Source organism: Paraburkholderia sp. USG1 (genome assembly GCF_031570135.1).
Lineage (GTDB): Bacteria > Pseudomonadota > Gammaproteobacteria > Burkholderiales > Burkholderiaceae > Paraburkholderia > Paraburkholderia dioscoreae.
In genome coordinates, this window is sequence record NZ_JAMWXW010000024.1 from 1 (window position 1) to 112,953 (window position 112,953).

111 protein-coding genes, 1 tRNA gene and 1 pseudogene (1 of these 113 only partly in view) are annotated in these 112,953 nt (G+C 62.7%); 67 read left to right on the forward strand and 46 right to left on the reverse strand.

The window, feature by feature from the left end:
* From NE850_RS27210 to NE850_RS27220, 3 genes and pseudogenes are all read right to left on the reverse strand, one after another.
* Window positions 1-184, reverse strand: a pseudogene (locus NE850_RS27210) (2-methylcitrate synthase); the annotation flags it as partial.
* Window positions 185-344: 160 nt separating this feature from the next.
* Window positions 345-1,361, reverse strand: coding sequence for a CoA ester lyase (locus NE850_RS27215; RefSeq protein WP_007178771.1), 1,017 nt, complete (start codon window positions 1,359-1,361; stop codon window positions 345-347).
* Between the two features lie 253 nt (window positions 1,362-1,614).
* On the reverse strand, window positions 1,615-2,598 hold the full coding sequence (locus NE850_RS27220) for a malate dehydrogenase (protein WP_007178772.1): 984 nt from the start codon (window positions 2,596-2,598) through the stop codon (window positions 1,615-1,617).
* Window positions 2,599-3,109: 511 nt separating this feature from the next.
* Here NE850_RS27220 and NE850_RS27225 point away from each other — a divergent pair.
* From NE850_RS27225 to NE850_RS27340, 24 genes are all read left to right on the forward strand, one after another.
* Window positions 3,110-3,913: a GntR family transcriptional regulator gene (locus NE850_RS27225; protein WP_007178773.1), complete on the forward strand. Its 804-nt coding sequence runs from the start codon at window positions 3,110-3,112 to the stop codon at window positions 3,911-3,913.
* A gap of 157 nt (window positions 3,914-4,070) precedes the next feature.
* On the forward strand, window positions 4,071-4,487 hold the full coding sequence (sdhC, locus tag NE850_RS27230; protein WP_007178774.1) for a succinate dehydrogenase, cytochrome b556 subunit: 417 nt from the start codon (window positions 4,071-4,073) through the stop codon (window positions 4,485-4,487).
* Window positions 4,488-4,490: 3 nt separating this feature from the next.
* A complete protein-coding gene (gene sdhD / locus NE850_RS27235) occupies window positions 4,491-4,859 on the forward strand; it encodes a succinate dehydrogenase, hydrophobic membrane anchor protein (protein ID WP_007178775.1) in 369 nt (122 codons plus the stop codon).
* Window positions 4,860-4,863: 4 nt separating this feature from the next.
* Window positions 4,864-6,639: a succinate dehydrogenase flavoprotein subunit gene (gene sdhA / locus NE850_RS27240; protein ID WP_007178776.1), complete on the forward strand. Its 1,776-nt coding sequence runs from the start codon at window positions 4,864-4,866 to the stop codon at window positions 6,637-6,639.
* A 24-nt stretch (window positions 6,640-6,663) separates the two neighbouring features.
* Window positions 6,664-7,368, forward strand: coding sequence for a succinate dehydrogenase iron-sulfur subunit (locus NE850_RS27245; protein ID WP_007178777.1), 705 nt, complete (start codon window positions 6,664-6,666; stop codon window positions 7,366-7,368).
* A gap of 84 nt (window positions 7,369-7,452) precedes the next feature.
* Window positions 7,453-7,725: a succinate dehydrogenase assembly factor 2 gene (locus tag NE850_RS27250; RefSeq protein ID WP_035516897.1), complete on the forward strand. Its 273-nt coding sequence runs from the start codon at window positions 7,453-7,455 to the stop codon at window positions 7,723-7,725.
* Between the two features lie 82 nt (window positions 7,726-7,807).
* Window positions 7,808-9,109: a citrate synthase gene (gene gltA, locus NE850_RS27255; protein ID WP_310699629.1), complete on the forward strand. Its 1,302-nt coding sequence runs from the start codon at window positions 7,808-7,810 to the stop codon at window positions 9,107-9,109.
* A gap of 330 nt (window positions 9,110-9,439) precedes the next feature.
* Window positions 9,440-10,849: a 3-isopropylmalate dehydratase large subunit gene (leuC, locus tag NE850_RS27260; RefSeq protein ID WP_007178780.1), complete on the forward strand. Its 1,410-nt coding sequence runs from the start codon at window positions 9,440-9,442 to the stop codon at window positions 10,847-10,849.
* A 6-nt stretch (window positions 10,850-10,855) separates the two neighbouring features.
* Window positions 10,856-11,014, forward strand: a complete 159-nt coding sequence (locus NE850_RS27265; protein WP_007178781.1) for an entericidin A/B family lipoprotein — start codon at window positions 10,856-10,858, stop codon at window positions 11,012-11,014.
* 86 nt (window positions 11,015-11,100) lie between these two features.
* Window positions 11,101-11,754: a 3-isopropylmalate dehydratase small subunit gene (gene leuD, locus NE850_RS27270; protein ID WP_007178782.1), complete on the forward strand. Its 654-nt coding sequence runs from the start codon at window positions 11,101-11,103 to the stop codon at window positions 11,752-11,754.
* Window positions 11,755-11,903: 149 nt separating this feature from the next.
* On the forward strand, window positions 11,904-12,971 hold the full coding sequence (leuB, locus tag NE850_RS27275) for a 3-isopropylmalate dehydrogenase (protein ID WP_007178783.1): 1,068 nt from the start codon (window positions 11,904-11,906) through the stop codon (window positions 12,969-12,971).
* Window positions 12,972-13,330: 359 nt separating this feature from the next.
* Window positions 13,331-14,452 carry an aspartate-semialdehyde dehydrogenase gene (gene asd, locus NE850_RS27280; protein ID WP_007178784.1) on the forward strand — a complete coding sequence of 374 codons (1,122 nt, stop codon included), beginning with the start codon at window positions 13,331-13,333 and terminating at the stop codon, window positions 14,450-14,452.
* A 139-nt stretch (window positions 14,453-14,591) separates the two neighbouring features.
* Complete coding sequence (locus NE850_RS27285) at window positions 14,592-17,141, forward strand: FimV/HubP family polar landmark protein (RefSeq protein WP_310699630.1); 2,550 nt, start codon at window positions 14,592-14,594, stop codon at window positions 17,139-17,141.
* Window positions 17,138-17,950: a tRNA pseudouridine(38-40) synthase TruA gene (gene truA, locus NE850_RS27290; protein WP_007178786.1), complete on the forward strand. Its 813-nt coding sequence runs from the start codon at window positions 17,138-17,140 to the stop codon at window positions 17,948-17,950. The genes NE850_RS27285 and truA overlap by 4 nt, the downstream gene beginning before the upstream one ends.
* Window positions 17,947-18,660 carry a phosphoribosylanthranilate isomerase gene (locus NE850_RS27295; protein WP_007178787.1) on the forward strand — a complete coding sequence of 238 codons (714 nt, stop codon included), beginning with the start codon at window positions 17,947-17,949 and terminating at the stop codon, window positions 18,658-18,660. Before truA ends, NE850_RS27295 begins: the two co-directional genes overlap by 4 nt.
* Window positions 18,661-18,720: 60 nt before the next feature.
* Window positions 18,721-19,914, forward strand: a complete 1,194-nt coding sequence (gene trpB / locus NE850_RS27300; protein ID WP_165187596.1) for a tryptophan synthase subunit beta — start codon at window positions 18,721-18,723, stop codon at window positions 19,912-19,914.
* Between the two features lie 11 nt (window positions 19,915-19,925).
* Complete coding sequence (locus tag NE850_RS27305) at window positions 19,926-20,843, forward strand: site-specific DNA-methyltransferase (RefSeq protein ID WP_310699631.1); 918 nt, start codon at window positions 19,926-19,928, stop codon at window positions 20,841-20,843.
* A 19-nt stretch (window positions 20,844-20,862) separates the two neighbouring features.
* Window positions 20,863-21,675, forward strand: a complete 813-nt coding sequence (gene trpA, locus NE850_RS27310; RefSeq protein WP_007178790.1) for a tryptophan synthase subunit alpha — start codon at window positions 20,863-20,865, stop codon at window positions 21,673-21,675.
* Window positions 21,676-21,757: 82 nt separating this feature from the next.
* The gene (gene accD / locus NE850_RS27315; protein WP_007178791.1) at window positions 21,758-22,630 is read left to right on the forward strand and encodes an acetyl-CoA carboxylase, carboxyltransferase subunit beta; all 873 of its coding nucleotides are present in this window, start codon (window positions 21,758-21,760) and stop codon (window positions 22,628-22,630) included.
* 276 nt (window positions 22,631-22,906) lie between these two features.
* Window positions 22,907-24,217 carry a bifunctional tetrahydrofolate synthase/dihydrofolate synthase gene (gene folC / locus NE850_RS27320; protein WP_007178792.1) on the forward strand — a complete coding sequence of 437 codons (1,311 nt, stop codon included), beginning with the start codon at window positions 22,907-22,909 and terminating at the stop codon, window positions 24,215-24,217.
* A gap of 29 nt (window positions 24,218-24,246) precedes the next feature.
* Window positions 24,247-25,182: an SPOR domain-containing protein gene (locus NE850_RS27325; RefSeq protein ID WP_310699632.1), complete on the forward strand. Its 936-nt coding sequence runs from the start codon at window positions 24,247-24,249 to the stop codon at window positions 25,180-25,182.
* A gap of 7 nt (window positions 25,183-25,189) precedes the next feature.
* The gene (locus NE850_RS27330) at window positions 25,190-25,684 is read left to right on the forward strand and encodes a CvpA family protein (protein ID WP_007178794.1); all 495 of its coding nucleotides are present in this window, start codon (window positions 25,190-25,192) and stop codon (window positions 25,682-25,684) included.
* A gap of 162 nt (window positions 25,685-25,846) precedes the next feature.
* Entirely contained in the window at window positions 25,847-27,397 is a 1,551-nt protein-coding gene (gene purF, locus NE850_RS27335; protein ID WP_007178795.1) for an amidophosphoribosyltransferase, read from the forward strand.
* A gap of 310 nt (window positions 27,398-27,707) precedes the next feature.
* The gene (locus NE850_RS27340; RefSeq protein ID WP_007178796.1) at window positions 27,708-28,898 is read left to right on the forward strand and encodes an O-succinylhomoserine sulfhydrylase; all 1,191 of its coding nucleotides are present in this window, start codon (window positions 27,708-27,710) and stop codon (window positions 28,896-28,898) included.
* A 150-nt stretch (window positions 28,899-29,048) separates the two neighbouring features.
* Here NE850_RS27340 and NE850_RS27345 read toward each other — a convergent pair whose 3' ends face one another.
* Complete coding sequence (locus tag NE850_RS27345; RefSeq protein ID WP_007178797.1) at window positions 29,049-29,828, reverse strand: AraC family transcriptional regulator; 780 nt, start codon at window positions 29,826-29,828, stop codon at window positions 29,049-29,051.
* Window positions 29,829-29,861: 33 nt separating this feature from the next.
* Window positions 29,862-30,200, reverse strand: coding sequence for an FKBP-type peptidyl-prolyl cis-trans isomerase (locus NE850_RS27350; protein WP_007178798.1), 339 nt, complete (start codon window positions 30,198-30,200; stop codon window positions 29,862-29,864).
* Window positions 30,201-30,388: 188 nt separating this feature from the next.
* Here NE850_RS27350 and NE850_RS27355 point away from each other — a divergent pair, with 188 nt between their 5' ends.
* From NE850_RS27355 to NE850_RS27365, 3 genes are all read left to right on the forward strand, one after another.
* Window positions 30,389-31,195, forward strand: a complete 807-nt coding sequence (locus tag NE850_RS27355; protein ID WP_007178799.1) for a sensor histidine kinase KdpD — start codon at window positions 30,389-30,391, stop codon at window positions 31,193-31,195.
* Between the two features lie 92 nt (window positions 31,196-31,287).
* The gene (locus tag NE850_RS27360; RefSeq protein WP_007178800.1) at window positions 31,288-32,631 is read left to right on the forward strand and encodes a hemolysin family protein; all 1,344 of its coding nucleotides are present in this window, start codon (window positions 31,288-31,290) and stop codon (window positions 32,629-32,631) included.
* Between the two features lie 101 nt (window positions 32,632-32,732).
* A complete protein-coding gene (locus NE850_RS27365) occupies window positions 32,733-33,455 on the forward strand; it encodes a sulfite exporter TauE/SafE family protein (protein WP_007178801.1) in 723 nt (240 codons plus the stop codon).
* An 82-nt stretch (window positions 33,456-33,537) separates the two neighbouring features.
* On the opposite strand, the gene treY is transcribed toward NE850_RS27365, so the two are convergent.
* The 8 genes from treY to NE850_RS27405 form a co-directional block, all read right to left on the reverse strand.
* Window positions 33,538-36,396, reverse strand: a complete 2,859-nt coding sequence (gene treY, locus NE850_RS27370) for a malto-oligosyltrehalose synthase (protein ID WP_165187605.1) — start codon at window positions 36,394-36,396, stop codon at window positions 33,538-33,540.
* Entirely contained in the window at window positions 36,393-38,603 is a 2,211-nt protein-coding gene (gene malQ / locus NE850_RS27375; protein WP_007178803.1) for a 4-alpha-glucanotransferase, read from the reverse strand. The genes treY and malQ overlap by 4 nt, the downstream gene beginning before the upstream one ends.
* Window positions 38,600-40,522, reverse strand: a complete 1,923-nt coding sequence (gene treZ, locus NE850_RS27380; protein WP_007178804.1) for a malto-oligosyltrehalose trehalohydrolase — start codon at window positions 40,520-40,522, stop codon at window positions 38,600-38,602. The genes malQ and treZ overlap by 4 nt, the downstream gene beginning before the upstream one ends.
* Window positions 40,523-40,642: 120 nt before the next feature.
* On the reverse strand, window positions 40,643-42,862 hold the full coding sequence (glgX, locus tag NE850_RS27385) for a glycogen debranching protein GlgX (protein WP_310699633.1): 2,220 nt from the start codon (window positions 42,860-42,862) through the stop codon (window positions 40,643-40,645).
* Between the two features lie 106 nt (window positions 42,863-42,968).
* The gene (gene glgB, locus NE850_RS27390) at window positions 42,969-45,179 is read right to left on the reverse strand and encodes a 1,4-alpha-glucan branching protein GlgB (protein ID WP_007178806.1); all 2,211 of its coding nucleotides are present in this window, start codon (window positions 45,177-45,179) and stop codon (window positions 42,969-42,971) included.
* Window positions 45,172-48,636, reverse strand: a complete 3,465-nt coding sequence (gene treS, locus NE850_RS27395; RefSeq protein WP_007178807.1) for a maltose alpha-D-glucosyltransferase — start codon at window positions 48,634-48,636, stop codon at window positions 45,172-45,174. Before treS ends, glgB begins: the two co-directional genes overlap by 8 nt.
* Complete coding sequence (locus NE850_RS27400; protein WP_310699634.1) at window positions 48,633-52,073, reverse strand: maltotransferase domain-containing protein; 3,441 nt, start codon at window positions 52,071-52,073, stop codon at window positions 48,633-48,635. The genes treS and NE850_RS27400 overlap by 4 nt, the downstream gene beginning before the upstream one ends.
* A 467-nt stretch (window positions 52,074-52,540) precedes the next feature.
* Window positions 52,541-53,203: a DUF1345 domain-containing protein gene (locus tag NE850_RS27405; protein ID WP_007178809.1), complete on the reverse strand. Its 663-nt coding sequence runs from the start codon at window positions 53,201-53,203 to the stop codon at window positions 52,541-52,543.
* 238 nt (window positions 53,204-53,441) lie between these two features.
* Between NE850_RS27405 and NE850_RS27410 the strand changes: the two genes are divergently transcribed.
* Window positions 53,442-54,179, forward strand: coding sequence for a metallophosphoesterase (locus NE850_RS27410; protein WP_007178810.1), 738 nt, complete (start codon window positions 53,442-53,444; stop codon window positions 54,177-54,179).
* Window positions 54,180-54,229: 50 nt separating this feature from the next.
* Here the strand turns inward: NE850_RS27410 and NE850_RS27415 are convergent, their stop codons facing one another.
* On the reverse strand, window positions 54,230-54,931 hold the full coding sequence (locus NE850_RS27415) for an RES family NAD+ phosphorylase (RefSeq protein WP_007178811.1): 702 nt from the start codon (window positions 54,929-54,931) through the stop codon (window positions 54,230-54,232).
* Window positions 54,928-55,365 (reverse strand): MbcA/ParS/Xre antitoxin family protein, encoded by a 438-nt coding sequence (locus tag NE850_RS27420; protein WP_007178812.1) that lies wholly within the window; start codon window positions 55,363-55,365, stop codon window positions 54,928-54,930. The genes NE850_RS27415 and NE850_RS27420 overlap by 4 nt, the downstream gene beginning before the upstream one ends.
* Window positions 55,366-55,479: 114 nt before the next feature.
* On the opposite strand from NE850_RS27420, the gene NE850_RS27425 reads away from it, so the two are divergent.
* Entirely contained in the window at window positions 55,480-56,121 is a 642-nt protein-coding gene (locus NE850_RS27425) for a hypothetical protein (RefSeq protein ID WP_007178813.1), read from the forward strand.
* 123 nt (window positions 56,122-56,244) lie between these two features.
* Here NE850_RS27425 and NE850_RS27430 read toward each other — a convergent pair whose 3' ends face one another.
* Window positions 56,245-57,096: a LysR family transcriptional regulator gene (locus NE850_RS27430; RefSeq protein ID WP_007178814.1), complete on the reverse strand. Its 852-nt coding sequence runs from the start codon at window positions 57,094-57,096 to the stop codon at window positions 56,245-56,247.
* A 101-nt stretch (window positions 57,097-57,197) separates the two neighbouring features.
* On the opposite strand from NE850_RS27430, the gene NE850_RS27435 reads away from it, so the two are divergent.
* Window positions 57,198-57,581 carry a tautomerase family protein gene (locus tag NE850_RS27435; RefSeq protein WP_007178815.1) on the forward strand — a complete coding sequence of 128 codons (384 nt, stop codon included), beginning with the start codon at window positions 57,198-57,200 and terminating at the stop codon, window positions 57,579-57,581.
* Between the two features lie 93 nt (window positions 57,582-57,674).
* Here the strand turns inward: NE850_RS27435 and NE850_RS27440 are convergent, their stop codons facing one another.
* On the reverse strand, window positions 57,675-58,469 hold the full coding sequence (locus NE850_RS27440; RefSeq protein ID WP_007178816.1) for an SDR family NAD(P)-dependent oxidoreductase: 795 nt from the start codon (window positions 58,467-58,469) through the stop codon (window positions 57,675-57,677).
* Window positions 58,470-58,671: 202 nt separating this feature from the next.
* Between NE850_RS27440 and NE850_RS27445 the strand changes: the two genes are divergently transcribed.
* Entirely contained in the window at window positions 58,672-59,508 is an 837-nt protein-coding gene (locus NE850_RS27445) for a TOBE domain-containing protein (RefSeq protein WP_007178817.1), read from the forward strand.
* A gap of 101 nt (window positions 59,509-59,609) precedes the next feature.
* Here the strand turns inward: NE850_RS27445 and NE850_RS27450 are convergent, their stop codons facing one another.
* The 4 genes from NE850_RS27450 to NE850_RS27465 all read right to left on the reverse strand — a co-directional run bounded on the left by NE850_RS27450 (window position 59,610) and on the right by NE850_RS27465 (window position 62,619).
* Window positions 59,610-60,311 (reverse strand): sulfate/molybdate ABC transporter ATP-binding protein, encoded by a 702-nt coding sequence (locus NE850_RS27450; RefSeq protein WP_007178818.1) that lies wholly within the window; start codon window positions 60,309-60,311, stop codon window positions 59,610-59,612.
* Between the two features lies 1 nt (window position 60,312).
* Window positions 60,313-60,987 (reverse strand): molybdate ABC transporter permease subunit, encoded by a 675-nt coding sequence (modB, locus tag NE850_RS27455; RefSeq protein WP_007178819.1) that lies wholly within the window; start codon window positions 60,985-60,987, stop codon window positions 60,313-60,315.
* Window positions 60,988-61,009: 22 nt separating this feature from the next.
* Window positions 61,010-61,783, reverse strand: a complete 774-nt coding sequence (gene modA, locus NE850_RS27460) for a molybdate ABC transporter substrate-binding protein (protein WP_007178820.1) — start codon at window positions 61,781-61,783, stop codon at window positions 61,010-61,012.
* Window positions 61,784-61,917: 134 nt separating this feature from the next.
* The gene (locus tag NE850_RS27465) at window positions 61,918-62,619 is read right to left on the reverse strand and encodes a phosphatase PAP2 family protein (protein WP_007178821.1); all 702 of its coding nucleotides are present in this window, start codon (window positions 62,617-62,619) and stop codon (window positions 61,918-61,920) included.
* Between the two features lie 370 nt (window positions 62,620-62,989).
* Between NE850_RS27465 and NE850_RS27470 the strand changes: the two genes are divergently transcribed.
* Window positions 62,990-64,186 carry a PHB depolymerase family esterase gene (locus NE850_RS27470; protein WP_310699635.1) on the forward strand — a complete coding sequence of 399 codons (1,197 nt, stop codon included), beginning with the start codon at window positions 62,990-62,992 and terminating at the stop codon, window positions 64,184-64,186.
* Window positions 64,187-64,295: 109 nt separating this feature from the next.
* Window positions 64,296-64,475: a DUF3563 family protein gene (locus NE850_RS27475; RefSeq protein ID WP_007178823.1), complete on the forward strand. Its 180-nt coding sequence runs from the start codon at window positions 64,296-64,298 to the stop codon at window positions 64,473-64,475.
* Between the two features lie 292 nt (window positions 64,476-64,767).
* Here the strand turns inward: NE850_RS27475 and NE850_RS27480 are convergent, their stop codons facing one another.
* The 6 genes from NE850_RS27480 to NE850_RS27505 form a co-directional block, all read right to left on the reverse strand.
* The gene (locus NE850_RS27480; RefSeq protein WP_007178824.1) at window positions 64,768-66,267 is read right to left on the reverse strand and encodes a deoxyribodipyrimidine photo-lyase; all 1,500 of its coding nucleotides are present in this window, start codon (window positions 66,265-66,267) and stop codon (window positions 64,768-64,770) included.
* Window positions 66,268-66,485: 218 nt separating this feature from the next.
* Window positions 66,486-66,905, reverse strand: a complete 420-nt coding sequence (locus NE850_RS27485; protein WP_165187618.1) for an organic hydroperoxide resistance protein — start codon at window positions 66,903-66,905, stop codon at window positions 66,486-66,488.
* 174 nt (window positions 66,906-67,079) lie between these two features.
* Window positions 67,080-67,532, reverse strand: coding sequence for a MarR family winged helix-turn-helix transcriptional regulator (locus NE850_RS27490; RefSeq protein WP_007178826.1), 453 nt, complete (start codon window positions 67,530-67,532; stop codon window positions 67,080-67,082).
* Between the two features lie 172 nt (window positions 67,533-67,704).
* Entirely contained in the window at window positions 67,705-68,511 is an 807-nt protein-coding gene (locus NE850_RS27495) for a BPSS1780 family membrane protein (RefSeq protein ID WP_007178827.1), read from the reverse strand.
* Window positions 68,502-69,497 (reverse strand): homoserine kinase, encoded by a 996-nt coding sequence (locus tag NE850_RS27500; protein WP_007178828.1) that lies wholly within the window; start codon window positions 69,495-69,497, stop codon window positions 68,502-68,504. Before NE850_RS27500 ends, NE850_RS27495 begins: the two co-directional genes overlap by 10 nt.
* Before the next feature lie 225 nt (window positions 69,498-69,722).
* Window positions 69,723-70,118, reverse strand: a complete 396-nt coding sequence (locus NE850_RS27505; RefSeq protein ID WP_007178829.1) for a hypothetical protein — start codon at window positions 70,116-70,118, stop codon at window positions 69,723-69,725.
* A gap of 199 nt (window positions 70,119-70,317) precedes the next feature.
* Between NE850_RS27505 and NE850_RS27510 the strand changes: the two genes are divergently transcribed.
* Window positions 70,318-71,844: an AMP nucleosidase gene (locus NE850_RS27510; protein WP_007178830.1), complete on the forward strand. Its 1,527-nt coding sequence runs from the start codon at window positions 70,318-70,320 to the stop codon at window positions 71,842-71,844.
* A 61-nt stretch (window positions 71,845-71,905) separates the two neighbouring features.
* On the opposite strand, the gene NE850_RS27515 is transcribed toward NE850_RS27510, so the two are convergent.
* Together NE850_RS27515 and NE850_RS27520 are read right to left on the reverse strand one after the other, a co-directional pair.
* Window positions 71,906-72,436 carry a chromate transporter gene (locus NE850_RS27515; RefSeq protein WP_007178831.1) on the reverse strand — a complete coding sequence of 177 codons (531 nt, stop codon included), beginning with the start codon at window positions 72,434-72,436 and terminating at the stop codon, window positions 71,906-71,908.
* Window positions 72,433-73,002 (reverse strand): chromate transporter, encoded by a 570-nt coding sequence (locus NE850_RS27520; protein WP_035516902.1) that lies wholly within the window; start codon window positions 73,000-73,002, stop codon window positions 72,433-72,435. Before NE850_RS27520 ends, NE850_RS27515 begins: the two co-directional genes overlap by 4 nt.
* A 97-nt stretch (window positions 73,003-73,099) precedes the next feature.
* Here NE850_RS27520 and NE850_RS27525 point away from each other — a divergent pair, with 97 nt between their 5' ends.
* The gene (locus NE850_RS27525) at window positions 73,100-73,561 is read left to right on the forward strand and encodes a LysR family transcriptional regulator (protein WP_035516903.1); all 462 of its coding nucleotides are present in this window, start codon (window positions 73,100-73,102) and stop codon (window positions 73,559-73,561) included.
* A gap of 56 nt (window positions 73,562-73,617) precedes the next feature.
* Here NE850_RS27525 and NE850_RS27530 read toward each other — a convergent pair whose 3' ends face one another.
* Window positions 73,618-74,361: a TIGR00730 family Rossman fold protein gene (locus NE850_RS27530; RefSeq protein WP_011490537.1), complete on the reverse strand. Its 744-nt coding sequence runs from the start codon at window positions 74,359-74,361 to the stop codon at window positions 73,618-73,620.
* 1 nt (window position 74,362) lies between these two features.
* Here NE850_RS27530 and polA point away from each other — a divergent pair, with 1 nt between their 5' ends.
* The 3 genes from polA to NE850_RS27545 all read left to right on the forward strand — a co-directional run bounded on the left by polA (window position 74,363) and on the right by NE850_RS27545 (window position 79,598).
* Complete coding sequence (polA, locus tag NE850_RS27535; RefSeq protein ID WP_007178834.1) at window positions 74,363-77,104, forward strand: DNA polymerase I; 2,742 nt, start codon at window positions 74,363-74,365, stop codon at window positions 77,102-77,104.
* A 168-nt stretch (window positions 77,105-77,272) separates the two neighbouring features.
* Window positions 77,273-78,622 (forward strand): NAD(P)/FAD-dependent oxidoreductase, encoded by a 1,350-nt coding sequence (locus NE850_RS27540; protein ID WP_165187621.1) that lies wholly within the window; start codon window positions 77,273-77,275, stop codon window positions 78,620-78,622.
* A gap of 103 nt (window positions 78,623-78,725) precedes the next feature.
* Complete coding sequence (locus tag NE850_RS27545) at window positions 78,726-79,598, forward strand: dienelactone hydrolase family protein (RefSeq protein WP_007178836.1); 873 nt, start codon at window positions 78,726-78,728, stop codon at window positions 79,596-79,598.
* Between the two features lie 115 nt (window positions 79,599-79,713).
* On the opposite strand, the gene NE850_RS27550 is transcribed toward NE850_RS27545, so the two are convergent.
* Both NE850_RS27550 and NE850_RS27555 read right to left on the reverse strand, forming a co-directional pair.
* On the reverse strand, window positions 79,714-80,583 hold the full coding sequence (locus NE850_RS27550) for a sulfurtransferase (protein WP_007178837.1): 870 nt from the start codon (window positions 80,581-80,583) through the stop codon (window positions 79,714-79,716).
* Window positions 80,584-80,840: 257 nt separating this feature from the next.
* The gene (locus tag NE850_RS27555) at window positions 80,841-81,947 is read right to left on the reverse strand and encodes an aromatic ring-hydroxylating dioxygenase subunit alpha (protein ID WP_007178838.1); all 1,107 of its coding nucleotides are present in this window, start codon (window positions 81,945-81,947) and stop codon (window positions 80,841-80,843) included.
* A 285-nt stretch (window positions 81,948-82,232) separates the two neighbouring features.
* On the opposite strand from NE850_RS27555, the gene NE850_RS27560 reads away from it, so the two are divergent.
* From NE850_RS27560 to folE2, 4 genes are all read left to right on the forward strand, one after another.
* A complete protein-coding gene (locus tag NE850_RS27560; protein WP_007178839.1) occupies window positions 82,233-82,541 on the forward strand; it encodes an exodeoxyribonuclease VII small subunit in 309 nt (102 codons plus the stop codon).
* Complete coding sequence (locus tag NE850_RS27565; RefSeq protein WP_007178840.1) at window positions 82,538-83,419, forward strand: polyprenyl synthetase family protein; 882 nt, start codon at window positions 82,538-82,540, stop codon at window positions 83,417-83,419. Before NE850_RS27560 ends, NE850_RS27565 begins: the two co-directional genes overlap by 4 nt.
* 85 nt (window positions 83,420-83,504) lie before the next feature.
* Window positions 83,505-85,412, forward strand: coding sequence for a 1-deoxy-D-xylulose-5-phosphate synthase (gene dxs / locus NE850_RS27570; protein WP_035516905.1), 1,908 nt, complete (start codon window positions 83,505-83,507; stop codon window positions 85,410-85,412).
* 263 nt (window positions 85,413-85,675) lie between these two features.
* Window positions 85,676-86,482, forward strand: a complete 807-nt coding sequence (gene folE2 / locus NE850_RS27575) for a GTP cyclohydrolase FolE2 (RefSeq protein WP_007178842.1) — start codon at window positions 85,676-85,678, stop codon at window positions 86,480-86,482.
* Between the two features lie 82 nt (window positions 86,483-86,564).
* Here folE2 and tsaD read toward each other — a convergent pair whose 3' ends face one another.
* Window positions 86,565-87,593 carry a tRNA (adenosine(37)-N6)-threonylcarbamoyltransferase complex transferase subunit TsaD gene (gene tsaD, locus NE850_RS27580; protein ID WP_310699636.1) on the reverse strand — a complete coding sequence of 343 codons (1,029 nt, stop codon included), beginning with the start codon at window positions 87,591-87,593 and terminating at the stop codon, window positions 86,565-86,567.
* 123 nt (window positions 87,594-87,716) lie between these two features.
* Between tsaD and NE850_RS27585 the strand changes: the two genes are divergently transcribed.
* The 6 genes from NE850_RS27585 to NE850_RS27610 all read left to right on the forward strand — a co-directional run bounded on the left by NE850_RS27585 (window position 87,717) and on the right by NE850_RS27610 (window position 94,595).
* Window positions 87,717-88,934 (forward strand): NAD(P)/FAD-dependent oxidoreductase, encoded by a 1,218-nt coding sequence (locus NE850_RS27585; RefSeq protein ID WP_007178844.1) that lies wholly within the window; start codon window positions 87,717-87,719, stop codon window positions 88,932-88,934.
* Between the two features lie 68 nt (window positions 88,935-89,002).
* Window positions 89,003-89,215 (forward strand): 30S ribosomal protein S21, encoded by a 213-nt coding sequence (gene rpsU / locus NE850_RS27590; protein ID WP_007178845.1) that lies wholly within the window; start codon window positions 89,003-89,005, stop codon window positions 89,213-89,215.
* A 249-nt stretch (window positions 89,216-89,464) separates the two neighbouring features.
* A complete protein-coding gene (locus tag NE850_RS27595; RefSeq protein WP_007178846.1) occupies window positions 89,465-89,911 on the forward strand; it encodes a GatB/YqeY domain-containing protein in 447 nt (148 codons plus the stop codon).
* Between the two features lie 80 nt (window positions 89,912-89,991).
* Window positions 89,992-91,860, forward strand: a complete 1,869-nt coding sequence (gene dnaG / locus NE850_RS27600; protein WP_007178847.1) for a DNA primase — start codon at window positions 89,992-89,994, stop codon at window positions 91,858-91,860.
* 92 nt (window positions 91,861-91,952) lie between these two features.
* Window positions 91,953-94,355, forward strand: a complete 2,403-nt coding sequence (gene rpoD, locus NE850_RS27605; protein WP_165187623.1) for an RNA polymerase sigma factor RpoD — start codon at window positions 91,953-91,955, stop codon at window positions 94,353-94,355.
* A gap of 152 nt (window positions 94,356-94,507) precedes the next feature.
* Window positions 94,508-94,595: transfer RNA gene (locus NE850_RS27610), tRNA-Ile, on the forward strand.
* Between the two features lie 86 nt (window positions 94,596-94,681).
* Here the strand turns inward: NE850_RS27610 and NE850_RS27615 are convergent.
* The 12 genes from NE850_RS27615 to NE850_RS27670 form a co-directional block, all read right to left on the reverse strand.
* On the reverse strand, window positions 94,682-95,674 hold the full coding sequence (locus NE850_RS27615) for a site-specific integrase (RefSeq protein ID WP_310699637.1): 993 nt from the start codon (window positions 95,672-95,674) through the stop codon (window positions 94,682-94,684).
* 225 nt (window positions 95,675-95,899) lie between these two features.
* Window positions 95,900-96,157, reverse strand: coding sequence for a hypothetical protein (locus tag NE850_RS27620; RefSeq protein ID WP_310699638.1), 258 nt, complete (start codon window positions 96,155-96,157; stop codon window positions 95,900-95,902).
* Entirely contained in the window at window positions 96,151-96,948 is a 798-nt protein-coding gene (locus tag NE850_RS27625) for a hypothetical protein (protein ID WP_310699639.1), read from the reverse strand. The genes NE850_RS27620 and NE850_RS27625 overlap by 7 nt, the downstream gene beginning before the upstream one ends.
* Entirely contained in the window at window positions 96,945-97,514 is a 570-nt protein-coding gene (locus NE850_RS27630; RefSeq protein WP_310699640.1) for an AP2 domain-containing protein, read from the reverse strand. The genes NE850_RS27625 and NE850_RS27630 overlap by 4 nt, the downstream gene beginning before the upstream one ends.
* A complete protein-coding gene (locus tag NE850_RS27635; protein ID WP_310699641.1) occupies window positions 97,511-98,245 on the reverse strand; it encodes a hypothetical protein in 735 nt (244 codons plus the stop codon). Before NE850_RS27635 ends, NE850_RS27630 begins: the two co-directional genes overlap by 4 nt.
* A gap of 43 nt (window positions 98,246-98,288) precedes the next feature.
* Window positions 98,289-98,537, reverse strand: coding sequence for a hypothetical protein (locus NE850_RS27640; RefSeq protein WP_310699642.1), 249 nt, complete (start codon window positions 98,535-98,537; stop codon window positions 98,289-98,291).
* A 169-nt stretch (window positions 98,538-98,706) separates the two neighbouring features.
* A complete protein-coding gene (locus NE850_RS27645; protein WP_310699643.1) occupies window positions 98,707-99,384 on the reverse strand; it encodes a hypothetical protein in 678 nt (225 codons plus the stop codon).
* Window positions 99,381-100,124 carry a hypothetical protein gene (locus NE850_RS27650; protein ID WP_310699644.1) on the reverse strand — a complete coding sequence of 248 codons (744 nt, stop codon included), beginning with the start codon at window positions 100,122-100,124 and terminating at the stop codon, window positions 99,381-99,383. Before NE850_RS27650 ends, NE850_RS27645 begins: the two co-directional genes overlap by 4 nt.
* Window positions 100,125-100,341: 217 nt before the next feature.
* Window positions 100,342-100,467, reverse strand: a complete 126-nt coding sequence (locus NE850_RS27655) for a hypothetical protein (protein ID WP_310699645.1) — start codon at window positions 100,465-100,467, stop codon at window positions 100,342-100,344.
* Window positions 100,467-100,619, reverse strand: a complete 153-nt coding sequence (locus NE850_RS27660) for a hypothetical protein (RefSeq protein WP_310699646.1) — start codon at window positions 100,617-100,619, stop codon at window positions 100,467-100,469. Before NE850_RS27660 ends, NE850_RS27655 begins: the two co-directional genes overlap by 1 nt.
* 650 nt (window positions 100,620-101,269) lie before the next feature.
* The gene (locus tag NE850_RS27665; protein ID WP_310699647.1) at window positions 101,270-101,707 is read right to left on the reverse strand and encodes a DUF6232 family protein; all 438 of its coding nucleotides are present in this window, start codon (window positions 101,705-101,707) and stop codon (window positions 101,270-101,272) included.
* 16 nt (window positions 101,708-101,723) lie between these two features.
* A complete protein-coding gene (locus NE850_RS27670) occupies window positions 101,724-102,677 on the reverse strand; it encodes a helix-turn-helix domain-containing protein (protein ID WP_310699648.1) in 954 nt (317 codons plus the stop codon).
* Window positions 102,678-102,717: 40 nt separating this feature from the next.
* Between NE850_RS27670 and NE850_RS27675 the strand changes: the two genes are divergently transcribed.
* Window positions 102,718-102,921 carry a helix-turn-helix transcriptional regulator gene (locus NE850_RS27675; protein WP_310699649.1) on the forward strand — a complete coding sequence of 68 codons (204 nt, stop codon included), beginning with the start codon at window positions 102,718-102,720 and terminating at the stop codon, window positions 102,919-102,921.
* A gap of 191 nt (window positions 102,922-103,112) precedes the next feature.
* Here NE850_RS27675 and NE850_RS27680 read toward each other — a convergent pair whose 3' ends face one another.
* Window positions 103,113-103,346, reverse strand: coding sequence for a hypothetical protein (locus NE850_RS27680; protein ID WP_310699650.1), 234 nt, complete (start codon window positions 103,344-103,346; stop codon window positions 103,113-103,115).
* A 98-nt stretch (window positions 103,347-103,444) separates the two neighbouring features.
* Between NE850_RS27680 and NE850_RS27685 the strand changes: the two genes are divergently transcribed.
* From NE850_RS27685 to NE850_RS27770, 18 genes are all read left to right on the forward strand, one after another.
* Complete coding sequence (locus NE850_RS27685) at window positions 103,445-103,609, forward strand: hypothetical protein (RefSeq protein WP_310699651.1); 165 nt, start codon at window positions 103,445-103,447, stop codon at window positions 103,607-103,609.
* Window positions 103,610-103,745: 136 nt separating this feature from the next.
* Window positions 103,746-104,345, forward strand: a complete 600-nt coding sequence (locus NE850_RS27690) for a hypothetical protein (protein WP_310699652.1) — start codon at window positions 103,746-103,748, stop codon at window positions 104,343-104,345.
* Window positions 104,345-105,040, forward strand: a complete 696-nt coding sequence (locus tag NE850_RS27695) for a phage antirepressor KilAC domain-containing protein (RefSeq protein WP_310699653.1) — start codon at window positions 104,345-104,347, stop codon at window positions 105,038-105,040. Before NE850_RS27690 ends, NE850_RS27695 begins: the two co-directional genes overlap by 1 nt.
* The gene (locus tag NE850_RS27700) at window positions 105,037-105,219 is read left to right on the forward strand and encodes a hypothetical protein (RefSeq protein ID WP_310699654.1); all 183 of its coding nucleotides are present in this window, start codon (window positions 105,037-105,039) and stop codon (window positions 105,217-105,219) included. The genes NE850_RS27695 and NE850_RS27700 overlap by 4 nt, the downstream gene beginning before the upstream one ends.
* A 10-nt stretch (window positions 105,220-105,229) precedes the next feature.
* Window positions 105,230-106,237 carry a helix-turn-helix domain-containing protein gene (locus NE850_RS27705; protein WP_310699655.1) on the forward strand — a complete coding sequence of 336 codons (1,008 nt, stop codon included), beginning with the start codon at window positions 105,230-105,232 and terminating at the stop codon, window positions 106,235-106,237.
* On the forward strand, window positions 106,234-106,782 hold the full coding sequence (locus NE850_RS27710) for a DUF1064 domain-containing protein (protein ID WP_310699656.1): 549 nt from the start codon (window positions 106,234-106,236) through the stop codon (window positions 106,780-106,782). The genes NE850_RS27705 and NE850_RS27710 overlap by 4 nt, the downstream gene beginning before the upstream one ends.
* On the forward strand, window positions 106,783-107,127 hold the full coding sequence (locus tag NE850_RS27715) for a hypothetical protein (protein WP_310699657.1): 345 nt from the start codon (window positions 106,783-106,785) through the stop codon (window positions 107,125-107,127).
* Window positions 107,124-107,495: a DUF4406 domain-containing protein gene (locus NE850_RS27720; protein WP_310699658.1), complete on the forward strand. Its 372-nt coding sequence runs from the start codon at window positions 107,124-107,126 to the stop codon at window positions 107,493-107,495. Before NE850_RS27715 ends, NE850_RS27720 begins: the two co-directional genes overlap by 4 nt.
* A 14-nt stretch (window positions 107,496-107,509) precedes the next feature.
* Window positions 107,510-107,941, forward strand: coding sequence for a nuclease domain-containing protein (locus NE850_RS27725; protein ID WP_310699684.1), 432 nt, complete (start codon window positions 107,510-107,512; stop codon window positions 107,939-107,941).
* A complete protein-coding gene (locus tag NE850_RS27730) occupies window positions 107,938-108,273 on the forward strand; it encodes a hypothetical protein (RefSeq protein WP_310699659.1) in 336 nt (111 codons plus the stop codon). Before NE850_RS27725 ends, NE850_RS27730 begins: the two co-directional genes overlap by 4 nt.
* Window positions 108,270-108,539, forward strand: a complete 270-nt coding sequence (locus NE850_RS27735; RefSeq protein WP_310699660.1) for a phage portal protein — start codon at window positions 108,270-108,272, stop codon at window positions 108,537-108,539. The genes NE850_RS27730 and NE850_RS27735 overlap by 4 nt, the downstream gene beginning before the upstream one ends.
* A 134-nt stretch (window positions 108,540-108,673) precedes the next feature.
* Window positions 108,674-109,117, forward strand: a complete 444-nt coding sequence (locus tag NE850_RS27740) for a hypothetical protein (RefSeq protein WP_310699661.1) — start codon at window positions 108,674-108,676, stop codon at window positions 109,115-109,117.
* Window positions 109,118-109,298: 181 nt separating this feature from the next.
* Window positions 109,299-109,457 (forward strand): hypothetical protein, encoded by a 159-nt coding sequence (locus NE850_RS27745; RefSeq protein ID WP_310699662.1) that lies wholly within the window; start codon window positions 109,299-109,301, stop codon window positions 109,455-109,457.
* Window positions 109,454-109,774, forward strand: coding sequence for an HNH endonuclease signature motif containing protein (locus tag NE850_RS27750; protein WP_310699663.1), 321 nt, complete (start codon window positions 109,454-109,456; stop codon window positions 109,772-109,774). The genes NE850_RS27745 and NE850_RS27750 overlap by 4 nt, the downstream gene beginning before the upstream one ends.
* A gap of 138 nt (window positions 109,775-109,912) precedes the next feature.
* Window positions 109,913-110,398 (forward strand): terminase small subunit, encoded by a 486-nt coding sequence (locus NE850_RS27755; RefSeq protein WP_405044906.1) that lies wholly within the window; start codon window positions 109,913-109,915, stop codon window positions 110,396-110,398.
* A gap of 3 nt (window positions 110,399-110,401) precedes the next feature.
* Window positions 110,402-112,072, forward strand: a complete 1,671-nt coding sequence (locus NE850_RS27760; protein WP_310699664.1) for a terminase large subunit — start codon at window positions 110,402-110,404, stop codon at window positions 112,070-112,072.
* Window positions 112,069-112,254: a hypothetical protein gene (locus tag NE850_RS27765; RefSeq protein ID WP_310699665.1), complete on the forward strand. Its 186-nt coding sequence runs from the start codon at window positions 112,069-112,071 to the stop codon at window positions 112,252-112,254. The genes NE850_RS27760 and NE850_RS27765 overlap by 4 nt, the downstream gene beginning before the upstream one ends.
* Window positions 112,254-112,953 carry the 5' portion of a phage portal protein gene (locus NE850_RS27770; RefSeq protein WP_310699666.1) on the forward strand. 575 nt of this gene lie beyond the right edge of the window, so 700 of the gene's 1,275 nt are visible here — the first part of the coding sequence; its start codon is at window positions 112,254-112,256; its stop codon lies off the right edge, out of view. Before NE850_RS27765 ends, NE850_RS27770 begins: the two co-directional genes overlap by 1 nt.

Consider the following 112,953-nt stretch of genomic DNA (forward strand, 5'->3'; position numbering starts at 1 on the left):
AGGCGCTGGCGATATCGAGAATGTCGTAGCCGCGGTAGTGCAGGTCGTTGCCGGTCTTGCCGACCGTACAAAGGGCCGTGTTGCCCGCCGTCACGCCCGACAGGGCGACGGATTTTTTCGGTTTGAAGCCGCTTTTGGGTTCGTTGCCGCCGGCTGCACCGGCGGTCTGCGTTGTCTCGCTCATCTCCCGCAATCTCCTTTGTGCCTGTTCATTGCTTCTGGTTGACCTACACGTTCGATGTGGCTGGCCCGCAGCGTTAGATGATTCAGTGCTTCGATTGCAGGACGATGTACAGATCCGCCGTTCAGCGCCGCCGTGCCGATTGCCGGATGCACGCCCATGTTCATGATGCGGTTTGCACGTTAGTACCCACTTTCGTGAAGAGCGGCGCCGCGTCTTGCGGGACGGCGCGGCCAGTGGCTTGCGCGCGGCGCAGCACCGACCAGTAATAGCGATAGCTCGCGCGGTCATGCAGCGTGTCGTGATGGCGCGTCGGACCCCATTGGGCGGACTGCGCGGCCAGCAGGATTTCGGTGGCGGTGGCGATCTCTTCATCGCGCGGTGCGAACGCGGCCACGATCGCCTCGATTTGCGCCGGGTGGATGCTCCACATGCGCGTGTAGCCGAATTCGTTGCGGGCGCGCGCGGCGTCGTTCGCCACCACGCTCATGTCGCGCACTTCCGTGCTGACATTGTGCGACGGCACTTTGCCGTACGCATGGCAGGCGGCGGAAATTTCCAGCTTTGCACGCCGCACCAACGGATGATCGAACTGGCCGGGCGAGCGCATGGCCGTATCGGGAATCGCGCCGTCGTGCGCGGAGACGAAATCCATCAAGCCGAAGCTCAGCGCTTCCACACCGGGCAGCGCGGCCAGATCGAACACGCGCGTCAGCGCGCCGTGTGTTTCGACCAGCAATTGCACCGGCACCGGTTGCGCGATGCCGAGCTCGCGGCGCGTCGCCTCGATGAACGCGACCATTTCGGCGGCATCGTGCCCGTTCCGGATCTTCGGCAGAGTGATGTAAGCGGGCGCTCGCTTCGCGGCACGCAGAATGAGACGGACGTCATCGCGCCAGTGCGCGTGATCGAAGTCGTGAATCCGCACGCCGACGCGGCCAAAGCGGTCATGCTCGCTGCCCAGCAGCGAGGCGACCAACTCCGCGTGCTGCGCCTCGCGACCGACCTGCGCGCCGTCTTCGCAATCGAGCGTGATATCGAACACGGGGCCCAGTTGTTGCTGCAAAGCGAGCGATTTCAGCATCAGCTTTTCACTGCCGGCGTAGTGATCGCAGGCAGGCAGCACAGCGGGCGGCACTTCGCCGTCAAACAGCACTTCGGCGGGCGTGAGGGCGCGCATCTTCGGCGTCAGGGCGTGGGTAGTGTTTGGAGAAATCGGATTCGGGCGCGCTCTGCCGGACCGTCGCGGCAACCGCGCAAAAAGCGCTCGAATCAGATGCGAACAACTGCATTCGCACGAAAAAAACCGGAACTCGCTGTGCGGACGTTGGGGGCGCCCCCCAGATCTGCCGCTTCGCGCCAGACCGCCCGTGGGGGGAACCAGGGGTGGCCTGCCGCTTTCTCACGAGTTCCGGTTCGTCTTCATCAGGCGCTTAGCCGAGCAGGTGTTGAACGCCGTCGCGCTCTTCCAGCAGTTCCTGTAGCGTGCCGTCCATCTTTTCGCGCGAGAACGCGTCGATTTCCAGACCTTCGACGCGCTTGTACTCACCGTTTTCGCACGTGACCGGCACACCGTAGATGATGTCTTCCGGAATGCCGTACGAACCGTCCGACGGGATACCCATGGTGACCCACTTGCCGTTCGTGCCGAGCACCCAGTCGCGCACGTGGTCGATTGCAGCGTTAGCCGCCGACGCTGCCGACGACAGGCCGCGTGCTTCGATAATCGCTGCGCCGCGCTTGCCGACGGTCGGGATGAACGTGTTGCGGTTCCATTCTTCGTCGTTGATCAGCTTGGTCAGATCCTGACCTTCTGCCGTTGCAACGCGGAAGTCCGGGTACATGGTCGGCGAGTGGTTGCCCCACACAGCCAGCTTTTCGATCGATGCGACCGGCTTGCCCGACTTGGCCGCCAGTTGCGACAGCGCGCGGTTGTGGTCCAGCCGCAGCATGGCGGTGAAGTTCTTCTTCGGCAGATCCGGTGCCGACTTCATAGCGATGTACGCGTTCGTGTTGGCCGGGTTGCCGACCACCAGCACCTTCACGTCGCGGCTGGCGACTTCGTTCAGCGCCTTGCCCTGAACCGTGAAGATTTCGGCGTTGGCCGACAGCAGATCCTTACGCTCCATGCCTTTCGAACGCGGACGGGCGCCGACCAGCAGGGCGACGTCGGCGTCTTTGAATGCAACCTTGGGATCGTCGGTGATCACGACGCCCGACAGCAGCGGGAATGCGCAATCATCCAGTTCCATCACGACGCCTTTGACGGCGCCTTGCGCTTGCGGCAGGTCAAGCAGTTGCAGGATAACCGGCTGATCCTTGCCGAGCAGGTCGCCATTGGCGATGCGGAACAGCAGGGAGTAAGCAATTTGACCTGCGGCGCCGGTGACGGCAACGCGCTTTGCGGGCTTAGCCATTGAGAAATCTCCAGGACGATGCGTTAGACGCTAGGGAAAACGCCATTCTATATGCGCGTTCAGCGAAGCGTTATGAAACACGGCGGAAATCACTGTTCGCGGACTGCCTCGTAATCTGCCGAGGCCGAGCGGCGCGTCGCGGCAAGACCGCCATGCCGGAAGGAAACTTGTACAACTGTAGTATGGGAGCGGGAGGACGCATACGCGAGACGCCGGGTAGCCGCTGCACGGTGCGGGCTCCTGCAAACAGCGCGTTTCGGCAAGCGTCTGGCCAATGAATGGCGGCGAAATCGAAACCTGAACTGCGTGAGATCAGCATGGTGCAGAGTGGCTGCTGGTGCGTCGCGGCGCTGCATGAAACAGGCTCCGAAAAAACCCGCAAACCCTTGTTCGACAAAGAGTGTAGGAGTCGTCACAGACAAAGTCAACTTTATCTTATGTCTTATATAAGACATATCTGTTGCTGGGAAAACCCTAGACGCGGACTAGCCCTTTATGATGAAATGCGCGCATGAATTCGAACCCGGCGAACACCACGAATCCGAACGGCCAAGGCGCCGCAGGCGAGGGTGTACCCGCTGCTGCCGCCCCGGCCACGTCGCCCACTTTCAGCCCTTTGTATCAGCAGATCAAAGGGCTGATAACGCAGAGCCTCGAAAGCGGCGAGTGGAAACCCGGCGAGATCATTCCTAGTGAAGTCGAATTGGCGGCCAGATACAAGGTCAGTCAGGGAACGGTGCGCAAAGCGATCGACGAACTTGCCGCGGACAACCTGCTGGTGCGGCGTCAGGGCAAGGGCACGTTTGTTGCAACGCACAATGAAGATCGCGCCCAGTTTCGCTTTCTCAGATTGCTGGCCGATGACGGCGCGGAACACCCGCATGTCAGCCGCCTGCTCGAATGCCGGCGCTTGCGCGCTTCGGCGGACATTGCGCGGCAACTCGATCTGAAGCCGGCGGATCCAGTCGTATTGATCAAGCGGCTGCTGCAGTTCGACGGCGAAGTCACCGTACTCGACGAAATCTGGCTGCCCGGCGCCGTGTTTCGCGGCCTGACGCTAGAGCGGCTGTCGGAGTATAAGGGCCCCCTCTATGCAATGTTCGAGACGGAATTCGGCACACGCATGATCCGCGCAACGGAGAAGATCCGCGCGGTGGCGGCCGAGCCCGCCGTGGCCGATCTGCTGCATGTGCCGGCGGGTTTTCCGCTGCTCTCGGTCGAGCGCGTGTCCTATACGTATGGAGACCGGCCGGTCGAGGTGCGCCGTGGTTGGTATGTCACAACCGGGTATTACTATCAGAACGATCTAAGCTGAATCGGGCTGAACGAGGGCGACGCGTCCCACACGCGCGCCTGTTTGAAAGCGCCTTTATCGCGCGTGGTGTAACGGACCTGTGGTGGTTTTCGCTGCAGCGCGATATAAAAAGGCGCTAAAATTGCGGATTAGTGTGACTACATAGTAGGGGTCTAGCATGGCTGAAGCCGTAAAAAAACCGAGGCCGGAATTCCGGAACATCGGTATCGGGCAGATATTGACGGCATACCGTCTCCCTCTAGCGGGGCGAGTATCCATCTTGCACCGCTTGAGCGGTGGTCTGCTTTTTGTTTTTCTTCCGTTCCTGCTGTACCTCTTCGATCAGAGTCTGACTTCTGAACTCAGCTTCGAAGTCTTCAAAGGTTTTCTCTCCAACATCATCGTCAAGCTCATCACGCTCGTTCTCGCGTGGGCCTTCCTGTTTCACTTCTGCGCCGGCATCCGTCACCTGCTGATGGACACGAACCACAACGCAGTGACGAAGGAGAAGGGCAAATCGACTTCTGTCGTCGTTCTCGTCGTGTCGTCGCTGCTCACCATCGCGTTCGCAGCAAAACTGTTCGGAGCATTCTAAAAAATGTCAGCTAATAACCGAATCGGTTCGAAGCGTCTCGTTGTCGGCGCCCATTACGGTCTGCGCGACTGGCTGGCGCAGCGCATTACCGCCACCATCATGGCGGTCTACACGGTCATCCTGCTCGCCTGGTTTTTCGGCGCACGCGATTTCTCGTACGACGGCTGGGCGTCGATCTTCGCGACGCAATGGATGAAGCTGGCCACATTCGTCACGCTGCTTTCGCTGTTCTATCACGCGTGGGTTGGTATCCGCGACATCTGGATGGACTATGTGAAGCCCGTTGGCATCCGCCTGTTGCTTCAAGCGCTGACGATCGTCTGGCTGCTCGCGTGTGCGGGCTACGCTGCGCAGATTCTCTGGAGAGTGTAAAAGAATGGCTGCAATCAAGAATTCTCTGCCGCGTCGCAAGTTTGACGTGGTTATCGTCGGCGCAGGCGGCTCGGGGATGCGCGCTTCGCTGCAACTCGCGCGCGCCGGTCTGTCGGTCTGCGTGCTGTCCAAGGTGTTCCCGACGCGTTCGCACACGGTTGCTGCCCAAGGCGGCATCGGCGCTTCGCTCGGCAACATGAGCGAAGACAACTGGCACTATCACTTCTACGACACGATCAAGGGTTCCGACTGGCTCGGCGACCAGGACGCGATCGAGTACATGTGCCGCGAAGCCCCTAACGCGGTCTACGAACTCGAACACTTCGGCATGCCGTTCGACCGTAATGCAGACGGCACGATTTACCAGCGCCCGTTCGGCGGCCATACCGCGAATTACGGCGAAAAGCCGGTGCAACGCGCTTGCGCGGCCGCTGACCGTACCGGTCACGCGCTGCTGCACACGCTGTACCAGCAGAACGTTGCGGCCAAGACGCAGTTCTTCGTCGAATGGATGGCGCTGGACCTGATCCGCGACGCCGAAGGCGACGTGCTCGGCGTGACCGCAATGGAAATGGAAACCGGCGACGTCTACATTCTCGAAGGCAAGACCACGCTGTTCGCCACGGGCGGCGCGGGCCGTATTTTCGCGGCGTCCACGAATGCGTTCATCAACACCGGCGACGGCCTGGGCATGGCCGCGCGTTCGGGCATCGCACTGCAAGACATGGAATTCTGGCAATTCCACCCGACCGGCGTGGCCGGCGCGGGCGTGCTGATTACCGAAGGCGTGCGCGGCGAAGGCGGCATCCTGCGTAACTCGAACGGCGAGCGTTTCATGGAACGCTACGCGCCGACTTTGAAGGATCTGGCGCCGCGCGACTTCGTGTCGCGTTCGATGGACCAGGAAATCAAGGAAGGCCGCGGCGTGGGTCCGAACAAGGATCACGTGCTGCTCGACTTGTCGCACATCGGCGCCGAGACGATCATGAAGCGTCTGCCGTCGATCCGCGAAATCGCGCTGAAGTTCGCGAACGTCGATTGTATTAAAGAGCCGATCCCGGTCGTGCCGACCATCCACTATCAGATGGGCGGAATTCCTACGAACATTCACGGCCAGGTCGTGGGCACGTCGAAGGGCGCCGAAGACCCGGTCAACGGCTTCTACGCCGTGGGCGAATGCTCGTGCGTGTCGGTGCACGGTGCAAACCGTCTCGGCACGAACTCGCTGCTCGACCTGGTGGTGTTCGGCCGCGCGGCCGGCAACCACATTGTCAAGCACGTGAAGGAAATCAAGGAGCACAAGCCGCTGCCGGCCGACGCCGCCGATTTCGCGCTGTCGCGTCTGGCGAAGCTCGATAGCTCGTCCTCGGGCGAGTATGCGCAATCGGTCGCGAACGACATTCGCGGCACGATGCAGAAGCATGCCGGTGTGTTCCGTACTTCGGCGTTGCTGGCTGAAGGCGTCGAGCGCATCCGCGAAGTGGCTGACCGGGTCGACAACATCCATCTGAAAGACAAGTCGAAGGTGTTCAACACGGCACGTATCGAAGCGCTGGAAGTGGCGAACCTGATCGAAGTGGCACGCGCTACGATGGTTTCCGCCGAAGCGCGCAAGGAAAGCCGTGGCGCGCACGCGCAGGACGACTTCGAGCATCGCGACGACGAAAACTGGCTGCGCCATACGCTGTGGTTCAGCGAAGGCGATCGCCTCGACTACAAGCCGGTTCACATGCAACCGCTGACGGTCGAATCGGTTCCGCCGAAAGCGCGGACCTTCTAAGGCACAAGTCAAAGGAATTCAGAAATGGCAAAGCGTACATTTGAAATTTACCGCTACGACCCGGACAAGGACGCAGCGCCGCGCATGCAAACGTACGAGATCGAAATCGACTCGCACGAACGCATGCTGCTCGACGCGCTGCTGAAGTTGAAGGCAGTTGACGAGACTCTTTCGTTCCGCCGTTCGTGCCGTGAAGGCGTGTGCGGTTCGGACGCCATGAACATCAACGGCAAGAATGGTCTGGCCTGCCTGCAGAACATGAATGATCTGCCGCAGAAGATCGTGCTGCGTCCGCTGCCGGGCCTGCCTGTGGTGCGCGACCTGATCTGCGACTTCACGCAGTTCTTCAACCAGTATCATTCGATCAAGCCGTATCTGATCAACGACACGCCGCCGCCGGAAAAGGAGCGTCTGCAGTCGCCGGAAGAACGCGACGAGCTCGACGGCCTGTATGAATGTATTCTGTGCGCTAGCTGCTCGACTTCGTGCCCGAGCTTCTGGTGGAATCCAGACAAGTTCGTTGGCCCGGCCGGCCTGTTGCAAGCCTACCGTTTCATCGCGGATAGCCGCGACGAAGCAACGGGCGAACGCCTCGACAACCTGGAAGATCCGTACCGTCTGTTCCGTTGCCATACCATTATGAATTGCGTCGACGTTTGCCCGAAGGGCCTGAACCCGACCAAGGCGATTGGCAAGATCAAGGAATTGATGGTTCGCCGCGCTGTCTAGGATGAATAACCCGCACGCTCCCTATCGTTTGCTGCCTCAATGGGGCGGTCAGTACGCTTGGGGGGCGGCACGGCGCGTGCTGAAATGAACGACACATCGCATCAGTCCGACCCTCTCCGTCGCGCGCGTCTTCGCTGGCGCGCTCGGCGGGGCCTGCTGGAAAACGATCTGATTTTTGAACGTTTTTTCGGCCGATATGAGCATGACCTCAGCGATGCCGACGTGGGCGCCCTCACGCGCCTGCTCGAGCTGAGCGATAACGACCTGATGGACTTGCTGCTCGCGCGCAAGGAACCGGAAGGCGACCTTGCCGACCCGGATGTAGTCCGGGTGCTGGAGTTGCTGCGGAATGCCTGAGCGGCGTGTGCGCCCGCTTGTCCGTTGTTCCAGGCGTGCAATTATCGAAACCCTGTTTCCATACTTCGATTGAGGATCTGCTATGACCCCGTCAGATGTTAAAGCCACGCTATCGTTCAGCGACAATTCGCCGAGCGTTGAAATGCCGATCTACAAGGGCACTCTCGGCCCGGACGTGATCGACATCCGCAAACTGTACGGCCAGACCGGCAAGTTCACGTACGACCCGGGCTTCATGTCGACGGCGGCGTGCAATTCGGCGATCACCTACATCGACGGCGATAAGGGCGAGTTGCTGTACCGCGGCTACCCGATCGACAACCTCGCGGAAAACGCAGACTTCCTCGAAACGTGCTATCTGCTGCTGAAGGGCGAACTGCCGAACGCACAGCAGAACGCCGAATTCGTGAAGACGGTCACGAACCATACGATGGTGCATGAACAAATGCACTTCTTCTTCCGCGGGTTCCGTCGCGACGCGCACCCGATGGCGATTCTGGTTGCCGCAGTCGGTGCGTTGTCGGCCTTCTATCTCGACTCGCTCGACATCAACGATCCGCGTCACCGTGAAGTGTCGGCCATTCGCATGATCGCGAAGCTGCCGACGCTGGTGGCAATGGCGTACAAGTACAGCATCGGCCAGCCGTTCGCGTACCCGAAGAACGACCTGTCGTACAGCGCGAACTTCATGCACATGATGTTCTCGAACCCGTGCGAAGAGTACAAGGTCAACGACGTGCTGGTGCGCGCGCTCGACCGCATCCTGATCCTGCACGCCGACCATGAACAGAATGCCTCGACCTCGACCGTGCGTCTTGCCGGTTCGTCGGGTGCCAATCCGTTCGCGTGTATCGCGGCCGGTATCGCGTGTCTGTGGGGCCCGGCGCACGGTGGCGCGAACGAAGCCGCGCTGAACATGCTGGAAGAAATCGGCTCGGTCGACAACATTCCTGAGTTCATCAAGCAGGTGAAGGACAAGAACTCGGGCGTGAAGCTGATGGGCTTCGGTCACCGCGTCTATAAGAACTACGACCCGCGTGCGAAGCTGATGCGCGAAACCTGCCACGAAGTGCTGGAAGAACTTGGCCTGCACGACGACCCGCTGTTCAAGCTGGCAATGGCGCTGGAAAAGATCGCACTGGAAGACGAATACTTCGTGTCGCGCAAGCTGTACCCGAACGTCGACTTCTACTCGGGCATCGTGCAGCGCGCGCTGGGCATCCCGACCTCGATGTTCACGTGTATCTTCGCGATGGCACGTACGGTCGGCTGGATTGCACAGTGGAACGAAATGATCGCCGATCCGGAACAGAAGATTGGCCGTCCGCGTCAGTTGTTCATTGGCGACACGCAACGTGAAGCCAAGCCGATCGCGCAACGTTGATCGGTTTGAATCTGCGTTGCTCGTAGCGGCTGTTTTGCTGCGGGCTGGCGCGGAATCTGGTTGATAAGAAATGCCCCGATGGGTTCTTCCCGGCCGGGGCATTTTGTTTTCAGGTTCGATCTCGCGCGTTTGAGCGTGCAATTGCGCGGCGGTGCAGCAAGCCGCAACCGCCCGCAGGCTTACCGGGTAACGTCGATACAGGTATCGGCACTACCACCCAACTCCCTGTTTTTTATCGGTTTTCTTCCTGATTGAGCGGCCCAGACGGGACGCTGCGTGGCATAATCGACCGACACGGTCAGCCCGCAGTCATTACTACCCCCGCATACCATGGCACAGACTCTCTACGACAAATTGTGGAACACACACGTGGTCCACACGGAAGAAGACGGTACGACGATTCTCTACATCGACCGTCACCTGCTGCACGAAGTCACCAGCCCTCAGGCGTTTGAAGGCCTGAAGCTGGCTGAGCGTCCGGTGTGGCGCATTAGCGCGAACCTGGCGGTGTCGGACCACAACGTGCCGACCACGGACCGCAGCCACGGCATCGCCGATCCGATCTCCAAGCTGCAAGTCGACACGCTCGATTCGAACTGCGACGCCTACGGAATCACGCAGTTCAAGATGAACGATCTGCGTCAGGGCATCGTGCATATCATCGGGCCGGAGCAGGGCGCTACGCTGCCGGGCATGACGATCGTCTGCGGCGACTCGCACACGTCCACGCACGGCGCGTTCGGCGCGCTGGCCCACGGAATCGGCACGTCGGAAGTCGAGCACGTGCTGGCCACGCAAACGCTCCTGCAGAAGAAGAGCAAGAACATGCTGGTGAAGGTGGAAGGCGCGCTGCCGCGCGGCTGCACCGCCAAAGACATCGTGCTTGCCATCATCGGCAAGATCGGTACGGCGGGCGGCACGGGCTACGCGATCGAATTCGGCGGCTCGACCATCCGCGCGCTTTCCATGGAAGGCCGCATGACGGTCTGCAACATGGCGATTGAGGCGGGCGCGCGCGCCGGCATGGTTGCGGTCGACGACACCACCATTGAATATCTGAAGGGTCGCCCGTTCTCACCGGAAGGTGTGGAGTGGAACCACGCGGTCGAGTACTGGAAGCAGTTCAAGTCGGACGACGGCGCGCACTTTGATCGCGTGGTCGAACTGAACGCCGCCGAGATCGTGCCGCAAGTCACATGGGGCACGTCGCCGGAAATGGTCACGGCCGTAGACGGCCGCGTGCCGGATCCGGATCGCGAGAAAGACCCGGTCAAGCGCGACGCCATGGAGCGTGCGCTGAAATACATGGCGCTCGAACCGAATGCGCCGATCGAATCGATCAAGCCGGATAAAATCTTCATTGGGTCGTGTACCAACGCGCGTATTGAAGACATTCGCGCCGCGGCTTACGTCGTGAAGAAACTGGGCCGCCGCGTGGCGCCGAACATTCGTCTGGCGATGGTCGTGCCGGGTTCGGGGCTCGTGAAGGCGCAGGCGGAACGTGAGGGCCTCGACAAGGTCTTTACCGACGCCGGGTTCGAATGGCGTGAACCAGGTTGCTCGATGTGTCTTGCCATGAATGCCGACCGGCTGGAGCCGGGCGAGCGTTGCGCATCCACGTCGAATCGTAATTTCGAAGGTCGTCAGGGCGCCGGTGGCCGTACCCACCTCGTGAGCCCCGCGATGGCGGCGGCTGCGGCTATCGAAGGGCATTTCGTCGATATTCGCAAGCTTGGATAAACACGCATGATGAAGAACATCAATCGCACCACTCTATTGCGCCGCTTCGCGCTCGGTTCGCTGGCTGGGCTATTGCTCGGTCTGGCCGGTTGCAACACGGTGCACGGATTCGGCGAGGATATGTCGCACCTCGGCAATTCGATCAGCAATCACGCTGATAAATAAGCGGTTTTTGATTTTTGCCGGCCATGCGCCGAGCGGCTTTCCGGCCGCCGCGCGCATCGCCCGGTCTTGAAACAGGCGCAAGCGTCATGGATAAATTCATCGTACACACCGGCGTCGTGGCGCCGCTCGATCGTGAGAACGTCGACACGGACGCGATCATTCCGAAGCAATTCCTGAAGTCGATCAAGCGCACGGGTTTCGGTCCGAACGCGTTCGACGAATGGCGCTACCTCGACCACGGCGAGCCGGGTCAGGACAATTCGAAGCGTCCGCTGAATCCGGACTTCGTGCTGAACCAGCCGCGTTATCAAGGGGCTTCGGTGCTGCTGGCGCGCAAGAACTTCGGCTGCGGCAGTTCGCGTGAGCACGCGCCGTGGGCGTTGGAGCAATACGGCTTTCGCGCGCTGATCGCGCCGAGTTTCGCCGACATTTTCTATAACAATTGCTTCAAGAACGGCCTGCTGCCGATCGTGCTGACCGAACAGCAAGTCGATCACCTGTTCAACGAAACGTATGCGTTCAACGGCTTCAAGCTGACGGTGGATCTCGAAGCGCAAGTCGTGCGCACGTCGGACGGCGGCACCGAGTATCCGTTCGAAGTCGCGGCGTTCCGCAAGTACTGCCTGCTGAACGGCTTCGACGACATCGGCCTCACGCTGCGCCACGCGGACAAGATCCGGCAGTTCGAAGCAGAGCGGATCGCGAAACAGCCGTGGCTGGCTCACCGCATCGTCGGCTGAACGCGTAAGGGCGTGGAGCCCGCTCACTGATTCAAGTTCGCAGGAAAACGCTGGGCCGCCCCAAGTTTTCTTGCCCCCCTCGGGAGCCTGACGCGAAGCGACAGGTCTGGGGGCACTCTCACTCTCGAAGAAAACCTCAAGGAATTCGCATGAAGATCGCAGTGTTGCCGGGCGACGGCATTGGTCCCGAAATCGTCAAGGAAGCCGTCAAGGTTCTGAACGTGCTCGGCGAAAAGTTCGAGCTCGAAGAAGCGCCGGTTGGCGGCGCGGGCTACGAAGCGAAGGGCCACCCGCTGCCTGATTCGACGCTGGCACTGGCGAAAGAGGCCGACGCGATTCTGTTCGGCGCGGTGGGCGACTGGAAGTACGACTCGCTCGAACGCGCGCTGCGCCCGGAGCAGGCCATTCTGGGTCTGCGCAAACACCTGCAACTGTTCGCGAACTTCCGTCCGGCGATCTGCTATCCGCAACTCACCGGCGCTTCGTCGTTGAAAGAAGAGATCGTGTCGGGCCTCGACATCCTGATCGTGCGCGAGCTGAATGGCGACATCTATTTCGGTTCGCCGCGCGGCGTGCGCGAAGCACCGGACGGTTTGTTCGCCGGTTCGAAGGAAGGCTTCGACACGATGCGTTATTCGGAGCCCGAAGTGCGTCGCATTGCGCACGTCGCGTTTCAGGCGGCGCAAAAACGTAGCAAGAAGCTGACGTCGGTGGATAAGGCCAACGTGCTCGAAACGTCGCAGTTCTGGAAAGACGTGATGATCGACGTCTCGAAGGAATACGCGGACGTCGAACTGTCGCACATGTATGTCGACAACGCAGCCATGCAACTGGTGAAGGCGCCGAAGTCGTTCGACGTGATCGTGACCGGCAACATGTTCGGCGACATTCTCTCCGACGAAGCGGCCATGCTCACGGGTTCGATCGGCATGCTGCCGTCGGCCTCGCTCGACAAGAACAACAAGGGTTTGTACGAGCCGTCGCACGGTTCGGCGCCGGACATCGCCGGCAAGGGCGTGGCGAATCCGCTCGCCACCATTCTGTCGGCGGCCATGATGTTGCGCTATTCGCTGAACAAGGCGGAGCAGGCGGACCGCATTGAAAATGCCGTAAAAAAGGTGCTCGAGCAGGGCTATCGCACCGGCGACATTCTCACGCCGGGTTGCAAGCAGGTCGGCACGGTTGCTATGGGCGACGCGGTCGTCGCAGCGCTGTAAAAAGCAGGCAAGGCAAGCAGCAGTCGGGTCGTCACACGGCCTTTAAAACGCGAATTGGCCTCCAATGAGGCCGATTCGCGCGTAATACGGGTGATAGCGGCGGACATTGACGTCGCCAGATTCCGGTTTTCGTGTATATTGTAGCGATGGCGCACACAGCTCAAATCTCCTCGATTTCGACACTGCACGGCAAAACGGCCCGTGTGGTTGAGCTCGCCATTACTGCCAAAGCTTCCATTAAAACGATTACCCCGAAAACGATCACGAAACGCTGATCGTCCGTCGTGCCCGCTCATCTTCCCCGCGCGGTCACTGCGGGCAAAGATGCGGGGAAGTTTCCATTCGAAGGGTATGAAGTCATGAACGTAGGTCTCGTAGGTTGGCGCGGCATGGTCGGCAGCGTCCTGATGCAACGCATGCAGCAGGAAGGCGATTTCGATCTTATCGAACCGGTGTTTTTCAGCACCAGCAACGCGGGCGGCAACGCGCCGTCGTTCGCCAAAAACGAGACCAAGCTCAAAGATGCGACAAGCATCGAAGACCTGAAGAAGTGCGAAGCGATCATCTCGTGCCAGGGCGGCGACTACACGAACGAAGTGTTCCCGAAGCTGCGCGCGGCGGGCTGGAACGGCTACTGGATCGACGCGGCCTCGTCGCTGCGCATGAAGGACGACGCGGTCATCATTCTCGATCCGGTCAACCTCGACGTGATCAAGAACGCGCTGGTCAAGGGCCAGAAGAATTTCATTGGCGGCAATTGCACGGTCAGCCTGATGCTGATGGCGCTCGGCGGCCTGTTCCGCGAAAACCTCGTCGACTGGATGACGGCCATGACGTATCAGGCCGCTTCGGGCGCGGGCGCGCAAAACATGCGCGAACTGCTGCAGCAAATGGGCACGCTGTACGGCGCCGCCAAAGAAGATCTGGCTGATCCGTCGTCGGCGATTCTCGACATCGACCGCCGCGTGCTCTCCGCGATGAACAGCGACCGCATGCCGACCGGCAACTTCGGCGTGCCGCTCGCCGGCTCGCTGATTCCGTGGATCGACAAGGATCTCGGCAACGGCATGTCGAAAGAAGAGTGGAAGGGCGGCGCTGAAACCAACAAGATTCTCGGCAAGCCGGCTATGGGCACGCAGGGTTCGATTCCGGTGGACGGCCTGTGCGTGCGGATCGGCGCAATGCGCTGCCACTCGCAGGCGTTGACCATCAAGCTGAACAAGGACGTTCCGCTGGACGAGGTGAACAGCATCCTCGCCTCGGGCAACGACTGGGTCAAGGTCGTGCCGAACGAGCGGGAAGCGTCGATGCGCGACCTGTCCCCGGCGGTCGTGACGGGTACGTTGACGGTGCCGGTCGGCCGTGTGCGCAAACTGGCGATGGGCGGCGAATATCTGTCGGCTTTCACGGTTGGCGATCAGTTGCTGTGGGGCGCTGCGGAGCCGCTGCGTCGCATGCTTCGCATTGTGCTCGACAAGTAAAGTAAACTACGCGCTCACGACGCGTAGAAAACTCAAGAAGCGTCGCGCTTGCGCGGCGCTTTTTTCATTGTGTGCTCCGATTATCTTGTCTCTCTCCAACCGCAAAAAAGGGCTGCGCGCTGACGCGCCAGGAGTCCCGATGAACCTTCGACTCTCATCCCTTCGGGCTATGTTCGTTCATCAAGGTGCAGGCCGGTTGATGGCCGCCGCCGCTTTGGCCTTCGCGCTGGCCGGCGCCGGCCTGGGTAACGCGGTCGCCGCGCCAGGCGACGCCGCAAGCGCGCCGGACGCTGCCCCCGTTTCGTACGCGAACGGTGGTCAATTCACGGTGCGCGCCGGGCAGTCGCTGAACGACGTGGCGATTGCCGTCACGCAGTCGCACGACCGGGCGACGCTCGCACGCGCCTCGCGCGCATTGTTCGAGGCGAACCCGAACGCCTTCATGAGTCATGACCCGAGCCGGATGCGCGTGGGTGCGGTGTTGACGGTGCCGGTGCTGGATGCGTCGGGTGCTTTGGCTGCGTCGTCGGCGGGTGTTGCGTCCGCCGTTTCCGCGACGGCGGCTTCCGCGCCGGGCACGGCGGTGGCGAGTGGCCCGGCAAGTGGCGTGGCGCAGGTCAATGCCGCGGCGGCCAGTGCAGCGAGTGCGGCGGCTCGGGCCGCGACGCCTGCCGCGCCTGCCGTCTCGGCGACGGCCAGTGTAGCTGCCGAGGCCAGCTCGCCAGCGTCGGCCACCGTGGTTTCTTCTACGCCGGTCGCGGGATCGCAGCCGGCGGCATTGCCGGCCAGCGGTGCCCATGAATGGGCCGGATCGATTCAACCCTCGGCTAGCGAGCCTGTTGAAGGCGCTTCGGCGCCGGGTGCCGCAATTGCGGGGACGAGCGCTGCACAGCCGGCATCGCAGCCGCGTGCGCAGGTGTCGAGCCTGCAGCAATTGCTTGCGCTGAAAAACCGCGTGTTGATGGAGCTGCAGAAGCATGGCATCGGCGGTACACCGGCTGCGACGGGCGCCGCCCAGACCAACGTCGCGCAGGCGGCGCCCGGCGCGTCCTCGGCAGCAGCTGTGTCGGGTCATGTCGCTGCGCCGGTAGCCTCGACGTCGAAAGATGTCGGCCTGTCGCAGACGGAACTGAGTGTGGCGGCTGCGGTTGGCGCGGCGCTGGTTGTGCTGCTTGCGGCTTTGCGTATGGGGCGTCGTAAGCGCGAGCGTGTCGCGGCGGCTGAAGCTGTGTCGACGGAAGGCAATGCGGCAGGGTCTGCGCGGGCAACGAGCCAGCAGGGCATCGTTTCGACGCGCGAGGAGATTCCGGTGCACGAAGCGCCGGACGCGGCCGCCGAAGCCGACGTGCGAAATGGGGCAGCGCTGGCGGCTGCCGAACGCGAAACTGCGGAAGGCGATGCGGCGGCGCGAGAGATGGCGGAACGCGTGGCGGCGGAGCGCGACGCGGAAATTCGCCGGGCGGCGGCGCGAGAGGCAGAGGAACAAGCGGCGGCGGAGCGTGCGGCCGAAGAGCGGGCCGCGGCAGAGCGTGCAGCCGGAGAACAGGCCGCAGCCGAACGCGCGGCGGCTGAGCAGGCCGCGGCAGAACGCGTAGCCGAAGAACAGGCCGCGGCAGAGCGAGCAGCCGAAGAACAGACTGCAGCGGAACGCGCAACGGCAGAGCAGGCCGCAGCAGAACGCGCGGAAGCAGAGCAGGAAGCGGCCGGACATATGTCGGCAGAGCCGGCGGCAGAACGCGCCGCAACCCAACAAGCGGCATCCGGCCACGAAGCCACCGCTCACGCAACCTCCCCCGCGCAAGATCCCGCCGCGCCCCCGCGCGTCTGGCAAGAGCGCGACGTCACATCTGCATCTGTCGAACCCGCGCAAGTCGATCCGAACATTGCGCCGTCCGCTCAGAGCGATTTCACGCCCGAACCTCTTCCCGCGCCGCCCCTCGATCACTTCGACGACGCGACCCTGGCCGCGAGCCTCGCCGCCGCCGCGGAACTCGGCGCCGAGGCCTTGCCGCTGGCGCCGCCCGAGCCTCTCGACGGAGCCTTCCCGCATGAGGAACCCGTTCATCGTCTGCAATGGGACGATGAGCCGGCCGCACCGCAGGAACCGCTGCCCGAAGCGGCACCGCTGGCGCAATCCCAACCCGCGCCCGCCGTGCCGACCGAGTTTCCGCGCGACGCCGTCGATGCCTTCGGCAGCCTCGACATGCCGCTGCCACCGCGCGTCGAGTCGTCCGCCGACCACGTGCATGTGCCCGCTTCGCTGTCGACGCAGCCGGTATCGTCACAGGAAGCCACGGCGAAACAATCCGCGGCCGAACACCACCCGGACGACACGCCGCACATCGCCGACGAGATCGACGCCGGCACAGCAGGCCACGCGGCCGTCGCCGGGCTGGGTGCCGGCTTGGGTACGGGTTTGGGCGCGGGCCTCGGTGCGCCCGGCTTCGGCGCGTTGAAGCTCGATTTCGACCTCGAGCTGCCGCCCGGCCCAGCCGAGCCGTTGCCGACGTTCACGCAGGCCGATCTCATCCGCATTGCCCGCAACAAGCTCGATCTGGCTGCCGAGTACATCGAACTCGGCGATCTGTCCGGCGCGCGCGCGCTCATCAACGAAGTGATCGAGACGAACGATCCGGGTACGCGCACCCAGGCCCGCGCGCTGCTCTCGACGCTCGCCCCGTTGTCGTGAAGCGTATTGCTTTAGGCGTCCAGTACGACGGCTCAGCATTCTGCGGCTGGCAGTCGCAACCGCACGGCAACACCGTGCAGGACGAGCTCGAACGGGCGCTGCGCGAATTCGCGCAAACGCCAGTGCAAACCATCGTCGCGGGCCGCACGGATACAGGGGTGCACGGTCTCGGCCAGGTCGTGCATTTCGATACCGAAATCGATCGCGCAGATGTTTCCTGGGTTCGCGGCACCAATTCATTTTTGCCGAAGACGATCTCGGTGCAATGGGCCAAGCCGATGCCCGACGAATTCCATGCCCGTTTCTCGGCGTTCGAACGCACGTATTACTACGTGCTGTACGTCCATCCGGTGCGCTCGCCGATGCTGGCGACGCGCGCCGGCTGGGTGCATACGGCGCTCGACGTCGACGCGATGCAGGCGGCGGCCGCTCATCTGATCGGCGAGCATGACTTTTCGGCTTTTCGTTCGTCGCAATGCCAGTCGAAAACGCCGATCAAACATCTGCACCAGATCGACGTGCGGCAGCACGGCGACTTCGTTCATTTCCGTTTTCGGGCGAATGCGTTCCTGCACCACATGGTGCGCAACCTGATGGGCTGTCTGGTCTACATCGGCCGTGGTCGTCGGCCGGTCGAATGGATGGCCGAAGTGCTCGCGAGCCGTGATCGCGACTTCGCCGCGCCAACCTTCATGCCCGACGGCCTATATCTGGCGCAGGTGGGCTATCCTGAGCAATTCGCCGTGCCCGCGCCGCAGACAGGCAGCGTGCCGTGGAGTACCGTATGGACCGAGCAGGCGCAAACATGAAATCAACCGAAAACCTCGCGAGAGAATCCAACACTGACGTGGAGCAGCAGGCCGTGCCGCATCGCACGCGCATCAAGCTGTGCGGGCTGTCGAAGCCCGAAGACGTGGCCCACGCGATCAACCTCGGCGCGGATGCGATCGGCCTCGTGTTCTACCCGCCGAGCCCGCGTTCGGTCAGCATCGCACAGGCGGTCGAACTGGTGCACGACGTGCCGCCGTTCGTCTCGGTGGTCGGGCTGTTCGTCAATGCCACGCCGGACTGGATCCGCGAAGTAGTGAGCAACGTCGGGCTCACGCTGTTGCAATTTCACGGCGACGAGACCGCGGAGCAGTGCGAATCGCTCGCCGGCGTTGCGGGTTTGCCTTGGTTGCGCGCGTTGCGCGTTGCGGCGGATACTCAGCCGGCCGATTTGGTAAAATCGGCTCTCAGCTATTCAGCAGCCAGCGGCCTTCTGTTCGACACGCATGTCGAAGGGTACGGCGGCGGCGGGAAGGTCTTCGATTGGTCACTTATTCCAGCAGGGCTCGCGCGTCGGGCCGTTTTGAGTGGTGGGTTGAGCGCGCAAAACGTCAGTGATGCGATCCATCGCGTGCGCCCGTACGCGGTCGATGTCTCGAGCGGCATCGAATCCCCGGGCGCCAAGGGCGTGAAAGATCACGCCCGGATGGCGGCGTTCGTACGCGCGGTGCGCGCAGCGGACGCCGAATGATTCCGGCGCCGCGGTGCTCTCGCACGAGAGCCGCGCGCCACACTGAGAAGAGTGATCGCAATGTATAACTTGCCTGACGAAAGAGGCCATTTCGGCCAGTTTGGCGGCACGTTCGTCGCCGAAACGCTGGTTCATGCGCTCGACGAGTTGCGTGCAGCGTACGAAAAATATCAGAAAGACCCGGAATTCGTCGCTGAATATGAGCGCGAATTGAAGTATTTCGTCGGCCGTCCGTCGCCGATTTATCACGCACAGCGCTGGAGCGAAATGCTCGGCGGCGCGCAAATTTTCCTCAAACGCGAGGATCTGAATCACACCGGCGCACACAAGATCAACAACGTCATCGGCCAGGCGCTGCTCGCGAGGCGCATGGGCAAACCGCGCGTGATCGCGGAAACCGGCGCCGGCCAGCACGGCGTGGCCACGGCCACCATCGCCGCGCGTTTCGGCATGGAGTGCGTGGTCTACATGGGCGCCGAAGACGTGCGCCGCCAGGCCGCCAACGTGTACCGCATGAAGTTGCTGGGCGCGACTGTCGTGCCGGTCGAGTCGGGCTCGCGTACGCTGAAAGACGCGTTGAATGAAGCCATGCGCGATTGGGTTACTAACGTGGAAGATACGTTCTACATCATCGGCACAGTGGCGGGACCGCATCCCTACCCAATGATGGTGCGCGACTTCCAGCGTGTAATCGGCGACGAATGCAAGGTGCAGATGCCGGAGCTGGTCGGTCGTCAGCCGGATGCAGTGATCGCGTGCGTTGGGGGCGGTTCGAACGCAATGGGGATCTTTTACCCCTATATTGACGACGCTTCGGTGAAATTGATCGGCGTCGAAGCGGCCGGCGACGGCATCGAAACCGGCCGTCATGCCGCTTCGCTGATCGGCGGAAGCCCCGGCGTGCTGCATGGGAACCGCACCTACCTGCTTCAGGACGAAAACGGCCAGATCATCGAAACCCATTCGGTGTCGGCGGGCCTCGATTATCCGGGCGTCGGTCCTGAGCATGCGTGGCTAAAAGAGAGCAAACGCGCGGAATATGTCGGCATCACCGACGAAGAAGCGCTCAAGGCGTTTCACGACTGCTGCCGTATCGAGGGCATTATTCCGGCACTGGAATCCAGCCACGCGCTGGCCTATGCCGCGAAGCTCGCACCGACGCTGCCGAAGGACAAATACCTTCTGGTCAATCTGTCGGGCCGCGGCGACAAGGACATGCATACGGTCGCCGAGCGATCGGGCATTCAGTTCTGAGCGCCGCGACGATGCGCGACGAGTTCGACGAGCCGCAGCCGGCAATTGAAAGCACGCCGGTCGCCAACGCACCGGCGGCCGGCACGCCTGCAACGCTGTTACCGCAGGTGCCCACCGGCATCCAGCTGTTGAACCGCGATTTTCTGTCCGATGTAGCGAACATTCCCGACGGGTCGATTGACCTTATCTTGTGCGATCCGCCCTACGGGCTGGGCAAGGATTACGGCAACGACTCCGACATGCGCACGGGCGACGATTTTCTCGCCTGGACGCGTGGCTGGCTCGAACTGGCTATCCCGAAGCTCAAGCCGTCGGGTTCGCTGTACATTTTCTGCACATGGCAGTACGCGCCGGAAATCTTCAGCTTCCTGAAGACAAAACTCACGATGATCAACGAAATCATCTGGGACCGGCGTGTGCCGAGCATGGGCGGTACGGTGCGCCGTTTTACTTCGGTGCACGACAACATCGGCTTTTTCGCGGTATCGAAAGATTACTTTTTCGATCTCGATCCCGTCCGCATCCCGTACGATGCCGCCACGAAGAAGGCGCGTTCGCGTAAATTGTTCGAAGGCAGTAAGTGGCTCGAGGTTGGCTATAATCCAAAAGATGTCTGGTCGGTATCGCGGCTGCATCGGCAACACGCCGAGCGCGTCGCGCACCCCACCCAGAAGCCTCTGGAAATCGTCGAGCGGATGGTGCTGGCAAGTTGTCCGAAGGGCGGGCGCGTGCTCGACCCTTTCATGGGCAGTGGCACCACCGCAGTCGCTTGCGCCCGTCAGCAGCGCGAATTCGTCGGCTATGAGATTAATGAAAGTTACTGCGCGATCGGCTGCTGCCGCGCCGCCGGTAGCGCGCCGGGTCAAAGCCAAAACTCAACGGCAGACCGAAGTGCAATGACCGGCGTGCATGAGCACGTTGCGCGGTAACTCAATCCGAGAATATTCCATGTCCCGTATCAAGAACACGTTTGCTGCGCTGTCCGCCCAAGGCAAGAAAGGCCTGATTCCGTTCATGACGGCCGGTGACCCGGACCCAGCCCGTACCGTCGAATTCATGCATGCACTCGCCGCCGGCGGCGCCGATGTGATCGAGCTCGGCGTACCGTTTTCCGACCCTATGGCCGACGGCCCGGTCATCCAGCAGTCGTCGGAGCGCGCGTTGGCGCAAGGCATGTCGCTGCGCCATGTGATCGCCGACGTCAAGCGCTTCCGCGAAACCAACGACACGACGCCCGTAGTACTGATGGGCTACGCAAATCCGATCGAGCGCATGGGCACCGAGGCCTTCGCCAAGGCCGCAAAGGAGGCCGGCGTGGACGGCGTGCTGGTTGTCGACTATCCGCCGGAAGAGTGCGCTAATTTCGCCGAACAGATGCGATCTGCGGGCATCGACCCGATTTTCCTGCTTGCGCCCACGTCGACCGACGAACGCATCGCGGAAGTCGGCAAAATCGCCAGCGGCTACGTCTATTACGTGTCGTTAAAAGGCGTGACTGGAGCGGCAAATCTGGACGTTTCCAGCATCGCGAGTAAAATCCCGGCCATCAAGTCGCGCGTCCCCCTGCCGGTGGGCGTCGGTTTCGGTATCCGTGACGCGCAGACGGCGCGTGCGGTGGCCGAAGTGTCCGATGCTGTTGTAATTGGCAGCCGTATCGTGCAATTGCTGGAACAGGCGGCGCCCGAAAGCGCTGCCGCGACGCTTACGCGTTTCGTCGCAGAAGTGCGCGAGGCGCTGGATAGCGTCGCTACTGTCCGATAACAGTTAATTTTTGTCTTCTGTAGTGTGAGCGGCGGGCTTGGGCCCGCCGTTTGCGCGATCGTAGACCCCAGAAGGATTCAATATGAGCTGGCTCGATAAACTGCTGCCGCCGAAAATCAAACAAACCGACCCGAAGAACCGCAAGGGGATTCCGGAAGGCCTGTGGATCAAGTGCCCGTCGTGCGAAGCCGTGCTGTACCGCAACGACGTCGAGGCCAATCTGCATGTTTGCCCGAAGTGCGACCACCACATGCGCATCGGCGCGCGTGAGCGGCTCGATGGCCTGCTCGATCCGGAAGGCCGCTACGAAATCGGCCAGGAAATCGTCCCGGTCGACGCGCTCAAGTTCAAAGACAGCCGCAAGTACCCGGACCGTCTGAAAGAAGCGATGGACGACACCGACGAAACCGACGCGATGGTCGTCATGGGCGGTGCGATCCATACGCTGCCGGTGGTGGTGGCCTGCTTCGAGTTCTCGTTCATGGGCGGCTCGATGGGCTCCGTGGTCGGCGAGCGTTTCGTGCGCGGCGCGCAGAACGCGCTCGAACAGAAAGTGCCGTTCATCTGTTTTACCGCTTCGGGCGGCGCGCGGATGCAGGAAAGCTTGCTCTCGCTGATGCAAATGGCGAAGACCACGGCCATGCTGACGAAGCTCGCCGAAGCCAAACTGCCGTTCATCTCCGTGCTGACCGACCCGACCATGGGCGGCGTATCGGCCAGTTTCGCGTTCCTCGGCGACGTGGTGATCGCGGAACCGAAGGCGCTGATCGGCTTTGCCGGCCCGCGCGTGATCGAGCAAACCGTGCGCGAGAAACTGCCGGAAGGCTTCCAGCGCGCCGAGTTCCTGTTGACGAAGGGCGCGATCGACATGATCGTCGACCGTCGCAAGCTGCGTGAAGAGATCGCCCAGTTGATGGCGCTCCTGAGCCATCAGCCGGCTGACGCGGTGGCGTAAGCCGGCGTCACGGTGAATCGTCGCTGCGCTTCTCAAGCGTGAGCAACGCCGGAAAAGCAGTAAAACAGCGCGCCGCGTGAGTGATCAAGCGGCGCGCTGTCATTTCCGGGATAATCACGGTCTCGCAACGCAGCGCCGGCTGCAAACGACGGCCAGCGCGGGCAGCCTCCGGTTTCCGCGCATAAACCCGTCCGGCAGACCCGGCTCTGGCCGCAGCCGCAGCCGAACGGCGCACATTCGCAACACTGCCAAACCGATTCACTCGCGATTCATCCGATGACCACATTCCCCACCCTCGACGCGTGGCTCACGCACCTTGAATCCGCGCATCCGGTCGGCATCGACATGGGTCTCACCCGCATCACCCAGGTGCGTGACGCGCTGCAACTGTCGTTCGCATGTCCGGTCATCACCGTCGGCGGCACCAACGGCAAGGGTTCGACGTGTGCGATCCTCGAATCCATTCTGCTGCGCGCGGGTTACACGGTGGGCTGCCATACGTCGCCGCACCTGCTGTCGTTCAACGAGCGAGCGCGGGTGAATGGCGAAATGGCGAGCGACGCGGATCTGCTGCCGCATTTCGAAGCCGTCGAAGCCGCGCGCCTGAGCCTCGCCGAGCCGGTCACGCTGACCTACTTCGAATTCACGACGCTGGCGATCATGAGCCTGTTCGCTTCGCGCGGACTCGACGCGGTGATTTTCGAAGTCGGTCTTGGCGGCCGCCTCGATGCGGTGAATATCCTCGATACGGATTGCGCGATCATCACCAGCATCGATATCGATCACACGGACTATCTGGGCGACACGCGCGAGAAAATCGCTTTCGAAAAAGCCGGCATTTTCCGTCCAGGCAAGCCGGCGATCTGTGCGGACCCGGTGCCGCCGCAATCGCTGATCGATTACGCGGAAAAAATCGGCGCGCAATTGTGGCTGTTCGGCCGCGATTTCCGCTATGAAGGGCAGGCCGGCAGCGAGCGCCAGCAATGGAGCTACATCGGCCCGACCATGCGGCGTTCGGCGCTGGCCTATCCGGCGCTGCGCGGCGCGAATCAACTGATCAACACGTCGGCGGCGCTCGCCGGTCTCGAAGCGTTGCGCGACCGCTTGCCGGTGTCGGCGCAGGACATCCGCCTCGGCCTCGCCAACGTTGAACTGCCGGGGCGTTTCCAGGTGCTGCCGGGCAAGCCGGCCATCGTGCTGGATGTCGGCCACAATCCGCACGCCGCGGCTGTGCTGACGCAAAACCTCGGCAACATGGGTTTTTTCCCGTACACCTACGCGGTGTTCGGCGCGATGCGCGATAAGGACATTGCCGGCCTGTTGTCGCATCTGAAGGGCGAAATCGACCACTGGTGCGTGACCGATCTGCCAACGCCGCGGGCGGCTTCAGCGGAAGAGCTCGAAGCGGCCTTGCGCGAGCAGGGCGTGGGCGAGAGCGCCGACAGCAGCGTGACGCGCTACGCAACGCCGGCCGAGGCTTTCCAAGACGCGCTAAAACGAGCGTCAGAGAATGATAGAATCGTGGTTTTCGGCAGTTTCTATACGGTAGCGGGCGTCATGGCCTACCGTAAATCGCAGCAACACTGAACGGGCGCCAGCCTCGAACCAAGCGATTCATGGGAATTTTCTCGTTCGGCAAGAAAGACGACGCGCCCACCCGGCGCGGCGCAAACACCAGTTCCACCCGCGCCGCCCGTGGCGAGCGCGTGGAGCGGCGGACCCGCCGCACGGAGCGCACCGTCGACGCCGATGCGATGCTGCTCGACCCTACGTTGCCGGAAAAGCAGCGAGCGCGTCGCCGCCTCGTTGGCGCTATCGCGATGGTCGTGGCCGCGGTCGTCGTCTTGCCAATGGTGCTGGACTCGCATCCCAAGCCCGTTACAGACGACATTTCCATCGACATTCCAAGCCGCCCCGCGCCGAAACTCGCCAAAGCCGAGGAAGACACGCAGGCCGGTGTAGCACCCGACAATCCCACGCCGGACGCGGCACTTGCCGCGTCCGGCCTTGCACCGGCTACGGCAGCGAAACAGGGCCAGTCCGGCGCCACGAAGCAGCCGGGCGCGGAAACGAACGCAACGGCAGCGTCCGCGGCCAGGCCGGTGGTGAAACCGCAGGCGCCGTCCGTCGCTGCCAACACCACGCCAGCGGCGCCCGCTGCGGCCGCCAAGCCGGCCAAACCGCCGGTCACGCATAACGCCGCGACCGCTCCCGCCACTCCGGCGCCGACCGCTCAGGCCCCGCACTCCGACGACACCAACACGGCCGCCGGCGCGGACGCGAATTCCGGCACGCCGGCTTCGCCGCCGGGCAGCCGTTTCGCCGTGCAACTCGGCGCGTTTGCAAACGACACCAACGCGCGTAGTTGGGCAGCCAAGTTGAAAGCGGCGGGCGTGCCCGCATATACCGAACATCGGAAGCAGGCTGACGGCTCCACGCTCACGTTGCTGCGAGCCGGGCCGTTCGCCGACCGTGCGGCGGCAAGCGCCGCCATTGCAAAGGTGCGCGAGGCCGGCTTGATGTCGGGCGCGACCAGCGGCGCTACACAGTAAGCCGGCGATGTTCACTGCCTTCGACTACGCTGTAATGGCGGTGATCGGTTTGTCGGCGCTGCGCGGCACATGGCGCGGGTTTTTGTCGGAGATATTCGGGCTGATCGGCTGGATTGCGGCGTTTTTCATTGCTTGCCGCTTTGTGGGTTACGTCGTGCCGTTGATCCCGTCCAACTGGCCGGGCGGCGCGTTGACCCAGTGGCTGCTGGCCTTCGCGCTGGTGGTGATCGGTGTGGTGCTGGTGGCGAGCGTGTTGAATGCCCTTCTGAGCCGCATCGTGCAGGCAACCGGCTTGAGCGGCGTGGACCGCTCGCTCGGTTTGATGTTCGGCCTCGTGCGCGGGGTCATTCTGGTGCTGATTCTGGTCGCCCTGGCTGGCTTGACCGAACTGCCCCAACAGGAATTCTGGCGCAACGCCTTGCTTCGGCCCTATGCGGTCGAGGGCGTGCACGTAATGAAACCGCTGCTTCCCGAGACGCTGGCTGCTTACGTCCGAGTGTGACGATCAGGCGAGTGGTTAGGGAACCGCAGCAGGACTCCGGCGCAAACCGGCTGCCTTTACGTTCGGTCGCGTAGCTTTGCGAACGCCCCGAAGGGCGTTCCTCGGGACGCCATCGCAGGCAGCGGCCGCCATGACGAATTTCGTACCTTTGAAGGACATGCCATGTGCGGCATCGTAGGCGTAGTTTCCCACTCTCCGGTCAATCAGCTGATCTATGACAGCCTGCTGCTTCTGCAGCACCGCGGTCAGGACGCCGCCGGCATCGCGACGGCGAACGGCAGCAATTTCCACATGCACAAGGCGAACGGCATGGTGCGCGACGTGTTCCGCACGCGCAACATGCGCAGCCTGCCCGGCACGACCGGTATCGGCCAGGTCCGCTATCCGACCGCTGGTTCCGCGTCGAGCGAGGAAGAAGCCCAGCCGTTCTACGTGAACGCGCCGTTCGGCATTATCCTTGCGCACAACGGCAATCTGACCAACTGGCAGCAACTGAAAGATGAGATGTTCCGCATCGATCGCCGCCACATCAATACCAACTCCGACACCGAAGTGATGCTCAACGTGCTCGCGCACGAATTGCAGCTCTCCAGCTCGGGCCTGCAACTCGATCCGGCCGCGCTGTTCAACGCCGTGTCGGGCGTGCATCGCCGGGTGCGCGGTTCGTACGCGATTGTGTCGCTGATCGCCGGTTACGGCCTGCTGGGCTTCCGCGACCCGTTCGGCATCCGCCCGCTGTGCCTCGGCAAGCAGGAAACGGCCGAAGGCGTCGAGTGGATCCTCGCGTCGGAGTCGGTGGCGATCGAAGGTATCGGCTTCGAATTCGTGCGCGACGTGGCGCCGGGCGAAGCGATTTTCATCGACCTCGAAGGCAATCTGCACTCGCAGCAATGCGCGACGAACCCAAGCCTGAACCCCTGCATTTTCGAACTCGTGTATCTCGCGCGTCCGGATTCGGTGCTCGACGGCGTGCCAGTGTACAACGTGCGTCTGCGCATGGGCGACTACCTCGCCGAGAAGATCAGGCGCGAGTTGCCCGACGTCGCGATCGACGTCGTGATGCCGATTCCCGATTCGTCCCGTCCGGCCGCCATGCAGGTCGCGAAAAAGCTGGGCGTGGAATACCGCGAAGGTTTCTTCAAGAACCGTTACGTCGGCCGCACCTTCATCATGCCCGGTCAGGCCGTGCGTAAGAAGTCGGTGCGCCAGAAGCTGAACGCGATGGGCATCGAGTTCAAGGGCAAGAACGTGCTGATCGTCGACGACTCGATCGTGCGCGGCACCACGTCGCATGAAATCGTGCAGATGGCGCGCGATGCCGGCGCGAACAAGGTGATCTTCGCTTCGGCGGCGCCGCCGGTGAAGTTCCCGAACGTCTACGGTATCGACATGCCCACGCGCGGCGAACTCGTCGCCCACGGCCGCTCGGACGACGAAGTTGCGCGCATGATCGGCGCGGACCATCTCGTTTATCAGGATGTCGACGCGCTCAAGCAGGCCGTGCGCGATATCAACCCGGCGCTGAAGGAATTCGAAGCGTCGTGTTTCGACGGTAACTACGTGACCGGCGACGTCACCACCGAGTACCTGGACCGCATCGAAACCGCGCGTCTCGCACCGTCCTCGCAATCGGACCGCGACGCCGCAAGCGAAGCGCTCGACGGCGGCGGCCCGGCCCGTTCGCAACTGCATCTGCAACTGTCGGTAGGTTGAGCGCGGGCTGAACGGTTCCGCTTCCGGTGCGGCACGCTGCACGCCACGCCGGGAGCGTGTTAGCATGACGGCTTGCGTCGATTTGATCTCAGCTTGCGGACGCGGGGCAACCCGAAACAGCTAAAGCGAAGGGTGGAAAAGCCACACTCATCCGCCTCCGCTCCAGCTTTCCCCCGCACATGAAGCCCGCTTATGCCGACGCAAAAGCGGGCTTTTTTGTTGCTGCCGTTCGGCCTGTACGCTCGATTCATTGCATCTGAGCCGCACACGCCGAACGCAGCCACATGGAACATTGGAAACCAGAACCAACATGGACGACTCCCTGAACTTCGATACGCTGGCAGTCCGCTCGGGCACGGTGCGCAGCGACTTCAACGAACATTCGGAAGCGATTTTCCTGACCTCGAGTTTCGTGTTCGCGAGTGCCGCGGACGCCGCCGAGAAATTCAAGAACTCCGAAGACAACTACACCTATTCGCGCTTCACGAACCCGACCGTTTCGATGTTCCAGGATCGCCTGGCCGCGCTCGAAGGCGGCGAAGCCTGCATGGCGACGGCCTCGGGCATGGCCGCGATCATGTCGGTGGTGATGTCGGCGTTGCAGGCGGGCGACCATCTGGTGAGCTCGCAGGCACTGTTCGGCTCGACGCTCGGCATGTTCTCGCAGATCTTCAGCAAGTTCGGCATCACGACGACGTTCGTCGATCCGACCGATCTGGACGCGTGGAAGAATGCCGTGCGCCCGGAGACGAAGATGTTCTTCCTCGAAACGCCGTCGAATCCACTGACCGAAGTCGCCGATATCGAAGCGATCGGCAAGATCGCCAAGGCATCGAACGCGCTGTTCGTGGTCGACAACTGCTTCTGCAGCCCGGCCTTGCAACAGCCGCTGAAGCTCGGCGCGGACGTCGTGATGCATTCGGCCACCAAGTTCCTCGACGGTCAGGGCCGCGTGCTGGGCGGCGCGCTGGTCGGTTCGAAGCAGTTCATCATGGAGAAGGTGTTCCCGTTCGTGCGCAGCGCCGGGCCGACGCTGTCCGCCTTCAACGCGTGGGTGCTGCTCAAGGGCATGGAAACGCTATCGCTGCGCGTTGAAAAGCAGTCGGCGAATGCGCTTGAAATCGCGCGCTGGCTGGAAACGCATCCGGCCGTGAATCGCGTGTTCTATCCGGGGCTGGAATCGCATCCGCAGCATGCGCTGGCCATGCGCCAGCAGAAAGCGGGCGGCGCGATCCTGTCGTTCGAGTTGAAGGGCGACACGCCCGAGCAGATGCGCGCGAATGCATGGCGCGTGATCGACAACACGAAGATCTGCTCGATCACCGGCAATCTCGGCGATACGCGCACCACTATCACGCACCCGGCCACGACCACGCATGGTCGCGTGACGCCGGAAGCGCGCGCGGCGGCGGGCATCAGCGAAGGCTTGATCCGTCTTGCTGTGGGTCTGGAGAACGCCGGCGATATCCGCGGCGATCTGGAGCGCGGACTGGCGGGTTGAGTGAAGGTCAGAGCGAAAGCTCGATGCAGGGCAAGCGGGCCGCGCTGTCAGGCGGCTCGCGCAATAACACCCAGAGCAGTAAGACTGCGGCGCAGCAAAAACACAGCGTAGTAAAGACTCAGCGAAGCAAAAACACAGCGCAGTGAAAACTCAGTGGCGCAGCGCGCGCCACTGACCGGGCGCCAGCCTGAAACGCCGCGTGAACGCGTGCGTATAGGCGCTCTGATCGCCAAAGCCGATGTCCAGCGCGATATCGGTCAACGAAAGCCGCGGGTCAGCCAGCAACGCGAGCGACGTATCGAGCCGCAGACGCTGCAGATAGCGATGCGGTGTCTCGCCGAAAGCCTCGATAAAAAGCTGATGAAAGCGCCGCATGCCGAACCCGCAATGGGCGGCGAGGTCGGCGATCCGCACGGGCTCCGACAAATGCGCGCGCAGCCAGCGGTCGATGCGCGCAAAGTCGAGACCGGCGCCTGCTGCCTGCGCGCCGGCCGTCGTGCCCGCGTCGGCCACCAACGCCGCGCCGAGCCGCGCGGCTGCGTCCCAATGAAAACGCCGTGCGTCCAGATCATTGCCTTGAGCGCCGCCGGCAGCGTGCGCCGCGATGCGATGCACGAGTTGCGTCAGCGAGCCGTCGACCGCGACCGCCCGCGCACGGTCGAAAAGCCGTTCCGGCACGGCCAGCGACGAAGCCGGCAAGTCCAGCACCAGCTGCCGGTTCTCGCCGACGCCCGCGTAATCGTGCCGTGCGCCCGCCGGAATGAGCCACGCGGAGCCGGCGTCGATCTGATGCGCGACGCCGTGTACCGTCATGACCATCGCGCCGTCGAGCCCGAGCACGACCTGGTGAAAGTCGTGCACGTCCGAGGCCTCGATCGCGCCGTAGCGGCGCAGGGAAACGCTAGGCGCGGTGACGGCGGCGTGACTCATCGGCGATACGCGGTAACAGGGAACAGCGAAAACTCAGACGCCGAGCAATTCGACTTCGAACACGAGCGTCGCATTCGGCGGAATCACGCCGCCCGCGCCGCGCACGCCGTAGCCGAGTTGCGGCGGGATGGTCAGTTTGCGGGTGCCACCAACCTTCATGCCTTGCACGCCTTCGTCCCAGCCCTTGATGACCATGCCGCCGCCCAGCACGAAAGCGAACGGATCATTGCGGTCCTTGCTGGAGTCGAACTTCTGGCCGTCGGTCAGCCAGCCGGTGTAGTGGACGCTGACGGTCTTGCCGGCCACTGCCTCGGCGCCGGTGCCTTCAACGATGTCTTCGTATTTCAAACCGGATTCGGTAGTCACAGACATGTGTCGCTCCTCAGATCAAAAACGTAAAAACCGACATTGTAGGCGTGTTGACGCCGCGTCGCCGAGGATTGCCGCGTGGCACGCGGATTGCGTGAATGCGGGTCGTCCGGCAAGGCTGGTCGCGCTGGATGGCATGCCTATAATGGGGCTTCTTTCAATCATCATGCACCGCCTGAGAGGGCTCGATCGTGACAACGTCTTCAACCGGAACTGCTGGCGAAAAGCCGGTGCCTTCCGGCTTCGCCGTATCCGAACGCACCGCGCTTCTGCGCGCGGAAACCGCGCTGTTCATGCGTGATTATGTGCTGTCGCTGGTGTCGCACGACCTGCGTGGTCCGTTGAACGCCATTCATAGCTGGGCGTACGTGCTGGAGCGCAAGCTCGACGCGAACGACCCCAACGCGCAGCGCGCCGTTACTGGCATTCGCAATGGCGTGGATCAGCAGGTCAAGCTGCTCGAAACGATCGTCGACGCCACGCGCGCCGAGACCAAATCATTGGCGCTTGCCTACGCGCAGTTTTCCCTGCATCCGTTAATCGAAGAAACGGTAGAAGAAATCCGCTCGGGTCTGGGTCGCGCGCGCGGCGTGGAAGTCACGGTCGACTCGCAACTGGCCACCGAGCAACTCAACGGCGACCGGGAGCGCCTTGCCGCCGCGCTATGGCTGATGCTCATGTTCGCGGTCGAAACGAGCGCGGAAGGCGCGACGATCACCCTGGTCACGAAAGCGGATACGAATGCATGGCACGCTAGCGTCAAGTACGAGGCCAACAGCACCGCGTTGGAGGATCCCGCCTTGCCGCATGTGCTCGAAGCGTTTGCCCGCAAGCAGGCGCGCGAGCCGCGCGAAGCGAAGCGGATCGCGTGGGTGCTGGCGCTGTGCAAGCGCGTTGCCGAAGCGCACGGCGGCAGTTTCGAGCAAGGCGACGCAACAGGCAGCGACACAGCCGCGCTCGCTCTGCGCGTGCCGCTGAGCGCAACGGCGCCGAAATGAACGGTTCGACTCAGCCGCGTACTCCGCGCGATTAGTTTTCACAGAGCTTTCACCCTCTATACTGACAACTTTTGTTGCCGGAGCTTGCCGCTTTGATTCAGGTCGTCGCCCTTATTGGTGCGTTGTTTCTCGTCGCCCTCAACGGCTTCTTTGTGGCCGCTGAATTCGGTCTGGTCAAACTGCGGCAGACGCGCGTGCAAAGCCTTGCCGCCGCGCATGGCATGCGCGGACGTCTGCTCGGCAAGGTGCACGGACGCCTCGACGCCTATCTCTCCGCGTGCCAGTTGGGCATTACGCTGGCGTCGCTCGGGCTTGGCTGGATCGGCGAGCCCGCGTTCGCGGAACTGCTCACGCCGGTCTTCAGCCTGCTCGGCGTCGAATCGGAGAAACTGATCCACGGTATCTCGCTCTTCTTCGCGTTCTCGTGCATATCGTTTCTGCACATCGTGGTGGGCGAACTCGCGCCCAAGTCGCTGGCGATTCGCGAGGCGGAGAAAGTCTCGCTATGGGCCGCCACGCCGCTGTATGGCTTCTACTGGGCAATGTATCCGGCGATCTGGGTGCTCAATACGAGCGCCAACGCTGTGCTCAAGCTAGCCCGGCTCGACGCGGACCACGGCCACGACTCGCACTACTCGACCGACGAACTCAAGCTGATCCTGCGCGGTCGCCGCGCCAACGTCGCCACGGAGCTGGGTTCGCCGGAGGGAGCCTACAGCCAGGATGAGTGGAACACGATCGCGCACTCGCTGGACTTTTCGCGCATGACCGTGTCGGACCTCATGCGTCCGGCCTACGAAATGGTCGGCCTGCGGCGTGATCTGCCGTTGCGGGAAAACATGCAGGTGGTGGCGCAGCACCGCTTCAGCCGCTATCCGCTGTTCGAAGACGCATCCGGCGAACGCGTGGCCGGCATGATCCATTTGAAGGACTTGCTGCTGGCCCGCCACGCGGGCAGCACGCTCGAGGATCTTTCCAAATACGCGCGCCCGGTGCAGTACGTCATGCCGGATCTGCCGGCGCTGGAACTGTTTCGCCGCTTCCGCAAGGGCGCGCCGCACTTCGCGCTGGTCGGCCACAAGCGGGAGAAGCCGATCGGTTTCCTGACGCTCGACAATCTGCTCGGCGCACTGGTCGGCCAGATCCACGACGAATTCCGTCAGGGCGACGCCGACTGGACCCGCATGGACGACGGCACCTTGATGGGCAAGGGCAGTTTGCCGGTGGTCTCGCTGGAACGCGCGTTGGGGATCGATATCGACGAAGGCAAGGCCGAATCGGTTGGCGGCCTCGTCATTCAGGCGCTCAACGATTTGCCGACCGAAGGCCAGCGAGTCGAGTTCGATCGCTTCGACGTGGTGGTCAAGAAAATGAAAGGGCCGCGCATCGTGCTCGTGCGGGTTTATCCGAAAGCTTTCGACGACGAAGGTGGTTAGAGCGCGATAGAGCCGTGCCGGATTCCACTTTGCGCTGAATCCGGCAGAGCGCGCAGCAGCATCGCGCAGGTAGAATTGGCCTCCACACCATTGGGGGCGACATGGGATATCTGCTGGTGCTGTGCGTGGGATTACTGGCCGGCATGTTGAGCGGCGTGGTCGGCACCGGCTCGTCGATGATGCTGATGCCCGTCCTCGTGATGCTGTTCGGTCCGCAAGAGGCGGTGCCGATCATGGCGATCGCCGCAATCATGGGCAACTTCGGCAAGGTTCTCGCGTGGTGGCGCGAGATCGACTGGCGGGCGTGCGGCGCCTACTGCGCGACCGCAGTGCCGGGCGCGGCGCTGGGCGTGCGAACGCTGCTCGCATTGCCGCCTCATGCCGTCGAAATTGCATTGGGACTCTTCTTTGTCGCGATGGTGCCCACGCGGCGGTGGCTCGCGCGGCGGGCCATCAGGTTCTCGCTCTGGCAGCTTTCGATGATTGGCGGCGTGGTGGGTTTTCTCACCGGAATCGTCGTCTCCACCGGGCCGATCACGGTGCCCGTGTTCATGTCCTATGGCCTCGTGAAAGGCGCTTTTCTCGCCACCGAAGCGGCGGGCTCACTGACCGTCTACGCCTCCAAAGTCGCGGTTTTCAACCATTTCGGCGCTTTGCCTTTGCACGTGGTGATCGACGGCTTGATCACCGGCTCCGCGCTGATGGTTGGGTCGTTTGCCGCGCGGATAATCGTGGTCCGGATGAGTCCCGCCACCTTCAAACTGGTCGTCGACGGTTTGATGCTGTCGTCGGGGCTTTCGTTACTGTGGGCCGCGGGCCGCTAGCTTGAACGATCGGCCTGGACGACTGAGGCCTCAAACACTCACCGAAAATCGCGCCCGCTTCCGGACCCGCCAATCTCGCAGATCAACTGCGCGGCACGCCGTCCTCTACCAACACCGCAATCGGCATGGCGGCCAGCGCATCGCGCAGATACAACAGCCCCTTCTCGTCGACCTTCGGCGCGGCGGGACTCAGCCAGTCGAACAGCGCTCTCGCGGACAGATCGGATGGCATCTCCACCGCCGTGTCCTCCCATTTCGCGGGATCGACCATTGGCAGATCGCCTTGCTCGCCGAGCAAACCGGCAGCGAGCCGGCTCGCCACCACCACGGCCCATGCATTGCCGTGGCGGCGCGCAAACGCGATCACACTCGACGCGTGCTTGCCGCGCGCGGCGAGCGGCAGATATTCGCTCTGACTCAACAACTCCGGCAAATGCGCCCGCAACGCGAGCACGCGTTGCACTACCGCGAGCTTCACGCGTCCATCATGCCAGCCCGGTAGGAATTCCGATGGCGGCGTTTGGGCGAGCCACGCCTCGCGTTTGGCGAAATCGACGGGCCGGCGATTGTCCGGATCGACCAGGCTGAAGTCCCACAACTCGGTGCCCTGATAAAGATCGGGAATCCCAGGCGATGCCAGTCGCAATACCGTCTGCTGCAAACTATTGAGCGCACCCGCGCGCCCAATTCGCGCGACGAAGGCGGACAATTCCTTCAGGAATCCATCGCGCCGCTGCGGAGCGAGAATGTCGAACAGGAAGTCACGGCAACCGGCCTCGTACGCTTCGTCGGGCGCGAGCCAGTTGGTTTGCAGCTTGGCTTCGCGCAACGCCTTCAACTGCCATTGCGCGACGCGTTCGGCCAGTTCCTTTACGCCGGCTTCGTCGTCCGGTTGCAGATCCGGTGGCCAGCAACCCACCAGCGTTTGATACAGCATGGCTTCGGCGGCGGGGCCGGGCGCCCAGTCGTAGCTCGTGTCCTGGCCAACACTGCTGACCGGCTTGCCGTCCAGCGCACGACGATGCGGCGCATTCAGCGTGGACCATGCGCGTAGCGTCGCGCTCCACTCGTGGGCAATCTCGCTCAGCACAGCGAGCCGCGCGCGCACGTCTTCGCCACGTTTGTGATCGTGGGTGGCCGTCGCGAGCATGGCGTGAGGGAAGCGCTGCGACCGTTCGAGATTCGCCGCGTGAAACCGTTCGACCGACAACGCGAACTCGCCCGGGTCCGAGCCGACTTCGTTGCGCGACAACAGCCGGCCATAGCGATAGCACGCTGTGTCCTCCACTGCTTTCGCCGCGACCGGCGCGGTCAACTGCGCAAACAGCGTCTGCGCGGTGCGTCGCGCGGAACCGGCATGGCTCGGCGGCACGCCATTCTGACCGGGTTGCGTCGGCAGGCCGCTTCGTCCGGTGGGCGCTTCTTCGGCGCTGCCGCCGAGCCACGCATTCACGCGTTCGAGCGTGACATGGTCCGCGCGCGAAAGCGACCGTCGCGCGCCCTCCAGAGCCTGCTCGAAGTAGACGTTATCCGCCGTGCTGCGCAGACCGTTCTGCGGATAGATTCGATACACCGGAAAATGCACGACCAGTTCGATCAGCACACGACGCAGCGTGGTGAAGGTGAAGTCGCGCGTGGTTAGCGAATCGCGGGCAATGCGATGCAATGCCCGCGCTGCGCGGTCGAGTTCCGCCGCGAGGTTTTCGGCGAGGATCTGGCGGCGCGCGGCGAGCGCTTCGTCTGCGAAAAGACCGCTGCGGCCGGTCAGTTCGGTCCACGTCTGCGCGAGCGGCGCGGCACCGGCCGGATCGTGCAGCAGCGCGCCGACGTCGCTCATGAAGTCGTAGCCGGTCGTGCCGTCTACCGGCCAATCGTCGCGCAGCGGTTCGCCACGACCGAGAATTTTTTCGACTACCACATACGGCGCGGTATCACGCAGTTCCGTGAGACGCTGCCGCAAACGCTGACAGTATTCACGCGGCTCGGCGAGGCCGTCCACGTGGTCGATTCGCAAGCCGTCCACCACGCCTTCCTGATACAGCCGGAAAGGCAGCGCATGTACCGCCTCGAACACCTCGGGCCGTTCCACACGCACCCCGGCAAGTGTGGAGATGTCGAAGAAACGCCGCCAGTTGACCTCGTCGGACGCGGTGCGCCACCACGCAAGACGGAAGTGTTGCCGCTCGATCAGCCGATGCAGGCGGTCGCGCGTTACCGGGTCGTCCGGAGAATACGTTTCGAGTACGAACTCGATCGCCGAGCCGCCGTTCTGCACGACGAATTCGCGCAGCATGTCGCGGCCTTCGGCGGCGCGCGGATGATCGGTGGGCTGGGTGGTCAGTCCGTGGAAGCGCTCGGCGAGCGCGGTGAGATCGGGACGGTCGGCGCTTTGCAGGATCGACGCGTAGTCGATTGGGCACACCGGAAACACGTGTGGTCCATAGCCGATATAAAAACGCCCTATGTCGGCCGCGAAATGCAGCGCAATGCGGCCGGCGGCCAGTTCCTCGCCGTACGGCGCACCGAGCGTGGGCAGCAGCACCTTGCCGCGCAACGCCGGATCGGGCGAATGCCAGTCCACGTCGAAATGGCGGGCATAAGCGCTGTGACGGCCCCATTCGAGGATGTCGAGCCACCAGGCATTGCTGGCGCCGCCGACGCCCATATGGTTCGGCACCGTGTCGATGATCAGCCCCATGTCGCGCGCGCGCAGTTTGTCGACGAGGCGCTTTAGAGCCGCCTCGCCGCCGCATTCGGCGCTGACCTGGGTGTAGTCGACGGTGTCGTAGCCGTGCATGGAGCCCGGCTCGGCGGTCGTGACGGGCGACGCGTATACGTGACTGATGCCGAGCTCGGCGAAGTAGTCGACATGCTTGGCGGCGTCGTCGAAGGTGAAGCCTCGATGGAACTGGAGTCGAAGCGTGGAGCGCGGGACGGTCATGGCGTATCAGGCTCCGAAGAAGCGTTGGAAGAAGGAACCGAGGCGGCCGCGGCGCGGCGCTCGCGATCGACCGCGAGCAGGCGGTCGCAGAAGGTGTCGTTCTGGAACAGTTCGTCGACCGGCAGCGTGACGCGGCGGCGCCAGTTCGGATGCTCGTCGATCGAGCCGGGCAAATTAGGCTGCTCGACCTGCGCGAGCAGATCCTCTAGCGGAAACGTCACTAGCGGGCCGGGCGTGGCGGCCACGAAAGCGAGCGCTTCGTCCACCGGCGCGCTGTCGGGCGGCGGCGCAGGGACGTCGTGCGCGGCCACGCCGGCCTGCTGGAACGCGTGCCACAGCAATGCGCGATCTTTCGCGCGCTCTTCCTGGGCGGCTTCCTCTGGATCGCGGCCGTCGGCGCGCGCCATTGTCTGGCCGATCCGGTTGCGCCACGTGATGTCGCTGCCGCGCCACCAGCCGGCGACCGTCGGCAGATCGTGCGTGGTCGTGGTGCCGACCGCATTGCGGTCCCAGGCTTGGGGCGGCTTGAACCCCTTGCCGTCGTGCGCGCTTTCGAACCACAGCACGCGAATGCCGGCAATGCCGTGCTCTTCGAGCCGCTCGCGAAAACCGGGCGGCACGGTGCCGAGATCTTCGCCGATCACGATTGCGCGGTGCCGCCACGATTCGAGCGCGATCAGACGCAGCAGGTCTTCGAGCGGATAGCGGAGATACGCGCCGTTACGTGCGCTTTCGCCTTCCGGCACGAGCCACAGCCGCCGCAAGCCGAGAATGTGATCGATGCGGATGCCGCCGGCATGCGCGAAGGCCGCGCGCAGCATGTCGATGAAGGCGGAGAAGCCCTGCATGCGCATGGCGCGCGGCGAGAACGTGGTAAGCCCCCATGCCTGGCCGGCCTGGTTGAACAGATCCGGTGGCGCGCCGACCGACACGCCTTGCAGCATGTCGTCGCGATACGACCATGCATGACTGCCGGCGCTATCGCAGCCGACCGCGAGGTCGGCGATCAGGCCGACCGCCATGCCGGCTTCGCGCGCCGCGTGCTGCGCGTGCGACAACCCCTTGGCGGCGAGCCATTGCAGAAACAGATGGAAATCGACCTCGTGACGATTGGCCTCGGCAAAAGCTTCGACTTCCGGGCTGCGCGGATCGCTCAGCGCTTCGGACCAGTTACGCCAATGTCCATTGCCGCCTTCTTGCGAGAGTTGCGCCGCCTGCAGCGCTTCGAAGCGCGCGTGATCTTCGAGCGCGCGTCCGGCCCGTTCGCAGAAGCCGTGAAATTCCAGCGCGCGCGGCGTGTTCTGCGCGCGTTCGTCCACACAGAACCGCTCGTACAGCGCGCGCAAAACCTTCAGCTTCAGGACGACCGCGCTCGGCCAGTCGATCAACGGCAGGTCTTCGAGTTTCGACCAGGCGTCGCCGGCCTGCGCGGCTTCGAGCGCGGCCTGGGCCACGTCCGTGCCGAACACGGCGGCGGGATCGATATGCGTGACGTTCAGCCACAAACGCGACGACGGCGAATATGGACTGAAGCGGTTCGGTTCCGCGCTGAACATCGCGTGAGTCGGGCTGACGGCGAGCGCGTGCGCGCCACGCTTCGCGCTTTCGACGGCGATCTGCGCAAGCGCCGAATAGTCGCCGATGCCGCCGTCGCCGATGCGGCGCAAGCCGTACAACTGTGCGGCGATGCCCCACAGTGGCGGCGCGGCTTTGTCGCGGCCGGCGTCGTCATCTTGCAGCGTGCGCCACGCGTCGGCGGCGGTGTAGCAGCGCGGCGGCGCGACGGCGAGCGTCACGCGTTGCTCGTTGATCACGAGCGTGTGATAGCCGGGCTCGTCGATCGGTGCAAGCAGGGCTTCCTCGCCTTTGGGCGCCGTGAACCGGCCGTCGATGATCGAGCCGCTTTCGAGCTCGATCCGGTAATGGCTGCCCGATCTGATCGCCGCAGCGGGCAGGGCGATGCCGCGGCCGACCTCCGCGGTCATCAGCGGCGGCAGTTTGCGGCCCGATAGTTCGGCCTCCAGCACGGCCGAACTCTGGCGGATTTGCGTCGCGTTACCGCACGGCAAACCCATCCGCTCGAGCAGCACGGCTAGCGTGTTCTCGGGCACATGTTGCGTCGTATGGTGCGCGTCCTGCCACTCCACCTCGAAACCGGCGCGCGCGGCAAGATTGACGATGGTGTCGGTATGGCGTCGGGTAATCACGCGTGGCGCTCCTGTTGGCTGGCAATGCGCGCATCGTGGTGGATGGCATAGTCGCTGACGTCGCCGGTCAGCCACGCGACGAACGCGTGCGCGGGCAACACCTTGACGTCGACCTGTTCGCGCACGCGCGGCGGCGTTTCGAAAATCACTTTGCCGGCCGGCAGGTCGGCCAGCGCGACGTTTTCTTTCGAGAGATTCAGCGCGATCGACAACGTCTCGCCGTCGGCAAGTTTCCAGCGGGCGATCAGCGCATTGGCATCGCCCCCGTTCGCGGCGCTCAGCACGGTTACGCCGCATGCCTTGCTGTGTTTCAGGCGCGGTGTGATCAGCTTCGCGCGTACGGTCAGCGCGGATTTGTAGAAGTGCATCCAGTCGAGTCGGTCTTTTGCTTCGTCGTCGGTGTGCTGCGACGTTTCATCCGGCGCGGGCGGCGACGATGTCGCGAAGGTTTTCACGTCGTTCGGATCGGGAATCTGTGCGCGCCGTTTCTCGTCGCTGAACGATGAAAAACGCGCGAATTCACGGCGCCGGCCTTCGCGGACCGCGTCGGCGAGATCGCCCGTGTAGTCGGTGAAAAACAGGAACGGCTGCGTGGAGCCGTATTCCTCGCCCATGAAGAGCAGCGGGATTTGCGGCGACAGCAGAAGCAAACCGGTGGCGGCGCGCAGCGCTTCGTCCGAGGTCAGTTTGCGCAGGCGCTCGCCGAATGCGCGGTTGCCGATCTGGTCGTGGTTCTGCAGGAACATCACGAAAGAAGTCGGCGGTAAATGTGTGCTCGCTTCGCCGCGCGGCTTGCCGTCATGAATCGGCGACGGGTCGCCCTGATAGGCGAAGCCTTCCGATAGCACACGCGCGAGCCGGCGGATCGGCTGGTCCTCATATGCGTGGTAATAACCTTCCGTTTCGCCGGTCAGCAGCACGTGCAAGGTGTTGTGCGCGTCGTCGTTCCACTGCGCGTCGAAATGGGTTTCCAGCAGGTTCGCGCTGTTGTGTTCGTTTTCCAGCACCAGATGCACATGCCGGCCGTGCTGCACTTTGGCGCGGATATGATCGGACAATTCGCGCAGCCAGGCATGATTGTCGATGGCGTGCACCGCGTCGAAACGCAGTCCGTCGATACGATATTCGTTGATCCAGTAAACCGCGTTGTCGGTAAAGAAATCGCTCACTTCACTGCGCTCGAAATCGATGGCTGGCCCCCACGGCGTATGCGTGCCTTCGCGGAAAAACGAGCGGGCGTACTCGTGCAGATAATTGCCGTCCGGTCCGAAGTGGTTATAGACCACGTCGAGAAATACCATGAGACCGAGACCATGCGCGGCGTCGATCAGCGCTTTCAGGTCTTCGGGGCGGCCGTACGCTGAGTCAGGCGCATACGGCAATACGCCGTCGTAGCCCCAATTGTGCGTGCCGGAAAAGTCGTTCAGCGGCATCAGTTCGATCGCGGTGACGCCGAGCGCGGCGAGCTCGGACAGGCGCTTCTGCACGCCCGCATAACCGCCCAAGGTGCCGACGTGCAATTCGTACAACACCGTTTCTTCCCACGGCCGGCCATGCCAGTTCGTCTGTTCCCAACGGTACGCGCGCGGATCGATGACTTCGCTCGGCCCGTGCACGTCCTGTGGCTGGAAGCGCGACGCCGGGTCGGGCACCGCACGCTCGCCATCCAGCCGGAAGCGATATAGCGTGCCCGCGCCGCTGTCGACGCTGGCTTCGAACCAGCCATTGCCGGCCGGCGTCATGTCGTGCGTGCCTTGCGCGGGTCCGTTCTCGATTTCCACCTGAACGTGCTTGCAGGACGGCGCCCAGAAGCGAAACCGCGTGCGCGGTTTCGCGGCCGTCGCGCCGATCAGTTGCGCGCCGAACGGCAAACAGTGCGCGTGATGATGCGCATGGGGATCAATTGGACTTTCGGACATGATTCGTCACCATTCAGTTTTACTTTCGAGCCGCCTTTAACGCGCCGATCGCACCTGTGATACCTCGCGCGTAACCGGGCGGCCGCCCTGACTGTTCCCGCTTCTCGGCGCCGCCGCCGTCTAGGTGGTCGGCGACGCGTCGCTCGTGGGCGCATGCGCACCCGGATCGGGCGGAAGCGCCGTCAGGAGCCGCGGCCCATGCTGTGCGCCGGGCTTCCAGCCTGCCTGCCAGTCTGCTTCGCCTACCGGCCGCGCGGCCAGCATCACGAGGCTGTGCGCGGCCACTTCGATCTCCGCGACCGCCAGCCGATGCGGTGCGTTCTCCGGTTCAGCAGTGTCTAACAGCACATGCCATTCCAGATGCGGTGCGGGAGGCGTAAACCGCAGTGCTTTCTCGTTGGCGTTGAGCATCATCAACAATACTTCTGTTTCGCCGTTCAAGCCTGGGCCGGCGCGGCGCAATGTGAACGCACGGCCTTCGGGATCCTGCCAGGCTTCGATGGTGAGCGGGTCGCCCCGTTCGTCGAACCAGCCCACATCGAACAGGCCGGGCAACACTTCACGATCGCCGAACAGAAAACGCGTTTCGCGCAGCAGCGGATGTTGCTTGCGCAACGCGATCACACGCGCGACGAATTCGGTCATCTGCCGACCGTCCGGCGATTCCGCGCGCTCCCAGTCGAGCCACGACAGTTCGTTGTCCTGGCAGTACGCATTGTTGTTGCCGTGCTGCGTGCGCAGCGATTCGTCGCCGGCCAGCACCATCGGCGTGCCGAGCGCCATCAGCAGCGTGGCGATCAGCGAGCGGGCCACGCGTTTACGGGTGGCGAGAATCGCCGGGTCGTCGCTCTCGCCTTCGGCGCCCCAGTTGCGGCTGCAGTTTTCGTTGTGGCCGTCGTTGTTGTCTTCGCGATTGGCTTCGTTGTGCTTCTGCTCGTAGGCGGTGACGTCGGCCAACGTAAAACCGTCATGCGACGTGACAAAATTGACCGATGCCCACGGCTTTCTGAAGCGGCGGTTGAACAGATCGGCCGAGCCGGTCAGACGCGCGGCGAGATCGGGCCGCAAGCCGGCGTCGCCGCGCCAGAAACGGCGCACGGTGTCGCGGAAACGGTCGTTCCATTCGCCGAAGCCCGGCGGATGATTGCCGAGCTGATAACCACCCGGCCCGATATCCCACGGCTCGGAAATCAGCTTGCGTTGCGACAGGATCGGATCCTGGCGCAACGCGTCGAAGAAACCGGAGCCGGGATCGAAGCCGTGTTGCTCGCGACCGAGCGTGACGCCGAGATCGAAACGGAAGCCGTCGATATTGAATGCCGTCGACCAGTAGCGTAGCGAATCCATCACCATTTGCAGCACGCGTGGATGCGGCAGATTCACGGTGTTGCCGCAACCGGTGTCGTTGATATGGTGACGTTCGTCGCCGGGAATCAGGCGGTAATAGCTGGCGTTGTCAAGGCCGCGCCACGACACCGTCGGGCCCATCTCGTTGCCTTCGCAGGTGTGGTTGTAGACCACGTCGAGAATGACCTCGATGCCGGCCGCGTGCAACTGGCGCACGGCAATGCGCATTTCGTCGAGCCGGTGCGTGCTGAGGTAGGACGGTTCCGGCGCGAAAAATGCCGCCGAGTTGTAGCCCCAGTAGTTGCGCAGGCCACGTTCCACCAGAAAGCGATCGTTGAGAAACGCGTGCACGGGCAGCAATTCGACCGCGGTCACGCCGAGTTTCAGCAGATGGTCGATGAATTCCGGCGAAGCCAGCGCCGCGAACGTGCCGCGTTCGTGCTGGCGCAAATCGGCGCGCAACATCGAGGCGCCGCGCACATGCGTTTCGTAGACGATGGTTTCGCCCCACGGCACATTCGGCCGCTTGTCGTGCGACCAGTCGAACGCTTCGTCGATCACCACGCATTTCGGCATGGCGGGCGCCGAATCGCGCCGGTCGACGGAAAGGTCCGCGCGATTCGAATGCACGCGGTAACCGAATAGCGCATCCGACCAGCGAAACTGTCCGACCAGCTTGCGCGCGTAGGGATCGAGCAGCAGCTTGTGCGGATTGAAGCGATGCCCATGCTGCGGCTGATACGGCCCGTGCGCGCGAAACCCGTAGGCAGTGCCGGGATGCGCGTTGGGCAGGTAGCCGTGCCAGACTTCGTCGGTGCATTCGGGCAGCGTGTAACGGCGCAACTCCTTGCGCCCGGTGGGATCGAACAGGCAAAGCTCGATTTTTTGCGCGTTCGCCGAGAACACCGCAAAGTTGACGCCGAGGCCATCCCAACTGGCGCCGAGCGGATAGGGCGAGCCGGCAAGAAGCCGGTCGGGCATTGCATGCGACATGATTCCCCTTCCTGTTCTGATTGTTGAACGCTATCGTGGGTCTTCATGCAACGAGCGCGCGGCGCGAAAATGACGCACGCCGCGCGCTCGCCTTACTGCACCTGCGTCAGTCCGCGCGCAATACGATCGTCGCGAGCGGCGGCAGCGTCAGCGCCGCGGAATGCGGCCAGCCGTGGCTCGATTGGGAGTCGGTATGGATCAGCCCGCCGTTGCCCATATTCGAGCCGCCGTAGACGCCGGCGTCCGTGTTGAGTACTTCTACCCAACGTCCGCCGCGCGGCATGCCGATCCGGTAGCCGAGCCGCGGCACCGGCGTCATGTTGCAGACTACGACGAGTTCGCGGCCGGCGCCGTCGGTGCGGCGATAGGCGAAGACGCTGTTGCCGCTGTCGTCGCCGATCAGCCATTCGAAGCCGCCCGGCTCGCAATCGAGCAGATACAGCGCGGGCTCGTCGCTATACAGACGGTTCAGGTCGCGCACCAGCATTTGCACGCCGTGGTGATTCGAATCGTCGAGCAGATGCCAATGCGGCGACGTGTCGTGATTGAATTCCGCCATCTGGCCGAATTCGCCGCCCATGAACAGCAGCTTCTTGCCCGGATGCGTCCACATGAAACCGAAGTACGCGCGCAGATTGGCGAACTTCTGCCACCTGTCGCCGGGCATCTTGCCGAGCAGCGAGCCTTTGCCGTGCACGACCTCGTCGTGCGAGAGCGGCAGCACGAAGCGCTCCGAATACGCGTACACCATGCCGAACGTCATGTTGTGGTGATGGTATTGGCGGTAGACCGGATCTTCTTCCATGTAGTGCAGCGTGTCGTGCATCCAGCCCATGTTCCACTTGAACTGGAAACCGAGGCCGCCGTCTTCGACGCGCGCCGTCACGCCAGGCCACGCGGTCGATTCCTCGGCGATCGTGATCGCGCCCGGCACGCCCGGCACATAGCCCACTTCATGATTCAGGCGCTTGAGGAACGCGATAGATTCGAGATTCTCGCGGCCGCCGTAAATGTTCGGCACCCACTGGTCGGCGGCGCGCGAATAGTCGCGATACAGCATTGACGCGACAGCATCCACGCGCAAACCGTCGACGTGATAGCGCTTCAACCAGGCCAGCCCGGAGGCGATCAGGAACGCGCTCACCTCGTTGCGGCCGAGGTTGTAGATCATCGTGTTCCAGTCCTGGTGATAGCCTTCGCGCGGGTCGGCGTGCTCGTAGAGCGGCGTGCCGTCGAAGTCGATCAGACCATGCGCGTCGTTTGGAAAGTGCGCGGGCACCCAGTCGAGGATCACGCCGAGTCCGGCTTCGTGCGCCTTGTCGACGAACCTCGCGAACTGTTCGGGTTTGCCGAAGCGCGCGGACGGCGCGAACTGCCCGAGCGGCTGATAGCCCCACGATCCGCCGAACGGATGCTCCGCAATCGGCATGAACTCCACATGCGTGAAGCCCATGCTTTTCACGTACGGAATCATCCGTTCCGCGAGCTCTTCCCAATCGAGCCCGCGCTGACCTTCTTCCGCAACGCGCAGCCAGGATTCGGCGTGCACTTCGTAGATCGAAATGGGCGAGCGCGCGGTCTGTTTGTCGGCACGCGACTGGATCCACTCGTGATCGCTCCACGGAAACTGCTCGACTTCGTCGACATGCGCAACGATGGAGGCCGTACCCGGCGGCTTCTCGGTTTGCATCGCGCACGGATCGGCCTTCAAGGGCAGCGGATGGCCGTCGCGCGATAGCAACTCGTATTTGTAGCGCGTACCCGGCCCGACCCGTGGCACGAACAGTTCCCACACACCCGCCTGATGCCGCAGCCGCATCGGATGACGGCGGCCGTCCCATGCATTGAAGTCGCCCACCACCGAGACGCGCCGCGCGTTCGGCGCCCACACGGCGAAGCGCACACCCGGCACGCCGTCCACTTCCATCGGGCGGGCGCCGAGACATTCGAGCACCGCGTAAGGATCGCCGCCTGCGAGCCGGCCGAGCGGCTCGTCGCCGAGAACGGGGCCGAACGAATAGGTATCCTCGATTTCCTGCACGACGCCATGCCAGTCGATGCGCAAACGGTACGGCGCCGCGGACGTGATGCGGCCGGCAAAGAGCCCCGGGCGCAACTGTTCGAGCTCGCCGAGCGCGGAACCGTCGGCGCGCGAAATCACGCTGACGTGCGCGGCGTTCGGCAACAGCGCGCGCACCACCGGACCTGCTTCAGCGTGATGCAGCCCGAGCTGCGAAAAAGGATCGGGGTGGCGCGCTTCGACAAGCGCGTCGATATCGAGCGGTTGGAGGCCTGCGGCCGGATCATGCTCACTCATAGTCGCCCTCGGCCGGATTAGGCGGTGTGGCGGCGCCTGGCGCCTGGTTTGAGGTGTCGTGGCCCGGCGCACCGGTGTCGCCGAGCAGGCGGCTGGTGAGCGCGGCGAGGCCGCGTACCGGCAGGCTGAGCCACGTCGGGCGGTTGGCCGCTTCGTAACGGATTTCGTAGGCCGCTTTTTCGATCAGGAACAGATCGAGCAACGCCTGTTCGGCTTCGGGCGCCACGAGCGGCGTTGCCGCTTCCGCGGCGGCCGCGCGATATTCGTTGAGGAACTTGTCGGCGGCATGGGCGCGGAAACGGTCGAACAGCGCGCGCTTGCGATCGGCGGTCTGTTGCGGCGCGGCTTCCGTGGTGGATTGCGCCGCTGCGCTTGCATACGAGAGCGAGCGAAGCAGGCCGGCCACATCGCGCAACGGGCTCGATTTCTGACGACGTTGTTCGAGCGTCCGTGCCGGCTCGCCTTCAAAGTCGATCAGATACGCGTCGCCCTGCGCGACCAGCACCTGGCCGAGGTGGAAGTCGCCGTGAATGCGAATGCGCAGCGCGCCCGCGTTGGCGGAAACCAGCGAGTCGACAGCGGCAACCAGCGCCGCACGACGGTCTATCAGGCTCTGCGCCAGTGCCCTGGTTTCCGGATCGCTCATCTGCTCGATACGCGGCGCGAGCAGATCCAGCGCGCTCGCGAGCATTGCCTGCGTGCCGTCGACCCACGCCTTCACCTGCTCCGCGCTGGCGGGTTCCGGCGCGAATGCCGGGTCGTCCGTCGGCGAGGCGAGCGCCACGTGCAGTTCGCCCAGGCGTCTGCCTATGATGCCGGCCAACGTGCTGTAGCCTTCCACCAGAATCGCCTCGTTGGACCGGTCCGGCACCGACTGCGTTTCGGTATCGACGGCGATGGCGAGTTCGTCGACCGAGCGGCGCAGATAGTCGAGCGACCAGTTCCACGCGTCACCCTGATTGTCGATATAGCCTTGCAGAATGCAGAGGGTGTGCGGCACGCCTTCCGGGTCCACACGCACCACTTCGCCATACAGCGGCGCGGTGTTCGCATAGCCCAATTGCGTCAGGTAGCGGCTGATTTCGGCTTCCGGATGAATGCCGCTCACGAGACGGCGCACCAGTTTCAGCACCGCGGCGTCCGCGATGATCAGCGAACTGTTGCTCTGCTCTGCCGCGAGCCACCGGATCTCCGGCCGTTCGCCGAGTCCTTCGAGTTCGGCGAAACGTTCGGTTGGCAGGAACTTGATTTCGCTCTTCTGCACGGTCGGCACCACGGCGCGTTCGCGCAGCTTGCGCATTACACCATGAGCGAAGATCGGCAGGGCGAACGCGTCCGTCAGATGACCGACATTGCGGCCGCGCCGCACGCGCGCCAACGCCAGTTGCTTGAACAGCGGGAAAGTGGTTTCGCCGCCCCACGTAATCGCGATCGGCACCACGTAGCGTTCCGTATGCTTGCCCACGTCCGCTTCGATTTCGGTGAACGCAAAGCCGCCGTTCGGAATCGTGGTCAATGCCGCGAGCCGCACCGCATTGAGCTTCTGATCCTTCGACGCAAACCAGCGGCGCCGGCTCAGCCATGAAGGCAGCACTTCCGATTCCAGCAGGCGCACGTTCTCCGGCGTCGGACCGACCTGGCCTTCGCGAATCACGATCGTGACGAATTCCGGCAGCGGTTCCGAAGGCGCTTGCGCCCAGGTAGGACGTTGGCCGCCGGGGCACAACATGAACCACAGGAAGCCGTACGGCGGGAACGTCAGCAGATACGTCAGCTGGCCGATCGGCGGGAACACGGAGTCCGCAGTCATTTCGATCGGCACGGAACCGTCGAATTCGGACAGATCGAGCTCCACCGCTTGCGGCGCACGCGAGAGGTTCGCCACGCAGAGAATCGGCGGCTCACCCGGCATCTCGCGCAGGTACGCGAGAATTTTGCGGTTTTCCGGCTTCAGAAAGCGGATCGTGCCACGCCCGAAAGTCTGTTTTGCGCGCCGCGTGGCGAGCATGCGCCGGGTCCAGTTCAGCAGCGAATGCGGATCGCGGCTTTGCGCTTCCACATTCACCGCGTCGAAACCATAGAGCGAGCCCATGACCGGCGGCAGCACCAGTTGCTCAGGGTCGGCGCGCGAGAAACCGCCGTTGCGATCCGATGACCATTGCATCGGCGTGCGCACGCCGTCGCGGTCGCCGAGGTGAATGTTGTCGCCCATGCCGAGCTCGTCGCCGTAATAGATCACGGGCGTGCCGGGCATGGAAAGCAGCAGCGAATTGATCAGCTCGATACGGCGGCGGTCGCGCTCCATCAGCGGCGCGAGACGGCGGCGAATGCCGAGATTCAGGCGCGCGCGGCGATCACTTGCGTAGGTGTTCCATAGATAGTCACGCTCGGAATCCGTGACCATTTCCAGCGTCAGCTCGTCGTGATTGCGCAGGAAAATCGCCCACTGGTTCGTTTCGGCGAGGTCCGGCGTTTGCCGCATGATGTCGGTGATCGGGAAGCGGTCTTCGCTCGCAATCGACATGTAGATGCGCGGCATCAGCGGGAAGTGGAAGGCCATGTGGCATTCGTCTTCGTCGCCGAAATATTCCTTTACGTCTTCCGGCCACTGGTTGGCTTCGGCGAGCAGCATCCGGTTCGGATATTCGGCGTCGATGGTGGCGCGGATCTTCTTGAGCACCGCGTGCGTTTCCGGCAGGTTCTCGTTGTTCGTGCCTTCACGTTCCACCAGATACGGCACCGCGTCCAGCCGTAACCCGTCGATGCCCATATCGAGCCAGAAGCGCATGACCTGCAGCACCTCCTTCAAAACGGCCGGATTGTCGAAATTCAGATCGGGCTGATGCGAGTAGAAGCGGTGCCAGTAATACGCGCCCGCCACCGGATCGTGCGTCCAGTTGGACGGCTCCGAATCGATAAAGATGATCCGCGTTTCCAGGTACTTCTGATCGGTGTTGGACCACACGTAGTAGTTACGGTGGTTCGAACCCGGTTTCGCACGGCGCGCGCGCTGAAACCACGGGTGCTGGTCCGACGTGTGGTTGATCACCAGTTCGGTAATCACACGAATGCCGCGTGCGTGCGCTTCCTGAATGAAGCGCCTCACATCGGACAGGTTGCCGTAGTCCGGATGCACGTTGCGGTAATCGGCGATGTCGTAACCGTCGTCGCGTCGTGGCGACGGATAGAACGGCAGCAGCCAGATCGCGTTCACACCGAGTTCGGCGATGTAGTCGAGCTTCGCGATCAGGCCGGGAAAGTCGCCGACGCCGTCGTTGTTCGCGTCGAAGAACGACTTGATGTGCACCTGATAAATGATCGCGTCTTTGTACCAGAGCGGATCGTCGCTCAAGGCCGCGGGTTTGCCGCGCCGATGCGTACGCGCTTTCGCGACGCCGCCGGTGGCGGCACTCGTGTGGGCTTGCGACGTGGTTTGGGCTGGATCGTCACGCTTCATGTCGCACCTTCCGTGGGGGTTGGGTTGCCAGCGTCTGCGTGATAGTCGCTGTCGGCTTCATCCGGCCGTTCGGCGGGCAAGCCGCCGAACGGCGCGATGCGCCAGATCGAGAACGGCTGGCCCGACCCTAGCTGGACATGCTGCCAGCGGCCGTGCCATTCGAAGCGCGCGCCGGTCATCTGATCGGTGACTTCCAGCGGGCCATGATCGTGCAGATTCCATTTCTGGAAAGTCTCCCACGACAATTCGATATCCGCGCCCTGTTCGTTGAACGGGTCGAGATTGATCGCGACGACGATCACGTTGTCGCGCGATTCGGTCGCCTTCTCGAAGCACAGGATGTTGTCGTTGTGCGCGGGCAGGAACGTCAGGCCGAGATGCGTTTGCAGCGCCGGGTTCGCACGGCGGATCCGGTTCAGCGCACTGATTTCGCCGACAATGTTGCCGGGCCGGTTCCAGTCCCACGCGCGCAACTGGTACTTCTCGGAGTCGAGATATTCCTCGCTGTTCGGCAGCGCGGCGGCTTCGCATAGCTCGAAACCGCAATACACACCCCACAAACCGGCCAGCGTGGAAGCGAGTGCCGCGCGAATCAGAAAGCCCGTGCGTCCCTGCGATTGCAAATGCCGCGGGTTGATATCCGGTGTATTGACGAAGAAATTCGGCCGGTACGAATCACGCGCACCGGTTTGCGTGAGCTCGGTCATGTACTCGATGAAATCGCGCTTGGATTCCCGCCACGTGAAGTACGTGTACGACTGCGAGAAGCCGATCTTGCCGAGCCGGTTCATCATGCGCGGCCGCGTGAAGGCTTCGGCGAGGAAGATCGTGTCGGGATAGCGCGCGCGCACGTCGCCGATCACCCACTCCCAGAACGGCAGCGGTTTGGTGTGCGGGTTGTCGATGCGGAAAATATGTACGCCCGCTTCGATCCAGAACAGGAACACGTCGCGCAACGCGAGCCATAAATCCGGCTTGGCGTCGTGCGCATAGAAGTCCGGGTTGACGATGTCCTGATACTTCTTCGGCGGATTTTCCGCGTAACGCAGTGTGCCGTCGGGGCGCCATGCGAACCACGTCGGGTGCTCCTTGAGCCACGGGTGATCCGGCGAGCATTGCACCGCGAAGTCGAGCGCGATTTCGAGGCCGTGCTCATGCGCGGCGGCGAGCATCGCCTTGAAGTCGTCTAACGTGCCCAACTGCGGATGCACGGCCGTGTGGCCGCCTTCCACTCCGCCGATCGCATACGGGCTGCCGACGTCGCCCGGCTGCGCGTTCAGCGTGTTGTTGCGGCCTTTGCGATTCGCCACACCGATCGGGTGAATCGGCGGGAAATACAGCACGTCGAAACCCATGTCGCGAATGCGCGGCAGTTTCTTCGTAACATCGGCGAAGGTACCATGGCGCGATTCGTCGTCGCTCATGGAACGCGGGAAGATCTCGTACCAGCTCGCGAAGCGCGCCGCGGTGCGGTCCGCATCGATCTTGTAGATGACCGGGTCGCGGCTGAGGAACGGCCGGTGGCGCGCGGCGGTCATCGCCTTGGCCGTGGTCGGCGCGAGCAGCAGCGCGAGCTTCGTTTCAGCGTCCGCCTTGGTGAATTCCTTGACGATATGTTCGAGCGGCGCGGTGACCGCGCCTTCCGAGGTTTCCACTTCGGCGAGCACCAGCGCGAACAGATGCGCGGCTTCGTCGAGTTCGAGTTCGACGGTTTGTCCCGCCTTCAGCTTCTTCTGAATATGTTCGACCAGCGAAGCGAAGTCGTCGCGCCAAGCGATCACCGTGAATTCGTGACGGCCCAGGCGTTCGAGCGGAATGCGCGCTTTCCAGATATCGAGGCCGGCGGGTTGGGCCGGCGTCATCGGCACTTCGTGCCAGGCGGTTTCGTCGGCTGCGCGCCAGATTACTGCGGCGGCAATCTTGTCGTGACCTTCGGCGAAAATCGCGGCGGTGATTTCAGCGCGTTCGCCCACGGTGCGCTTGGCGGCGAAGCGGCCGTTGTCGACCGAGGGCGTCACGCTCTCGATCGCCACGCGCGGCGCGTTGATCGCTTCGAGCACGGTCTTGCGGCCGCTGCGCTTGCTGTTCGCTTTGTCGATGGGCGGGGCGAGACGGATCGGCTTCTCCGTGACCGCGCGGAACAGGCGGACCGCGCCCGGCGCGAGCGTGAACGGCGTGAGCGTGGCGGGCGAAGCGCTGGCGGGCGCGTCGAGCGGCACAAAGCGCGTGAAGTTACCCGGCACGCCTGCGAGGAAGCGCGCGGGATCGACGCGCAGCGGCGCCCCGAGTTCGGGATTGATCGCGATCAGGATCGACTCATCGGCGTCGCGCAGGTCGGGCTGGTCGGCGCGCAGCAATATCGCCGCCGGTGCGCCGGGCCCGCTCAGCGGACGCAATTCGCCGTTGGCGTGCAGCGTTTTGGTATTGCGCGCCACGTGGTTCGCGTGCGTGATGCGTTCCGATAGATCGAATTGTTTGGCCTGGGCAGCGACGGCGAACTGCGAAGCATCGCCGCGCGTTTGCGACATCGGCTCGGTGATGCCGTATTCAAAGCCCATCGGCATCATCCAGCCGGTGCCGATCGCCACCGACGCGAACAGCGCGCGCCGGTAAGCCCGCTCGACGATGGCCGCGTCGTGCGCATCGCTCAACTCAGCGGCGAGGCGCGTGCCGTAGGGCGCTTCGGGAAACGCGACCGGCGCGCCGATGCGCGCGAGCGCGGCGTGTTCCTCCACCATCCAGCTCGAGCGGAAGTCCCACCAGCGCACCGACGAAAACACACTGTCGAAACCCGCGCCTTCGAGGCCGCGCAGATCCTCGCGGGCCAGGCCGGGCGTGGCGGCGAGAAAACGCACCTCGGGATGCTTCGCGCGAACCGCATCGCCCAATTGGCGCCAGACGGCGCCCGGCACGCGATGCGGTGAATCGAACCGGAAGCCGCCCACGCCGGCGTCGGCGAGCGCCAGCAACTGCTGCGTCCACCAGCCGACCAATGCAGCGCTGCTGCCGGGGTCGTTGAAGTTCGCATACGCGACGTTGTCCTCGCGATGCACATGGCGCGGGTCGAGCCGCGCCTCTTCAGACTCGAACGGGTGGAACCAGTCGGCATGTTCGGCGTATAGCGCGCCATCGGCGGCCATCCGGTCGATCACCAGATCGGCCAGCAAGGTCAGGCCGTTCTGGGCGGCGGCGTTCGCGAGCGTGCGAATCGCCTCGGTGGCGGGCTGTTGGGCCTCGAATACCGGATGCAGACGCGCGTGGTTGCCCACCACCTGTCCGTGGCCGGCCTGTCCAGGCTCGAAGAGGCTGCCGATCAACGCATGATCGAAGCCCAGCGCGGCTGCATGTGCGAACTGCGCAGGCCACGCATCGAGCGGCCCAACCAGAAGTGAATGAAAAAAGTAGATCCGCGGCGCGTACCCGTTCGGAGATTCCATCGGTCGTTTCCAGATTCGTCCTGCTGCGGTGTGGATGCAATTGGCATGCGATCACAGCGCTCATTGGGCTTCCAGAGCCGGATACCGCGCGATGCATGAAGCGAAGGCGCGTACTGGTCAATGTAGTGCAAAGATCGTCACGCCGCTGGCCAGTAAGAGGTGCTTTGACGCCAGGCGTCGATTGCACGGGCCGGCCAGATCGATTCGGAAGAGGCAGCAAACGCTGTGCCAGTGAGGCGCGGAAACAGCGATGGACGGGGTGGGAGAGCGTCGTGCAGTACGCTTGGCAGGAAGATGCGACGGCAGGCGCGAGCGGCTGGCGCGCGGCCGTGAACGGTCGCTGTATGTAAAACGGGCGGCGCCGCCCGGGATTTACATGCGGTGCGTTACGGGCGGCGCGAGGACCGCAAAAGGCGGAGTTTTATACGGCAGCGGCGTCGGCAAGCAGCGCGCTCGTGCCGGCAGCTTTACGAGCCGAGCAGGCCCGCTGCAATGTTCACGCACAAGCCCAGTACGGCGACGTTGAAGTAGAACGACAGGACGGATTGCGCGAGTGTGGCGCGGCGAATCGAACGCGAGCGCAGCACGACGTCCGACGTCTGCGAGGCCACGGCAATGGTGAACGAGAAATACAGGAAGTCCCAGTAATCCGGCTGGAGCGCTTTGTCGGGAAACAGCAGCGGCGTCTCCGTTGCATCGGGATCGTAGTAAAGGCGCGCGTAGTGCTGCGTGAAGATGGTCGGGATGAGGAACCACGCGCCGAACATGGTGAGTCCCGTCAGCGCGTAGTGCCAGACCGTGGAAGCACCGGCTGTTCCCTTCGCCGACGCCAGTTCCAGCACGATGGCGGCAATACTCGCAATGGTGGCCACGCAGATCACCATGAGCACCACGCCCGCGTTCTCGTCGTCGCGACGAGCGGATTCGCGCACGCTGCCTTCATCGGCAACGGCCATGTACACCCAGATCATCGCCAGATAACTCCAGATGGCCGCGTCCCAGCCGGCCAGCACGCGAACCATCGGCCGCGGGTGTTCCGGCATGGCCAGCGCCGCGATGATACCGAGCGCAAGGCCGACCAGCATGCGTGGCCGATTGCGAAGAACCTGCGGAATATATTTGGTGAACATGAATGGAGTAGGGAAGGCTTTCGGTGTCGCGGATTCTACTCGTGCTTCGACCGGCATCCACGCCGTGTCGCCAAACTACGCACTCAGCGATAGTGACCGCGCAGACGGCGTGTTTCCGGTAAGGTCTGCCGCGAATACGATAGTTTTGCGTCGATTTGCGTCGTTCTCGCTCGCCACGGCGCCAGGATACGATGGGCAGCGCGCATACACGTCACAGATGCCGCATTATCATAGGCTTATGGTTTCCGTACTCGTCAACTCCGTTGAACATCACCCGGCCAACCGGAGCGGTCGCGACTTCGTGGTCGGCGATCTGCATGGCTGCGTCGATGCATTGCGCTATCTGCTGCGCGTGATCACGTTCGACCCGGCGCGTGACCGGCTCTTTTCGGTCGGCGATCTGGTGGATCGCGGCGAGCATTCCGAACTCGCTTTGGCCCTGCTCGACAAGCCGTGGTTTTTCGCCGTGCTCGGCAATCACGAAGACATGCTGTGCGCCGTCGCCGATGGGCGCGTGCGGCGCCAGTGGTGGTATGGAATCGGCGGCCTATGGGCGGCGCAATTATCCGACGAACGCTTGCAGCACTACGCGGAGCTTTTGCGCGGTTTGCCGCTCGCGCGCGTGGTCGGCAGCGGCAAGGAGCGCTTCAACGTGCTGCACGCGGAATTCTTCGGCACGGACGCCGAACTCGACGCGGGGAATTTCTCCGCCGAAACCCGCCAGCAATTGCTGTGGGGACGCGAACTGGCGCTAGGCAATGGCGATCCGCAGCGGCAGCGCGGTCTCTCGCTGACCTATTGCGGCCACACGCCGATGCGCGACATCAAGCAGGTCGGCTCGCAGGTGTTCATCGATACCGGCGCGTTCGGGCCGGGCGGCAAGCTCACGATCGTGGAGCCGCTGGCGTTGCGCCGCTGGTCGATCTCGGTCGAAGAGGCCCGCGCGGAAGGGGCGGCAGCGTTGGCGCTACCTTGACGCTGTGTTGACGCCGCGTCGACGGTGGGCCTCGGCGCCGGGTTGTCAGCCTAGCCCACCTGGCTGAGCTCGAACACCATGTCCACCTGCTTGCCGTTCCAGTTGTATTCCAGATACGCGGCGTGATGGCAGTCGCGCAGGAGCGTGGTTTTGAACGCGGCGAGGCATTCGCCTTCGTCGTCCCGCACCGATGGATACACGATGCCCGGCGCACCTGCCTCGCGGATGGCTCGGCCGAGGGATTGCCCGGCCAGATAATCATCCGGCGACAGCACCGCGAGGCCCACCGACTCGTCTCCGCGAATGTCCACCACGTTGCCTCGCGCCACGACGGTGTAAAGGCGCATCTGTTGGCGCATGGGCGGCTCGGCCGTCGCCTCGAGAAATTTCCCCGTGTGATAGCGCGTTTCGGCGATTGCGGTGGCGCGCGAGCGGGCGCAATAGAACACGCCGTACGTGCCGTCGGAGAAGCGGCTGCCGAGCGGATTCAGGTGTGTCAGCGCGGCCATGATCGGCCCATAGCCCGGCCCGAAGCGGCGCTCTTCGCGCGGCACCAGATCGAGTTCGCCGATCTCGGTGCGCAGACGGTCGTTGGTCATGGCTTCGAGCGCGTAGAGCGCGTCGAAATCCTCCGGCGAGGCGACCCGGTCGAACAGATTGACGGCCGGGAAGCGCGTTGGAATCACGCGATATGCCGGTGCCCAGTCGAGCGGCGTGGTACGCCAGCGGTCCTGCCAATGCGGTTGTGTCACGCCCAGCCGCCTCGCATTGCGTCGAGATACTGGCGCACGGCCACGAGGTCGCTGATATTGCCCGCCAGCATGCGGTCCAGCGCGCGGCGGCCACCGAACGGCGGCGCGCTGTTGGGGCGTTTGATCCAGGTGTCGGCGGCGCTGGCTTGCGGCAGCAGGATTTGCAGCGCCTTGTAGATACCGAGCAGTAGCGACAGGCGTTCCAGCGTGTCGCGCCCGAGGCGGGCCGTTTCAGGCGCCGCCTTCCATTTGAAGTAGGTGGAGCGGCCCGGCGACCCTAGCAGCACGATCTGCTCTTCCGCGCTCAAGTCCCAGTCACGAGCGATATTGAAGAACGCGCGCAGACCCGCCGCGGACATTTCCGTTAGCGTGGGCGCGGAAGACGGCCGACGAATCGGCTCTTCGGGGTGGGTGGCACGAGCAGCGTGAGCCATGAGCGGGCAAGTCCTTATCTGTACTTGAAATTGATAATAGTCTAAATATGGATTTTTGCAAGAGAATATAATCCCCGGCTCGGTATGAAAGTCGAAATTCAGGAGAAGCGGGAGATGAGGGTTCGAGCAGCAGCAGGGGCGGCGCTTGCCGTGTGGTGTATGTCGGGTCCGGCCGTGGCCGCGGGCTACGCCGAGGTGTGGAATCCGCCCGAGGAAACCGGACACATCACGAAGCAGGCCGGGAAAAAGACCGGGACAGCCACCGGAGCCAAGTCTACTGCTGGCTCGAAAGGAGCTTCAAAGGCCGCTCCCAAACCTATGGCAGGCGCTGGGCACGCTGCACCGAGCGTTGCGTCGGCACATGGCAACAAGCCCTCGGCGCACGGAAGCATCAGGAAGGTGGCGGCCAGCGGCGTCACGAAGAGCAAGACCCAGGCAGCAGGCGCGAACAAGACCCAAAGGAAAGCGGCCGGCATGACGCAGAGTAAAAAGCCGCACGCACAGGTCGTTCAGGCAAAACCGGGGCAGGGCAAAGTCGTGCACGCCAATCATCTGGTTCAACGCAGGACAGCTCATCCGCAGGCGGTCAAAGTCACGGCGAAATCCGATGCCGCAAAACCGGCTGCATCTCGCGTGAATGTGCCGGCTCCGTCGGCAAACCCGGTGGCATCCGCGAAAGTTGATGCCAATCCGGCGAATGCATCGAGCAATCCCGCTACGGCCAGCAGCGGCTCGCTGCCGCCGATCATCCACTGATTTCGAACTCAGGCTCGTCTCTGCGCTACGTCATGATGAGCCGCGTTGTGCTGCTGATGAATGCTTCACGCGCCACAGTATGGTCTCACGCAGCTAGGCAACAGCTGTTCATGAACAGATACCTCAAGCGCTCGCCAACCCATTAGTGACCAGCCGCAACGTTTCCGCCGACCGCTCGTCCCTGACCCGCGAATGCAGCGTGACGCGCGATTCCGGTAGCAGCGGCAAGCCCAGCCGCGGGCCGACATCGACCAGACCGCGCGGTGCGACCCGGCGCGCCAGCGGCGACACCGCGAGCCCCGCCGCGACGGCTGCGCCGACAGCCGCCACCCCGCCGCCAACGAACACCTCCTGCCACCCAATGCCGGCCTGCGCGAGCGTTCGCAGCGCCACATCGCGCACATTGCACGGCGGGCTCAACAGCGCCAGCGCCAACGGCTCGCCGACTCGCGGCAACCACGCCGGCGTGGCGAGCCAGCCGAGCGGTTCGGTAAATAGCGCCTGCGCGTCGTCGCGCGGCGGTTCGTCGGCGCCATAGCGGATGATCACCGCGTCGAGGCGCCGTTCGTCGAATTGTGCGAGCAGCGCGGCGGAGGTGCCCAGATGCAATTCGATCACCAGTCCCGGATCGTGCGCATTGAGCCTGCCGAGCAGAAGCGGCAAGTCCGGCCCCGCGACGTGCTCGCTGAGCCCCAGCGCGAGCCGCCGGCGCTCCACCGACAGCGAACCCAGCGCGCGTTCATGCGCGTTGAGCAGCTCGCGTGCGGCGCTCAGGAACGCGTTGCCGTCCGCGGAAAGGCGCACGGCCCGCGGCGTACGCTCCAGTAATTGCTTGCCGAGATGAGCCTCCAGCCGTTTGAGCTTCAGGCTGACGGCCGATTGCGTGGTGTCGAGCGCGTCTGCGGCACGCGTGAAGCTGTGCAGGTCGGCGACCAGAACGAACGCGCGGACGGCATCGAGATCGAGAACTTTCATTTCAAACCAATATAGATGAAATCATCAATGATGTCTGTTTATTATGATTGGGCGAGCCTAACCTGTGTTGACCCAATCAACGCAACCAAGGAGTTTTCATCATGCCGATCACCCGAATTGCATTGCGCGCAGGCAAGCCCGTCGAATACCGGAAGGCGCTGACGGAGAGCATCCAGCGTTCGCTGGTGGGAACATTCAACGTGCCGAAAGACGACATCTTCATGCTGATCACCGAGCATGAAGCCGGCAATTTTGTGTATGACAACCACTACTTGAACGTCGAGCGAAGCGACGACCTCGTGATCATTCAGATCACCCTGAACAACACGCGCACGCTTGATCAGAAAAAGACGCTTTACAAGCGGATGGCGGACGAACTGGCGGAGTCGCCGGGGCTGCGACGAGAGGATGTTTTCATTAATCTCGTCGAGGTATTGAAGGAAAACTGGTCGTTCGGCAACGGGATTGCGCAGTACGCGCTGTGAGTGCCATGTCTGCCCGATAGCGCGAATGCCGGGTGCGCTATCGGGCGGCCATGCCGCCCGTCGTTCGTCAGAAACGTCAGAAACGCGGCACGGTTACGCGATGGTATCGATCACGCCGCCGTCCACGCGCAGCGCCGCGCCGGTGGTTGCCGAAGCCTGCGGCGAGCAGACGTAGACGACCATGTTGGCCACTTCCTCGGTGGTGGCCGCTCGCTGGATGATCGAACTGCTGCGATGCTCGCGCACGAACTCCGTGGCGACCTGTTCGACCGTTTTGCCCTGCTGTCTGGCCGTCTCTTCCACCATCGCCCGCAAGCCGTCGGACAGGGTCGGTCCGGGCAGCACGGCATTCACGGTCACGCCGCTGCCGGCGGCGTGCTTGGCGATGCCGCGCGCAATGCTCAACTGCGCGGTCTTCGAAAAGCCGTAAGCGAGCATGTCCGGCGGAATATTCAGCGCAGACTCGGACGAGATGAACACCACGCGGCCCCATTTGCGCTCCATCATTCCTTTGAGGTAGTGGCGCGTGAGCCGCACGCCCGACATCACGTTCACCTGGAAGTAGCGCTCCCAGTCGTCGTCTGCGGTGGAGAAGATGTCACCGGGGCCGAAGACGCCCAGGTTGTTCACGAGAATGTCCGCCTGCGGCACGGCTTTGATCAACGCGTCGCACCCCTGCGGCGTGCCGAGGTCGCCCGCGAAACCTTGCAGATCCGCTTGCGGCGCGCTCTTGCGGATCGCCTCGATCGCGCGGTCCACCGCGTCCTGCTTGCGTCCGTTGATGATGGTCCGCGCACCCGATGCGGCAATGCCGGTGGCGATCGCAAAGCCGATGCCCGCCGTGGATGCACTGACGATCGCCGTCTTGCCCGATAGATCGATGTTCACTGTCTTGCTCCTCGTTGAAGTTGCGGCGAACCGGCCAAGGCCGGCCGAGCCGAAAAATGCAAAGGGACTGGTGTTCGAAGCGTCGAACGGAAAGTATCCCACCTATCCGCATGCGAGGTCGGCTGGGTGCGAGGCAGGAGCGCGGGTCTGCGTCGTTATAATGATTTGTCGTCATTTTCGCGGTCGCTGGCCGCTTCCCGCTATGACATTGCACCGCACCGATCCTTCCCGCGAAACCCTCGAACTCGGCGGCTCCGTGTGGTTTCAGGCGGGCGCGCAGACGCTCGGCGGCGCGTCGCGGATCGCGCTGCTCGCGGCGATCGGCGAGACCGGTTCGATCACCAGCGCGGCCAAAGCGGTCGGCATGAGCTACAAAGGCGCGTGGGATGCGATCGACACGATGAACAACCTCGCCGGCGAGCCTCTCGTGGTGCGCCTGACTGGCGGCAAAGGCGGTGGCGGCACCACCCTCACGCCACGCGCCGTGAAGCTGATCGAGACGTTTCGCGCGGTGGAACGCGAGCACCGGCGCTTTCTCGAACGCGCGGGCGCGGCGATCGAAGGGTTCGCGACCGACTGGGATCTGATCGGCCGCATCGGCGTGAAGACGAGCGCGCGCAATCAGCTTTATGGCACGGTGTCGGCAATCACGCGCGGCACCGTCAACGACGAAGTCACACTCGTGCTGCCCGGCGGCCATGCGATCGTCTCCGTCATCACGCATGAAAGCACCGAAACGCTCGGCCTCGTCGAGGGTGCGGCGGCGTTCGCGTTGATCAAGGCGTCGTGGGTCGTGCTGTTCGTCGACAACGAAAGCGGCCTGCCGCTCAAACTCTCGGCGCGCAATCAGTTGCGCGGCACGGTACAAAGCGTGAAGCGCGGCGCGGTCAATGCCGAGGTGTCGCTGGTGCTGGCGGGCGGCGCGGTGATCACCGCGGTCGTCACCAATGAAAGCGTCGACACGCTCGGATTCGTGGAAGGCGGCCGCGCCGTGGCCGCGTTCAAGGCGTCGAGTGTGATACTCGGTGTGAAGGACTGAGCGGGCGAGATGTTCGCGCCTTCTTTGAAGGATTGAGCGCGGCAAGCGCCCAGTTCGGCGTCAAGGGAACGGGTAGCGTCCGAAAGATCCGCGGTTGAAACTCAGGGCTCGCTGCGCGCGTAGCCGGCGAACGGCTGATTCTCGCGCACTTGGCCATTGTTGACCTGCACGACCTGATCGCCGAAGGCGGCGACATCGTCGGGATCGTGTGTGATCAGGACCATTGGGATATCGAGCCGCGTTTGCAGCTCGGACAGCTCGCGGCGCATGCGCTCACGCAGGGCGCTGTCGAGCGCCGAAAACGGCTCGTCCAGTAGCAGCAACCGAGGTTGCGCGACGAGCGCTCGCGCCAGCGCCACCCGCTGCTTTTGCCCACCGGAAAGCTGCGCCGGATGATTGCCGGCCACGCTCTTCAATTCCAGCGCATCCAGCCAGTAATCGATCTGCGGATGCGAGATCCGCGCACGCGGATTGAGCCAGCCGTGCTGCAAGCCGAAGCCGATGTTCTGCCGCACGTTCAGATGCGGAAATAGCGCGAAGTCCTGAAACAGATAGGCGACCTTGCGCGCTTGCGGCTTCAGATCGATGCCGCGCGCGCTGTCGAACAGCGCGTTGCCATGCAGCGTGATCGTGCCTTCGTCGGGGCGTAGCAGGCCCGCAATAGCCTGCAACGTCAGACTCTTGCCCGCGCCGGATGGTCCGAACAGCACGACGCGCTGCGAGGTGGCCTGGAACGCGACGTCGAGCGTGAAGCGGCGCTCGGCGCTCTGGAAGGTCTTGCGGATGTCGACGGCAAGCAGCATATCAACCGGACTTCAGGAGCGTGTGCTGCGGCACGAGGCGCCCCGCGAGCAACAGGATCACGACGCACGTCACCGAAGTCACGAGCACGAGGAAATTCGCGGTGCTGTCGTCGCCCGCCTGCACGGCTGAATAGACCGCCACGGAAAGCGTCTGCGTGCGTCCCGGCAGATTGCCCGCGATCATCAGCGTCGCGCCGAATTCACCGAGCGCCCGGGCGAACGCCAGCAGGCCGCCGGCGAGAATGCCGCGCGCGGCGAGCGGCAGCGTGACGCGAAAGAATACGGCCGTTTCGCTGACGCCGAGCGTGCGCGCCGCCTGTTCGAGTTGCGGATCGACGGCTTCGAAAGCGGCGCGCGCGGACTTCAGCACGAGCGGAAAGGCCACCACGGTCGACGCGATCACCGCGCCCTGCCAGGTGAACACCAACTGAATGTCGAAGCGGTCGAGCCAACTGCCGATCACGCCGCGCCGTCCGAGCAGGACCAGCAGGTAATAGCCGAGCACGGTGGGCGGCATGACGAGCGGGAGCATCAGCAGCGAATCGACCACGTCGCGCGCGCCGGAGCGCCAGCGCGACAGACCCAGGCCCGCCGCGACGCCGAACACCAGATTGAGCGCGGTCGCCCAGCCCGCCACTTTTAGCGACAGCAGGAGCGGGATCCAGGCCTGTTGCATGAGCGTGCGCCGTGTCGTGAAGTTAATGTGCGGGCTTGAAGCCGTATCTGGCGAGCACGGACTGTCCGGCCGGCGACAGCACGAAGTTGATGAACGCCTGTGCGTCCGCGGCGTGGTGGCTGCCTTCCACTTGCGCGATCGGATAGGTGACCGGCGTTTGCGTCGGCACGTTCATTGCGACCTTGACCTTGTCCGGCATGACGGCGGCGTCGGTGCTGAACACGAAGCCGGCGTCGACTTCGCCACGCGATACATAGTCGAGGCTTTGACGTACGTTCGACGCCAGCACGGCTTTCGCGCTCACGGCGTCCCATACGCCCGCAGCCTGCAGCGCGCCCTGTGCGTAACGGCCGATCGGCACGGAAGCCGGATCGCCGTACGCGACACGCTTAACGCTCGCCGATGTCAGATCGTTCAGGCTTGTCGGCGCAAAACGGCTGTCCGTCGGCACGATCAGCACCAGCGAATTGGCGGCGAAGTCCTTGCGTGAGGCCGGTACGATCACTTTTTCGGCGACGGCCTTGTCCATTGCCTTCTGGTCCGCGGATGCGAACACGTCGGCGGGCGCGCCTTTGACGATCTGCTGCATCAGCACGTCGGAGGCACCGAAGTTCAGCAGCACCTTGGTGCCCGGATGCTGCTGCTCGAACACTTCGCTGACCGCCTTGAACGCGTTGGTCAGGCTGGCGGCGGCGGAGACCACCAGTTCGTCGGCGCGCGCATTGACGCTGACGGCGACGGAGACGACGCTGGCGACGAACAGCGCTTGCTTTAAAAGGCGGCGGGCGAGTGTCATAAAGGTCAGGAGGTCCGGGGAAACCGGATCAGTGGGTTAAAATGCTATCGTAATATATGAAAGGTTATAACGGTGGCCCACGATCGTTATTCAGCCGCGCACCTCAGGCGGTTCGTTCTACAGCGGAAGAGGATTCAGGCGCGGGACGAATGCGGCGGCGCCAGCGTATTGAGTGTTTGCGACAACGGCGCCGTGGCCGGACGGACATCGCGCACGGCTTTCCACTTCGCGCGAATGAACGGCCGGTCGTGACCGGACACTTTCAGGGCGATATGCGTGACCCAGCGCTGCGTCGGCACGTGCACGCCGTGCATGACCAGCGCGAGCACCATCATGCTGGCAGCGACTGGCAGCGCCGACAGCCGGCCTGGCTCGGCATGCCACGCGAGACGGACGAACACCAGCGCCGCCAGCGCGCCGGTCAGACAGCCGGTAATGGCTTCCGACGGCGAATGCGCGCTCAGCACCACCCGCGACAACCCCACCGCGATTCCCGCGGCAAGGCCGAGCACCACGCCGATCAGGCGAATGGCCGGACGCGCCGGCAACAGCATGAGGAACAGCACGACCGGATAGACGGCAGTGGACAACATGGCGTGGCCGCTTACGCCGGTAAAGTCCAGTTCGCGTACGCCGACACCCCAGCCGAGAAACGCCAGCTTCGTTACGGTCACGATGCCAATGGCCGCGCCAAGTAGCAGCAGCCAGCCCGCGGCCATGCGCCAGGTATAGCCGACCGCCAGCCACAACGCGATGGCGAACGCGAGCGGCAGCGTGAGGCCGGCGCCGCCGAGGTTGGTGATCGAATACCAGAGGTGGGCAGGTAAATCGGGCATGGCAAAAAGCGCGACCCAGGCCGCGTAGAATCGGGTTGGTAATGAGATAACGCGCGAGAGTCGCAACTCGCCGACTTTGAACAAGCCCGCACGTCGGAGATTCAACCGCCAGTATAGACGGGTGCTGCAGCGCGGTCGCGCCGCGCGCGAGGCTTTTTGCTGTTGGGCGTGGGCTGCCGAACAAGCGGCAGCCGGGCGTTGCACAGGTTTGACGTCAGCTTTGCAGCAAGGTTCGCCGCGCGGCAATTTCGGTAGAGGGATGATGCGTCCGGGTTCCAGCATCGCATGAGGATTGGTGTTATTGTGCATTGCACAACGGAATTCTGTTCTACCGAACGGACCCTGTCCCTTTTTGCGAGGTTATCCGCCGATGGCAAAAAGTCTATCGAAAATCTGGCTGCGCGGTTTCAAGCGGCTGCTCGCGATTCAAACCGAGCACGCTCGCACAACCACCAAGCGCACCACGACGCGACCGGCCCGGGCCGCCGCCGCCAAGCCGTCCACCAAGGTTCGTCCGCTCAAGCCGGCAGCGGCGGTGCGTGCGCCCGCCAAGCGCGAAGCGCCGCGCGCCGCCGCTCGCGAATCGCGTGTGCGTCCGCGTGCGTCGGCGTGGGCGAGCGGCTCGTGGACGCGCTCGTTCCACTCCGCGCCTGCCGCACCCGGTCGGCTCGTCAATCATCTTCAGTACGGCTTGTATGTGCCGGCGGGCCACGCGCTCGAGGCCATGCCGCTGGTGGTGATGCTGCACGGCTGCACGCAGTCGATCGATGAATTCGCCGAAGGTACGCGGATGAACGTGCTGGCCGACCGTTTCGGCTTTGCCGTGGTTTATCCGGAACAGTCGAAGCATGTGCATTCGCATCGCTGCTGGCATTGGTACGACGCCGGCGAAAGCGCCGGCGGGGCCGAAGCGCGCGCAGTGGTTTCGCTGGTGGACGCGTTGGTCGCGCAGTACGGTTTTGACGGCGAGCGCGTGTACGTCGCTGGAATCTCTGCTGGCGCGGGACTGACGGCGCTGCTGGCCGTCAAGTACCCGGAGCACTTCGCTGCGGTCGCGCTGCATTCCGGCCCCGCTTTCGGCGAGGCTCATTCCGGCATTACGGCGATGGACGTGATGCGGCGCGGTGCGCGCCGTGAGCCGGCCGAACTGGTCGACGAAGCCGCCAACGTTGCCAATTATCCGGGCATGCCTGCCATCATCATCCACGGCGACGCCGACCATGTGGTCGCACCGGTCAATGCGGACCAGTTGGCGGTGCAGTTTCTGCGCCTGAATCGCATCGTCGATGAAACCGGCGCGCGCAAATCCGGCGAAGTGCGCGAAGAGCGCAAGGGCGGCGTGGTCATGCGCGATTACGTGCGCGGCGGGCGGCGCATCGTGCGACTCTGTCGTGTGCAAGGGCTCGCTCATGCCTGGAGCGGCGGCGACGACGCGGTGCCGTTTCATTCCGCCAAAGGTCCGGATGCCAGCGCCATGGTGTGGGAGTTTTTCAGGCATCAGCGTCGCACGGGCGCCGGTCATATCGCGGAAGGCGCTACCACAGCCGCCACCGCAGGCGCGCGGTGACATGGGAACAACACTTCGGAAAATGAATGCTGGTGCGTAACTAGGGTTTTCCCTATAATACGGGTTACCCCTTAGGAGTTAACACCTAAATTCATTGTCGAGGTCGACCATGTATCTGCTTAGCCGCCTGTTTCTGTTTCTGACCAAGTCGCCCGATCAACTCGCGAAAGAACGCGCCGACGCATTCCTCGCTGAAGCAACCGATCTGTACGATCTGGAATTCCGCATGCGCAAGCTCGACCGCGAGGCAAATGTTCGCCAACCGTCGTGGATGAGCCAGCAGCACTAAACTGCGCAAGTTAAAAGCATCGGCGCGTATCGAGACGCCGGTGTTTCGGGGTGAAGCACCCAAGTTGTCGCAGATCGTCGCTAGCGCTCAGACAGCCGCATTCAATTGCCGCAACGCGTGGTTCAACACTGCGGCGAACACCACCCCAAGCTGAAAAAAACGTATCAACAAGTCCGCCTGCCCAACCGTTTGTTTAAGCAGGCGCGAGCAGCGCCGGCAATCGGCTCATCCTTGAGTCTTCTTCAGACGTGCCGACGCGAACAAAGCAAGGCGAAGCGACGTAAGCGGGCGCTCACTTGCCAAAGCGAGCCAGCGTGCGCGCCCTTGCTTCGGCGTGGTCCACGATCGGTGCCGGATAGTCTTTGCCCAACACCACACCGCATTCGGCGAGCCGTTCCGCGCCCGCCAGCCAGGGCGCATGAATCCACTTCGATGGCAGTTTCGCGAGTTGAGGCAAATAGCGCTTGATAAAGCGTCCTTCGGCGTCGAATTTTTCGGACTGCGTGACCGGATTGAAAATCCGGAAGTAGGGCTGCGCATCGCATCCCGTCGAAGCGGCCCATTGCCAGCCGCCGTTATTCGCCGAGAAATCGAAGTCGTTTAACTGTTCAGCGAAGTACCGCTCGCCGAGCCGCCAGTCCACGCCCAGATCCTTGACCAGAAAACTCGCCGTCACCATCCGCAGGCGGTTGTGCATGTAGCCCGTGCGGTTCAGTTGCAGCATGGCGGCGTCGACCAGCGGGTAGCCCGTGCGTCCATCGCACCATGCGGCGAACGCCTCGTCCGCTTCCGGGCCTTGCTCCCAGCGCAACCGGTCGTATTCCTCCTTGAACGACGCGCCGCGCGCCAGCCGCGGATGATGCGCGAGGATCATGAAGTAGAAGTCCCGCCAGATCAGCTCGGACAGCCACGTCGCCGAGCCTTGCCCGTCAGGTTGCAGCGACAATTCGTGGGCGAGGCGCGCGAGTGTGCGAATCGAGACTGTACCGAAGCGCAGATGTATCGACAGATAGCTCGGGCCCTTGGCGGCGGGAAAGTCGCGCCGGTCCGCGTAGCTGTCGATGCGGGTCATGAAGTCGTCGAGCAGACGCTGCGCGCCGCTCATGCCTGTGGGCAGGCTCAACTCGCCCAGGTTGCTCGGCGCGAAGCCGAGTTGTTCGAGCGTCGGCAACTGGCGATCGAGCCTCGACGGCAAGGCGGCCAGATGCTTCGCGTACGTTTCCACGGGATACGGCTTCAGATCGAAGGTACTCAGTTGCCTGAGCCATGCGTTCCTGTACGGTGTGAACACCGTGAACGGTTTGCTCTGGCCGGTCAGCACCTCGTCACGCTCGAAAATCACCTGATCCTTGAACGTCAGCCACTGGCGTCCGGCTTCGGCAAGCTGCTCCCGTACCGTCTCGTCGCGCTCGATTGCGACCGGCTCGTAGTCGTGATTCGCGAAAACCGCGTCCGCGCCGAGTTCATCGGCCAGCGTTGGCACCAGGTCGGCCGGATTGCCGTACAGCACGATCAGACCGCCGCCATCGGTGCGCAGTGCCTCGTCCAGTTCGCCAAGCGCCGCGAGAATGAACTCGATGCGCCGGTCCTGCGGCTGTGTGTCCGGATGACGGGCGTGCCAGGCGTCGACCAGCGGTTGCAGGATCGTCGTGTCGAACACGAATACGCACCACACGCGCTCGCAATGCTTGAGCGCGTAGTAGAGCGCGGCGTTGTCCGTGTTGCGCAGGTCGCGGCGAAGCCAGACCAGCCCGGTATCGAAGGTGTCGTTCAGTCGTCGGACGCGTGTCATCAGGGAGGTGGATCGTTGAAACAGGGCGGATGACTGCGCTTTGGCCAACCGCAAGCGCAGCGAGCAACGGCACGACCCCTGTTGCACATTGCATGCCGCGTCCGCAAATTAGCACAGCGCCCGCCCCTATTGTGCAGGGTGCGGGCGCTGTCTTTGGCAGGCGACGCGGTTTTCCGCGCCGCTTTAGCGATTCTTTAGCGCGGCATCGAGGCCGTAGCTTAGGCGATTTGCAGACGGACCGCGACGTTGTTGCGCGTGGCGTTCGAGTACGGGCAAACCTGATGCGCCGCGTCGACCAGTTCCTTTGCCGCGTTTGCGTCGAGACCCGGCAGCGAGACGCGCAGGTCGATATCAAGCGCGAAGCCGCCCTTGTCATTCGGACCAATGCCGACTTCCGCGGTGACTTGCGTGTCTACCGGCAAAGCCTGTTTGTGCTGGCCGGCGACAAACTTCATTGCGCTCAGGAAACACGCCGAGTAGCCAGCCGCGAACAGTTGTTCTGGATTCGTACCCGCCGCGCCGGTGCCGCCGAGTTCGCGCGGTGCCGCCAGTTTCACGTCCAATGCATTGTCCGACGACACCGCACGGCCGTCGCGGCCACCGGTGCTTGTTGCGCTTGCTTTGTAGAGGATGTTCATGATGCTGCTCCTTTGTCTGGGTTGTCAGGATCTGCGTGTTTGCCGCTCGTTGCTGGCCTGCCGTTCCGGCAGAGCGCCAATTGAGCGGGCATGTGACAAAGATAGTGTACAAATCATTTGTGTGCAAATGATTTTTCGCATCGTAGCGATAGCACGCGTTTTGGAGCCGCTGGGCTAGCGGTCCATGTAATCGGTGAGCGTGCCGCGCAGGCGCGTCAGGTCGTCACGCAAACGCAGCAGAAATTCGGGTGTCTGCTGGGTCGCGCAGAAGATTTCGGCAGGCACTTCGCGCGCCTGGCGCTTGAGTGCCGAACCGGCCTTGGTGAGCCGGATGTACACGAGACGCTCGTCCTCAACGCCGCGTACCCGCTCCACCAGACCCTGAGCTTCGAGCCGCTTGAGCAGTGGCGTGACCGTCGCCGAATCGAGGTTCAGGCGTGCCGCCATATCTTTGACCGTGACGTCGTCGCTCTCCCACAGCACCAGCATCGCGAGATATTGCGGATACGTCAGGCCGAGTCTGTCGAGCAGCGGCTTGTACGCCTTCGTCATGGCGAGCGAGGTCGAGTAGAGGGCGAAGCAGAGTTGCTCGTCGAGCGTGAAGGGCAAAGCCGGGCGCTGGGTCATGATGCATCTCGCAAAAAGTAGCGTGCAAATCGATTGCGCGCAAACTATTGTGCCGCAAATTGGCGCACGCTGACGAGTGCGGTGAGGTATTCCTGGAGCGGCGAGGGCAAGCGTCGCGATGGGGATCGGCGCCGGGGCGGCCGCTAGAATAGCGGCCGCCCCGGAACGGGAATCAAGCCGCTGGCGTGGTCGGCAGGTCCGGAGTCTCGGGTGTCTGCACGCCGAAGCAGCCGCGATAGGTTGCATAGAACGAGCAGTACAGCATGGTCGTGACGATCATCGTGGCGGGCATCAGGACCGCGAACGCGAAGTCGCCGGCACCCAGCGCCTGCATCAGCGCGGACAGGCCGAGCGACACCGTTATCGCCACCGCGAACCATAGCGCGCCGAACACGACGAACGCGCCGCGGTTGCGCCAGCAACTGACGATGCTGAAGAACATTGCCTTGACGGGCGGCACGTCATGCCATGCGGTGAGAATCGGCGAGAACCAGAAAATCATTGCGACCGGAATGTAGAGCGCCAAAGCCGTGAGTACCGCCAGCGGAATATTGCTGTTGGCGATCGCGTCCTGGTCCATCGTGGCGCCACCGAGCATTACCTTCAGCAGCATGCCGCCGTCGGCCAGCGCCGAACCGGCCAGCACCAGCGCCATAGCGACGACATAGAGCACACCGAGCACCAGCAGCCGTTTGGCGACCACCGGCCCATACGAGTGAAAACCGTCCACCAGAATGGTCGGAAAAACCGGCTTGCCGGCAATCGTGTTGCGGCACGCCGCCATGAAACCGACTGCAACGCCCGGTATGAACGCCAGCGGCAGCACGCCACCGATCACCGGAATCTGCGAGACGAGCGTCATCACCAGCAGATAGGTGAAGAACAGCGTCAGGAACGCGAGCGGGTTCTTACGGAACAGCCAGATACCCTGCCGGAACCACACATAGCCGGCTTTCGCGGGGACTTCGATCAATTGCATGAGGTATGAATGCCTGGAAGTGCAACGCCGGACAGGCGTTCGCGCAGGATGCGCTCGAAATGGCCGGGATCGTGCGGTTTGAGCAACTCGGCCGCGCGCGGCAAATGGAAATCATACAGGCGCGAGACCCAGAAACGGTACGCGCCCGCGCGCAGCATGTCGCCCCAATGGCGGTTTTCTCCAGCGGTGAACGGGCGCACGGTCTGGTAGGCGCGCAGCATCGCTTCGGTGCGCGCTTCGTCGAGTTTGCCGGTGGCGAGGTCGACGCACCAGTCGTTGACCGTCACCGCCACGTCGAACAGCCACTTGTCGCAGCCCGCGAAATAGAAGTCGAAAAAACCGCCCAGGCGCACCTCGTGGCCCGTGCCGGGCGCGGCGTGGGCGAACATGGCATTGTCGCGGAACAGGTCGGCGTGGCATGGGCCTTCAGGCAGTGCGGCGTAATCGGCCGAGGCGAAAAAAGCTTCCTGGTACGCCAGTTCGGACGACAGCAGCTCGCGTTGCCCGCCTTCCAGAAACGGCAGGATGGTCGGCACGGTTTCCTTCCACCACGGCAGGCTGCGCAGATTCGGTTGATAGGCCGGGTAGTCGCGTCCTGCCAGATGCATGCGCGCGAGCATCTGTCCGACCTCGATGCAGTGCTCGACGCCCGGCGCCAGCTCCGGTGCGCCTTCGAGCTTGGTCACGATGGCGGCGGGCTTGCCTTGCAACAGGCCGAACAGGGCGCCGTCTTCGCGTGGCATGGGGTCCGGCACCGGCACGCGGTGCGCGGCCAGATGCCGCATGAGATCGAGATAGAACGGCAGTTGTTCGGCCGTCAGCTTTTCGAAGATCGTGAGGACGTATTCGCCGCGCGTTGTCGTCAGAAAGAAGTTGCTGTTCTCAATACCGGAGGAGATGCCACGAAATTCGACGACGTCGCCGAGATCGTAATGGCGCATCCATTCTGCAAGTTGGGGTTCAGTGACAGCGGTGAAGACAGCCATGCGGGAAACGTCAGATCAGGTTGGTCGGGCTGGCGCGGTGCGGCCAGTGCGATGTGCGGCAAATGCGGTATTGAAAATGTGTTCTCAGGAGCCGTGAAGCGCTGCGGCATTTCAAAGCCGTACCGCCAGGGTGAAACTCGCCAGCCAGGCTGACGCCCGGGACGACGCCTTGCAGGCGCGTGAATCCGGGCGGCGGCTTACTCCGGGGCGCCGCCCCGGTACGCATCAATAGGTCAGGTGCACCGACGGCAAACGCGTGCTCGCGCGGCCGTTGTCGCGTACGGTGGGCGACGTGTCGAGCGGCGCGCTCATCTGGTAGCGCGTGCCGAGGTTCGAATGCACGTTGATTTCGACGGGCTTGCCTTTGTCGCGGTATTCGGTGATTTCGGTGCCGTTGGCACTGCGTTCGTAAAAGCTCGGCGTGCGCGGAACGTTGATTTCGACCTTCGAGCTGACCTCCGCGGCCGGACGATTGATCTTCTCCAGGTCGGGCAGACCGGCCCGTTCATTGGCGGACTGGGGCGCGCCGGGGGGCGGAGTGTCATCGACAGGCTGGGCAGCCATCGCGGCGTTGCCAAAGGCGAGAGCCAGTGCAACGGCGACGGGAAGGAGCGGCTTCATGGTGATTCTCCGATAGGGTGCCCCGATTCTAGCAAATCCAGCCTGGCCATCGGGCGCGATCGCCTTATTTTGCGCCGCTTTCGCGCGGCGTGCCCGCAATCTTGCGAGCCGTGTGCCGGGGTGTGTCGGCGCGCCGCCAGGTCATTTGGCGATCGCAAGTTCCGTGGTAATGTCGCCTCATCAATCGAGGCGAATGAAGATGAACAACGATACCAATCAACGCGCGGTGCAGACTCCCGCCAACAGCTTCCCAACCGAATCCTTCGAAGACGCCACCGAGGCCGTCACCCGCCTCTCGGCAATCTACGAAGCGAACACTTCGTTCCTGCGCGACGCCTTCGCGCGCTATCGCCGCAACGAACTGTTCCAGAGCCGCGTGCGCGCCTGCTATCCGTTCGTGCGGGTGTGTACCGAGGTCAACACGCATATCGATTCGCGCCGGTCGTATGGTTTCGTCGCGGGTCCGGGCGTGTTCGAGACGACCGTCACGCGGCCGGATCTGTTCGGCAACTACTATCGCGAGCAATTGCGCCTGCTGGCGAAGAACCATCACGTGCAGATCGAAGTCGGCGTATCGGATCAGCCGATTCCGATTCATTTCGCTTTCGCCGAAGGCATCCACCTCGAAGGCGATCTGGATCGCGAGCGCCTGTTCCTGATGCGCGACGTGTTCGACACGCCGGACCTCGCGCTGCTCGACGATCGCATCGTCAACGGCACGTATGAGCCGCTGCCGGGCGAGCCGCATCCGCTCGCGCTGTTCACGGCGGCGCGGGTCGATTTTTCGCTGCATCGGCTGAAGCACTATACGGCGACCTCGCCCACGCATTGCCAGAACTACGTGCTGTACACGAACTACCAGTTCTATATCGACGAGTTCGTCAAACTCGGCCGCACGATGATGGCCCATACCGACGACGAAGAACTGCGCGCCTATCGCAGCGAATACACGTCGTTCGTCGAGCCTGGAGATGTGGTCACGTACAACGAGAATCTCGGCGAGCAGGCGCAGGAAGGCACGGCTCCGCCGCGCTTGCCGCAAATGCCCGCGTATCACCTGAAACGTGCCGACGGCAGCGGCATCACGATGGTCAACATCGGCGTCGGGCCGTCGAATGCGAAGACCATTACGGATCACATCGCCGTGCTGCGTCCGCATGCGTGGATCATGCTCGGCCACTGCGCGGGCCTGCGCAATACGCAACGCCTCGGCGACTACGTGCTGGCGCACGGCTATGTGCGCGAGGATCACGTGCTCGACGACGACTTGCCGCTGTGGGTGCCGATTCCGGCGCTCGCCGAAGTACAGGTCGCGCTGGAACGCGCCGTCGCGCAGGTCACGCAACTGGACGGCGTCGAATTGAAGCGTGTGATGCGCACGGGCACGGTGGCGAGCGTGGACAATCGCAACTGGGAATTGCGCGATCATCGCGAGCCGGTGCAGCGGCTGTCGCAAAGCCGCGCGATTGCGCTCGACATGGAAAGTGCGACGATCGCCGCGAACGGCTTCCGTTTCCGCGTGCCTTACGGCACCTTGCTGTGCGTGTCGGACAAGCCGCTGCATGGCGAATTGAAGTTGCCGGGTATGGCGGACCAGTTCTATCGCGCGCAGGTCGATCAGCATCTGCAGATCGGTGTGAAAGCGATGGAGCTATTGCGAATGAACGGGCTGCATCGCTTGCATAGCCGCAAGCTGCGGAGCTTCGCTGAGGTCGCGTTCCAGTAGGAGTAAGCGGTTTTTAAGCACGCAAGGCGAGCGCAGGTTCGCCCTCGCTCACCAGGCTCGACTAAAGCTGTCCGATACCGGTCAGCCCGATCAGACTGCCGGCCGCCAGAAGCCATAGCGGATGAATGCGCGTCTTTATCGCCATGACAGCCGTGAACGCGGTGATCGCCCACGCAATCGCCGTTGGGTTCGACGCTTCGGCAATGAGTGCGGCGCTCGCCGCGACGACGCCGGCCGTCACCGGCACCAGTCCCAACTGCGCGTAGCGTCGCCACGGGCGGTCCTTGCACCGCTCCCAGGCATGCATTGCAAGTACCGTTACGAGCGACGACGGCCCGAACTTCGCCACCGACGTCACCAGCATGCCCGCCCAGCCGGCCACATGCCAGCCGACCAGCGTGACGACCATCAGGTTCGGCCCCGGCGCGGCTTGCGCGAGCGCGAACAGCGCGCTGAATTCGCTGGCCGGCATCCAGTGATGCACATCCACCACCTGACGCTGCATCTCCGGAAGAATCGTATTGCCGCCACCGAACGCGAGCAGCGAAAGCTGGCTGAAGATGACCGCGAGGGAAATGAGCGTGTCGTTCATCGTGCCTTCCTCGACGCGATATAGATGCTGAACGGCGTCAGTACCAGCATGGTGGGCAGAAGCGGCAGCCGCATGATCGCAATCGCGATGAAGCCGAGCGCGGCAATGAGCGCGGCCACCGGTTTGTGCCGCAGCGGCAGCAGGATTTTCACGGCCATCGAGATCAGCAGGCCGGCCGCCGCGGCGGCGAGCCCGGCAAACAGATGGCGAACGTGCGGGTCGTTCTGCGTGTGTTCGTACAGCACGCCAAGCCCGATCACAATCAGGGACGGTCCCGCGATCAGGCCGAGCAACCCGGCGACCGCGCCCGGCACACCGCGAAAGCGCATGCCGACGGCCACCGAGAGATTGATCACGCTGCCGCCCGGCAAGAACTGGCAGAGGCCCAGCAGGTCGGTGAATTTTTCGGCGCTCAGCCAGCGGCGTTGTTCGACCAGTGCGCGCCGCGCCAGCGGCAGTGCGCCGCCGAAGGAAATCAGCCCGAGGCCGAGAAAGCCGCCGAAGATTTCCCATACGGTGGGCGGACGCGCCAGCGCGGGTTCGGGCGTGGTGAGGTCGTGATCCATATCGGTTAGCTTGCGGTTCAAGCTCAGGAGGTTAGCGCCGAACCGGCGTCGAGCAAAACGATTTTTACGCGCGCCCATGTGATCTGGAATCACAAGCCTGGCCCGTAACCCTCCTCCTTTTCCGGCGCTGCGCGCCTTCGAAGCCGCCGCGCGGCATCAAAGCTTCACCGCCGCGGCGAACGAGTTGCATGTGACGCACGGTGCAATCAGCCGCCAAGTCGCAGCTTTCGAAACTTGGCTCGGCGTGCAGGTGTTCCAGCGTCGCGGCAAGCGCGTGCGCCTGACCGACGGTGGGCGGCGCTACCTGTCCGCCTTGCAGGCCGCGGTAGATGGTCTTGGCGTCGCGCTCGGCCCGTTGCCGCTGCTCGCGGATGAATTGCTCTCGGGCCGGCTCGTCGTGCCGCTGGCGGGTCCGCGTATCGATGCGCGCGGCTATTGGTGGGTCGCGAGGCGCGAGGTCGCGCATGCGCCGCTAGTCGAGCAGTTCTGTGAATGGCAGCAGGCGCAAGGCGATCAAACCCAGGAAAACGAAACGGGTAGCGTCGAGGCTACCCGTTGATATCCGCATGTTATCGCGTGGCGTTGCACTCGCTTCGCGCCGCGGCGCGAGCAGCCTCACAGATAGAACATCCGGTCTTCGTCCGATTTGGTGGGTTGCGGCTCGGCTTCTTCGCGGTCTTCATAGAACTTCAGCACCGCTTCGAGCACCTGATCGGGATCGTCGATGACCTGCATGAGGTCCATGTCGGCCGGATTGATCAGGCCCATTGGCGTGAGCGAGTTCCTGAACCATGCAAGCAGGCCTTCCCAGAATTCGGCGCCCACCAGAATGATCGGCACATGACGCGACTTCTTGGTCTGGATCAGCGTGAGCACTTCGGCGAGTTCGTCCAGCGTGCCGAAGCCGCCGGGCATCACGATCACCGCGTCGGAGTTCTTCACGAACGTGACCTTGCGCGTGAAGAAATGGCGGAAGCGCAACGAGATGTCTTGCCACTGATTGCCCGATTGCTCGTGCGGTAATTCGATGTTCAGGCCGACCGAAGGCGCCTTGCCCGCATGGGCGCCCTTGTTGGCCGCCTCCATGATGCCCGGGCCGCCGCCCGAGATCACCGCAAAGCCCGCGTCCGACAACTTGCGCGCGATTTGCGTGGCAAGTTTGTAATAGGGCGAGTTCGGTTTCAGGCGCGCCGAACCATATATGCTGACAGCCGGGCGAATCTCCGAGAGGTACTCGGTCGCCTCGATAAACTCTGCCATAATCGTGAACATCTGCCACGATGCGCGTGCCTTTTTGGCCGTTGCGCGCTCTTGATCTGCGAGTGATCGCAGACTCGGAATCACTTTTCTCTTAGTCATAATGCCTGAAGAACGAAGCCTTGAAGGTAAGACCCTGCTATTGGTCGACGGTTCGAGTTATCTGTACCGGGCCTACCATGCGATGCCTGATCTGCGCGGCCCCGACGGTGGTCCGACAGGTGCGCTCTACGGGATGATCAACATGCTGCGGCGCATGCGCAAGGAAGTCACAGCAGAGTATAGCGCGTGCGTGTTCGACGCCAAGGGCAAAACGTTCCGCGACGACTGGTATGCCGACTATAAGGCGAACCGTCCGTCCATGCCGGACGATCTCTCGCGTCAGATCGAGCCGATTCATGTGGCCGTGCGCGCGCTCGGCTGGCCGCTGCTGATGATCGAAGGCGTCGAGGCCGACGACGTGATCGGCACGCTCAGCACCGAGGCGGAAAAACGCGGCATGAACGTGATCGTGTCGACTGGGGACAAGGATCTGGCGCAGCTCGTGTCGGATCATGTCACCCTCATCAATACGATGACCAACGAAAAACTCGACCGCGCCGGCGTGCTCGCCAAGTTCGGCGTGCCGCCGGAGCGCATCATCGACTACCTGTCGCTGGTTGGCGATACCGTCGACAACGTGCCGGGCGTCGAGAAATGCGGGCCGAAAACCGCGGTCAAATGGCTGACGCAATTCGACTCGCTGGATGGCATCGTCGCACATGCGGACGAAATCAAAGGTGCGGTAGGAGACAATCTGCGCCGTGCGCTCGATTTTCTGCCAATGGCGAAGAAACTCGTTACCGTTGAGCGCAATTGCGACTTGACCGACCATATCGTGTCGATCGAGGAAAGCCTGCAAAGCCAGCCGGAATCGCGCGCGGAACTGCGCGAGGTGTTCACGCGCCACGGCTTCAAGACATGGCTGCGCGAAGTGGAAATCGCGGACGCGGTGGAGGGTCCTGAAACCGACGTGCCGCCGGCTTTGTCCGTGGATCACGAGCGGCATTACGACACCGTGCAGACGTGGGAACAATTCGACGCGTGGTTGGAGACGATCAACGCGGCCGAACTCACTTCTTTCGATACCGAAACCACGTCGCTCGATCCCATGATCGCGCAGATCGTGGGGCTGTCGTTGTCGGTCGAGGCCGGCCGTGCGGCTTATGTGCCGCTCGCGCATCGCGGCCCGGACGCGCCCGTGCAATTGCCGCGCGACGAAGTTCTCGCGAGGCTCAAGCCGTGGCTGGAAAGCGTCGAGCACAAGAAGGTCGGTCAGCATCTCAAGTACGACGAGCAGGTGCTGGCGAACTACGGCATCGAAATGCGCGGTATCGAACACGACACGCTGCTGCAGTCGTACGTGGTCGAATCGCATCGCACGCACGACATGGACAGCCTCGCGCTGCGCCATCTCGGCGTGAAGACGATCAAGTACGAAGAGGTGGCGGGCAAGGGCGCGGGGCAGATCGGTTTCGACGAAGTCGCGCTGGACAAGGCCGCGGAATACGCAGCGGAAGACGCCGACATCACCTTGCGGCTGCATCAGGTGCTGTACCCGCAAGTGGCGGCGGAGAAGACGCTCCAGTACGTTTATCACGACATCGAGCTGCCCACCTCGCGCGTGCTGCGGAAAATGGAACGCACCGGTGTGCTGATCGATTCGGAGAAACTGCGTCAGCAAAGCAGCGAAATCGCCACGCGTCTGATCCAGTTGGAAAGCGAGGCGTATGTGCTGGCCGGCGGCGAATTCAATCTGGGCTCGCCCAAGCAGATCGGGCAGATCTTCTTCGAGAAGCTGGAATTGCCGGTGGTCAAGAAGACCCCGAGCGGCGCACCCTCCACCGACGAAGAAGTGCTGCAAAAGCTCGCCGAAGATTTTCCGCTGCCGAAGATTCTGCTCGAACACCGTGGCTTGTCAAAGCTGAAATCGACCTACACGGACAAGCTGCCGCGCATGGTCAACGCCACCACGGGCCGCGTGCACACGAACTATGCGCAGGCGGTGGCGGTCACGGGGCGCCTCGCCTCGAACGATCCGAACCTGCAGAACATTCCCGTGCGCACCGGCGAAGGCCGCCGTATTCGCGAAGCGTTTATTGCACCGCCCGGACACAAGCTGGTCTCCGCGGATTATTCGCAGATCGAATTGCGCATCATGGCGCACATTTCCGGCGACGAATCCTTGCTGCGCTCGTTCTCGCAAGGTGAAGACATTCACCGCGCCACCGCGGCGGAAATCTTCAGCGTGACGCCGCTCGAAGTGTCGAACGACCAACGGCGCGTGGCCAAGGTCATCAACTTTGGTCTGATCTACGGCATGAGTTCGTTCGGGCTCGCTTCGAACCTCGGTATCACGCGCGACGCCGCCAAGCTCTATATCGACCGCTATTTCGCACGTTACCCTGGCGTGGCGCGTTATATGGACGAAACGCGCGTGAGCGCGAAGGCCAAGGGTTACGTCGAAACGGTATTCGGCCGCCGCCTGTGGCTGCCCGAGATCAACGGCGGCAATGGTCCACGCCGCCAGGCCGCCGAGCGCGCCGCGATCAACGCGCCGATGCAAGGCACGGCGGCCGACCTGATCAAGCTCTCGATGATCGCGGTGCAGAAGTGGATCGAAGAGTCGAAGATCGGCACGCGCATGATCATGCAGGTGCATGACGAATTGATTCTCGAAGTACCGGACGCGGAATTGTCCGACGTGCGCAAGCGCTTGCCCGAGTTGATGTGCGGCGTCGCCGACCTGAAAGTGCCGCTGGTCGCCGAAGTCGGCGCCGGTCTGAACTGGGAAGAAGCGCATTGACGCGCGTATGACGGGGTGCGATATCGTCGTGCGCATGTCACACATGCGTATTGATGGCTTGTGACAACCCGTGTTGCTCGCGGACAATCGGTCAAAGACGGCGTGCCCGGGTGATATTCCGTGCGCGCCGCCGCGACGCATAACCCATCGGCAAACACGGAGAGTTCAATGCATCGTTTTATCGTCGTTGGCGGGGGCGCGGGGGGACTGGAGTTGGCGACACGCCTGGGCGATCGCTACGCACCCCATAAGAACAAGGGCGCAGTGCGCGCGCAGGTCACGCTCGTCGACCGCAATCCCACGCATATCTGGAAGCCGCTGTTGCATGAGGTGGCGGCGGGTAGCATGGACCCCTTCACGCAGGAACTCGAATATGCAGCGCAAGCGCGCTGGCATGGCTTCGAATTCCAGCAGGGCGAACTGACGGGCCTCGACCGTGCGAACCGGCGGCTCACGCTCGGCACCGTGCTCGACGACGACGGCGCCGAACTGCTGCCCGAACGCGAACTCGAATACGACACGCTGATCATCGCGATCGGCAGCACGACCGCATTCTTCGGCGTTAAAGGTGCGTCTGAATTCTCCCTCGCACTCGACACGGTCAGCCAGGCCGAGCGTTTCCGCAAGCGCTTGATCGCGGCCTGCATGCGCGCCGAGCATCAGGTGCACGAGCCCGTCGAGTCGGCGCCGGGCACGCCGTCCACGGACGAGCCGCGCATTCAGGTGGCGATTGTCGGCGGCGGCGCGACGGGGGTGGAGTTGTCGGCGGAATTGCGCAACACCGCGCAGGTGCTGTCCGCCTACGGCCTGCATAAGCTCGACCCGCGGCATGACGTCGGCATTGTGCTGATCGAAGCGGGGCCGCGCATTCTGCCGGCTTTGCAGGAACGGGTTTCGACCGCTACGGCCGAACTGCTCACCAAGCTCGGCGTGAAGCTGATGACCAGCGAAACCGTGGCCGAAGTCGCGCCCGGTGTGATCCGCACCGCGAGCGGTAAAACCGTGCGCGCCGATCTGACGGTGTGGGCGGCGGGCATTAAGGCGCCGGCGATCCTGAGCGAGCTCGACGGCCTGCCGGTCAATCGTCTGGGCCAGCTTGTCGTGCGCCGCACGCTGCAAACCGAAATCGACGACAACATTTTCGCGCTCGGCGATTGCGCCGCCTGTCCGTGGCCGGGCAATGAGCGCAACGTGCCGCCGCGCGCGCAGGCGGCTCACCAGCAGGCGAGCTTCCTGATGAAAGCGCTGACGGCGCGGCTCGACGGCAGGCCGCTGCCGGAATTTACCTATCGCGACTTCGGTTCGCTCGTGTCGCTCGGGCATTTCAGTGCCGTCGGCAATCTGATGGGCGGGGTGATCGGCGGCAACATGCTGATCGAAGGGCTGTTCGCGCGCTTCATGTACATGTCGCTGTACCGGCTGCATATCGCCGCGCTGCACGGCTATGCGCGCATGGTGCTCGATACTTTCGCGCACTGGTTGCGCCGCACCACGCTGCCGCGGGTCAAGCTGCACTGACGTGCGCTGATGCGCCCGGCCGGCGCCCGGGAACGTTGCCTCTGCAACAGGATGCGTGTCGGGCGTATCCTGTTGCCTCCAACGTTCAACCGAGGAGCGCCGCATGCTGAAACCCGAGATCGACAGCCTGGTCCCGCACGTCCCCTTCGACCGGCGTACTTTTATCAAGGCCGCGCTCGGCACCGGATTCGCCGCAGCCGTGCTGCCGGTGTCGGCGCAAACCATCCATACCGATAGCGACGGTCTCGAAGCCGGCGAAGTGGCCGTGCGCTCCGGCGACACGCTGGTGCCGGCGTATCGCGCACAGCCGAAGGGTAAAACGCACTTGCCCGTGATTATCGTCGTGCATGAGATTTTCGGCGTGCACGAGCATATCGCCGACGTGTGCCGGCGTTTCGCCAAACAAGGTTATCTCGCGATCGCGCCGAATCTGTATGAGCGGCAGGGCGATCCGACCGTTTATACGAGCATGCAGCAGCTCAACGAGCAACTGGTCAGCAAGGTGCCGGACGATCAGGTCATGGGCGATCTCGACGCGACCGTCGCGTGGGCCGGCGAGCATGGCGGCGATTTGAACCGCCTCGGCGTGAACGGGTTTTGCTGGGGCGGGCGCATTGCGTGGCTGTATGCCGAACATAATCCGCGACTGAAGGCGGGTGTCGCGTGGTATGGGCGAGTCACGGGCGCGAAGAACGCGATGACGCCGGCCAATCCGCTCGACGAGGTCGCGCAGCTTCACGCGCCGGTTCTGGGGCTCTATGGGTTGCAGGATCAGAGCATTCCGCAGGACACGCTCGAACAGATGAAGCAGGCCATCGCGCAGGGTCCGCAAGCAGGACGCGGCTCGCAGTTCGTCGTGTATGACGATGCCGGGCACGCGTTTTTCGCGGATTACCGGCCGAGCTATAAAAAGGCCGATGCGGAAGACGGCTGGCGCCGTGCGCTGGTGTGGTTCAAGCAGCATGGGGTGGCCTGAGGCTGCGGCTTGAGGCGGTTCGCGCTCCCCCGCTTGCGATAAAAAAGGCCGTTGCCGCTTTCGGGCGGTAACGGCCTTTTTTGCTAACCAGGTGCTGTGACGCTCGCTGGTGTACTCAAGGATTCGGGCCCGTAGCGACAGGGCGCTTCGGATCCGAACTCCATTCGCTCCACGATCCTGCGTACAACGCCGCGCCGTGCAGGCCGGCGACTTCCATCGCCAGCGCATTCACGCAGGCCGTCACGCCCGAGCCGCATTGCAGTATCACGTGTTCCGGCGGCGTGTCGGCGAGCAGCGCGTGGAATTCCTCGCGCAACGTGTGAGCCGGCTTGAAGCGGTTGTCGGCGGTGAGGTTGTCTTTGAAGAAGCGGTTGAGCGCTCCGGGAATGTGGCCGCCGACGCGATCAAGCGTCTCGTTCTCGCCGCGATAACGGTCGGCGGCGCGCGCGTCCACCACCACGCGTTCCTTCGAACCCAGATTGCGCTCGACCGTTTGCGCATCGACCGTGACGGACAGCGGCGCACCGGCTTTGAAGTCGCCGGTGTTCTGGGCGGGCGCGTCCTGCGTCAGCGGATAACCGCCGGCCTCCCATGCCTGCAGCCCGCCGTCGAGCAGCGCGACCGCGTCGTGACCGAGCCAGCGCAGCAGCCACCATGCGCGGGCGGCGTACATGCCGCCTTGCGCGTCATAGGCGACGACTTGCTGCCCTTGCTTCAGGCCGCGCGACTCCAGCGTCTCCACCAGCCGCGCACGATCCGGCAACGGATGGCGGCCGCTCTGGCCGTTCTTCGGCCCCGACAGATCGCGATCGAGATGCAGATAATGCGCGCCCGGCAGATGTCCGGCCAGATAGGCTTTTTCGCCCGCCTCCGGGTCGGCCAGATCGAAACGGCAATCGATGACGAACACGCTGCCCGGCGCGGCGGCGAGCCGCTCCGCGAGATTGGTCGCGGAGATCAGAGTGGTGTAATGAGTGTGGGGCATGACGTCTCCTGTCGACCAGAGTTGGCGCTTTAGCGCCTTACTCTGGTCCCATGCAAAGCGGTCGACCAGAGTTGGCGCTTTATTTGCCTTACTCTGGTCTCATGTAAAACCCGATACGGGCGATGGCGGCTCCGTCAGGCGGCTTTCCCGCCGACACCGGATGGCCGAGCTATCCCGTTAGTCTAAACAAAAAAAGACGGACCGAAGTCCGTCTTTCCATGCGTGGGTGCTGCCTGAGTTATCTGGCGAGGCGCCAATCAGATCGTGCCGAGCTCACGCCGCAAAAACTCGTGGAAGTGCTGCATGCCGTCTTCCATCGGGCTTTGATACGGGCCGACCTGCGATTCGCCGCGATTCATCAGCGCGCGGCGGCCGGCGTCCATGCGCTCGGCGATCTCGTCGTCTTCGCGGGCCGTTTCCATGTAGGCGGCGCGCTCGGCTTCGACGAACTCCCGCTCGAACAGCGCGATTTCCTCTGGGTAATAGAACTCCACCACGTTGGTGGTTTTCTGCGGGCCGCGCGGGATCAGCCACGACACCACCAGCACGTGCGGATACCACTCGATCATGATGCCCGGGTAGTACACCATCCAGATCGCGCCGAAGTCAGGCGGATTGCCGCCGCGAAAGCGCAGCACTTCGTCGTGCCACTTGCGGTAAGTCGGGCTGCCCGGCTGCTCCAGATCCTTGTGCACGCCAACCGTCTGGACGCTGTACCAGTCGCCGAACTCCCACGTCAGGTCGTCGCAATTGACGAAGCTGCCGAGGCCCGGATGGAACGGCGCGACGTGATAGTCCTCCAGATAGACCTCGATAAAGGTCTTCCAGTTGTAGTTGCACTCGTGCACTTCGACGTGATCGAACATGAAGCCCGAAAAATCGAAATGTTCCTTGGTGCCGAGGCGCGCCAGATCGCGCGCGACGTCGCGTCCCTGCGCTTCGAACAGCAGGCCTTGCCAGTTCTGCAGCGGCGTGGCGCCGAGATTCAGGCAGGGGTTATCCGCAAAATGAGGCGCACCGAGGAGCTGGCCGTTCAGGTCGTATGTCCAGCGATGCAAGGGGCAGACGATATTCTCCGTCTGGCCGCGGCCGTTGAGCATGATGGCTTGCCGGTGGCGGCACACGTTCGACAGCAGCTCGACTTGCGACTGCTGGTTACGGACGAGCACACGCCCTTCGCTCTCGCTCGGCAAAGCAAAATAATTCCCCGCCTCGGGCACCATGAGATCGTGGCCGATGTAGCGAGGACCTTTCTTGAAAAGGGTGTCGATCTCGCGCGTTAGAAGCGCTTCGTCAAAGTAAGCCGTGACTGGCAGCTGGCTGTGGACAGACCGCAACTGCAATGCATTGCTCAGATTGGACATTCCCACTCCCGTGAAGACGTGAAAGCAGTGAACAACCCAACCATCGAAGATTCGATTTAGGGAGCCAGCGATTATACCCGTTTCCCCTTTCCTGGGGCGTTTAAGTGCCTGATTTGGGTCAAAAATGTCAGGAAAGTTCGACTTTTTCGCCGCAGACTGATCACTTTTTTTCTGCGAGACTGCTAGGGTGGCGCGGAGTGAGAAGGCGGGCGTAGGCCGGCGAGCGGATCGGAAATGACGCTTTTGCCGTAGAATGTCCGACTTGTTTTAATTTTGCGACTATTCATGGCGAAGACCGCGTCGAAAGATACTGCAGCCACGCCAGCCGAAGGCGTCGACACCACACCGCTGCCCGAGAATTACGAGGCCGCTCAGGCGGAGCTGGAAGGGCTGGTTGCACGCATGGAAAGCGGCAATCTCAGCCTCGAGGAGTCGCTTACCGCCTATCGGCGCGGCGCCGCTCTCGTGGCGTTTTGCCAGCAGCAGCTCGAGAAGGTCGAGCAGCAGGTGCGCGTGCTCGACGGCGAGACGCTCAAGCCGTTGCCCATGAATACCGCAGGCACAGCCGCTACTGAAAGCGGGGACGACCTATGACATTCGAACAATGGATGCGCTCGGTGCTGGAGCGCGTCGAAACGGCACTAGAACATTACCTGCCGGGCGAGGCAACCGAGCCCGCCACGCTGCATGAAGCCATGCGCTACGCGGTGCTGGGCGGCGGCAAGCGGGTTCGCCCGCTGCTGTGCCACGCGGCCGGCGAGCTGACCGGCGCGCGCGCCGAATGCCTCGACGCGGCGGCCGCGGCGCTGGAAATGATCCACGTGTACTCGCTCGTCCACGACGACATGCCATGCATGGACGACGACGCGCTGCGTCGCGGCAAGCCCACGGTACACGTCAAGTATGACGAAGCCACGGCATTGCTGGTCGGCGATGCGCTGCAATCGCAGGCGTTTGTCGCGCTGACCTCGGAGGTGCTGGCCCCGGCGCAACAGGCCGCGCTCGTGCGCGAACTGGCGCTGGCGAGCGGCTCGATCGGTATGTGCGGCGGGCAGGCCATCGACCTGGCGAGCGTCGGCCACACGCTGACGCGCACGCAGCTCGAAACCATGCACCGCATGAAAACCGGGGCCTTGCTGCGCGCCGCGGTGCGCATGGGCGCGCTGGCTGGCGAAACGCCGGACGCGGACGCCATGCGCTCGCTCGACGCGTATTCGGCGGCTGTCGGCCTCGCATTTCAGGTCGTCGACGACATTCTCGACGTCACGACCGATTCCGCGACGCTCGGCAAAACCGCAGGTAAAGACGCGAAGGACGGCAAGCCGACCTACGTGTCGATTATTGGACTCGACGCGTCGCGTGCGCTCGCAGCGCAGCTGCGCAGCGACGCTCACGCCGCGCTGGCGCCGTTCGGCGCACGCGCGCAGCGTCTTGCCGAATTGGCCGACCTGGTGGTGAACCGGGTCAGCTGAACGCGAAAGCCCGCCGCCGCGCGCCTGCGTTGCGGGGCGCATGTATGAAGTGCGGGCGCGTAAGTTTTCCTACAATGGAACGACGATGTACGACTTGCTGAAAACCATTGACGACCCGGCGGCACTGCGCCGCCTCGATCGCCGCCAATTGCAACCGCTTGCCGACGAGTTGCGTGCCTTTGTGCTCGACAGCGTATCGCAGACGGGCGGCCATCTTTCGTCCAACCTCGGCACAGTCGAGTTGACCATTGCGCTGCACTATGTGTTCGACACGCCGCATGACCGGATCGTCTGGGACGTCGGCCATCAAACTTATCCGCACAAGATCCTGACGGGCCGCCGCGACCAGATGCATACGCTGCGTCAGTTGGGCGGCATCTCGGGCTTCCCGAAGCGTGACGAGTCGGAATACGACACCTTCGGCACGGCGCACTCCAGCACGTCGATCTCGGCCGCGCTCGGCATGGCGATCGCGAGCAAGCTGCAGGGCGACAACCGCATGGGCATCGCCGTGATCGGCGACGGCGCAATGACGGCCGGTATGGCCTTCGAGGCGTTGAACAACGCCGGCGTCGAAGACGACGTGCCGCTGCTGGTCATCCTGAACGACAACGACATGTCGATTTCGCCGCCGGTCGGCGCGCTGAATCGCCATCTGGCGCGCCTGATGTCGGGCCGCTTTTACGCGGCCGCGCGGGCCGGCGTCGAGCGCGTGCTGCGCGTCGCGCCGCCCATGCTCGATCTCGCCCGCAAGCTCGAAGAGCACGCTAAGGGCATGATCGTGCCGGCCACGCTGTTCGAAGAGTTCGGCTTCAACTACATCGGCCCGATCGACGGCCATGACCTCGATTCGCTGATTCCGACGCTGCAAAACATCAAGGAACTGCGCGGTCCGCAATTCCTGCACGTCGTGACGAAGAAGGGCCAAGGCTACAAGCTGGCCGAAGCCGATCCGGTGCTGTACCACGGCCCGGGCAAGTTCAATCCGGCCGAAGGCATCAAGCCGGCCACCACGCCGTCGAAGAAGACTTATACGCAGGTGTTCGGCGAATGGCTGTGCGACGCCGCCGAGCTGGATGCGCGGGTAATCGGCATCACGCCGGCCATGCGCGAAGGCTCGGGCATGGTGGAGTTCGAGAAGCGCTTCCCGGACCGTTATTTCGACGTCGGTATCGCCGAGCAACACGCGGTGACGTTCGCAGGCGGCCTGGCGGCGGAAGGCATGAAGCCGGTGGTCGCAATCTACTCGACCTTCCTGCAACGCGCGTACGACCAGCTGATTCACGACGTTGCACTGCAAAACCTGCCGGTGGTGTTCGCGATCGACCGCGCGGGGCTCGTCGGCGCGGACGGCGCGACGCACGCGGGTGCTTACGACCTCGCGTTCCTGCGCTGCATCCCGAACATGACGGTGATGGCTGCGTCGGATGAAAACGAATGCCGCCAGATGCTGTACACCGCATTGCAGCAACCGAACCCGACGGCGGTGCGCTACCCGCGCGGCTCCGGCACGGGCGTGGCGACCATCAAGCAGATGACGGCGCTGCCGCTCGGCAAGGGTGAGATTCGTCGCGAAACGTCGCAGCCGGCTGGCAAGCGCATTGCGATTCTGGCATTCGGCACGATGGTGGCGCCGTCGCTGGCGGCGGCCGAGCAACTGGACGCAACCGTTGCGAACATGCGTTTCGTGAAACCGCTGGACGCCGATCTGATCCGTCAGCTGGCCGAAACGCACGACGCCATCGTCACGGTCGAAGAAGGCTGCGTGATGGGCGGCGCGGGTTCGGCATGTGTGGAAGCCCTGCTTGCCAGTGGGGTTACTCGTCCGGTACTACAATTGGGCCTCCCCGACCGGTTCATCGATCATGGAGATCCGGCCAAGCTGCTCGCCGCGTGCGGTCTCGACGCCGTGGGCATCACCAAGTCGATCCGCGAGCGTTTTCTGTTGAGCGGGGCGGTCGGCGGCCAGTCGTCGGTGAAGCGCGTCGCATAAGCGCCGCTGCTCGCTACCCGGCCGCCGTGCAGGGCGGCCATAGTGGCCATAGCAATCTCCAACTTGAATCGATGGGCCTTCGGGCCCATCATCCAACGCCGGCAAGGGCCGGCGTTTGCCGTTGCGCGCCTTGATTCGCGCGGCCGCTGAGAGCCCCCAAACCTGTTGCTTTGCGACAGTTCCCGAGGGCGTAATCTCCCACGGAGACTTCCTCCGGGGCGGAAAACCTGGGGCGGCCCGGCGTTTCCTGAAAGGACAAGATAATGAATCAAATGAATCCCGCCTTTGTGATGCCCGACGTGCAAAGCACGCCCGACACCCGCCAGATCCCGATTCAACGGGTCGGCGTGAAGGCGGTGCGCCATCCGCTGACGGTGCGCACGCAAGGCGGCGAGGTGCAGCCGACGGTCGGCACGTGGAATCTGGACGTGCATTTGCCGGCTGACCAGAAAGGCACGCACATGTCGCGTTTCGTCGCGTTGCTCGAAGAGAACAAGGCGCCGCTTGAGCCCGCTACGTTCCGTACCATGCTCGCCGCGATGCTCGAAAAGCTCGAAGCAGAGGCCGGCCGCATCGAAGTATCGTTCCCGTACTTTGTGAACAAGACCGCGCCGGTGTCGGGTGTGCAAAGCCTGCTCGACTACGAAGTCACCTTGACGGGCGAGACCCGCAATGGCGCGACGCGTCTGTTCCTGCGGGTGCAGGTGCCGGTTACCAGTCTGTGCCCGTGTTCGAAGAAGATTTCGCAGTACGGCGCGCATAACCAGCGCTCGCACGTCACGATCAACGCCGAACTGGCTGGCGACGTGGCCGTGGAAGAACTGATCCGTATCGCCGAAGAAGAAGCCTCATGCGAACTGTGGGGCTTGCTCAAGCGCCCGGACGAGAAGTTCGTCACCGAGCGCGCCTATGAAAATCCGAAGTTTGTCGAAGACCTGGTGCGCGACGTTGCGCAGCGTCTGAATGCGGACGAGCGGATCGTCGCCTATGTGCTCGAAGCCGAGAACTTCGAGTCGATTCACAATCACAGCGCGTATGCGGTGATCGAGCGGGACAAGCGTGCGGGCTGATATGCGTGTTTGCTGACTGTATTGAAAAAGCCGCTTCTCGAAGCGGCTTTTTTTGCGCCTTACCGATGTACCGATGCAGGTTTCAGCGCGCGAGTGAGGTCAGATCCCAGCGCGGCTTCACCGTGAACGCGTAGTCTTTGCCCGACTGATCCGGCCAGCGTTGCAGCCGCAAAGCGCCGGCCAGCGCGATCATCGCACCGTTATCCGTGCACAGAGACAGGTCAGGGTAGTGCACGTAGAAATTGCGCTTCTTCGCTGCGGCGGAAAGCGCCTCGCGCAACTGCCGGTTCGCGCCGACGCCACCGGCGACGACCAGCCGGTTGAGCCCGGTTTTCTTGAGCGCGGCCAGCGACTTTGCCGCCAGGACTTCAACCGCCGCGTCGACGAAACCTCGTGCCAGATCGGCTTTCGCCTGCTCACAGATATTCGCGCCGCCGAGCTTTTTGGCGTTGGTGAGCACAGCGGTCTTCAAGCCGCTGAAGCTGAAATCGAGATCGCCGGAATGCAGCATCGGGCGCGGCAGCACCACTGCGCCGGGCGTGCCGAATTCCGCCATGCGCGAGACTTCCGGGCCGCCCGGATAACCGAGGCCGAGCAGCTTGGCGGTTTTGTCGAAGGCTTCGCCGGCGGCGTCGTCCAGGGTTTCGCCGAGCGTTTCGTAGACGCCCACGTCCGTCACGCGCATCAACTGCGTATGGCCGCCGGACACCAGCAGCGCGACAAACGGAAACGGCGGCGGCTCGTCCACCAGCAGCGGCGAGAGCAAATGCCCTTCGAGGTGATGGATGCCGATGGTCGGCTTGTCCCACGCCATAGCCAGCGCATTGGCGACGCTCGCGCCGACCAGCAGCGCGCCCGCAAGGCCCGGGCCCTGCGTATAGGCGATTGCGTCGATGTCGCCGCTAGCCGTGCCGGCGCGTTCCATCACCTCTTCCAGCAGCGGCAACGCGCGCCGGATGTGATCGCGCGACGCCAGCTCCGGCACCACGCCGCCGTATTCCCGGTGCATCGCAATCTGCGAATGCAACGCGTGCGCGAGCAGGCCGTGCTCCGTGTCGTAGAGCGCGAGACCGGTTTCGTCGCAGGAGCTTTCGATGCCGAGAACGAGCATGATGGATGGGCTTGGGCGGACGCACGAGCAATGACGCCCCGGCGCCCGAAAAGTGAAAAGGCAAGCCGTAAAGTATAGCAGTGCGGGCAGAGGGTCGCAGACGCACAGGTACAATGCGACCGCATGGAATCCTTCGATATCGCAGTGATCGGCGCAGGCGCGGCCGGCATGATGTGCGCGGCCGTGGCCGGGCAGCTCGGCCGCCGCGTGGTGCTGATCGACCATTCGCAGCGTCTCGCGGAGAAGATCCGCATCTCCGGTGGCGGCCGCTGCAACTTCACGAATCTGTATGCCGGGCCGGCCAACTACCTGTCGGCCAACCCGCATTTTTGCCGCTCGGCACTCGCGCGCTACACGCCGCGCGACTTCATGTCGTTGCTCAAGCGCCATCACGTGACGTGGCATGAGAAGCACAAAGGCCAGCTATTCTGCGACCAGTCGAGCGACGCGGTCATCAATGTGCTGAAGAGCGAGTGCGACGCGGGCCGCGTGGCATGGCGCACGCCGCTGTCCGTCGAACAGGTGCGCCAGGACGCGGAAGGGCGGTTCACGCTGGATACCCGGTCGGGGCCGATCGCTGCACGCGCGCTCGTGATCGCGACCGGGGGCCTTTCCATTCCCAAGATCGGTGCCACCGATTTCGCCTACCGACTTGCCAGGCAATTCGGTCACAAGCTGATCGATACGCGCCCGGCGCTGGTTCCGCTGACCTTCGCCGCAGCGGACTGGGAGCCGTTCTCGGCGCTGTCCGGCGTCTCGCTGGAAGTGCAACTCGCGACCGGCAACAAGAAGACCGGTGCTGAATTCAACGAAGATCTGCTGCTCACCCACCGCGGCCTTTCCGGTCCGGGGGTGTTGCAGATTTCGAGCTACTGGCAGCCCGGCGAGCCGATTCACATCAACCTGTTGCCCGAGCAGGACGCCACGACCGCGTTGCTGGAAGCCAAAACCGGCACGAAGCGCCAGATCGCCAACCTGTTGTCGGAATGGGTGCCGCAGCGGCTCGCTCATGTCTGGCTGGAAGCTCATCAGGTTCCGGCCGAAGCCCGCGTGGCTGACTTGCCGGACAAAACCCTGCACCGCGTCGGTGAGGCTCTGTCGCGCTGGACGCTCACCCCCAACGGCACGGAAGGCTATCGCAAGGCCGAAGTGACGCGCGGCGGCGTCGACACGCGCGAGCTGTCGTCATCGACGATGATGAGCGCGCGCGCCCCGGGCTTGTACTTCATTGGCGAGGCGGTGGACGTCACGGGCTGGCTGGGCGGCTACAATTTCCAGTGGGCGTGGGCATCCGGCGTGGCGGCCGGCCAGGCGGCCGCGGAGTATGTCCAGGGGGCTTGACGGCGCTCTGGCTTTGTGAGAAAGCTCTGCTATACTCCTGAACCTTTACAAAGTTCCGTTATTGAAAAATGACGACCATCCGCGTAAAAGACAACGAGCCGTTTGAAGTCGCCATGCGCCGTTTCAAGCGCACCATGGAGAAAACCGGTTTGTTGACGGAACTTCGCGCTCGCGAGTTTTACGAAAAGCCTACGGCCGAGCGCAAGCGCAAGAAGGCGGCTGCGGTGAAGCGTCATTTCAAGCGTCTGCGTGGCCAGATGCTGCCAAAGAAGTTCTACTGATTCTGGTGTTGTCGCGGTTCCCGTCGAACGGGGCAGCGGCATCCAACCGGTGAGGGCACGGCAGGTGCCATCACGGAAAACACGGCCCTTCGGGCCAGCCGGCAGGGTCGCACCCACCACGCACATTGTGCCAACCCGCTTGAGGAAGCAGTCCCAAGCGGGTATTCGTGTTGATGCGCGTGTTGATGCGCGCGTCGAGGTGCCTGGCCTGGCCGGTTTTTCAAATTCTCCAACGCATTCAGGTGAGTGATGAGTCTCAAGGACCGGATCAACGACGATATGAAGGCCGCCATGCGGGCACGTGAAACCGAGCGTCTCGGCACGATCCGCCTGTTGCTCGCCGCGATCAAGCAGCGCGAAGTCGACGAGCGCATCACGCTCGACGACACCGCGATCACCGCTGTGATCGACAAGATGATCAAGCAGCGCAAAGACTCGATCAGCCAGTTCGAAGCGGCTGGCCGCACGGATCTGGCCGACAAGGAAAAGGCCGAACTGGCGATCCTGTCTGCCTATATGCCGGAGCAGATGTCCGAGGCGGAGATCGTTGCCGAAGTTCAGGCGGCGGTTGCGCAAACCGGCGCGGCCGGCCCGCAAGACATGGGCAAGGTGATGGGCGTGCTCAAGCCGAAGCTGGCCGGCCGCGCCGACATGACCGCTGTCTCGGCGCAGGTCAAAGCCGCGCTCGCGAAGTAACTTCCGTTTGTCCGGTCTGCGCGCGCCGTCGCTCGACGGGTGGCGTGTGCAGCCTTGAGCCTTTCAGGTAGCGTCATACAGTGATTCCTCCGTCATTCCTTCAGGATCTGCTCAACCGCGTCGATATCGTCGACGTGGTCGGCCGGTATGTGCAGTTGAAGAAGGGCGGCGCGAACTTCATGGGGCTGTGCCCGTTCCACAACGAGAAAAGCCCTTCGTTTACGGTTAGTCCGACTAAGCAGTTCTATCACTGCTTCGGCTGCGGTGCGCATGGTACGGCCATCGGTTTCCTGATGGAGCACGTCGGCTCCTCGTTTCCGGAGGCGGTCAACGAGCTGGCACAGTCCGTTGGGTTGACCGTGCCGAACGAGCCTTCGCCGGGATATGGCGGCGGCGGTTCCGGCGGCTATGCGCCGGCTGCCTCCAAGGCGGTCACCACGGCGCTTTCCGACGTCATGCAGACCGCCTGCGATTTCTACCGCAAACAACTGCGCAGCGCGCCGGTCGCGATCCAGTATTTGAAGAAACGCGGCTTGACGGGCGAGATCGCGGCCCGTTTCGGGCTCGGCTACGCCCCGGACGGCTGGCAGAACCTCGAAGCAGCATTTCCGAACTACCGCGACGATTCGCTGGTCGAATCGGGTTTGGTGATTGTCAGCGAAAAGTCCGACGCACAGGGTCAGAACCGCCGGTACGACCGCTTTCGCGAGCGGGTCATGTTCCCGATACGCAATGTGAAGGGGCAGGTGATCGGCTTCGGCGGCCGCGTGCTGGACGGTGGCGAGCCGAAATATTTGAATTCGCCCGAAACGCCTTTATTTAACAAGGGCAGCGAGCTGTATGGGCTGTTCGAGGCGCGTCTGGCGATTCGCGAACAGCACTATGTACTCGTCGTGGAAGGCTACATGGACGTGGTCGCGCTGGCCCAATTGGGGTTCCAGAACGCAGTTGCCACGCTCGGTACGGCCTGTACGCCGATTCACGTGCAGAAGCTGATGCGCCAGACCGACACGGTCATCTTCAGTTTCGACGGCGATTCGGCGGGCCGGCGCGCCGCTCGCCGCGCGCTCGATGCCTGTTTGCCGCATGCGGCGGACAACCGGACCATCCGGTTCCTTTTTTTGCCGGCCGAGCACGACCCGGACAGCTACGTGCGTGAATACGGCACCGAGGCGTTCGCCGAGCAGGTCGAGCGGGCCATGCCGCTGTCGCAGTTCATGCTGAACGAGGTGCTGACCGGCAAGGAGCTGGATCAGCCGGAAGGAAAGGCCCGTGCGCTGTTCGACGCCAAGCCTTTGCTGCAGGCGCTGCCGGCCAACGCGCTGCGTGCGCAGATCATGCATATGTTCGCCGACCGGCTCGACGTGCCGTTCGACGAGGTCGCCGCGCTGTGCGAGGTCGATTCGCGCATCGCCGCGGCGGCCCGCGCCGCGCCGGCCCGCAAAGACCGGCGCAGCGTGACCGGAATCGAGGAAAAAACGCTGCGCAATCTGGTGATGCATCCGCGCACGGTGGCGGTGCTGGACGAGGAGGCCGAGCAGGCGCTCCTCACGGTTACGCGGCACGGCGAACTGTTCGAAGAAGTGACGACGCACGCGCGTGCGCTGGGCGATTCGGCGGAGTTTCAGTTGTTGTCCGACCTATTGCGAAACGGCGCGAACGCCCCAACTTTCGAGGAAATCTTTCGCAAAATTCTAGACTATGATGAAAACGTCCGGGATTTGCTGCTGAAAGACCCGGAGGACGCGACCGTCATCGAGGAACGGCGCGAGCAGGAACGGATCGTTGGAGAGGAACTGAAGGCGGCGATCCTGAAGATGCGGTACGACGCTTACTGCGATCGTCTCGAGCAGCTTTCGCGGCAATCCCGGCACACACCGGAGGAGTTTGCGGAGCTGTCGGAACTGAACCGGAAGCGGGCTGACATGAAGCGCCGGCTCGGGCTGTAAGCGGAGCGGAGGAAGCCTGAGTGGTATAATAAAAGGTTTCCAGCAGTTTGTTTCTTAAAGGGTTTTCCTAGCAAAGGCGAAAAGGCGATGCGATGGCAAAGACTAAGGACGCAACTACGGGCGGGAAGAAAGCTACAGGCACGAACTCCAGTGAGTCGACCAGAAAGGTCACCGAGGCCAGGTTAGTTTCTTCCGCCAGAAAGACGTCTGCCGCCAGCATTGCACCCGTTGCCGGGAAGAAGTCCTCGACCGCTTCCGCTGCGCGAGCGGAGCCGGTCAGGGCGGCGAAAGCTGTAGCATTACCGGCCGCGAAGGGGTCGGGTGTCAGAAGCGCAAGGGAAGCGGCTGCCGCGCAGGACGATGCGGTAGTGCGCGAGGTTCCAGTATCCACGGTTCAACCGGCTGTTGTCCACCAGCCGCGAGTCGAGACTACAGCCGGTACGGCGAACTCCATGACGAAAAAGCTGAACGAAGTACCCGTCGATGACGACGCAACCCAAAGCGAGGAAAACCCTGCGGCTGTTCCAGCCAAGGTGGAAAAGGCCAAGGCTCGCGACCGTCGTGCAAAGGAAAAAGCGCTGCTGAAAGACGCTTTCGCGTCGTCGCAGCCGGGCACGGTCGAGGAACTCGAGGAGCGCCGCTCCAAACTGCGCGCGCTGATCAAGCTCGGCAAGGAGCGCGGCTTCCTCACGTACGCTGAAATCAACGACCACCTGCCGGACAACTTCACCGAGACCGAGGCGATCGAAGGCATCATCAGCACGTTCAACGACATGGGCGTGGCGGTGTACGAGCAGGCCCCGGACGCTGAGACGCTGCTGCTGAACGACAACGCGCCGGCGGCTTCTTCGGACGACGAAGTGGAAGAGGAAGCGGAAGTCGCGCTGTCCACCGTCGACTCGGAATTCGGCCGTACCACCGACCCGGTCCGCATGTACATGCGGGAAATGGGCACGGTCGAACTGCTCACGCGCGAAGGCGAAATCGAAATCGCGAAGCGGATCGAAGACGGCCTGAAGCACATGGTGATGGCCATCTCCGCATGCCCGACCACGATCGCCGACATTCTGGCCATGGCCGAGCGCGTCGCGAATGAGGAAATTCGCATCGACGAACTGGTCGACGGCCTGATCGACGCCAATGCGGAAGACGCGGACGGCTTCTCCGCGCAAGAGGCGGAAGCGATCGAGAGCGAAGACGAAGAAGTCGAAGAGGACGCCGAAGAAGACGAGGAAGAAGACGACGGCACGGCGCAGGCCACGGCTAACGCCGCGCAGATGGAAGCGCTCAAGCGTGCGTCGCTCGAAAAATTCGCGATGATCAGCGAATGGTTCGACAAGATGCGTCGCGCGTTCGAGAAGGAAGGCTACAAGTCCAAGTCGTATCTGAAGGCGCAGGAAACGATTCAGAACGAGCTCATGACGATCCGCTTTACTGCGCGTACTGTCGAGCGTTTGTGCGACACGCTGCGCGCGCAGGTGGACGAAGTGCGTCAGGTCGAGCGTCAGATTCTGCACACGGTAGTCGACAAGTGCGGCATGCCGCGAGCGGAATTTATCGCGCGTTTCCCGGGCAGCGAAACGGATCTCGAGTGGGCCGACAAGATCGTCGGTGAAGGTCACGCGTATAGCGCGATCCTCACGCGTAACATTCCGGCTATCCGCGAACAGCAGCAACGTCTGCTGGATCTGCAGGCGCGCGTCGTGCTGCCGCTGAAAGACCTGAAGGAAACCAACCGTCAGATGGCGGCGGGCGAACTGAAGGCGCGTCAGGCGAAGCGCGAAATGACCGAGGCGAACTTGCGTCTCGTGATCTCGATCGCGAAGAAGTACACAAACCGTGGTCTGCAGTTCCTCGACCTGATTCAGGAAGGCAACATCGGCCTGATGAAGGCGGTGGACAAGTTCGAATATCGTCGCGGCTACAAGTTCTCCACGTACGCAACGTGGTGGATCCGTCAGGCCATTACGCGTTCGATCGCCGACCAGGCGCGCACGATCCGGATTCCGGTTCACATGATCGAAACGATCAACAAGATGAACCGCATCTCGCGTCAGATCTTGCAGGAAACCGGTCTCGAGCCGGATCCGGCAACGCTGGCCGAGAAGATGGAAATGCCGGAAGACAAGATCCGCAAGATCATGAAGATCGCGAAGGAACCGATCTCCATGGAAACGCCGATCGGTGACGACGACGATTCCCACTTGGGCGACTTCATCGAAGACAACAACACGGTTGCGCCGGCCGACGCCGCTTTGCACGCCAGCATGCGCGATGTCGTGAAAGACGTGCTCGACTCGCTGACGCCGCGCGAAGCGAAGGTGCTGCGCATGCGTTTCGGTATCGAGATGAGCACCGATCACACGCTCGAAGAGGTCGGCAAGCAGTTCGACGTGACGCGCGAACGGATCCGTCAGATCGAGGCAAAGGCGCTGCGCAAGCTGCGTCACCCGAGCCGTTCGGACAAGCTGAAATCGTTCCTCGAAGGGAATTGATCGAGGCCGGCGTACGTTGCACTGATGTAGCGGTTTGAAGGAGCCTCGCGGTTGTTTCGGCGTATCGAAGCGGTTGCGAAGGCTCCTTTTTCGTGTAGTATGTCGGCCAATCAGCGAATAGGCCCGGCCTTCACGACCGGGTCTTTTTTCTTGGGCCGGACGCCGTGCTGGTTGCAGGCAGCGGACTCATAATCCGCCTCCGAAAGGACACCGTCGGTTCGACTCCGACCCGGCCCACCAATATTTACAAGGCTCGCGCCGGTTTTGCGCGATGCTGACACAGCAGAGGGGTATGGGTTTTTCTGCCCGTCAGCAGATTGCCGTATCTATTCGCGCCGTCCGATCCTGCCCACCGCATCCGCCAGTCGATCCGTCACCAGGTGCGAATAGCGCTTTGTCGACGCGACTGACCGGTGCCCCAGAACGCCGCCGACCGTGAACAGGTCGATGCCAGCGTTGATCATCTCGGACGCCGCGCCGTGGCGCAGGTCATGAAACTTTGTGTCTGGGTAACCGGCCGCCGAGCGCGCAGCTGTCCACGCCATTTCAAACTGCTTCACCGTCACGGTGAACCGGACACGCCGGGCGAGCACCGCGACTCGCGGATGGATCGGCACGATACGCGGCCGCCCGTTTTTCGTGTCGGCCAGCGAGAACCCGGTCCGCGTCACCTTCGCCCGCAGGATCTCGCCGCGGCGCATCCCCGAATAGAACGCGATGCGGATAGCCGCGCGCACCTCGCGGTGTTTGCATGCCCGCGCGATCTGGAGCATTTCCCGTCGTTGCGGGTAGTGATGTCGCTCGTTATTGACCGGCGGAATGATCATTCTAGCGGTCTGGTCTGACTCGATCCTGCCGACCTTGTGAGCGTATTTGATCGCGGCACGCAGGTATGCGAGAACATTGCGGATGGCCGCATCTGATAGTGGCCGCTTCTTCGCCCCGTTCCGGTCCACATGGGCACGCATGTAGCCGACCATTTCTTTCGACCATTCGTGCAGCTCCATCGCGTCCTGCTCCGCAAACCACGGCGCCCACTTCTCAAGAATCTGGATCCGCTTTGTCGCGTCCTTCCACCCGGCGCTCTTATCGGCGACGTGCGCCATGACACATTCGCCGATCGTTACTACCGGCTTTACGATGCCGGTATGGAGCGCGTAGGTTTCGGAGTCCCACTTGCGGCCTAGCTCGTCTGCCTGTTTGGCAGATATGCCCGCAGGGAGAAGCTTGGCTTTTCGAACGCGGCGGTCTTCGATGATTCGTTCGAACGTCCAGCGGTAGCGCCGGCGGCCGGCCTTCGTAATGGTTTCGATTGGCATGATGCAAGGAACCGGTAGAGCGATTCAAGGTCGTAGACGTGAGTTTTGTATCCCAGCTTGTAGCGCTGGATGATTTCGCCGGCAGTGTCGATCCGGCTGATTGCGTAGCGCGGCACGCCAAGAATAGTTGCGGCTTCGGCGGCGCTTACGCGTTTTCCTTCTGCGATGCCTATCTCACACCCCAGTGTTTGCGCGTGGTTTCAATCATTCGTTGTGCTGCTGCCATTAATCGGTCTGCTCGATCGGCCCGACACTCAGCGCTACGACTGGGTGGCCGGTGCCAGCGATCCACAGTTTGATCGGCTCGCCCGCGTTAATCGCCGCAAGCTCTGCCGGCGTTGGTTCCCACGACGAGACCATGAACTGCCCCTGTTCGGTGAGGACATCCCGAATCGGCAGGACATTGCACTTTGAGATGTCGCCATCCCAGTTCGGCGGTGCGCCGAGGTTGCGCGTTGCGCCTTCAATGCGTTTGATCAGCATTCTGTCTCTCCGCTTGCCGGACGCGCGGCGGTCATGGCGGCGTCTTGCATGAAGGCGTCTAGATAGCGCCGAACGCTGGACTCCATTCCATAGCCAGGCTCGGAGTCCGCTTTGAATACTGCATGCAGCGCACGGACCTTCCCAGCTTTGTCAAACTTCAGGTCGCAAGCATGAGTCCGGTGAATCAAAGTTCGCAAAATCTCTGCGTCGCGAGCGTCATCCGTCAGCGCCCGCGTCTGCTCCACAGGTTGCGCTGCCGGCACCGCGGGATGGTGACATTTGCCCTCATCGCGGCACTGTCCAGGCAGATCGCAGAACTTGAACCGGCAATTCGAGAATGGTGCCTGCGTGCCGATGATCGGTGAAATCTGCTCTACAGGTTGCGCTACTGGGTGCGGGGATGCGGCGCGGGCGAGAAGCAACCTACGAGCAAATGCAATGACTGTTGTCGCGGCACACGCGTCGATGCTGGCATCAGCATAGAAGAGGTCCAGAATCTGCTCATTTGTAATTTCCGCATTCGGCCAAGCTGCACGAGCTAGCCACGCTTCCAATGCCGTCTTGTGCCCAACCGTGTCGGCATCAACGTACTCCCATTTGTGTTGCATCCACGCCTCAAACGCCGCCCGCTCATCGTCCAGCACCACGGCAGAATTAGCGACGCCTGGCGTCTTTGCGGCGATCTCGAACGCTTCATCGACTTTCGTTTGCGGAACATGGCCGGCGGCCACAAGTGCGCGAATGACGAACTTCGCCATCGGCTCCCCAGCAGTTTTGCTCTTTTGGTTCATGGTCGAACCTCCGGTTGACCTGCTGTTATCTTCAGATTTCGTTCGCAGAAGAAGTCTTCGTGTAGTTCTCGTGCTGCTTTAACGAAAGCCTCATGGGCCTGCTCTGCCGTATCGAAATATCCCAGATGGATTACCTTTCCATTCGCCCCGATTCGGCTGTGCCAGCGACCCCTACATTTATTCCACGAGACGCCTTTATATCCAGATTTACTGTTGGATCTGACTCCGATATTCCGGTTGTTTTCGGCTACCGTGCATATCCTTAGGTTGTTCCGCCGGTTACCCAGGCGGACTCTGTTTCTGTGGTCGATTTGCCTAGGATCCCCGTTTCTCAAGCCCATAATCAGACGATGCATGCGAACGTTAAGCCGCTTTCCGTCTACGTAGACTTTCGCAACCGCAGAGCCTTTGTCACCCATCCGCCATGTGTATTGAGAAACTAGCGCGTAGTCGGCCTCATCAACGATTGAAACTTCGCCGCTGGATAGAATGATCGTCCGCGAATGGTCAAGTTGTTCATCTTTCATATTTGCCCTCACTTCGAGCCTCGTGGGTTGGGTGGTCATGACTGATCGCCGGTAGATGGAGCGGCCCGGTCGATGCGCTCGATCTCGGCGAGAAGTAGAGCGGCGGCTTTTACGCAGTGGCGACGCAGCGTAGAGGGCTTCCACCACGTGCGGTTCCACGGCCACGGCTTCGGCTCGTCGCCAGCCTGAGAGAAAGCGTGACCACCCCAACCCCATATGGCGTAACAACCGGCTGCGGCGGCTAGTTCGCCTTCTTCGTGCTCATCGTCGTGCTCGGGCGTCCATCCTTCTGCGGATACCTGCCGCTGACGTTCCGCTATCACGTCTCGCGCGGCATCGGTCATCTCAGACGCGGTTTCGAGCTTGCCGGGCTCAGTCTTATCCGCGATGACGTGTTCGACCGGTGAATCGGTCTGGCTATGCGCGGCCACATCGGCCGCCTCGGGGGTATTCCATTCAAGTGTTCCATACGGCCCACATAGAGCGTAGACCGCGTTTTGCACCAGCGCATCGGGATCGAAATCAGGCTCTTTGCCACATATCGTCGCGCCACGCACTGCATAGCGAACTGCGGCAACGACTGCGGCACGCATGGCGTGCGTGAAGATCGGCGCGGGAAGATCATCCGGTTCGACCTGATCGTGCTTACTGTATGTGCGCTCGGCATAGATCCAGTGATCAGCGGGCAATGGCGGGCTCAAAACTGCGAAAGCGCTCCCATCAGGGAGGATTGCTGCGCCGGGCACTGCATCTTTAGTGGTATCGCTCATGATGTTGTCCTATTCGATTGCTTCGCGCGCTGCGCGGATGGGGTTAGGCGGCCTGTTCTTTCGTTGATGTTCCGCAGAACGGGCAGAAGCTTGCGATAACAGGAATCGACTTCCCGCGCTTGTAGCCAGTAGCATTGGCAGTGATCTTGAATTCCGTCTTATGGATCACCTGAACCGACTTGCCGAATGTGAACCCGGCCGCCTGGCATTCGGCGCTTGCGGGAGCACCAAGCTCATCCGTGTATTTCGCCTGAAGCCGCTTTTCCAGATCACTGATGCAGTTGCAGTTCATGCTCGCCTCAATAGAAGGGTTGATTCGTGTGGCGCATAAACGCCGTTTATTCGTTTGGCAGATATGGTCGCGGCTACTTGCGCCGAGTCCGTTCGAACAGAAGCGCCAACCCCACACCCACCGCTATTGCGCCTAATACGGCGAGAGCGAAAATTAGGTAGCCGGGCATTTATGTGACTCGCTTGAACTCGACGACCCATACCCACGGGTTCGCCGCCCACGACTCGGCGCCGTTGATCAACTCCCACAGACAGTGGAAGGAACTGCGCGGCGAGTAGGTGCCATCCACGCCACTGCGCCCGTATGTGCTCCAGAATCCGGCGGGCGTCTTGCCGATGCCTTCCGCAATGGCGTCTTGCTCGCTGCAGTCCTGCAACCGCTCGACGCGCACGCCGATGACTTCGAGCGTGATGCGCGACGCCCAGCGCGGCATGTGGATGGAAGGGCGCCACGGCTCGCTATCACGACCCTGCGTCGCTTGATACTCGACGCGGCGGCAGTACTCCTGATCCGGCACATATCGGGCGACGCCGAGTTCCATTGACTTGCCCGGCGGATTGATCTCGACGACGCCTCGCCACGTCTCGCGCACCCACAGACGGTCGCCGGGCTGTCCGTGCGGGCACTTGCAACCCCACGAACCGTCTTCGCTGTATGCCCCGAAGATGACGCTGCCAGGCTCTTCCTCGCCGCGCCAATCGACCACGGTCGGCTCGTAGTGGGCGACGGTGATATGCGCCACGTCGTCGGGCGGCTGATGCTTCACGACGCGCCGCGTCTGCGTCTTGCTACCGTCGAGCAGAGCGCGCACCATCGGGCCGCTGAAGAGGATCGGACGTTCTTTCATTCCGGTGCCCCGACCGGCTCGGTCAACTTGAAGAGCACCGGCTTCGGGAACCACGTCGGCAGCTGCTCGAAGCTCTCACGAAGCTTCATGATTCCGCCGAACACCTCCAGATCGCCCATGCCGCCGACGACGAACACCAAGGCGCTGTCCTGATCCTTTGTGAAAAAGCGAATGCTGTTGAAGTGCTGTCCGAGTGCGAGCGCATCCTTCAGGTACGCCGGATTGATCGCACCGGAAATACCCTCGGTGTAACCAATGGCCGAGACGACGTTCTCGATGCGCGGAAACTCGGCTTCGATCAACGAGTTGCCGGGTTGAACGAACAGCGGCATGCCGTGTTCATCGTTCACGAACGCCGATCCGTTCGACATCACGTCGAAGGTGTTTTTGCTGTTCGTCGACTTGAGACAATCTTTCTTGACCGAGACGATCATCTCGCGCTCGGCATAGCCGTTCTGATCGTGCACCACCAAGTAGCGGTGTCCGTCCGTTGCCACTACCATGACAGAGTCGTCCTCGAGCGGGCGGATGTTGAGCCCGTTCAGATAAAAGCGGATGTCGTCCTTTGCCATGAACGGGTACGCGATCTTGACGGCCAGTGCGTTGATGCGCGCGATCATGTGCGGCGCTTCGTTCGATTCCGGCTCGGCTGCCGGCACGCCTTCAATCGACAGCCGCTCTTGGTCTGTGGTTGCGTTCATGTCAGGTATCCAAAAAGAGTGGGCCAGTACAGCGCCCACAAGTCGGGGTTATTCAGTCGCCGATGCGCGGATAGCAGTGCGCATCGCATTCGTGTTCGAACTCGCGCTGCAGGAGCGGATCACCCCGATCTGCACGCGCTGAAGTGGCGCAAAGGCTCCCCAGAATGAACCCGAGGCAGCAGGAAACAAACGCCACAATCAGAAGCAGTACTAACTGGGCTAGCATGAAGGAGTTCATCGGTGAGCCTTTACGGGATCAGGTGCAGCGCACGATGCTGCAGCGTTCGATATGGGCTTCGCGGGCTTCAATCGCCGTCGTGACGGCGCAGTAGACGACGAGAACGAAAAGGGCGGTTGCCCATGCTTTCGCGTACTTGAGCATCACAGCGCACCGGCGCGCGCTGCAACGCACAGGAACCAGGCGCAGCCGACGGCAATGCCGCAGAGCAGCATCATTCCGAAGAGCTTTGCAGCGCGGCCGTGCACGTGATAGCAGGCAGCGAGCAGATCGTTATCGCAAGCGGCGCGGTTCATCACATGCCCCGCGTGAAGTAATCGAGCTCGTCACGGTTGCGCGTCTTCTCGGTGTGTTTCGGTTGGTTTTCCATCTCAAGGTCTCCCGGTAGGTCGGTGAGTGCGTGAGATGAAGAATACAAACGTATTTAAGGTGTGTCAATACAAATGTATTTGAAATCGAATCGACGTATTTGCTGTGCGACGCAGTCGTTGCGCGGCGGCGTCACCCGTTAGAAACGATCAGACAAAACACCCGATTGCGCATGGCATTACATATCGTAAGAATTCGTGCGCGCTAGATGATCTCCGGGTGCGTGTGTCCCTGAGTCGCAGCCATAACTGCGGCTTCTTTTTGGGCCATAAAAGACAAAAGCCCCGCTTGGTGCGGGGCTCTGACGACTGTGAACCTAAAGACTATTGAGTCGACCGTTCGGCCGATGGCTATTTCCGCTTCTCGTAATGGTCGTGCGTGCGCGCGTTGGTGTAATGGCCGCCTTTATGGGAAGAACCGTGTCCGCCAGAATAGTGGCCGCCTCGCGCAAGTGCGATGGCGGGAGCGGCGAGTGCAAAAACGAGTATGGCCGCAATGGTTCGCTTCATTTATACCTCCCTGGAGATCCGAAATTTTCGGGTCGAACCTTCCCGTCCTGTAGAGTGGCAACTCCAGCTCAACCCCTGAATACAATGGATTCAGTCAATGCGTCGACGATGCGCCGCACCAGCGCGTCGTCGTAGGACGAAAACGCCTTAGTTTCGCCCGACGCGGACTGAAGCCTGACTTGGGACTGTGGTCGGCCGCGCCAGATCAGATAGGCCCCAAGAGCGGCGAAGATCAGGCCAAGCGTCAGCGGTCCCGTCGATGAGCCAGCGCTCGCCATGCTCGCCCCTGTTATCAGCATTGGCAGTCCCAGGAGGATGAGGAGGGCACCAAACAGCCATTTCCTCGGTGTACGCCAGTGCTTCACCGAGGTTATGCCGCTCATGGCAAACGTCTGACCAGGCACGACGAATCGCGCGTGGGTGACGACGACACCCCCGCTATTCAGGAAAACCTTCTCGGTACTCTGGGTGGCGGGAGCTCCGCCAAAGCTTGGGTCAACGCGCATCACTCTCCCCGTAATTTCAGTCTGGTCGCCACGCGGACGGCTTTGCTATCCAGCCGACGTAGTGCATTTTTTCGATGTCTTCGTCTTTGAGCGCAATCGTGCCATGCGCCTCATTTACCGAAATCAGGTGGGTCCTGCCAGCACGCCGATAAAGAAACTCCTTCACCATCACGCGGCCGTCTTTCGCCTTAATCAATACCTCGTCGCCCGGCTCAATCGCATGGTTCGGCTCGACAACCACAAATTCTCTATCTTTGATGCGTGGGCGCATCGAGTCACCAATACACCGCAGCGCATAAGCGTCTCTGTCCTTGGTTGGTACGTCGACGAAGCCTTCACCGTGGCCGACCGGGTATTCGATTTCAGACCAGAACCCGTTGTCTCCTAATTGCGCCATACCCAATACCGGAACGCCCTTCCATTGCAGATTTGTGATCGGATCCCACGGATCATTGTGTCGAACGGCGGTGGCACGAGACCCTTTCCCGAGCATCAACCATACAGAGTTGACCCCGAATGCCTCCTGCAGCGCCACCGCGTGGTCGACGCCGATTTGTTTGCTGTTACCCGAGAGCCAGCCTGCAACCGTCTCTTCTGTGGTTCCGGCCGCCGCGGCGACTTTGGAGATATTGCCTTCCGCGTCGTCGAGGACAGACTTGATCCTATCAGCTAGGCCGGCGGCGCCCATTGAGGGAAAAGAGGCGCTTTCGCCCGTTTGTTTCGATGATCCCGTCAGCCATTCGACAGTTACGTCCAAGGCCGCCGCAATCTTTGGGAGAAGGGTTGAGCTTTTGTTGCGGCCGCTTTCCAAATGCCCGATCGTGCCCTGGCTTACGCCGGACTTAAGGGCTAGGTCTTCCTGCGACCAGCCTTTGCGGGTACGGGCCTCGATGAGGCGCTTTCCAATATTACTCATGTATTGGATTGTGCCTGATGCGTCAACTACGTTGGTATTGACGTCCAAATACATATGTATTACCCTGAGATCGTTATCACTTGGAGAGGCGGCTATGGACGCGCGACAGCTCGTCGTTTCGATTCGAAAACAGGGGCTCACGCAGGAGCAGATCGCGGAGCGCACTGGTTTGTCGCAGGGCGCGGTTAGCCATATCGAAACCGGCCGGCGCAAGAACGTGTTCGCGACGACCAAAGAACGCCTCGAAAAGCTCCACACAGAACTTGCCGTCGGCGCGGCGCCGGCAGAGGCTGCCTGAAATGAAGAAACTGTATGCGCGAATTGTGCTCGCGATCATCGGCCCTGCCGTTCGCTTGGCACTTGCAAAGGAGAAACGGCAGGGTGCCGCGCTGTGGAAGCTGCGTAACGGCGCCGACCCACACACGATTCGAACTGAGATTTCCATCAACCGTCCGACGTATTCAGGCCGGACGGTTGAAAGCGTATCGACTAGCGAGCCGCTTGCACCACGTCGATGTTGAGAATGACGTCGACGACGCCGTTCGCGCCGATTTGAAATTCCCGGCTGTGAACCAGAAACGCGCCTTCCAAACCCTCGAACGAGACGACGTCCCCAAAGTTGGGCGTAAATCCAGCGCGAAGTTTCAGGTCTGTCGGCACGTTTTTGGGTCGCTTGGCAACTGCGGCGCCGATGAAATTGAGAGTCAGTTTTGCTTCTTCCATGAGGGTCCCCGTAGAGATCGGTTGTGTGAGAACTCCGGATTCTACCGGCGAAAGCTGGGACCCTCGCCCCATTAGGCAACACGTTGGAGATAGAGAGCATGGCGCTCACCGCGACGGAACAGAAAGAGATTCGCGCACTGATCCTTGAAATGGTTGCGCGCGGTTGCACGGAGGCGCAGATCGATGCTGCTGTGCGGATTGCGGTGGCGTCGTACTGGAAGCTGAGGCAGCTTGCCAAGCAACCAGCAGAAGCAAAGAAGTAACTGCCGCGCGTCCATCGGGCGCGGCGGCAGCAAAAGATTCCCGTAGCGTTTTCATTTTCTTCTCCCTGTGTCGCGTGCGTCGTCTTAGTAGTCCTTATCGCACGTTGACACTGTAGCCACTAACGAGTGACAGATCATGCGAGACAGTTCGCACAAGACCCGAATCGGAATCATCCGCGACCACGTCGCCGCCTGGCGCAAGGCGCATGGCTGGAGCCGCGAAACGGCGGCGGCAGAGATCGTCGCCGCGCACGAGCGGATCGGCGGCCACCTGTCGGGCGTGATCGTGTTCGACAAGCACGGCGACGTCTACACCACGCAGAAGAACCACGCTGACCGTATCTGGCGTTGGCTCGACGACGAGTCGAAAGACAACAACCTGATGCCGGCGAACTTCGAGAATTCGATTCTCGCCGCGCTGCCGCTCGACCGACGCGTCGAACTGCTGAACGAGGTTCTCGCGCAAATCGACTGCGCGGCCCGCGCGCGTCATCACGATGCCGACACGCAGATCAACGCTCACGAGCTCGTGCAAACGATCATGCGCGCCAACCATCGCACAGAGTCAGATGCGGCCGATCTGCTCGACGGTGTCGATCCCGGCGAACTGCCGCGCCTTCACAGCAGCCTGGTCGAAGACATTCGCGTCAAGCAGCGCAGCCTGCGCGTCGTCGAGTCCGCTCTGTCCACGACCGGCGAAACCGTCCACCCCGAACAACTCCGAAAGGTGTCCTGATGCGCGCGATCGCAAATATCGGTGTGTCGATGTCGAGTCGCGAAATTGCGGAACTCGTCGAATCGCGTCACGACAACGTGAAGCGAACGATGGAAACACTGCGCGATCGCGGCCTCATCAGCTTTACTCAATCTGAGGAAACCTCTCACGATGGCCCTGGCGCCCGGCGAGTCGTTGTGTACCTGGTCGGCAAGCGCGATAGCTATGTCATCGTCGCGCAGCTCTCGCCGGAGTTCACCGCTCGTCTCGTCGATCGCTGGCAGGAACTCGAAGCGCGAGCAGCAACTCCCGCGTTCGCGATTCCGCAATCGCTGCCCGACGCGCTCCGCCTCGCCGCCGATCTGGCTGACGAGCGGGACCAGCTGAAGATCGAAGTGCAGGCCGCCGCACCGAAGGTCAAGGCGCTGGATCGCCTGACGTTTGCCGATGGCGCCATGTGCATCACCGACGCCGCCAAGACGCTGCAATTGCAGCCGAAAGCCCTGTTCGACTGGCTCAGCGCGAATCAGTGGATCTATCGCCGCCCGGCATGCGCCACGTGGACGGCCTATCAGGACAAGATCCAGCGCGGCGTGCTGGAACACAAGATCACCACCGTGAACCGCGCCGACGGGTCGGAAAAAGTCACCTCGCGCGTGCTCGTGACGGCCAAAGGCCTCGCCGAGCTGGCGCAGAAGCTGGAGTGCCACGCATGACCGAACAGCAATTCGCCGATTTCGCCGCGCAAGGGCGCGTCAAGCTTGGTCCGGAAGCCAAGGCCGTCATCGAGCAGATAGCCGTGGATGCTATCAAGCGCCACCCCAACTACCCGCGCACGTGCCTGTCCTGCGGCGCGCAAGAATCCCTCGACGGCTCCGTGCCGTGCGGTCACTGAGGCTCACGACATGAGCATCAAGATCCAGACGATGGTTTGGGATCGCTACCCCGGCGAGGATCACGAGCTTCTGCTCGCGCTGAAGCTGGCGGACTTCTGCGACGACAACGGCGAGCACATCTTCCCGAGCATCGAGACGATGGCCGAGAAGGTGCGCCGCTCGCCCCGCGCTGTCCAGTACCAGATCCAAGGCATGGTGAAGAGCGGCTGGCTGATCAAGGTCGCAAACGCCGGTGGCGGACGTGGTCGCGCGTGTGAATACCGCATCAACCCTGACTGGATAAACGGTGCAGAAATTGCACCCATTTCGTCTGGTTCAAAGGGTGCAACGATTGCACCCATAAAAAGGGTGCAACGGACAGCGCAAAAGGGTGCAACGGACGACACAAAGGGTGCAACGGGTTTCGCGAAAGGGTGCAATGGGTTGCACCCGATTCACCATGAACCACCAAAGGAACCATCAGGGAACCACCAACCTGCGCGGCGTGCGCCGCGAGTTGCGTTGCATGCAGAGCTTTTGAACATCGAACTGCCCGCTGCAATCCCGTTCGCCGTGTGGGACATGTGGTGCGAACACCGCGAAGCAAAAGCGAAGGATGCGCCGTGGACCCGACCGGCTGCCCGCGTGTCGATCAAGAAGCTGGAGATGCTGGCGGCAGCAGGGCAGAGCCCCGAGGTCAGCGTCGAAGAGGCTGTGCTGCGCGGATGGACTGGGCTGTTCCCGGTGAAGGCCCAGTCGTTGGCCGCCGGCGGCGCAGCCTCTGGCGCGATCGCTGCCGACTGGCACAAATCGAACGCGGGTGTCGCTGAGCGCGGCAAGCAACTCGGCATCACCCAGAAGGACGGCGAAGTCTTCATGCGCTTCAAGGCGCGCGTCGTGAAGGCGGCGGGTCCGGGCGAATGGATGGAAGAGATGCTGCGCGACGCGGCGCGCTTCGGCGATGAGCAATACGACGCGCTGTACGGCTACTTCAACGACATACCGCGCGACAAGAACGGCAACACGGAGGCCGCATGACCAAGCGAGCACCTTGGCCGATGGTGGTTCCGGCGGGTACGACGACCGTGGGCACTGCGCGCGTGCGCGACGACTCGCGCCCAGTGATGACGACAGCCCAGCGCCGCATCTACGAACTCACCGGCAACCCGCCGCAGTCGAGTGCATTGGACGATCCGCACGACCCGTTCGCAGTGCCAGCACTTTCGATAGCTCCGACGAAGAAGCCGGCGAAATACCGCAACACGAAGTGCGAGCACGAGGGCATCAAGTTCGATAGCCAGCGCGAGCGGTCGCACTGGTTTCACCTGGTGCAGCAGCAGGCGGCCGGCCTAATCAGCGATCTGCGGTTGCAAGTCGCGTTCGTGCTGACAGAGCGCAAGCAGCGCGACGACGGCACATGGGAGCGCAAGTCGACCTACGTGGCCGACTTCACATACGTCCGCGACGGAAAGCTGGTGGTCGAAGATGTCAAGTCCGAAGCCACGCGGAAGAACCGAACCTACATCCAGAAGCGCAAACAGATGCTCGACAAGCATGGGATCACGGTGAAGGAGATCCAGTAAATGGCATACACGACCATGAGCAAGCAGCAGCGCGAGATATGCGAATTCCTTGCGCTCAATCCCAAGTCGACCAACGCCGAGATCTGCACCGCCACCGGCTTTACGTATGACGGCGTCAAAAAGAAACTGCGTGTTTTGAAAGACGGCGGCTATGTGAAGGGTAGCGAATCGAAGTACCGCGCGCACTATGAATTGACCGGCAAGCCGTTTCCGCGCAGTGCGGACTATCGGCCTAACCCGCGCTATCTGGCTCGCAAGGAAAGGCTTGAGGCGCAGGTGACGATCAAAGACACCCTGTTTGCCACGATGCATGCAATGGTCACGAGTGGGAGGGCCACAGCGTGAAGCTCTACCTTGCAGGCCCGATGACGGGCTATCCAGAATTGAACTTCCCGCTGTTCCGCGCCGAAGCGGCACGTCTGCGTGCGCTCGGATTCCAAATCGTCAACCCGGCAGAACTCAACGAAGGCAACGACGGCGACTGGCTCGCCTGCATGCGCGTCGACATTGCCGCAATCATGACTGAAAAGTGCGACGGCATCGCGCTGCTTCCCGGCTGGGAGCAATCCCGCGGTGCGCCGATCGAGCACAACCTTATGCGTGATCTCGGTCTGCGCGTCATGCTCGCGCGCCATATCGTCGGTCTCGCCGGCGACATGCCGGTTATCTCGCAGGCCGCCATTGTCGAATTGCTCGACGCGGAGGCTGCATGAAGCGCTCGGCACCAATGAAGCGCACTGGCTTTAAGCGGCCGGAGCCCGGCGCATTCAAAAAGCAACTCGACCGCAACGCGCAGACGCTGGTGCGCAAAAGCTCCATGAAGTCGAAGCGCAAGCGCGTTTCGGTCGCTGATGGTGCGAAGTATCTCGCGGTGTGCCGCGGCGAGCCATGCTATTTGCGTGTGCCGATGGTGTGCCCTCTGAACCCGAACGACGAAACCGTTGTGCCATGTCATGAGAACAGCCTAGGCGCTGGTAAGGGAATGGGGATAAAGGGAAGCCATTTACGCACCGTCCCTGGCTGTTTCTGGTGCCATGCGTGGCTTGATCAGGGTAAGGCGCTGCGTGTCGAGAAAGGCACGATCTTTGGCATGGCGATGTCGGAATGGGCGCCAGTGCGCGCACGCAAGATGGGTCTGGAAATGCGGGAGGCGGCTTGAGGTTGTGGATTGAAATACCGGATGGGATTGGATGGTTGAGTCACGGCCGCCGTGTTGGTCGCACGCAGTTTTCAACCTACGGCAAGACCAAGCGCATCGAGACGATGGTCTACAGGCTTGAGCGCGTGATGTACGAGCATCGCGGCCCGCGATTCGTTTATGCCGACGCATGGATACCGGAGCACCACCGCGGTGGTTTCATTCCCGGTGATCTCGATTGGGTCGGTGACGGAATTTACCGGGCGAAAGCGTATGTCGAATTTAACCGCACCACACTGGCGCCGTTTGTTGCCAGTGGTGATCTGGAGTGGGACGTAAGGGAGGCAACATGAGCGCATTTGCATACATCGACATCGAGGATATTCCCGCCAACCTCCGCGAAACGAGCGTCGAGCGGCAAGACGAGATCATCGTGGAAACAACCCTGATTGCCTTCGACGGCTGCCCGCTCGTTGGAGAGATTTGGAAGCACCAAAGAGTGCATGACGGATCCGAGGCGATCGACGTCATCTACCCATTTCCGCGCAACGCCCAGATCCGAAACGACCTCGTCGCTTGGTTCATGAATTGGGGCATTCACTTCAGGGTGGTCATGTGACGGCGCGGCCACGCGGCCTTTATCGCGATCCAGCCGAGGCGCTGGTCGAAATCGAAAGCGTGACATGCAAAGGCTGTCCGCACGAACGAACCTACGAATTTCTCGGTGCAATGCAAACGATCTGCGCAATTGGAATGAAGCACGGCGAACGCTGCGAACAATACGGAAAGAGGCAACCCAACATGACGACAAACGCCATTGCGGCAGACGAGATCGACGCGGTGCTGACGGAGTGGTACGAGTGGAGTCAGGGATTTAGGCCGGTCGCCGGCTACAGCGGCGCGGACTCGACGTGCCGCGACTTCAAGGTCAGCAATCAGTGGATGGACTATGACGACCTGTCCGAAGTCGTCGACTATCAATTGAAGGCTGCCACTGGCGAAGCGGTCGAGCCGATCATCCTCGCGCTGAATATCCAACATCGCGTTGCCGTGATGACGGCGGTGCGCAACTTTGTCGCTGGCTCGCTGGTGTTCAAGAACCCGCGCAGCCCGGCGACGCAGGACGCTGACTATGCGTCAGCCAAGGCGGCGATGCGACCGGCGCTCTTTGCCAAGGGCTTGATAAACCGCTTGTAAACTTTTCGGCGCTGTCCTAGAATCTCGCCTGAGGGCAGAGTCGCGCCCGAAGGAATCACAGAAGCCCGCTAGGTGAAAGCCTCGCGGGCTTTTATGCTTTCTGTCGTCGTTGTCTCCGCGTGTGGCTTTGCGCCAGACCCTTAACCGGGCTGGCGCTTTTTCTTTTCAATGAGTTCATCGCATGGCGCAGACGAAGATCAAGCTCGGCGTGACGTTCGCATGGTGGCTCAAGCCTTACTTGCTCGTGCTCACAGTCTGTTGCGTCATGGCTGGCACGCTGCCCGACGAAGCCAAGCTTCTGGCGAAGATCAAGCGTGCGATGCGCGTCACTGTGCAATGAGTCGCAAGCTATCGACGCTCAAGCCGCGCATCCAGGCGGTGAACACGAACCGCGTTGCCACACTCGAAGCAAAGGCAGGCACGACGCCACGCATACGCGGTGGCAAGTGGGTGAAGACTCGGCAGCGCATAGCGGTCGAGCAGCAGTTCAAGTGCCAAGGTTGCGGCTGCGTGTGGTTGCCGTGGCGCGATCAGGTTGACCACGACGTGCCGCTTGAGCAGGGCGGCAGCAACGAAGATGAGAACCTCAACCTTTTGTGCGTCGAGTGCCACAACGCGAAGACAGCACAGGAGGCGGCGACACGTGCGCGAGGCTGAACGCGGCCGTCCTGCGTGCTGCTGATGGCCTCTGCGGCGACGTTGGGGGTGGGGGTATCGAATCTCTGGCGTTTCACATGCCGGGAAACCGACCGTTCTCTCACGCGCAGAATTTTTCCCCTTTTGGAGCTTTTGTTAATGGCTTTTAACAGCAAGAAACGGCTCTTTGCCGATGCTGTTTTAGCCGGGAAGTCCAATAAGGACGCGGCTATCGCGGCTGGCTATAGCGCCGCGACCGCGTCGGCGGCCGGATCGCGACTTGTTAAAGACAAGGACGTCGTCGCGTACCTTGCCGACCGGCGGAAGAAGGGCGCCGGCGGATCGAAAAAGCAGCAGACGCCGGAGGACGCAGCAGTCACGAGCGCGGCGGTCGCGGCTGGGTTCGATCTGAACACCATCCTGACGTTTTCCGACCCAAAGGCGTTTCTGCTGGCCGCGATGAACGACCAGAACACCGAACCGAAGCTACGGATCGACGCCGCGAAAACGCTTATGCCGTTCGTGCATGCGAAGGTCGGCGAGGCCGGAAAGAAAGACGCAAAGGCCGATGCGGCAAAGAAGGCTGGCGCCGGCAAGTTCGCGGCGACGGCTCCCCCGAAGTTGGTCGTGAACAACCGGAAGTAATCCATGGAATGGAAGACGAGCTGCCTCGACTGGGCCGACCGGCTCAAGCGCGGCGAGTCGATCATTCCGCCGCCGATCTTTCCTGACCAGGCTGAACAGGCGCTTGCGATCTTCAAGCAACTGAAGATCGTCGATGCGCCGGGCAGCCCGACCTTCGGCGAGTCGTGCGCTCAGTGGGTGTTCGATCTGGTGGCGTCGATTTTCGGCGCGTACGACCCGGAAAGCGGCCGGCGGCTGATCACCGAGTGGTTCATCTGCCTGCCGAAGAAGAACTCGAAATCGACGATCGCGGCCGGGATCATGATGACTGCTGTCATCCTCAACTGGCGGCAGTCTGCTGAGTTCGCGATTCTGGCGCCGACGATCGAGGTCGCGCAGAACAGCTTCAGTCCCAGCCGGGACATGGTGAAGCACGATGATGAGCTCGATGAGCTGCTGCAGGTACAGACGCACATCAAGACGATCACGCACCGGAACAGCGGTGCGACGCTGAAGGTCGTCGCGGCCGATTCGAATACGGTCGGCGGCAAGAAGAGTGTCGGCACGCTGGTAGATGAACTCTGGCTGTTCGGCAAGCAGGCGAATGCCGAGAACATGCTGCGCGAGGCGATCGGTGGCTTGGCGTCGCGGCCTGAAGGGTTTGTGATCTACCTGACCACGCAGTCTGACGATCCGCCGGCGGGCGTATTTCGCCAGAAGCTGCAATATGCGCGCGACGTTCGCGACGGCAAGATCGAAGACAAGCGCTTCGTGCCGGTGATCTTCGAGCACCCGCCCGAAATGGTCGCGTCGAAGGAGCATCTCAGGGTCGAAAACCTCGGGATGGTTAATCCAAACCTCGGCTATTCGGTCGATCAGGAGTTCCTCGAGCGCGAGTTCAAGAAGGCGCAGCAGGGCGGCGAGGAGTCGTTCCGCGGCTTCCTCGCGAAGCACGGCAACGTCGAAATCGGAATGAACTTGCGCGCGGACCGCTGGGCCGGCGCGGAATTCTGGGAAGCGGCGGCCGTCGTGCCGGGTTTGACGCTTGATGACCTCATCGAGCGGTCAGAAGTGATTGATGTGGGCATTGACGGCGGCGGCCTGGATGACTTGCTCGGGCTTGCGGTCATCGGTCGCGAGAAAGTAACGCGGCGCTGGTTGCTTTGGACGCACGCATGGGCTCATCCATCCGTGTTCGAGCGTCGCAAGGAAGTTGCGCCGATGCTGCGCGACTTCGAAAAAGAGGGTGATCTTACTGTTGTCGAGCAAATCGGCGACGACGTGCGCGATGTCGCGGACATTGTGTCACTGATCCACACGGCGGGGCTGCTCGACAAGGTTGGTGCGGACCCAGCCGGCATTGGTGGCGTGCTCGACGCACTTGTCGAAGCCAATGTGCCGGAAGACAAGGTGATCGGCATCTCGCAGGGCTGGAAGATGACCGGCGCCATCAAGACGGGTGAGCGAAAGCTGGCCGAAGGCGTGCTGGTGCACGGCGGCCAGCGCTTAATGGCGTGGTGCGTAGGCAATGCCCGCGTCGTGCCGGTCGGCAATGCCGTGAACATCACGAAGCAGGCGAGCGGCACGGCAAAAATTGACCCGCTTATGGCGGCGTTCGACGCCATCACGTTGATGAGCCTGAACCCGCAGGGCGGCCTGATTATTGGCGACGACTACGAACTCATGACGGTATGAACGCACACATTTTCAACATCTGCCTCCTGATCGGCTGGCTTCTGGCGCTTGCTGGCGGGTTGCTACTCAACCTCGGCGCCGGGCTGATCTTCGCAGGGCTGTTGTTGCTCGCGATCGTGCTCGTCGTCACGCGAATGGTCGGCATTTATGTGCCGAATCGCGAAAATAAGGACTCTGACTGATGTTCATTTCGCGCATCAAGGCGGATGGCGGCGACCGATCCCCGTATGGGAATTTCTGGTTTGAGCCCGTCACGACGCGCACCGCGTCCGGTATGCGCGTTTCGCCTGATCGCGCGTTGCAATTGCCGGTCGTGTTCGCTTGCGTGCGCGTGCTCGCGGAGTCATTCAGCGTGCTGCCGATGCGTCTTTACGACGTCGGCGGCTACAAAAAAACGCCGGTCCGCAAGCATTGGCTGCTCGATCTGCTTTGCCGTCGACCCAACCAGTATCAGACGCCGTTCGAGTGGCGCGAGATGATGCAGGGGCACCTCGCCATGCGAGGCAATGCCTTCAACCAGATTGTCACCGACCGGCGCGGCAATATCACTGACCTGATTCCACTGCATCCGGACCGCATCAAGATCGAGCTGCTCGATGGCGGTGGCGATTTCGATTACCGGTACCGCTACACCGACCGGTTCGGCTCGGTTCGCGTGTTCACGCGCGGCGAGCTGTGGCACATCCGCGGACTCTCCAGCGATGGCATCGTGGGCTTGAACCCGATCGAGATCGCGCGCGACGCGGTGGGCCTCGGATTGTCGGCGCAGGATTACGGCGCGCGCTTCTTTCAGAATGACGCGAAGCCGGGCGGTGGATGGATCGAATTTCCGGGCAATTTCAAGGATAAGTCGGCTCGCGACACGTTTCGCGAGTCATTTC

Excerpts from the sequence above, each read along its gene's own strand:
- NE850_RS27215 (WP_007178771.1), bottom strand. The coding sequence starts at position 1,361 with ATGCGCGCCCTCACGCCCGCCGAAGTGCTGTTTGACGGCGAAGTGCCG.
- NE850_RS27220 (WP_007178772.1), bottom strand. The coding sequence starts at position 2,598 with ATGGCTAAGCCCGCAAAGCGCGTTGCCGTCACCGGCGCCGCAGGTCAA.
- NE850_RS27225 (WP_007178773.1), top strand. The coding sequence starts at position 3,110 with ATGAATTCGAACCCGGCGAACACCACGAATCCGAACGGCCAAGGCGCC.
- sdhC (WP_007178774.1), top strand. The coding sequence starts at position 4,071 with ATGGCTGAAGCCGTAAAAAAACCGAGGCCGGAATTCCGGAACATCGGT.
- sdhD (WP_007178775.1), top strand. The coding sequence starts at position 4,491 with ATGTCAGCTAATAACCGAATCGGTTCGAAGCGTCTCGTTGTCGGCGCC.
- sdhA (WP_007178776.1), top strand. The coding sequence starts at position 4,864 with ATGGCTGCAATCAAGAATTCTCTGCCGCGTCGCAAGTTTGACGTGGTT.
- NE850_RS27245 (WP_007178777.1), top strand. The coding sequence starts at position 6,664 with ATGGCAAAGCGTACATTTGAAATTTACCGCTACGACCCGGACAAGGAC.
- NE850_RS27250 (WP_035516897.1), top strand. The coding sequence starts at position 7,453 with ATGAACGACACATCGCATCAGTCCGACCCTCTCCGTCGCGCGCGTCTT.
- gltA (WP_310699629.1), top strand. The coding sequence starts at position 7,808 with ATGACCCCGTCAGATGTTAAAGCCACGCTATCGTTCAGCGACAATTCG.
- leuC (WP_007178780.1), top strand. The coding sequence starts at position 9,440 with ATGGCACAGACTCTCTACGACAAATTGTGGAACACACACGTGGTCCAC.
- NE850_RS27265 (WP_007178781.1), top strand. The coding sequence starts at position 10,856 with ATGATGAAGAACATCAATCGCACCACTCTATTGCGCCGCTTCGCGCTC.
- leuD (WP_007178782.1), top strand. The coding sequence starts at position 11,101 with ATGGATAAATTCATCGTACACACCGGCGTCGTGGCGCCGCTCGATCGT.
- leuB (WP_007178783.1), top strand. The coding sequence starts at position 11,904 with ATGAAGATCGCAGTGTTGCCGGGCGACGGCATTGGTCCCGAAATCGTC.
- asd (WP_007178784.1), top strand. The coding sequence starts at position 13,331 with ATGAACGTAGGTCTCGTAGGTTGGCGCGGCATGGTCGGCAGCGTCCTG.
- NE850_RS27285 (WP_310699630.1), top strand. The coding sequence starts at position 14,592 with ATGAACCTTCGACTCTCATCCCTTCGGGCTATGTTCGTTCATCAAGGT.
- NE850_RS27295 (WP_007178787.1), top strand. The coding sequence starts at position 17,947 with ATGAAATCAACCGAAAACCTCGCGAGAGAATCCAACACTGACGTGGAG.
- trpB (WP_165187596.1), top strand. The coding sequence starts at position 18,721 with ATGTATAACTTGCCTGACGAAAGAGGCCATTTCGGCCAGTTTGGCGGC.
- NE850_RS27305 (WP_310699631.1), top strand. The coding sequence starts at position 19,926 with ATGCGCGACGAGTTCGACGAGCCGCAGCCGGCAATTGAAAGCACGCCG.
- trpA (WP_007178790.1), top strand. The coding sequence starts at position 20,863 with ATGTCCCGTATCAAGAACACGTTTGCTGCGCTGTCCGCCCAAGGCAAG.
- accD (WP_007178791.1), top strand. The coding sequence starts at position 21,758 with ATGAGCTGGCTCGATAAACTGCTGCCGCCGAAAATCAAACAAACCGAC.
- folC (WP_007178792.1), top strand. The coding sequence starts at position 22,907 with ATGACCACATTCCCCACCCTCGACGCGTGGCTCACGCACCTTGAATCC.
- NE850_RS27325 (WP_310699632.1), top strand. The coding sequence starts at position 24,247 with ATGGGAATTTTCTCGTTCGGCAAGAAAGACGACGCGCCCACCCGGCGC.
- NE850_RS27330 (WP_007178794.1), top strand. The coding sequence starts at position 25,190 with ATGTTCACTGCCTTCGACTACGCTGTAATGGCGGTGATCGGTTTGTCG.
- purF (WP_007178795.1), top strand. The coding sequence starts at position 25,847 with ATGTGCGGCATCGTAGGCGTAGTTTCCCACTCTCCGGTCAATCAGCTG.
- NE850_RS27340 (WP_007178796.1), top strand. The coding sequence starts at position 27,708 with ATGGACGACTCCCTGAACTTCGATACGCTGGCAGTCCGCTCGGGCACG.
- NE850_RS27345 (WP_007178797.1), bottom strand. The coding sequence starts at position 29,828 with ATGAGTCACGCCGCCGTCACCGCGCCTAGCGTTTCCCTGCGCCGCTAC.
- NE850_RS27350 (WP_007178798.1), bottom strand. The coding sequence starts at position 30,200 with ATGTCTGTGACTACCGAATCCGGTTTGAAATACGAAGACATCGTTGAA.
- NE850_RS27365 (WP_007178801.1), top strand. The coding sequence starts at position 32,733 with ATGGGATATCTGCTGGTGCTGTGCGTGGGATTACTGGCCGGCATGTTG.
- treY (WP_165187605.1), bottom strand. The coding sequence starts at position 36,396 with ATGACCGTCCCGCGCTCCACGCTTCGACTCCAGTTCCATCGAGGCTTC.
- treZ (WP_007178804.1), bottom strand. The coding sequence starts at position 40,522 with ATGTCCGAAAGTCCAATTGATCCCCATGCGCATCATCACGCGCACTGT.
- glgX (WP_310699633.1), bottom strand. The coding sequence starts at position 42,862 with ATGTCGCATGCAATGCCCGACCGGCTTCTTGCCGGCTCGCCCTATCCG.
- glgB (WP_007178806.1), bottom strand. The coding sequence starts at position 45,179 with ATGAGTGAGCATGATCCGGCCGCAGGCCTCCAACCGCTCGATATCGAC.
- treS (WP_007178807.1), bottom strand. The coding sequence starts at position 48,636 with ATGAAGCGTGACGATCCAGCCCAAACCACGTCGCAAGCCCACACGAGT.
- NE850_RS27400 (WP_310699634.1), bottom strand. The coding sequence starts at position 52,073 with ATGGAATCTCCGAACGGGTACGCGCCGCGGATCTACTTTTTTCATTCA.
- NE850_RS27405 (WP_007178809.1), bottom strand. The coding sequence starts at position 53,203 with ATGTTCACCAAATATATTCCGCAGGTTCTTCGCAATCGGCCACGCATG.
- NE850_RS27410 (WP_007178810.1), top strand. The coding sequence starts at position 53,442 with ATGGTTTCCGTACTCGTCAACTCCGTTGAACATCACCCGGCCAACCGG.
- NE850_RS27420 (WP_007178812.1), bottom strand. The coding sequence starts at position 55,365 with ATGGCTCACGCTGCTCGTGCCACCCACCCCGAAGAGCCGATTCGTCGG.
- NE850_RS27425 (WP_007178813.1), top strand. The coding sequence starts at position 55,480 with ATGAGGGTTCGAGCAGCAGCAGGGGCGGCGCTTGCCGTGTGGTGTATG.
- NE850_RS27430 (WP_007178814.1), bottom strand. The coding sequence starts at position 57,096 with ATGAAAGTTCTCGATCTCGATGCCGTCCGCGCGTTCGTTCTGGTCGCC.
- NE850_RS27435 (WP_007178815.1), top strand. The coding sequence starts at position 57,198 with ATGCCGATCACCCGAATTGCATTGCGCGCAGGCAAGCCCGTCGAATAC.
- NE850_RS27445 (WP_007178817.1), top strand. The coding sequence starts at position 58,672 with ATGACATTGCACCGCACCGATCCTTCCCGCGAAACCCTCGAACTCGGC.
- NE850_RS27450 (WP_007178818.1), bottom strand. The coding sequence starts at position 60,311 with ATGCTGCTTGCCGTCGACATCCGCAAGACCTTCCAGAGCGCCGAGCGC.
- modB (WP_007178819.1), bottom strand. The coding sequence starts at position 60,987 with ATGCAACAGGCCTGGATCCCGCTCCTGCTGTCGCTAAAAGTGGCGGGC.
- modA (WP_007178820.1), bottom strand. The coding sequence starts at position 61,783 with ATGACACTCGCCCGCCGCCTTTTAAAGCAAGCGCTGTTCGTCGCCAGC.
- NE850_RS27465 (WP_007178821.1), bottom strand. The coding sequence starts at position 62,619 with ATGCCCGATTTACCTGCCCACCTCTGGTATTCGATCACCAACCTCGGC.
- NE850_RS27470 (WP_310699635.1), top strand. The coding sequence starts at position 62,990 with ATGGCAAAAAGTCTATCGAAAATCTGGCTGCGCGGTTTCAAGCGGCTG.
- NE850_RS27475 (WP_007178823.1), top strand. The coding sequence starts at position 64,296 with ATGTATCTGCTTAGCCGCCTGTTTCTGTTTCTGACCAAGTCGCCCGAT.
- NE850_RS27480 (WP_007178824.1), bottom strand. The coding sequence starts at position 66,267 with ATGACACGCGTCCGACGACTGAACGACACCTTCGATACCGGGCTGGTC.
- NE850_RS27485 (WP_165187618.1), bottom strand. The coding sequence starts at position 66,905 with ATGAACATCCTCTACAAAGCAAGCGCAACAAGCACCGGTGGCCGCGAC.
- NE850_RS27490 (WP_007178826.1), bottom strand. The coding sequence starts at position 67,532 with ATGACCCAGCGCCCGGCTTTGCCCTTCACGCTCGACGAGCAACTCTGC.
- NE850_RS27495 (WP_007178827.1), bottom strand. The coding sequence starts at position 68,511 with ATGCAATTGATCGAAGTCCCCGCGAAAGCCGGCTATGTGTGGTTCCGG.
- NE850_RS27500 (WP_007178828.1), bottom strand. The coding sequence starts at position 69,497 with ATGGCTGTCTTCACCGCTGTCACTGAACCCCAACTTGCAGAATGGATG.
- NE850_RS27505 (WP_007178829.1), bottom strand. The coding sequence starts at position 70,118 with ATGAAGCCGCTCCTTCCCGTCGCCGTTGCACTGGCTCTCGCCTTTGGC.
- NE850_RS27510 (WP_007178830.1), top strand. The coding sequence starts at position 70,318 with ATGAACAACGATACCAATCAACGCGCGGTGCAGACTCCCGCCAACAGC.
- NE850_RS27515 (WP_007178831.1), bottom strand. The coding sequence starts at position 72,436 with ATGAACGACACGCTCATTTCCCTCGCGGTCATCTTCAGCCAGCTTTCG.
- NE850_RS27520 (WP_035516902.1), bottom strand. The coding sequence starts at position 73,002 with ATGGATCACGACCTCACCACGCCCGAACCCGCGCTGGCGCGTCCGCCC.
- NE850_RS27530 (WP_011490537.1), bottom strand. The coding sequence starts at position 74,361 with ATGACTAAGAGAAAAGTGATTCCGAGTCTGCGATCACTCGCAGATCAA.
- polA (WP_007178834.1), top strand. The coding sequence starts at position 74,363 with ATGCCTGAAGAACGAAGCCTTGAAGGTAAGACCCTGCTATTGGTCGAC.
- NE850_RS27540 (WP_165187621.1), top strand. The coding sequence starts at position 77,273 with ATGCATCGTTTTATCGTCGTTGGCGGGGGCGCGGGGGGACTGGAGTTG.
- NE850_RS27545 (WP_007178836.1), top strand. The coding sequence starts at position 78,726 with ATGCTGAAACCCGAGATCGACAGCCTGGTCCCGCACGTCCCCTTCGAC.
- NE850_RS27550 (WP_007178837.1), bottom strand. The coding sequence starts at position 80,583 with ATGCCCCACACTCATTACACCACTCTGATCTCCGCGACCAATCTCGCG.
- NE850_RS27555 (WP_007178838.1), bottom strand. The coding sequence starts at position 81,947 with ATGTCCAATCTGAGCAATGCATTGCAGTTGCGGTCTGTCCACAGCCAG.
- NE850_RS27560 (WP_007178839.1), top strand. The coding sequence starts at position 82,233 with ATGGCGAAGACCGCGTCGAAAGATACTGCAGCCACGCCAGCCGAAGGC.
- NE850_RS27565 (WP_007178840.1), top strand. The coding sequence starts at position 82,538 with ATGACATTCGAACAATGGATGCGCTCGGTGCTGGAGCGCGTCGAAACG.
- dxs (WP_035516905.1), top strand. The coding sequence starts at position 83,505 with ATGTACGACTTGCTGAAAACCATTGACGACCCGGCGGCACTGCGCCGC.
- folE2 (WP_007178842.1), top strand. The coding sequence starts at position 85,676 with ATGAATCAAATGAATCCCGCCTTTGTGATGCCCGACGTGCAAAGCACG.
- tsaD (WP_310699636.1), bottom strand. The coding sequence starts at position 87,593 with ATGCTCGTTCTCGGCATCGAAAGCTCCTGCGACGAAACCGGTCTCGCG.
- NE850_RS27585 (WP_007178844.1), top strand. The coding sequence starts at position 87,717 with ATGGAATCCTTCGATATCGCAGTGATCGGCGCAGGCGCGGCCGGCATG.
- rpsU (WP_007178845.1), top strand. The coding sequence starts at position 89,003 with ATGACGACCATCCGCGTAAAAGACAACGAGCCGTTTGAAGTCGCCATG.
- NE850_RS27595 (WP_007178846.1), top strand. The coding sequence starts at position 89,465 with ATGAGTCTCAAGGACCGGATCAACGACGATATGAAGGCCGCCATGCGG.
- rpoD (WP_165187623.1), top strand. The coding sequence starts at position 91,953 with ATGGCAAAGACTAAGGACGCAACTACGGGCGGGAAGAAAGCTACAGGC.
- NE850_RS27615 (WP_310699637.1), bottom strand. The coding sequence starts at position 95,674 with ATGCCAATCGAAACCATTACGAAGGCCGGCCGCCGGCGCTACCGCTGG.
- NE850_RS27620 (WP_310699638.1), bottom strand. The coding sequence starts at position 96,157 with ATGCTGATCAAACGCATTGAAGGCGCAACGCGCAACCTCGGCGCACCG.
- NE850_RS27625 (WP_310699639.1), bottom strand. The coding sequence starts at position 96,948 with ATGAACCAAAAGAGCAAAACTGCTGGGGAGCCGATGGCGAAGTTCGTC.
- NE850_RS27630 (WP_310699640.1), bottom strand. The coding sequence starts at position 97,514 with ATGACCACCCAACCCACGAGGCTCGAAGTGAGGGCAAATATGAAAGAT.
- NE850_RS27635 (WP_310699641.1), bottom strand. The coding sequence starts at position 98,245 with ATGAGCGATACCACTAAAGATGCAGTGCCCGGCGCAGCAATCCTCCCT.
- NE850_RS27640 (WP_310699642.1), bottom strand. The coding sequence starts at position 98,537 with ATGAACTGCAACTGCATCAGTGATCTGGAAAAGCGGCTTCAGGCGAAA.
- NE850_RS27645 (WP_310699643.1), bottom strand. The coding sequence starts at position 99,384 with ATGAAAGAACGTCCGATCCTCTTCAGCGGCCCGATGGTGCGCGCTCTG.
- NE850_RS27655 (WP_310699645.1), bottom strand. The coding sequence starts at position 100,467 with ATGCTCAAGTACGCGAAAGCATGGGCAACCGCCCTTTTCGTTCTCGTC.
- NE850_RS27660 (WP_310699646.1), bottom strand. The coding sequence starts at position 100,619 with ATGAACCGCGCCGCTTGCGATAACGATCTGCTCGCTGCCTGCTATCAC.
- NE850_RS27665 (WP_310699647.1), bottom strand. The coding sequence starts at position 101,707 with ATGCGCGTTGACCCAAGCTTTGGCGGAGCTCCCGCCACCCAGAGTACC.
- NE850_RS27670 (WP_310699648.1), bottom strand. The coding sequence starts at position 102,677 with ATGTATTTGGACGTCAATACCAACGTAGTTGACGCATCAGGCACAATC.
- NE850_RS27675 (WP_310699649.1), top strand. The coding sequence starts at position 102,718 with ATGGACGCGCGACAGCTCGTCGTTTCGATTCGAAAACAGGGGCTCACG.
- NE850_RS27680 (WP_310699650.1), bottom strand. The coding sequence starts at position 103,346 with ATGGAAGAAGCAAAACTGACTCTCAATTTCATCGGCGCCGCAGTTGCC.
- NE850_RS27685 (WP_310699651.1), top strand. The coding sequence starts at position 103,445 with ATGGCGCTCACCGCGACGGAACAGAAAGAGATTCGCGCACTGATCCTT.
- NE850_RS27690 (WP_310699652.1), top strand. The coding sequence starts at position 103,746 with ATGCGAGACAGTTCGCACAAGACCCGAATCGGAATCATCCGCGACCAC.
- NE850_RS27695 (WP_310699653.1), top strand. The coding sequence starts at position 104,345 with ATGCGCGCGATCGCAAATATCGGTGTGTCGATGTCGAGTCGCGAAATT.
- NE850_RS27700 (WP_310699654.1), top strand. The coding sequence starts at position 105,037 with ATGACCGAACAGCAATTCGCCGATTTCGCCGCGCAAGGGCGCGTCAAG.
- NE850_RS27705 (WP_310699655.1), top strand. The coding sequence starts at position 105,230 with ATGAGCATCAAGATCCAGACGATGGTTTGGGATCGCTACCCCGGCGAG.
- NE850_RS27710 (WP_310699656.1), top strand. The coding sequence starts at position 106,234 with ATGACCAAGCGAGCACCTTGGCCGATGGTGGTTCCGGCGGGTACGACG.
- NE850_RS27715 (WP_310699657.1), top strand. The coding sequence starts at position 106,783 with ATGGCATACACGACCATGAGCAAGCAGCAGCGCGAGATATGCGAATTC.
- NE850_RS27725 (WP_310699684.1), top strand. The coding sequence starts at position 107,510 with ATGAAGCGCACTGGCTTTAAGCGGCCGGAGCCCGGCGCATTCAAAAAG.
- NE850_RS27735 (WP_310699660.1), top strand. The coding sequence starts at position 108,270 with ATGAGCGCATTTGCATACATCGACATCGAGGATATTCCCGCCAACCTC.
- NE850_RS27740 (WP_310699661.1), top strand. The coding sequence starts at position 108,674 with ATGAAGCACGGCGAACGCTGCGAACAATACGGAAAGAGGCAACCCAAC.
- NE850_RS27745 (WP_310699662.1), top strand. The coding sequence starts at position 109,299 with ATGGCGCAGACGAAGATCAAGCTCGGCGTGACGTTCGCATGGTGGCTC.
- NE850_RS27750 (WP_310699663.1), top strand. The coding sequence starts at position 109,454 with ATGAGTCGCAAGCTATCGACGCTCAAGCCGCGCATCCAGGCGGTGAAC.
- NE850_RS27755 (WP_405044906.1), top strand. The coding sequence starts at position 109,913 with ATGGCTTTTAACAGCAAGAAACGGCTCTTTGCCGATGCTGTTTTAGCC.
- NE850_RS27760 (WP_310699664.1), top strand. The coding sequence starts at position 110,402 with ATGGAATGGAAGACGAGCTGCCTCGACTGGGCCGACCGGCTCAAGCGC.
- NE850_RS27765 (WP_310699665.1), top strand. The coding sequence starts at position 112,069 with ATGAACGCACACATTTTCAACATCTGCCTCCTGATCGGCTGGCTTCTG.